Source organism: Bacillus infantis (genome assembly GCF_050107595.1).
Taxonomy (GTDB): domain Bacteria; phylum Bacillota; class Bacilli; order Bacillales; family Cytobacillaceae; genus Bacillus_AB; species Bacillus_AB infantis_C.
The window spans coordinates 1-86,403 of record NZ_JBNILH010000015.1; the positions used below are offsets into that span (position 1 = coordinate 1).

An 86,403-nucleotide genomic window follows, 5' to 3' on the forward strand; every position below is an offset into this window, starting at 1 on the left:
TGTGTCCAGAAATATCCTTTCAAGTATATATACTCCAGATATAAAGGCATTTACCGTTTGGTAAACAACTATGAAATTCTAAGAAAACATGAGTAAATCGGCGTTTTAGCTTCTTTTATTGAGGGAGGTTAGTGCTATAAAAATAAAGGGTCTACCAAGTAAGATTTTCTTAATAATTGAAAAGGGGGGGAATTTTGTTTGTTTGAAAAGGAATTTAAAAAATTTAAAAGGGATAACTTTGAATCTTACTACTTTACACGCTTGATGCGGTCTCCAAATTTAGAATTCTTTTTCATTTTAGGAATAAATGATGCTAATAATTTTGATGAATACTGGGATGGACGGTCAGTTGAAGTGTTGGGATACCTTGTTATTTATACAGATGTGCAAAGGAAAGAATTAGTAAATTATATATATCTAATTGAAGATGAAATAAAAAATATCAAGATATCATTAAACACACAAAAATGTTTGCTAATGGTATTTGTGCATATGCAGAACTTATTGATATGAATTTTATTATCCAGAAAACTGATGTATATCAAAAAGTCATTGCGTCTAATGTGATAGTTGGTTTTATTAAAAAAGTAGTCACTCAAGATATTCCCGAGTACGTTTTTGGTGAATAAATGCCCCTCATATAACTACCGGGAGCTTATGTTCCAGTACAGCTGCCAAACCAGGTAGCTATTCTTATGTGACTAACGGGGCAGGTTTATTAAATACGACATGCTAAAATTGATGTAACAAAGGCAGGTGGGTACTTTGATTGCATTTAAAGAATTTGCATCGAGTTTTTTATTTATAGTGAGTTGCCTAATATGCGCAATAAGTGCATATTTACTTTATTGGGTAATTATTATGCCTTTACTTGCAACTATTCCTTTTCTTCTTTTTCTGGTTACTGGTTTAATATGCTTCTACAGTTCAAGAAAACTTGTTGCCAAAAAAGAATAATACTCTAATGAACGGGTGTTTGTTTTACAGGGGTTACAGTCATTGTAGAGGAAATCGAATTTATCATTTCGGTGCTCATAGAAATAACCTAAATAGGGCTGTAACATTGGTAGCTTTACATCTTTCACTTAATGAGAGTAAATTCTATAACTAACAGTATTAATTAAGCCCAAAATAGCTAGGGTATCTTAATTATCCTGGTTACCATTTTGGGCTTTTTTATGTTTACTATAAACTGATTTAATTTATACCTAGAATCGCTGAAGAAAGATCTCATTGTTTAGGCAAGTGTCTGGTCAAATGTGGTGACTTTTAGATGACAAGAGAAAAATTTGAGTCAAGGCCATTTTCCTGTCAGTACTCTTAATCCAGATAATCTTTAGGTGTTTCTTTATGGTGATTATTTTTGACCTCAGTAAATATGTTATCTGACTTCCTTATTTGAGATCTTGATGTTCCATTCTGAAGTTGAGATTGATTTGATTCAATTAGCAATTTGAGCATCTGAATATCCTCTTTAGTAGCGTAGTGTTTTTCAGACTTTAACATATATCCTAACTGACCATTCGATTCTATTGTAGCCCATTGCAGGTCAGAAAAATGCTGAATGTTTTGCTGTCTCATTCTGACTTCAAGCATATCAACTGTTAACCGCAGTTTTTTCAGATTGTCTTCATTGATTTGGCCGTTTTCTACTACTATAAGTGATTTCCCATATATAAACGTTTCAAGAGCATTGTATTTCAAAACAATGTACTCAATAAAAAGAAGTGTAATCACCATTAGAAAAGTAATCACCATTGTAATCCAGATGTTCCTGTCGCCAACAGGTTGTATAATCAATGATCCAACCGCTATCATCATGACAGTCTGAGCAACTGTGAGCTGTGAAATTGATTTTCTTCCAGCTAAACGTAGGATCAGGACTCCCCCAATAACGACAACAATGGCTTTCCAAATGAAGTTAAAATCCACAAGCTTCCTCCTTTCCAGACAATCAGTTTTACTAAGGACTCTTTTTCTGCTTCTCTACATTTTCAATGGTCTCTCCGAGGGGAATATTAAATAATCTGCTCTTAGGTTCATATATTTTCTGAGAAGGCCAGAGCCCATGATGTCCTGAGAATAGATAGCTTACTAAACAAGCTACAAAAAAGTACTCTAATCCTTTTCCACCGAACATTTCCATTGCCAACAGAAAAGCTGCTATAGGGGTATTAGTACCTCCAGAAAAGGTAGCAATTAATCCTAGTGCAGCAAGAAATGACATAGGAAGATCGATGAACGAGTGTAAGGTATTACCTAATGTTGCCCCGATGAAAAATAGAGGGATGGCCTCCCCGCCAACAAATCCACTTCCAAGTGTTACCGCTGTAAATATCAGTTTGGCTAGAAAGGCAAAGGGAGGTACTTCTTCTTTAAAAGCTTGTTCTAACATTTCTAATCCCCGACCATTATATTCTTGGGAGCCAATTATTAATGTTAATGCTACAATGATCATGCCTCCAAAGAAGGCCCTTTTCATATGGTTTTTCTTAAAAAGCTTCTCGGAGTAATTTTGTATCCCGTGCCTCAACTGACAGTATAAAACACTTATTAGGCTAAAAATAATAGATAAAAGTATAACTTTTAGAAATAAAAGAATAGAAACTTCCGGTATGTCCTTTACAATAAATTCTTCGTGTTTATGTCCCCAAACGGATGCAGTTGTATAGTGACCAACAAAGCTAGCCAAAAGACAAGGAACAAGTGCTTCTAATTTCAGCTTTCCTAAGGCAGCCATTTCCATTCCAAAAACAGCACCAGTAATAGGTGCTCCAAAAGCAGCCCCAAAACCAGCACTGATGCCACTCATAATTAGAATGCTTTTGTCGAGTATGTTTATCTTAAATAATTTATTGAGTGCTTCTGCTACACTAGCCCCCATTTGGACGGCAGCGCCTTCTCTGCCTGTAGAACCGCCAAAAAGGACTGTGATAAAAGTACCGAAATAAACGATTAACCCCATTCTTCGCGGAACCTCTTTTTTTCCATGAACAGATTCTATCACAAGATTATTTGCTTTAGCGGTGTCATTCAAAGTATTATTCAAAAACACCTTTCCAAATTTCGTATATATGTACCCTATGATAACTCCTCCAAGAGGAAGAAAGAAAATAAGCCAATCCCTTTTTACACGTATATTATCTCCTAAAAAATCGTTTGTCTCTAAAAGGGAATGTGTTGTCGAACCGACAACTATACCAATTATGCAGCCAATCAATATCCATTGACCAAGAATTGAAAAGAAGTTTTTACATGTTGTCATGTCTTAACAAATCACCACTTTCTTATTATCAATGATGTTAGTCTTACCTATTGTTTAGAATTAATGAAGTGATATTATGAAAAAAATAGCATCTAATCATAAATTTAACTTAATAATGATGGTTTACATTTTATTTAACAACCCTCATTTAGGGTTATCACGAAGAGCCTTCCTATGTAGTTTAGATTTAACAAAAGGCCTCTCCTTATGGTTATGAGAAGCTAGAACTAAAATTAATAATTCAAATAAATCGACGGCGGGAAGGGCAGGCGTTCAGGGGCCGCGCATTTCATTGGTGAGGATGACCGTGAGGTTTTCTTCGTTATGTGTCTGAATACGAAAAATCAGGTAGTTGCCGTCCATAGCTGCCATGTTGGAGGATTGAACGCAAGCCTAGTTATACCACGGGAAGTAATCAAGAGTGCCATCTTAAATAACAGCGCATCAATCATCGTGTCGTATCAGCACCTAGCCAGGATATTTCTCCCTTGATGTTAATTGGTAAAGGTCCTCCAGCTATAAAGGCATTTACCGTTTGGTAAACAACTATGAAATTCTAAGAAAACATGAGTAAATCGACGTTTTAGTTTCTTTTATTGAGGGAGGTTAATTGAAGATTCAGTTTCGGGATAATAGGTGTAAGTCCCACTTTTGAATAAATTTGTTTAATATTGTTAATTTCGAGATAATGCTAAAGGTAACTTTCTTTGGCAGGAAGTACAATAAAGGGGGAGGAACGTTGATCCAGGAAATCGCCCCAGAACGGTAAGAGTATCCGCCGCAGGCAGAAGGTGCTTGGAGATTGAAGTGAGAAGCAATGGCTACAGCATTAGACGAAGAATAAAACTAACAGCTTTTAAAAATATATATGGAGGGACTAATATGAATGAATATGGCACTCTGTATGAAACAAGTGGCCGCTATGCTTTAAGATTTGAACGTTATTTCCCTTATCGCCGCGAGGAGGTTTTCGGTGTCATCACGAAGCCCAGCGACTTCTCTCAATGGTACCCTTTCGCGACAGGAGTGATGGACCTGAGAACAGGTGGGAAGATTGCCTTTGATGACGGTGAAGGATCAACATATGAAGCAGTCATAACTGAATTTAAAGTACCCTATATCTTCGAATTCCGTGAAGTGGATGATTTGCTGCAAATTTCACTGCTAGAAGAAGGTGAAGGATGTAAAATGATCTTCAGCCATGTTTTTGATGATAAGGAAATGGCAATGTATGTGGCTGCAGGATGGCACAGATGTCTGGATGTCCTTGGCCAGATTGTCCACGGAAAACCAGTTGAATGGAAAGACAATGCAGTTGAGTTAAGAGAATATTATAAAGAAGCCTTTGCTTCCCATTAATTAGCAATTAAAACCGAAACGCTTGGATTTTAAATATCCAAGCGTTTCGGTTTCCTATTTAATCTTAAACAGCTTAGATCTATAACTTCGTGACGTCCTTTCTTTTATCCAATTGGTCCTCTCCCCAATAGCAAATGGCATCTAATACAGGAATCAGTGATAAACCCTTTTCAGATAAACTATATTCTACTTTTGGAGGCACTTGAGGATATTCTTTTCGATGAATTAGTTGATCGCCCTCAAGTTCCTTTAGTGTATTGGTTAATGTTTTAAAAGAAATATTGCCAAGCATCCGTTTCAATTGGTTATAGCGAATCGGGTTATTGTTTAAATATAAAGCATATAAAACGGTCATTTTGTATTTTCCACCAATTAAAGACAAAGTATATCCAAAACCAGTATCCTTCAAATCGCCATTAAATACACAAGATTCTTCTCCCATCAGCACTCTCCTTTAGGTTAGTATCGCACTTAAATTACCGTACTTGTAGAGTGTTATAGCATACAATAAAATGAATGTACACCAAAATAAACCAAATAAGGGAGATGTGAACAGTAATGAAAACAATTGTCTATGCACATCCATGGGAAGGAAGCTATAATCATGCAATCTTAACTTCTATCACGAAACACTTAGAAGCTAAGAAAGATACATTTCAAGTGATCGATCTTTATAAAGATGGGTTTAATCCCGTATTTACTGCTGAAGAATTGGCGCAATTTAGTAAAGGAGAAACACCCTACGAATTAGTTAAGGAATATCAAAAAAAATTGAGCCAGGCAACTGAGTTGATTTTTATATTTCCTGTCTGGTGGTGGGACTTACCTGCTATTTTAAAAGGATTTATTGATAAAGTGATGTTGAGTGGCTTCGCTTTCCGGGAGGATAAAACAACGGGTACTCTGAAAGGGTTATTGACAAATATAGAAAAAACATCTGTGATTTCCACTTCTACAACGGATAAAGATTATATTGAATCTGAAGGAGGAAATGCTATTCAGGGAGTCTTTATTAACCGAACTTTAGCTGACCTGGGAATTAAAAAGGAATACACTAAATGGATTCATTTTTCTGGAGTTAATTTAACAACAGATGAGAAGAGGAAACAGTTTTTAAGAGAAATAACCCAAGAAATTTGAAGTAGAGCGAACTGAAAAGAGGAAGTTCTCTATTGAATGGAAAAGATCCTATGTACCCTTTGTTGATGAGAAACTGACTACGAAGAATTCCCCGATTCAAAATCTGGAGACTATGCAACATTGATACTATAGAGGATTAATGGTCAGGAACAATGATGGCGCTGCATTTACCAAGCATTTTCTAATTTGCCAAGAGTTTGCGCATAACTTGATATAAGTAATCTTGATCGTTCATCAAGAGCGTATCATATAAGATCAGCTGCCTTTACCAGGCAGCTTTTCATTTTCCATAACATGGTCAGGTTAGTGTTAGAGAAAAGGCGATATAGAAAACAATGAAACTTTTTGTTTTATATAGGCGTATTAGTGTGTAAGTAAAGAGGTGAACGTATCATAGGCATTATTGAAAGAAATTGAGAACTAAGGGGGAAAATATGTCACCATTTTTGTTAGGATTAATACTAGGTGCCTTTTTAGTTATAGGGATACAGCAAATTATTTACATTTTAATATGGGTATATACAGGGGAAAATATGGGGATGTTGCGAAACATTAGAACCGCTATAAAGAATCTAAAGCATAAGCAAAGAGAGAAAAGTGGAGAAAATTTTTAAGAAATCGTTGAAGGACAAACAAAGTCGGGAACTGCGTTGGATTTTTTTAATCAACCACTGTGTAAAAAATGTTCAATTGAGACTCAATACAAAATTAAGTATTAAGGTTTTTTTATGAGAGAAATTCTTTCACAATTGTTTACCTTAACAAAAATAACTTTTTGATGCTTATGTTCCAGATCAGCTGCCAAATGAGGCAGCTTTTCTTGTTTTTATAAAAGAGACAGGTAATCGAATAAACCAATTCAAATATTTGGAATAAAATGTTATAATTTATCCTGAAATAAAAGTATAAGGGAGTCGGCAAATGGTGGATAAATTTGTTTCTGGATTTGAAATAGGGTTAAAATTTATTTGGTCGATAATTTCCGCTGAGCCAATGCTAACTTTTACTCTTATATCTTTTTTTATAGGCTCCTTACTCTGGGCTTCAGTCATGCATTTCATTAGGCAACAGAAGATTAGAAAATCGGGCATAATGGAAATTGATAAAATGAAAGGCAGGGAATTTGAGGCCTATTTACAAGTCTTGTTTAAAAGTCTTGGGTATACAGTTCGTATGACTCCAACAACTGGTGACTACGGGGCTGATTTAATATTAACCGTTTCTGATAAAAAAATAGCAGTCCAGGCCAAGAGGTATAATAAAAAAGTTGGCATAAAGGCTGTTCAAGAAGTTGTTTCAGCCAAGAATCACTATAACGCAAATGAATGTTGGGTTATTACAAACAACTACTTTACTGATCCAGCTGTAAGACTTGCATCTTCTAATCATGTAGTTTTGAAGAACAGGGATCATTTAATGAAATTGATGTTAGATATGAATAAGGGTGCCTAACTTGTATACATAAAATTACTGCTGTAAAAGCAGTTTTTTTCTTATTTCAATTATTCTTGAGTGGGTAACAGGTTCGTTTTGGTCTGTGTTGAATTCCTTCTTGCATAAACCGGGCAGTTTATTTAATCAAGAAATAGATTTAAGATATTGAATTAAAAGTCTCATAAACGGGGTGCTTTTTTATGAAGATTATTTGCCGAAAATGTAATGCGGAAATTTCTAAACAAGTTAGTGAATTGGCTGACATATCTTTACTTAATGCAAAAGATGGTGAAGCCTATATACCTGAAGGCTTTTTTATTATCGATAATAGGAAAGAAGTTATAACAAAAGGCTCCATTATAATAAACCTGAAGGACTTAATTAATTCAAACTATCATTCTGATAAGAGCAGATTAAACGGTTGTTGTGGCCATGATGGCTTAGATGGTATAAACAGAGTTTGCTTAAATAACCATGAAATCGGAACGGAAAGTTCAGATTGCTGGATGCCTCATTTTATTGCATTAGAACCTAATCTTGTTGAATTCGTTAAATGATTGGAAAAGGTCTTAGAGTACTATAGGGTGCTTAAAGGAAAGCACACGCCGCTAAACCAGGCGGCTTTTCTTATTCCATAAAAGAGGCAGGCTTTTTCAATAAGGAGTATCGCAGTCTTATCTGGTTACAAAAAAACTTAGGGAGTTTAGTGATGGAAAAGTGGGATTTATATGATAAGCATCGCAATAAAATTGAGAAAAGAATAACCCGTGGAGATGACATGTCATCAGGCGAGTTTCATTTAGTGGTGCACGTATGTATATTTAATTCAAAAGGAGAGATGCTCATTCAGCAGCGTCAGCCCTTTAAACACGGATGGCCGAATCTTTGGGATGTCACTTGTGGCGGCAGTGCGGTTGCAGGCGATACAAGTCAGCAGGCGGCTTCAAGAGAGTTATTCGAGGAGCTTGGCATTCATTATAACTTTGAAAAGATGCGTCCGCAATTTACTATTAACTTTGAACGCGGCTTTGATGATATTTATTTAATTGAATATGACTGTAATTTGAATGAATTGAAGTTACAGACTGAAGAGGTACAAGCAGCAAAATGGGCTTCTAAAGAGGAAATCTTAAAGCTGATCGAGCAAAAAAAGTTTATACCTTATTATGAGAGTTTCCTTGCGTTTCTTTTTGAGGCTCGACATCATTATGGCTCTATTCGTCTTTAAGGTGTGGAATTTTGCATTATAACTCATATAAGGAATTAAGTTTAGAAGACGTAAAATTGTGAGGTTTGTACTTAAAGGAATGGGTGCCTATGTTTCAGAACAGCTGCCAAGTTGGCGGCTTTTCTTATATAGCAGAGGGGAAGGATAGTTGAAGAACCAAAAAGAATATATTATTAAGTTTAAGCAAAGGAGGGTTTGCAAGTGAAATGGCCCCAATGGCTGCAAGGCGGTCCTTTTCTTGAAGTTAGTTTTTTGCTGGAAATAAATCGAGGCAAAAAGCAGCAAATACAAGAAATAATCAATAAGCTGCCTGAAATTACTTATAAAGTTGAAATTGTGGACAATAACATTAATGAACATATAGACTGCTTTGATAAAGGGTATCCCTATGAAGAAGAAAATCTGAAGTGTATAATGACACACTCATTAAGATTAAGATTATATATTTACATAGCAAGAAAACGAAAGGCGACTTTACAAATAGAAATGGTCTCTTCAAATGCACTAATGGCTAATTTCTGGTTTTATGGAGATGAATGTGATGAACCGGCTTGGGATCAAATTGGTGTGAAAGAAGAGGAATTTGAAGTATTTACAGGTTTTCTTAAAGAATTGTATTCCGTATATGAGTATAAAATTGGCGGAATTGCAATTGAACAAGATGTTCTAGAACTATTTGGATACGATGAAACATATCCTAACGAATGTTATCGTTATGAAAACTTGTCTCCTGACCTTTTTCTTAAAGAACCATCTAATTTCGTAAATATTATTTGGAATGAAAAATACAAAAAGCTAATCCATATCCCTTACAAGTACAAAAAGCTTCCAAAGGAAGGGGTCCTTATTGAGACAGGTAGCTTCAGGGACTATACTTAGTGTTCTATATGGCGTTTATGTTAAGGCTTCCGCCGAAACTGGACGGCTTTTCTTTTACCATAAAAGGGGCAGGTTACTTTAAAAATTCCTGTTAGTACTGTGTTACAATTATTGTAAGATTATAGAAATATAGACAAGGTAAAACATTTTAAATCCTTTTTATAAAATTCGGTAATAACATTACTTCTCGTGTTTATATTTTAACTTAACGGATAGGTGCATTTTTCCAAGTAAAGCTGCCGACGGACGTTATTTTGAAGCGCCGGTTTAATAAAATGAAACTGATCTTCTAACTGTTCGTATAAGTAGATAATACCGGTACGGAACCTAGTCAAATATGAGATGAGGTAAGTATAATAATTGGATACCTTAATAGGGGTCGTCATAGTATTAGCATTAATCGGGTTACCTTTACTCGTGTCGACTTGGGCATTAATAAAATTAGTTGACTTAATAAAGAAACGATAGCAAAAGAGAATCAAGGGCAGCTGCCACATTGGACAGCTGCCCTTTTGAACTAAGGTTGACTTATATCCAAATCATCTGCTACCCAGCCAGGCAGCTTTTCTTAATGACAAACGGGGCAGCTCTTTTTTCTTACTGCGTTCAGAAATATCCTTTCAAGTATTTATCCTCCAGATATAAGGTATTTACCGTTGGGTAAACAACTATGAAATTCTAAGGAAATATGAGTAAATTGGCGTTTTAGCTTCTTTTATTGAGGGAGGTTTGTTGAATATATGAAGGGTTAGGAAGGAGTAGTTGCAATGAATAAGGTACTTTTTTTCTTTAGTAATTTAATAGTTGTTATTGGAATCTGTGTATTATTTACTACAAGTATTTTGAATAAAGTACTTCCAATGTTGGGATACGCTGCTTATCAAGCAGCAGCGGCGGGAGGTTATTCTCCAAGTGACTATGTTATGAACTTTATTGTAATAAACCTATTCGCCATTTTATTGATATTAATAGGTGTGATAACTGGTTATAAGATTTATAAAAAAGGTATTTGAAAATTTATTTATCTTTGTCCGACAAACGGGGCAGGTTAATTTAATACACACTATAAAGTGAGCCTTTGGCTTACTAATTATTATCAAGGGTTTGATAAAATTTAGTAGGTATGTGGAGAGGAAATCGTTTATGAGTACGAGAAAAAAAATCATTTGTTCGCTGCTAGTGACGATAGGTCTTATCTTTAGTTATTTGGCACTGCAAAGTAATTTGATGGACACAAAAATAGGTTACTCTTTTGTTGCTCTCATTGGATTTGTAGAGGCTTATATCGTTGCCAAAAGAAAGGAATAAACGAGCTTAGCTTGATACTTCTACTGTCCAGTTAAAGGTTGCTTATAATTCCAGATCAGTTACCAAATGATACAGCTTTTCAATTTTTATAAAAGGGGCAGGTGCTATAAAAATAAAGGGTCTACCAAGTAAGATTTTCTTAATAATTGAAAAGGGGGGAATTTTGTTTGTTTGAAAAGGAATTTAAAAAATTTAAAAGGGATAACTTTGAATCTTACTACTTTACACGCTTGATGCGGTCTCCAAATTTAGAATTCTTTTTCATTTTAGGAATAAATGATGCTAATAATTTTGATGAATACTGGGATGGACGGTCAGTTGAAGTGTTGGGATACCTTGTTATTTATACAGATGTGCAAAGGAAAGAATTAGTAAATTATATATATCTAATTGAAGATGAAAATAAAAAATATCAAGATATCATTAAACACACAAAAATGTTTGCTAATGGTATTTGTGCATATGCAGAACTTATTGATATGAATTTTATTATTCAGAAAACTGATGTATATCAAAAAGGCATTGCGTCTAATGAGATAGTTGATTTTATTAAAAAAGTAGTCACTCAAGATATTCCTGAGTACGTTTTTGAAGAATAAATATTTAATTTCTTTATCGAACTAAAGGGTGCTCATGTTCCGGTTCAACAGCCAAACCAAGCAGCTTTTCTTAAATGACTAACGGGGCAGGTCTATGGAAGAAGGATTTAACTCTTTAATCTCGAAATCTAATAAGAAATCTTATATTAAGGAGCTATTTCAATGGGTTACATTATGGATTTAAGGAAGATTGTCGGCAGCCGCCCTCTTATCATGGCAGGAGCGAGTGTTATTATTTTGGACCAGAACAATAAACTGTTATTGCAATTAAGAAAAGATAATAACTGCTGGGGCTTGACTGGGGGATCCCTGGAACCAGGAGAGTCGTTAGAAGAAGCAGCAAAGAGAGAAATGTACGAAGAAACAGGGTTGGCAGCGAAAAATTTAAAATTGTTTAATGTTTTTTCTGGAGAAGAATTTTATTACAAATTACCACACGGTGATGAGGTATACAATGTGACCGCCACCTATATTTGCAATGATTTTGATGGAGAACTGAGGATGGATCATGAAGAAGTCGTAAATTTAGCCTTCTTTGATCTTGATCAAATCCCTTCGAATATTAGTCCTCCTGACCGGCCGGTGATAAGGGAATTTATTAATGCCTTATTGTTGGGATAACGGGGATTATGTATAGGATAGCTGCCAAATTGGGCGGCTTTTCTTGCGTGACAAACGGGGCAGGAGTAATTAGCAGTTTAAATTTATTGTAGAGGGGGGTTAATATGATAAAAACAATACGGAGCAGTTTAATTGGAGTCTTCCATTACAATGAAGAACTTAATAATTATGAACACGAAGAGGGAAAAATCCATTGGACATTAGACTGTAATAATATTGAAGAAATACTCAAAATTGCTGAACAGGTCTATATAAATTTAGGAGAATTGGATAGAAACGCTAAAAAAGCCATTGCGACTGAATTAATACAATACAAAAATGAATTTTGGCCCGAATATGACGAAAATGATGAAAGTTTAGTTTGGGATGCCGTTGATGCAGGTGAATTTGATACAAAAATTGAAGAGTTTGAAGAAGTAATTACACTTTCCCATATTAACATTAAAATAAGTGTAATTTACTGTGAATATAATGATGGTGGTTTATTTGGAGGGCATAGAATACATGCCTATTTTGACAATGACTTTAAGTTAGTTAAGGCAAATATTTAGTTTATAGAGATCGAGTATGTTTTTGACTAACGAGGCAGGTAAATTTAATAAACACTATAAAATAGACTCGGCTTTATTAATTGATAAGGGTATTTCAATGGCTGATGAAAATACTAAACAAATGTTGTCTCATATGGATGGGAATTTAAAGAAAAAGATGGTGCCGGCCTGTTCTTTGAAAAAGAAGGAAAGAGGTTAATTGCCACCACTCAGATGTGGACTGGAGATTATGTTCTCGTAAAAATTCCGAGTGATTTTAAATGACCTTGAGAGGTACTTTTTCAGAGCAGTTGCAATTAAGTCTTATTCCATAAAGGTAAGGTTAGTTGCATAATAGATGCAAGGAATAATATGAATGGATGTAGAACTACATATTTAAAAAAGAAATATTTAGCTAGCCTTAAGGAGGAATAGCAGATGGATTTGAAATATCCAATTGGCAACTTTCAATTTGATGGTGAGATTACTAACAGTGTTATAAGGGACTGGATCGATGAGATTGAACATTTACCAAGATTGCTGCGAGATGCTGTGAAGGACTTAGATGATGAACAGCTTGATACACCTTATCGTACAGGCGGGTGGACTGTTCGGCAAGTGATACATCACCTTGCAGATAGTCATATGAATGCCTACGTTCGCTTTAAATTGGCTCTTACAGAAACAAAACCTGTCATTAAACCATATGATGAAACGAAGTGGGCGGACCTATCTGATTACAAACTGCCAATCGATATTTCACTATCTTTGCTCGAAGCACTGCATAAACGTTGGACAGACCTTTTGCGGAGCCTAATTCCAGCTGATATGGAAAAGACGTTTATCCACCCATACTCTGGTGAAGTTACAGTAAGTAAAAATATAGGAATCTACGCTTGGCACGGGCGCCACCATCTGGCACATATTACTTCTTTGTGTAATCGTAAGGGCTGGTAATGAACTATGTTAGCTATACCTTTTATAGTAATGACTGCGTTGATCCAGTAATTTAAGATTAATATATTTCTTATTGCCGAGGGGATTTAATGCAAACACTTTTTAAATATAACTGGATGATACGAAAAGACTGGTATAACTGGTGTGAAGATTTAAGTGAGCAAGAGCTTTTGCAAACCCGGACGGGTGGAATGGGCAGTATTTTACATACCCTTTTCCATATTGTTGATGTCGAGTGGAGCTGGATACGTCTATTGCAGGGGAAACCGGACTTTCAGGAAAGTTTTGATCATTATAACAGCTTGGACAAGGTTCGAAAATTGGACGCAGAATTCCACTTAGAAGTAGAGAATTTTGTGAACAACTGGGATGCCAGTATGGAAAATCAATTAATTTACGATACCCTGCCTGATGGAAGAATTGTAACAGATACTTGGGGTGAAGTTATGCGTCATGCCATTGCTCACGAAATTCACCATATAGGACAATTATCAATTTGGGCAAGAGAATTGGGGAGAAAACCTGTTTCTGCAAACCTTATCGGTAGGGGACTTTCCTCTCATTCGACAAAATAATTCGAGGTTGGAAAAGGAAAAAAGCGGAAGAAAAATGCAATGGATTTAGATATGAACTATTTAGGGATTACCACAGGCAACTGCTTATGTGTAATTTCAGCTGCCATAACCAGGCAGCTTTTCTTATTATAAAAGCGGGCAGGTTAGCTGAAAAAGTTATTTTAGTTTTGGTTTCTTTTGAATATAGTAAAAAGGAGATAAGAACATTCTAATCTCCTTTTTTATTTTGCACTAGTGTCAGCACCCACAATGATCAGATAGGTTAACATCTTGAGAAGAATCTGCAACAGGAAAGTTCATCTCTTTCCAAGCCGCAATTCCCCCAGTCAACTCCTTTACTTTGTATCCACGTTCTAATAATAAAGTTGCTGCTTTGGCAGCTGTATTACACCAGACATCCCAACAGTAAACAATAAGTTCCTTATCTTTCGGAATTTCATGTAAACGAACTGGAAGCTCTTGCTGTGGAATGATATTAGCATCCTTAATAGTTATATTTCTTACCTGTATAGGACCGTTTCTTACATCAATCAAAAAGTATTTTTCTGGATCGGCTTGTGCCAATCTCATATAATCCATAGGGCTGATCGTTGCTTCTAACCGTGCATTAAAATAATCAAGTGCGTTCATAAATATGTTACCTCCAGTTTTAAAGTGTAGTCCAGATTTTAATAAGGAACTCCTTCAGCAATTGTTTTTCTTGATCGCTTAAAGGGGCTAATACTTCTAATTCTGTATTGATCAGAAATTGCCAACGTGAATCTAATACATCATTACCTTTTGGTGTAATCAATAGGCTGTAGGACCTTCTGTCATTAGGGTTCTTTGTCCTCTCTACAAATCCTAAAGTTTCTAAATGATCGATATGGCTTACCATTGTTGTGCGATCAATTTGCAGGTTTTCAGAAATATCTTTTTGTGATGAATACGGGTTTCCTTTAATAAATAAAAGTACACCGTATTGTCTAGCGTTGATATCATACGGTGCAAGACCCTCAGCAAACTTAGCCTCCATTCGCTGAAGAACTTTTCCAAGCAAAAAACCATAAGATTGATTCCATTTTTCCAAAAGTAATACTCACCTCCACATATAATCACCTTGACATATAATCAGTTTAACTGATTAATTTTGAAAACGCAAGTAGGTATGTGCGTATTTCTGTAATAAAAGAGTGTAAAAAATGGACAAGTTGGTGAAAAGGTATACTCTAACTATAGGGTGCTTTATGTACCGGGTTGGCTGTCAGTCCAGGCGGCTTTTCTTATTCCATAAAAGGCAGATTAATTGGATAAAAAATAATAATGATAGGGATTTAAAATAATATCTTTGGGGGTTAAAAAATTGTCGATAAATGATAGGGGAAGTGTTTGCATACGTACAGGTCATTTAGAAGATGCTAATTCAATGCTCGATATTCAGAGAGATGTTATAGCAGAAAACAAATATCTTATTTCGTTAGCAGATGAATTCGATAAAACACTAGAAAAACAAAAAGACTGGATACAAAAAGTTCTAATAAATGATAGGGAAACTTTATTCGTTGCTGAAAAAGATGGAAAAGTCATTGGCTTTATAGTTTTCGAATCACCAGATCGCAAGAGGCTAAGTCATACCGGTTCGTTTGAAACAATGATACACAGAGACTTTAGAGGGAGAGGTATTGGCAAGATGCTTATTAGTGAACTTTTGACGTGGGCAGAAGAGAACCCTTTAATAGAAAAGGTGAGTTTGGGAGTCTTTTCGACTAATCATAGAGCTATATCCTTGTATGAAAGTATGGGATTTGCAGAAGAAGGACGGAAAAATAAAGAAATTAAGATAAAACGAGTATGCAGATGACATCCTTATGTTTAAATTCGTGTAACAGTTGTTAAACTAATAGATACATGTTCAAAAACCTTAAACCGGTAGCTGTTCTTATTCCACAAAAGGGGGCATATAAGTTTGATTGATTATTTTGAACGTAAAATCAGATTAAGAGACTTTGAAGTGTGGGATATTCGATTTAGGGACCAACAATATACTTTAGTCATATTAGATGAATTTCGACCTGCAGCATTTGAAGATTTCGAAATGCCAGAGCTAATTTATGAAGATGATGATCAACGTGCCAATTTAGTCTCAGCTACATATTTCTCTAATGAATCTGTTAAAGATGAACATAGAGAAAAACTCGGTGAATTTGCACGAATGCTTACAAATCATCTAGCGTTGGCACATTGTGAAGTTATTATAAAGATGTATCAAGGAAACCCGGAAAGAGCGATAGATCGAATCATGTTAACTAAATTCGGTTTTAAAGAATCCGATATTCCTTTAGAAAAGCTGTGGCATTTTAATCAAGAATAGAGTACGTACTTTTCACTAACGGGTGTTTTGCTTAAGGATAGCTGCCATAACCAGGCGGCTGTTTTTTATAAAAGGGGCAGGGTTATTAATAAGACATTAGTTTGATGTAACAAAGGGAGGCGGGTACTTTGATTGCATTTGAAGAATTTGCATCGAGTTTTTTATTCATAGTGAGTTGTTTAATATTTGCAATAAGTGCATATTTACTTTATTGGGTAATTATTATGCCTTTACTTGCAATTATTCCCTTTCTTCTTTTTCTGGTTACTGGTTTCATAAGTTTCTACATTTCAAGAAAACTTGGTGCCAAAAAAGACGAATAATTCTCTAATAAGCGGTGTTTGTTTAACTTCGAAGGCTTAAGGAATAGGATGAGCTGCCATAACCAGGCGAGTGTTCCTATTCCTTAAAAGTGACAGTTTTATAAATGTCAGAGACAGAAGTGAACTAAATACTGATGGGAACTATTAAATATGATTTATAGGTGATTCCCGCAATAATTTAGCTATAAAAACTTGCAATCATTTTAGCAGCGGGATATATCAATAGTTGTGCAAATAAAGTGCCCAGTAATTTTGTTCCTATCAGCAAAATCACTAAAGCTTTGACATCTCCGTATGGTCTTTTTTTTCTTAAAGCCTGGTCTGTTATAATAGCCGATTGAGGATCAACGAGTAGAGTTAACATTATGGTTGCGATTCCATTTATCATGCCAGACGAAGCCGAGGCAGCTAAGCGGAACTCTTCAGCCACAAATATAGATGCGTAATATGCAGAAACGACTCCTATTGTATAAATAGCTGTAATGGCAGTATTTAAGAGTAAAAAACGCTTTGGTATCTCTTTATAGCGCAGTTTTTGCAGCATATGTTTTTTTGGTTTAAGGGTGCTTTTAGCTATTCTTTTAATATTAGTGACTTGAAGAGCTTCTATTACAATAGAAGGTATAGAGCCTTTCACTTCAAGCTTGTCTACAGCTTTTGAAAATATTCTTAGAAAAGTGGGAATAAAGCCTATGCCTAATAAAGTGCCAATAGTGGATGCTGCTATTACCCATCTTAAACTGGGCAAAGGATCGTAGTCGTTGGCAATACTAGAACCAATGATTATGCCAATTAAAGGGGCCTGGAACATGTTGGCTGTTCTTGATAGTAATACAAAAGTATTAAATAATGATATGGAAAGAGCAAACTTACCGCTCTTAACCGAATTCAGCCTTACGGAATAAGCTAAAGTATCTACAAAGTGAATAATAAGAGTCAAAGAAATGAGAATTAACAAAGTAGTATTCATAAAAAACTCCATGTTTTTACCTAATTATACCACTTCCGAAGCGACCGGATATTCTGATTTGAAGACCGAATAAGTATTTTAACACAAGCGGGGCAAGGCGAAAGAAGAAATTGAATAAATAGGCAGTATTTAAAAGAAGGAATTCTGTTATCCCCAATCAGTATAGCTAGGTAAAGATGATTTATAGGGGGCTCTAAGATGAAAAATAAAAAAAGGAACAGAGGCGACTTTATTAAAGGTACCCTGTTTGAACTAATTGGTGAAGTGGTTTGGAATATATTATTGTTTATACCAAGATTGATATTTCGCTTGATAAGTAACATTTGGTGAAGCACAGCTGCCAATTCAGGCGGCTTTTTTTATATAACAAAACCAGCTGATAGTGTGTCAACATTTTGATTTAAATGGGTGACAAATAGTCAAGAGATACGCGCAAACCTCCCTCAAAAATTTTAAAGATCAAAAAATAAATAATTTAATGAAATATAAAAAATATTTCTCAAAACTGTCTAAGACAAACCGATAAAAGGATAGAACTAAACAAAAAACAAAGAAGCAATGATGATTTTTTCTTATTTGGGCGCTTTGAAAAAATGGGAGCTAGTAGCGCAACCGGCTTTAGGAGGACAATAATTGAAATTTAAAGGAAATCTGCAATTCAAACTGGTTTTTACTTTATCTCTGCTTCTCTTCTTGCTGATATCGGTTAGGACAGCTATAACGGAGATATCAGCCCGTTATCTTGACGATACCCTGGGGATCAATATTATTTCTGCAGGGGCAACTATATTAATAGGTGCTATTGCCATCTATTTTCTGATTAAGTTCTTTATTGACAGGCCGTTGAAGAAGTTAATCAGTTTGGCAAACCGTTTTAAGCAAAATGACTTTACACAAAGAATAGAGTTAAAAACGAATGATCAATTCGAACAGCTGGGTGATGTATTTAATCAGCTGGCAGATAATTTACAAGTGTTAATTAAGGAAATCCAGGATTCGGGGCTTCAGGTGGCATCTACTTCTCAGGAACTATCAGCAACTTCTGAGCAAACTGCCAGCGCCAGTGAACGAATATCCATTACAATGTCTAAGCAATTGGACTCGGCAGAACACCAGGTAAGGCAGATGGATGGAAGCAAAAAGTCCATTGATGAACTGGCCGGAAACATACAGGTCATCTCAGAAAGCAGTCAACTGGTCGAGACATTGACCGAAACGGCTACCGGTAAAGCGGCTGCTGGAAGCAAAGAAATTCAGGAAGCTTTACAGCAGCTAAATTTAATCAATAACTCGGTAGAAAAATTATCAAAGACAATGGAAAAGTTAACAGAGCATTCCAACCAAATTGGAAATATCACCGGTGTAATAACAGCTATTTCAGAGCAAACCAGCTTGCTGGCTTTGAATGCTGCGATTGAAGCAGCAAGAGCAGGAGAACATGGCAAGGGATTTGCCATAGTAGCAGATGAGGTCCGGAAACTGGCAGAAGAATCATCAAAATCGGCGGAACAGATTAATGGCCTCATTAAATCAACCCAGGTAGAAACAAGGGAAGTTTTAGACACCATGGATATGTCGATTAATGAAGTAGCTTCAGGCATACAAAAAGTTTCGACTCTGAATCAGACTTTTGATGATATTAAAGGTTCTATAGAGAAGCTGGAAGCGGAGTTTAAAACTGTTTCATCCAGGACCTATCAGATTGAAAGAGATACAGGGACTGTTACAAAATCTGTATCGGATGTCAGGGACATCATCATGATTTCCTTAAAGAGTACCCAAGAAATCGCTTCTTCCGCAGAAGAACAGCTGGCTTCTATGGAAGAAGTTTCTGCATCAGCGGAATCTTTATCTTCTCTGGCAGAGGATCTAAACTCTTTAATACAGAAATTTAAAGTTTAAGCCAAGGGGACAGGTCCCTTGGCTCTTTTTGAAGCTGTGTGACATGGATCTGTCCCTGGTGGATCACAAGAAGGTTTAAGGTTGTATCAAAAGATATGATATTGTTGATAGAAAATGTATTTAATGACTCTGGGAAAAGCAACGACTCTTATTAATTGGAGCACCTTTTAGAGGTCATATAAAATTTAATGGGGCACGAAAAAAGCGAAACAACCAGAGTATTTAAGACGCGAGTAATACAAGAAATTCTTTTGTGGGTGCAGATGCAGCCTTTTTTTGTACGTAAGATACAGGTTAATAAAACTGGACATAACGGAAAAATGTTAGAATTGAGGAAAAGGATGGAGATAACTTTGAATAAAAAGTTTTTCTATCTCATACTTCAAGTTACAGGTATTATAGGGGTTATATTATTTTCCTATTATTTTGTTTTTAATAAACAAATGATAAGGGTTATCGTTTGGACTGTAATGGTAATATCAATATTACTTCTAGCTATTTATTAAAGGACAACTTAGAGCGAAATGGAAAAGATAATTAAGAATGTATATCTCTCGAGTGCTCAGCTGCACATCGAGACGGCTTTTCTAATGGGGAAGGCCTATAAACCAATCTTAGAAATTGTATTAATAATCGAGGTGATTAGGTTTGCAAACATGCGAGAAATGCACTGCCCATTTTAGTTGGAGTAAAGTCTTTAAATCTCTCTGGGGGAGTTATAAACCTATCCAATGTAACCAATGCGCTACAACACATAAAATAACAATACTAAGCAGGTTGATTTTTGTATCTTTAACTATTCTTCCAATGCTCACCTTCGGTCATTTTCTATCCCCTTTTAGCAACATTCTAGTAACACTTGGCATAGCTATTTTTATTTTAATAGCTGGTTCTTTGCTGGCACCTTTTCTTGTTACTTATAAAGAGTCTAAGTAAGTATAATTATAACAATCCTGTGCTTATGCTCCAGATCAGCTGCCAAAATGGGAAGCTTTTGTAATTTCATAAAAAGGGTGTTAGAGGAGTGAGTACTGTCGTATTATCAAAATGCGAAGTTAGTAGAAAGACCTCAGATTATATGGACTAAGGTTTCTTGGCACACTTTTATTGTTATGGCTGATCAGTATTAAGTGGTTCAATCTGAAGTAGGTTTACTACTTTTCCTTCAATATTAGGTATAGTAAGACCATCTGACCATTCTACTACAACAAAGTACTCCCTGCTTTCCGAAACTAAGTTCCATACTCGTTCATCATCGATAAGGATGGAATACCTTTGATTTGGTTCATTCAGGTTTTCCACTTCAAGAACATACTGAACAGTGGGCTCTAACTCTTTTACTTTTTCATTAATAATAATATTCATTGTTGAAGTATGATAGATTAGTTCCTCAATTTTCTTTATTTCCACAGTATTTTCATACGTAACTCCCGCTATGGTTACTACCAAACATATTGTTACAAGCAAAAGCAGTTTTTTCACGTTTTTCTCCTTCCTACTCACCTGGCCGCTAAGAGCCAAGGGGACAGGTCCCTTGGCTCTTTATGATTTTACTGTAGCTTTCTGCACCCTCGGTGAGTGACATCGATTGCAAATGAAAGGCAGCTGCATCCCTAAGCGGCCCCATTCCTATGATTACTCTGCCTCATATAAATACCGAAACGCATCCTCAATCAGCCCCTGCAAATACTCATCAAAGCTGTTAGCAATCACTTTGAATTCGTCCGGGTCGTGCAGAAAGCGGATGATCTGGCCGGAGACACCTTGGTCAGTTGGATTGAAATCAATGTAAAGACTGGAGGTTCCGCCATTATTCATACAGTCTGAGAAGTGGAGGTAGGTGCCAGGGAGAAGTCCTTCTGGATTGATTTTTGGGTCGACGTCCTCTTCTTCATATTCGGATAGATAGGAGATGTCCACCTCTTCTTTTGAGCTTTCGAGCATCTGCTGAGCGGATAGCAGATAATAGGGATATTTCCCGTCTTCAACATCGGATCCTAGGATACAAACGGCGATTTGATCCTCGCCATATTTCCTGAAGTAGGTGCCATCGATATTTTCGAGGAGATTTAAGAGTGATTCCGGGCAATTTGGATAGTGTGATTTTAGTGTGCTGAGGTCCTCTTTGGAAGCACCTGACGCTTTATGCAGTTCGTTTAATTCCTCCGGTGATAGATGTTTCTTTAGCCCTTTTAAGAAGCTGTTGGTCAATTCCATTATCTTTTCCTCCTAAGAATCTTTTTGGAAGTGAAATGAGTCTGATAGAGTGATATTAACATATATTGCCTGGGGAGTGGGGGGAATCTTGGATGAGCCTTGAAAAGAGCCAGGGGGTCTGACCCTGTGGCTCTTTTGAAATGAGCCAGGGGGTCTGACCCTGTGGCTCTTTTGAAATGAGCCAGGGGGTCTGACCCCGTGGCTCGAAAAAGAACACCCAAAATGTGTGAATTTTTGCTAATATATAAGGTACATAGAACAGAAGGCGAATGGTGCCCAGATGAGTATTGTGAAAGATTTTCTGCTGCAATTTACACTCATGGTGATCCCGATTTTTAGTTACTTTACGTTTATTCTGGAGAAGGTGAAAGAGGACCGGTCCATCAAGATGTTCATGACTATTTTATGGGGATTGTCCATCGTGTTGTGCATGTCGTTTCCCGTGGAATACGTAGAAGGGGCACGACTCGATATCCGGTTTATCCCTCTTTTATTTGGAACGTTATACCTCGGAGTATGGTCCGGCGTGTTTTTGACAGCCATGATCATTTTGTACCGCCTGTCTTTCGGGATCAGCATGGGTTTTTTGACTACTATCATTGTGTTAATCATTATGCTCCCGGTCATTTTGTCGGTTCAGCGAGTATTTTTACGTGTGAATAAGGGTCGAAGGATCATCATTGCAACAGGATTATCGTTCCTGTACTGTCTCTGTGGCATGGCAGTGTCCGGGATCATGAATGGCTTCTCGATCAACGTGTTGAAAGTTCAGGGTATTCATTTGCTTTTTACGGTTGCCGTTACGTGGTTCTGTACAGTATTGGTTGAGAAGATCCGTGAGAACCACCAGCTCAGGCTAAAGGTCCAGGACTCGGAGAAATTCAGGGTGATCAGTGAACTCACCGGTGTGTTTGCCCATGAAATCCGCAATCCTATGCAGGTGACCAGGGGATTTCTTCAGCTTCTTGATGACCCCGATCTCCCTTATCCCAAAAGAGAATACATCAAGCTTTCAATTGAAGAATTAGACCGGGCCAATGAAATCATCAACGACCTTCTTACTTTCGGCAAACCGTCCATCAGTACATATAAAGCAGTCAATGTCAGTGAACATTTAAAACGTACAGCAGCGCTGATTCGAACTTTCAGCGTGAATCAGCAGGTTGAATTTCAAACCGACATTCAGGATGACTGCTGGATAAAAGCAGATTCCCAGAAGCTGAATCAATCCCTGCTTAATATCTTAAAAAATGCAGTGGAGTCCATGCCGAATGGCAGCACCGTGTCGCTTTCATGCCATCAAACCGCAGATGGACACATCAGGATCGTTGTCAAGGACCAGGGAATCGGCATGAACCTGAAACAGGTCCAGCGCCTTGGATCGCCTTATTATTCTCTCAAAGAAAAAGGAACAGGACTCGGGATGATGGTCAGCTACCAAATCATCCATTCCTTTAAGGGGAAAATCAGAGTGGTAAGTGAAGAAGGAGTGGGTACAGAATTTATTATTGACTTTCCAGGTGTTGAACCATGAGCCAGGGGGACAGACCCCTTGGCTCTTTTTGTGGGTGGGCCAGGGGGTCTGACCCTGTGGCTCACTCTACGACAATACTTCCAACATACTGGGCATCGCCTTTATCTGTGTCAAGGTCAAACACAATCATATATTCACCAGTTTCTTCTGGTAAGTAGAAAGATTGCCCTTTTTCTAATTTCAGTTTTGTCTCACTGCCGTTTTTCCAAACGGAAACACTGACTCCATCGGAATCAAAATGACCATCTTCAAGGCGGTATTGAACTTTCTGGCCTGAATTGAAGTACATCACTTCTTGTTTCTTAGCTAACGCTTGAACATCCTCCGTTTTCTTGTTGTATTGTTCGTCGAAAGCCCACTCTACATTCGCTTCTTCTAATGCCGCTTCTTGGTTAATATCATCAGGATTAAATAGAGAAACTGATGGCGGGGAAAAATCATAGTCTTCTCCAAAACATCCGGCTAAAACAGAAACAAATAGCAAACATGCAACCAATCTTAAAAACCTCAATTTAAATCACTCCACATTTTTTTGTGAGAACCAGAGGGACGGACCCCTTGGCTCTTTTTAAGACTGGGCCAAGGGGGCATCCCTTGGCTCGCTGTGGAACTCGCGGCAACTAAAGCGTTTCATCCAATCTCAGAATCTTTGACCGGGAAATTAAATAAACAGTGCCTAAAATATCAATTTTGTCTCCCTTAACACGCACAGCACAATCCTTGTTCGAAGCATAGATATTCATTTCTTCTGATAAGGGCGAGAGTTCACTTTGAACGAGCGTGAGATTATGTTCAAGGTCAAAATGAGAAAGGACGGCAAAATTGTCAAGGCCGATTCCATTGTACAGAGTGCTGTCTTCAACGTTATAGCCAAGGTTTTTCGAGCATAACCATTGAGCAGACATATTGATTGCACCAGCGCTGGCTCCCATTACAATGGCTCTGCTTTTTTTTATAGAGTCCGACAGCTCATATTCTGCGAGGAACCTATTTAGTTCAACGGTATTTCCGCCTAATAAGAAGATTACTGAAGTATTTTTAATTAGCGTATGGGCCTCTTCCTTGGCGATACTATAATTAATCAAATGATATTCTTCAAACATAATACCTGCCTGATCTAACCACGAGCGTTCAGCGGCACCGGTTTCTTCATAAATTGATGGATTTGAGCTAATCATAACAAGCGATTTTCTATTGATTATATCCTCCTGCAGCACTTTGCTCAGACTCTCAGGAAAATGATTGTTAAACCAGCCTAAATAGTAGTGAGTTTTCATATGTACCTCCGTAGTAGAAAAGAGCCAGGGGGACAGACCCCTTGGCTCTTTTTGAGACTGGGCCAGGGGGTCTGTCCCCCTGGCTCACCCAAGCCCCGACTTCCTCAATGTATATCCTGAATAACCTTCTCCAAAAATTCACCCATCCGCTTAACAGCAGGCTCGGAGAAGTCGAAGCTGACTCCGGTTTCTTTATAGATATCTGCGATGGATTGATTGTAGTCGGCACCGGCGCCTTTTTTAAATAATTCCACGGCTTGCTCCGGGTTGTTGTGATAGTTCTCAAGGATTTGCAGAGACCCAAGCATGGAGATGGAGTATTCGATGTTATAGAAAGGCACTTGGAAGTAGTGCAGGGTGTCTGCCCACAGAATGCCTATTACGTCTTCGAGACCGGATGTGTCGACCGGGTTCAGGCCATATCGTTTAGCGATTTCAAAGTATTTTTCATCGCGCTCTTTGGCGGTGTGATTTGGATTGGTGTACATCCAATGCTGGAAGAGGTCTCCTGACAATGGGCCGTACAGCATGGTGAATGCCCGTCTCAGTTCTTCACGCTGTGCGCTCTTGAAGTCTTCTTCTTCCGGATAGAAGCGGTCGAGCTTGTCGAGTAAAAGCAATTCCATCCCATGGGAATAGAGTTCCGCCACTTCCATGCGCTGCTGGTATTCTTCGAGAGGACCGTGCTCAGCAAACTCGAGGTATCCATTCACTGCATGGCCCATTTCGTGAATAAGGGCGATCAGTGAGAAGAAGGATGGGCTGAAGTTTGCAAATACAAAGGTATCTCCTGAAACAGACAAGGTGGTGCAGAAGCCGCCAGGGCTTTTGCCTTTCCGGTCTCCAAGATCCAGCAGCCCATTTTCTCTCATATAATCGAAACGCTCTGCAAAATACGGATCCGTCTTGCCCAGCATTTCAGAAACGCCATCCATAAGATCAGATACCTCTGTATATGGCGGATTCTTCATCAATTTAGCGGTGTTATCCCAAGGACGATAGGTGTCAACGCCAAGCTTGGATTTGAAAACCTCTGCGAGGCGGTTCCAGGCAGGGATGATATGCTTTTCAACATTTTCATGAAAGTCATAGCAATCCTGGATTGTATATTCACGGTTTTTCACTACAAACATATAATCGCGGTAATTTTCAAAGCCTGCATTTAAAGCGATTTGGTGGCGCAGCTGAACCAGCTCGTCCATAATGCTGTCCATATCGGGCTTGATTTGGCGGTGGGCTTCCAGCATGGCGTAATAAGCTTTTTCCCGGACACTTCTGTCCAGATTATCGAGCTGGGACTGGATAAATGGATAAGGTTTTTCCTCGCCATCCCATTCAACGGTCAGCCCTGCTATGATTTCGCTGTACTTCGTAGAGAGCTCCTGCTCTTTTACCATCAATGGGATATTTTCTTCTCTGAAAAGTTTAACCTTGGACTCGCGAACGCGGCGCATCAAGCCGTAACGCTTGTCATCTAATTGAGCGGCATACGGAGAATCACAGAATTTCTCATTCAGCTTTGCTTCATATTTCATCAACAGCGGCTGGATGACCTGCTGATCGTGAAGATAAGTCGATTTGATATCCGCATCCTCTGTGTCCCGGTAAAAATCAACCTGGTGGCCAGTCATGGCCTCATCAATTTTAATTCCTAATTCTTTTTCAGCCTTCAGCCAATTTTCCAGGTCAGATACGGAGTCGAGCGGAACCTCAAGTAAAGCTTGAAGCTGAGCTTCGACTCCTGCTGCATCCTGCAGATCGATTAATTCTTTATAATAATTGCGTTTTACATCTTGTGACATGAAATAGCTCCCCTTACCCCTTTAATTTTTTTAATTGTCTCAATAATCATATTATAGAATTCCAGCTATAATTTCTAGCTTTTCAGACTAATGCTTTAAAAGATTGTGTAAAGGGTAATATATATGTATAAACTTTGAGAAGATGGAGGATTGTTAAATATGCTAAAACAAGAAGAAATGGAAACGCTGAGAGAGCTAATCAAAGATGTGGATACGGCCATGCTGACAACAGTCTCTGAAGAAGGACTGGTTTCCCGCCCGATGAAAACGCAGGAAGTCGAGTTTGATGGGGACCTATGGTTTTTTACCAAAAAAGAGACGGATAAATATGATGAAATCTTACATGACAAAGATGTCAATGTTGCCTATGCAGGCAAATCCTATGTCTCTGTCCGCGGCAGAGCGGAAATCGTTGAGGATATAGGGAAGAAAAAGGAACTGTGGAGCAAAATGTATGAGAAGATTATGCAGACTTCTTATGATGACCCGAGCGTCGTGCTCATCAAGGTTAAGGCGGAAGCAGCCGAATACTGGGAAAGCGGCAGCTTCACGAAGAAAGCGGTCTTTATGCTGAAGCGCATTACAGGACAGGACGCAGAAGAAGCGGGAGTTAATGAGACGGTTGAGATGGATAAGTGAGCCAAGGGGACAGGTCCCTTGGCTTTTTTTGTGGGTTGTGCGGGGAGCCAGGGGGTCTGTCCCCTTGGCTCTTTTCGTTTGAGCCAGGGAACCTGTCCCGGTGGCTCGGGCCAGGGTGTCTGTCCCCCCAGCTCAATATGTTATGCTAATGGAAGTGATACGACAATAAGAGCAGGATAACGTTCAATTATGAATGATAAGGGTGAGTTTAGATGGCTAAGATAGACCAAATGCTGCAGATTCTTTGGATGCTGAGCTCGGGGAGGAAGGCTACTGCTAAGCAGATGGCTGAGAAATTGGAGGTCAATATCAGGACGGTTTACCGGTATATTGATGCTCTTTGTTCGAGCGGTGTCCCGATTATAGCGGAGGGCGGCCATCATGGCGGATATACGCTTTTGCAGCAATTTACAGAAAGTCCTCTCCTGTTCAGTGCAGAGGAAAAGACAGCCATGCTTCAAGCAGCTGCTTTGGCGAATGAGGCTGGATATTTTTCAGGAGAGGCATTGAAGTCCGCTGCTTCAAAGCTGGCCCTGTATTCAACCTGGGAACAGGAAAGCCTGGTCAGGCAGCGTGTGGAAGGGCTGGATGTGATCGGTTCTGCCCCAGAGCTGTCTGCAGATTCATTATTAAAGGAGCTGGAGCAAGGGGTCATCAAGCAAGTCTCGATGGAAATGGACTATTATACTGCCCGTGAAGACCAGCCTAAGCGGAGGAAGATTGACCCATACGGTATTGTTTATTGGAACGGCCGGTGGTATCTGGTTGCATTTTGCCAATTGAGGAATGAGATTCGCAGTTTCAGAGTGGGAAGGATGGCTGGTGTGGCTGAAACCGGCTCCTCCTTTAACCGTCCAGCAGATTTTTCAGCCAGCGGATTTTTTATGAATAATCTGCTTCCGGAGAAAAAACAAACGCAGGAATTTGTGCCCTTTGTTGTCAGCGGCAGCACCAGCGCACTGGATGACTTTTGCCAGCACTGGTTTTTAGGTCACCATCTGACAAAGCGTACCTCAGCACAGGCGGAGTTTCTTATGGAAAAAGAAGCCCTGCATACTTATGTGCCGTACTTGCTCCTGCCTTATGGCCAATCGCTTCGAATTTTAGAGCCGGCCAGCTTGAAGCAGAAGATGCTGGTTGTCTTAAATGAATTGGCAGATTTTTATCAGAAATAAGCAGCTAGACTGACAAGGGATGTCAGTGAAGTTTTTTTATAATGGGGATCCAATGACTGAATAAGGAGACCTGATAATGCAAAAAAGAAAAGCTTATCTTTATGTTTTTGATACGATGTCAGACTGGGAGGCAGGGTATCTGATTGCCGAGCTGAATTCAGGCAGGTATTTCAGGAAAGAGCTGGCGCCTATTGAGGTAATAAGCGTTGGTGTGGACAGAAATGCTGTTAAGACAATGGGCGGGTTGCGTATACAACCTGTTATGTCTATAGAAGAGTGCAGTTTGAAAAGTCATGATATTTTAATTCTTCCGGGGGGAGATACCTGGCTCGATCCTATTCACGAGCCCATACTGGAAGAAGCCTCAAACTGTCTGCAAAAGGGAAGCACTGTTGCCGCCATCTGCGGTGCAACCCTGGGTCTGGCAAAGAAGGGGCTGCTGGATGCAAGAAGGCACACAAGCAATGATCTCTCATACTTGAAAGCCGTCTGTCCCCTATATGCGGGAGAAAAACTTTATCAAAAGGGGCCGGCAGCAGCAGATGGGAATTTGGTTACGGCTTCTGGCATAGCCCCCTTGGAATTTGCTGCAGAGGTCTTGAAACAGCTTGGTGTGCTCAAACCGGAAACATTGCAGGCATGGTTCAGGCTGCATCAGAATCATAATCCGAAACACTTTTTTGAGCTAATTGAATCTGTGCAATGAGCCGGCGGGACAGACCCCTTGGCTCTTTTTTTGAGATTGGGCCAGGGGGTCTGACCCCTTGGCTCCGACTCTGCGGCCTAATATTTTGAATTTTCAGCTCTGTGTAGGTAATATATCGGTAGTGAGAGAAATCCTGAAAGGGAGGAGAAGTTTTGGAGGAATCTTTGATTAAAGCAGATGATTATGTGACGCTGTGGGGGATTATTGTGGTGTGGGCTTCGGCGAGTATTATTCTGGAGCAGCGCTACAGCTGGGCGGCGAAGATCTCTGGTGCGATTATTGCCCTGATTGGTGCTATTATTCTATCTAATACCGGAATCATTCCAACAGCGTCGCCAGTGTATGATGCGATCTGGACATTCATCATTCCGCTCGCCATTCCGCTGCTGCTGTTTCATGTGAACTTTAAGAGAATATGGAAGGAAAGCGGGCGTCTGCTGATTATTTTTCTGATCAGTTCAATCGGGACGGTTGCCGGGGTGATTATTAGTTTCTTTTTACTGAAGGATCATATACCTGTCCTTGATAAACTCGGTGCCATGCTTAGTGCTTCTTATATTGGCGGCGGGGTGAACTTTGCAGCCATGGCAGCTAAGTTTGAAGCGCCTGGGGGAATGGTTTCTTCTGCAGTTGTTGCAGACAATTTAATGATGGCGATTTACTTCATCGTTCTGATGATGATTCCGGCTGTGGGCTTTTTTAGAAGACGCTTTAGGGCTCCGCATGTGGAAAAGGTGGAAAGCGGAGGAATCAGAGAAGATGGGAAGACACTCGCGGAAAGCTTTTGGGAGCGAAAGGATATATCTTTGAAGGATATTGCGTTGTCTGTAGGAACTGCTTTCCTTCTTGTGGTGGTTTCTTTTAAGATCGCAGCATTCATGGACGGATTGATTCCTTCCGGGGAGGGTACTTCTTTCTTTTTAAATCTACTGAATGGATTGTTCGGTGACAATTACTTAATGCTGACGACCTTAACATTTCTGGCACTTGCGTTGTTTCCGAGATATTTTGAGTATATTAACGGAAGCCAGGAAATCGGTACATACCTCATTTACTTGTTCTTCGTAGTTATTGGGATTCCGGCATCCATTCCGCTGATTATTCAAAATGCGCCGCTGCTGCTGGTATTTGTATTCATTATTGTAGTGGTGAATCTGGCTGTGTCATTGACTGCTGGAAAACTGTTGAAATATGACCTTGAAGAAATCCTTCTGGCCAGCAATGCCAATGTCGGCGGCCCAACAACTGCGGCAGCCATGGCCATTGCAAAAGGATGGAAGGATCTGATTGGACCGATTCTTGTTGTCGGAACGTTGGGGTACATTATTGGGAATTATGTTGGGACTACGTTGGGGTTGTGGTTTTCGGGGTTTATGTAATGAGCCGGGGGGGACAGGTCCCTTGGCTCTTTTTGTGTTTGGGCCAGGGGGTCTGTCCCCTTGGATTTCTTTTGAACAAAACTACATTTTACCTCGGAATAAAAATTCCTGTCAATTATAAATTTGTAATCCACCCAAAAAATGTTATGATAGCTTTATACGTGTTTTGGCCGTATCCGGAATTCCGCTGTATTGTTTTGCAGATCGAATTTCGGATATTTTTTTAATTTCCTTTTCAAACTGAAGGAAACTCAAACAATTGTGCAGCCTTTTGGGAAAGTTAGTCAGATGAAAAACAGTTCCTGGGTTTTTCTACAATACAAGGAGGATTAGAATAATGAATCTAATCAATAAGAAGGTTACGCACAAGCTGTTTGGTATGGGGAGTATAGTTGAACATAATGACACTAGTATCGAGATACATTTCGCATCGGAAAAGAAGAAGTTTGTTTTCCCTGATGTATTTGGAGAGCACCTGGTACTGCATGATGAAATGATGGCTAAATCACTCGATGTGATTATACAAAATAAGGAAAACGAGCGAAGGGAAGAAGACAGGAAGAAGGAAGAAGAGAAGAATCGATATCGGAAAAGTCAGGAACTCCGCTTGGGATATGAAAAACTGATGAAAAATCATAAGCTTCATCCAGAATCACAAATGGTTTTTTGGTGTGATGCAGAAGAACAGGATAGTTCTTTTTCAGAGTGGAAGGTTTTTTCTGGTGTTATTAAGAGCGGCAATAACAAGGGGAAGCCAAACAAACCCAGCCGCCTGCACCAAAACAGCGCTGTTCTGCTTACAGCAGTAGATCCCAGTAAGCCTGAAAAAGACAGGCGTATCTTAGGTGTCTACATGGTGAAGGAGAAGTTTGTTGGTAAGCTTTGTGAAGATGGAAATATTCCGGCTCATTCAACATACAGACTCCAGCTTACAGAAGAGGAATCTGAACAAATGCCCTTCTGGGAATATTATGTGAATGAAAAATCCCCTCAAAAAATGACATGGAATTCAGGGAAATACCGATACTTTGAAAACTCATGGATGGCTCAAACTTTGCGTGATATAGTGTCGTTGAAAAGTGACCCAAAAGAGCGGGAGCATGCACAGCAATTTTTTGAGCATTTTTGTAAGATGAATCAAATAGTCGAGCAGGATTTGCCCAAGCCTAATGGCGCGTTAATGCGTATTTAGAGGTGAGGGAGCCAAGGGGACAGGTCCCTTGGCTCTTTTTGTTTGTGCCAGGGGGTCAGTCCCTGTGGCCGAGAGAGCCAAGGGGTCTGACCCCCTGGCTCTTTTTGAGTTTGGGCCAGGAGACCCGGCCCCCTGGCCCGGGCAGGTTCCTTGCTTATAAAAAATTTCTGTACTATAGTATGTCGAGTCAACAATTAATGCCTCAATTAGTTGGGCAAAGCCATATGGGAAGAGGAATAATCAATCCCAGACGCTTTGGTTCCAATCTATAAAATCAATAGAGTTTTCAATACAAAGGAGTGTTCATGATGGAAAACTATCAAGAGCTTTTGAATAAACAACGCGCCTATTTCCGTTCAGGAGAAACGAAAAGCGTTTCTTTCCGACTCCGCACATTAAATACATTAAAATCCCTTGTGCTAAAGCATGAACAGGATATCGTTGATGCTGTGAAGCAAGATTTGAATAAATCCGAGCTTGAAGCGAAGCGTGCCGAGGTTGGACTTGTCATCGGTGAGATTGACTATATGCTGGAAAATCTTGAAGAATGGGCAGCAGTGAAAGAAGTGCCGACACCAGCGTCCCATGAAGGCGCCAGAAGCTTTATTAAACCTGAGCCGTTTGGCTCCGCACTGGTGATTGCACCTTGGAACTACCCGTTCCAGCTTGCTGTGACACCGCTTGTAGGCGCTATTGCTGCCGGGAACACAGCCGTGCTGAAGCCATCGGAACTTACACCGAAAACATCTGCGCTGCTGTCTGTTATGATTAATGACAACTTCCCTGAAGAATATCTTCGCGTGGTGGAGGGTGAAGTAGAAACAAGCACTGCCCTTCTGAAAGAAGACTTTGACTATATTTTCTTCACAGGCAGCACAGGCGTTGGTAAGATCGTAGCGGAAGCGGCGGCCAAACATCTCACGCCAACGACGCTTGAGCTCGGCGGAAAAAGCCCGACGATCGTGCATAAAGATGCCGACCTTAACGAAGCCGCACTGCGCATTGTGCGCGGAAAATTCGCCAATGCCGGCCAAACATGCGTGGCACCGGATTATCTTCTCGTCCACAGCAGCGTGAAGGATGAACTGATGAGCAAGTTCAAAGAAGTCATCACTGCGGCTTTCGGTGAGAATATTGTTGAGAATCCAAACTTCGGGCACGTTGTCAGTAAGCGGCACTTTGATCGCCTTGTCGGTTTCCTTGACAACGGAAGCATTGTGACAGGCGGTCAGCATAACCGCGACGAGCTTATCATTGAACCGACAATTCTTGATCACATCTCATGGGAGGATGCCGTCATGCAAGATGAAATCTTTGGGCCAATCCTGCCTGTTATGACCTATGATAACTTGGACGAAATCATTGAGCCGATCATGAACCGCCCTAAACCGCTCGCTCTCTACCTATTCTCAAATGATGAATCGGTACAGGACGAAATTCTTGGCACAATCTCCTTCGGCGGAGGATCCATCAACGATACCATCAACCACATGACGTCCCACTACCTTCCATTCGGAGGCGTAGGCGCGAGCGGCATGGGAGCCTATCACGGGAAAGCTAGCTTTGATACATTCACTCACTTTAAGAGTGTGTTGAAACGATAAGAAAGAGCCAAGGGGGACAGGTCCCTTGGCTCTTTTTGGTTTGGGCCAGGGGGTCTGTCCCTCTGGCTTAAGACGAAGAGCCAAGGGGACAGACCCCTTGGTTCTTTCTCAGTTTTGAGCCACGGGACCTGTCCCTATGGCCTAATCTTATCCAAAATAAACGCATAACATGCCGCAGTTTCTTTCAAGTGGTTGAAACGGCCTGAAGCACCGAAGTGGCCGGCACCCATGTTGGTCTTGAGGACAAGGGTGTTGTTATCCGTTTTCAAGGCTCTTAGTCGTGCAGCCCATTTGGCTGGTTCCCAGTATGCAACCCGCGGGTCGTTCAGACCGGTTGTGATATACATATGCGGATAGTTCTTGGCCTCTACATTGTCGTAAGGGCTATATGATTTCATATAAAAATAGTCTTCTTGATTTTCAGGATTGCCCCATTCATCCCATTCCAGGGTGGTGAGGGGAATGGTTGCATCGAGCATGGTTGTGACAACATCGACGAACGGAACTGCCGGAACGGCCACCTGGAACAGATCACCGGCCATATTGGCCACTGCGCCGACGAGCAAGCCGCCCGCACTGCCGCCGTAGGCTGCCATCTGACTTGAGGATGTGTAGCCTTGTTCAACAAGATACTTCCCGGCAGCAATGAAATCGGTGAACGTGTTCCGCTTGTTCTGCATCTTTCCATCCTCATACCAATTCCGTCCCATTTCGGAACCGCCGCGCACTTGTGCCGTGACATAGATGACCCCTTTTTCCAGCAGAGGCAGGCGATACGGATCAAAACGCGGGTCGCTGTTTGCTCCATATGATCCATAGGCATACAAAATTAATGGTGCAGGCCCATTGTCCAGCGTACCTTTCCGATAAACAACGCTCAGCGGGACTTGGACTCCATCCGCGGCAGTCGCCCACAGCTGCTCTTGCTGGAAGAGGGACGGATCATATTCCCCGCTGACAGGTGCAACTTGCAAAGAGTTCCTCTCGCCCGTTAGCAGATTCAGTCCGTATATGGTTTTTGGCGTAACCAAGGACTCATATTGAAGAAGTGCCTCTGCTGTTTCATAGCTTTGGCCGGGTAAAATGGATACTGTATAGAGAGACTCATCCCATTCAATACGCTCCAGCTCACCATCGCGCAATACCCAAATTTGCGTCAGCCCGTTCTCACGGCCAGAAAGAAGCAGCGCATCCCGAAACGGGTACATAGCTTGAAGATAGCGATTCTCGCTGTGTTCAACAACTTTTTCACGTGAAGAAAGGTCATCGGCCGGGCAGCGAAGCAGCTGAAAGTTTAACGCATCCTCATTGGTCAGAATAAGCAGGTTATCTTCCCAATGCTCGACACTGTATTCTATTCCCTCCCGACGCTCATCTATTAGCTGCAAAGGAGTCAACGGGGAAGAAGCATCCAACAGGCGAACCTCGCTCGTCGTCTTTGACCTGGAATGGGCAAAAATATATTTACCGCTTTGCGATTTAGACACATACAAAGAGAATGTTATGTCTTTCTCTTCATATAGCAGTTCATCACTGCTGTTTTCACTTCCCAGTCGGTGCCGCCACAGCTGGTAAGGCCGCTGACTTTCATCAACTGTTATGTAGAAAATATACTTTCCGCACTCACTCAACTCCATGCTGCCATGGATAAAGACATCCGGAACTTTGTCCGGCAGCAGCTCACCTGTTTCCAAGTCCTTCACATAAATGGTATATCGGTCGGTGCCATCACGATTCTCCAAATATGCCAGGCGGTTATGATCTGTGCTTATACGCTGCAGCGTTACACTTAAATAATCACCCTCAGCGGCTAACTTGTTCAGATCCAGTATCACTTCCTCTTGTGCTTCCGTCAGCTGCTCGCGGTTTGCTGCTTTCTTGCGTGCATATATCGGATACTGCTTGTCTTTGTCCAGGAAAGAATAGTAGAAGTACGGTCCATGCTGCACCGGCACCTTCACCTCTGAATCTGGAACACGGTCAACCATGCTTTGATAAAGCTGCTCGGTCTGCTCCTCCAATGGGCGCATGATTTCATCGTAATAACGATTTTCTTCCTCCAGGTAAGTAATGACCTCCGGATTGTTGCGGTCCCTCAGCCAATAATAGTCGTCCTCGCGCACATCCCCATGCAGGTTGTGCGGGTGGGGAATGCATTTTGCAATAGGTGGTTTCATTGGGATTCTCCTTTCGTTGTTGGTAATAGTTTCGAGGTGGTGGGGGGGAAATCCTCTTTTTGAGTGGAGGGCTGGGCCAAGGGGACAGGTACCTTGGCTCTTTTTATGACTGGGCCACGGGGCCTGTCCCTGTGGCTCCGCTTCATCGGTTATAATAGAGAAAACGCTGCTTGTTTTGGCCAATCATAATTTAAGAATGGGCCAGGGGACCTGTCCCCCTGGCTCACCACCAAATAGGAAAGGGGCGAAATTCATTGAAATCATATATTCTAAGAATAGAATTAGAAGGGTCGAACCCGCTAATATGGAGAAAGGTCATTATGCCAGCGGGAGCAACGTATAAGAGGCTTCATGATGTCATTCAGAACGTAACCAATTTTCAGAGTGGGTACCCTGATGAAGGTTACCACCTTTTTGAGTTTGACCTGATTGAGGATCAGAGGATTGTTACAGATAATGAAGAAGCTTATCTTGAGCATCAGCATTTTAAGAAGAACAAAGCCATGTATGAAGAGCGGCTGAAATCAATGCCAGTGGAAATGTTGGATTTTGAGAAGAATTATCAGGAAAGATTGAAAATTGAAGTGCGCAAGCCTACCGGTTTAAAGATCGATGATTATCTGGAGACGTATAAGGAAATCAAATATTCCTATGATTTTGGTGATGGCTGGCGTTTCAACGTGAAGCTTGAGCAGACTGTAGATGACTACTACTTTGGTTTTCCAACCCTGCTTGATGGAGCAGAAACAGCACCTCCTGAAGATGTGGGCGGGATGCATGGATTCTATGAGTTTCTAGAGGCTTATCGGGATGAGAAGCATCCAGCACATGAGGATATGAAAGCCTGGGCCGAATCGGCGTATTTCCGGGAATATAACTCTGCCTCCATTAATAGAAGATTAAAAGGGCTTCATTATAAGAAGACTGAGTGGGCTAAGATTAACCACGAAAGATACGAGGTTATTGAGGATAAGTATAGGAAGTAAAACCAGGAAGAGCCAAGGGGACAGACCCCTTGGCTCTTTTTTCTAGACTGGGCCAAGGGACCTGACCCCCTGGCTCATTTCTTAGCCTGACCCGGAGGCATCTGCTTCACAGGCACCTGCAAACTAGCTTCCAGCCCATTATATGAAACAAACACTCTCGTTTTCCCTTTCTTACCAGCCTTAATTGTCCCCCCTTCAACAGAAATAATAGACTCATCTTCACTCCTAAACACCAACCCAGATGTTATCACCTTTTTAGTGCCGTCAAAGTAGGTGCCTTTCACGATAAGTTGTGAAGATTCGCCTTCTCTTAACGAACCAGGGCCTTCAACAGTAATCGATACCGGATTCGCCGCCAAGGCTCCGACTGTTCTATTGTCTGTGCCTGCAGTGTTGAGCAAGCTCTCTGGTGCAGGGCGCAGGAAGTTGCCATAAAGAATGTTTCCATCTTCGTCTCTTGCAAATTTCTCGGGAACTTCTACACTGACAAAGTCTTTCGCAGTAATGGCGGTTCCTTTGCTGTTGATGGTTTGTGTTCCGTCATAAAAGAAATTTGTGTGGTCCTTGTTACCTGACACAAAGTCTTCCAGCGCACCGGATTTTGTGCGGAAGGAGAGGTTGTTTTTAAAAGTACCTTGTTCTTCCGATGAAAAGTACGGGTTGATTCTAAAGATATAGTTGAAGCGCTTGTTATCAAAGGATGTATTATTTTCGACGATCATTTTTCCAGGGCTGAAGTTGTCTGTGAACCCGTCCATATTATTGTCGAATGCAAGGTTGTTCCGGAGGATATGGGCAACGGGCAGGCCTTCGCCGCCGACTTTAAAGCCGCTTCCGGAGGTGCCTTCCGTGTTGTAGCCACTGCTGAGCTTGCCATTGGAGTAGGATATATTTCCTTCGATTGTGACTGGCATATTGGCGCCCTCATTGGTTCGGTTGTACAGGTCCCAGCCGTCATCGATATTGTGGTGGGCAATATTGCCTCTGAACACATTGCCAACACCGACACCCAGTTTGGCTGCAAAGCCGTCTGCATTGATATCAGACGCATCGCGGTTATCATGCGATTCACTGTTTAAAATTAAATTATGTTTTGGCCATAAGTCAGGGTTTGAGCCGCTGCCGCTGATATGGAACCCGGTGTCGCCGTTATAGTTGAAAAGCATTTGCTCAATGATATTATGATCCCCGCTGAGCCTCATGCCGGTCGAAGCCGATTTGGTAATCTGAATGCCAAAAATTCTCCAGTAGTCTGCATTCAATTGCAGAACATTGCTCAGTTTTCCTTGGCCATCAATCACTACTTTTTCACCATTAAAAGCGGCCAATATTTTCATCTGATCCTTTGTCCCGCTATATGCCTTCTCAATCTTGACCACATTAGCAGGGGTATAGACGCCTTCACGCATAAAAATAGTCTCACCAGGGAGAACATACTTAATTGCTGTTTCCAGATCGATTGGATCCTCGATCGTTCCTTTTGCTGAACTGCTTCCATCAGGGGAGACAAACAAACCTTTGCCGCTGTTGTAAATCTTCTTTGTCACTGTGATCTCTTTTGTAATCGGAGACGTTGATGGACCTTCTGCAGGTGTATAGGTTACGCTGAATTTAGCTGTATCCTGCAGCAGTTTTGTATTGAAGGTGTAAGCTTCATTTGCTTGAACGGCAGCGCTGCTGACGACTTCCTCGCCACCTTTCTTTACAGTAACCGTTCCGTTATAATTGGCACGCACCTTCAGATCATAGTTTTCAGAACCGACCTGTTCTGCTTAAACGATATTCATTGATGGACTCGCAGGTGCAGGCTGTACTGGCTCTGACGGGACTGTATGGGCTTCGCTCACCGTCAGCTTAGCATTTTCAATCGTCATTTTGGCATTTCTTGATGCATAAAACCCGACATACATATTGTCAGGATCGATCACCTGAACTAAATCAGCGCCTTTGACTCTTTGTTCAAACGTTTTCTCTTCACCTGTATGTGTAAAAGTGGTAGACATAATGAGTTCTGTATCTGTTCTTTCAAGCTTTACTTTTACCGGTGTCCCGATCGGAAGAGCGTATTTCGAATCTGTTGTGAACCCTGAAGCCTTTAGCTGGCTTCCGAGATTGCCCCATGGATACTGGACCCCTGTCCGGTAGATGGGAGAAACACCGTGACGCATCATGCCGACGCCAAATATATTGGAAGCTGCCGGAACTTCTTCATAGCCCGGAATCATTGGATCCTGCCTGGCACCGCCAATGGCGTCACGCACCATAATCCCGGCACCTTCCTGGCCGCTCGGATTCGCGCCAGTTTCAGGCCCAAGCTGGTCGATCGTCATGTCTGCTTCCAGGACGAAATTATCAGTGTGAGGATTAAGCTTGGCATAGTAAAAGGTCAATCCATCGTGCCCGGGAGCAAGCTTACCGCCGCGGCTTTCCAATGTGATTTTTCCATCAATCGTGCCTGGATTTTCCGGCTCTGCATAGTTTGTGCCAACTTTCTCAGGCAGCACATTGGCTGAAAAATTTAGATCGGTTGATTGGCCAAAAGTGATGCTTTGCCAATTGAGGCTTGAAACATCCGTAATTTCTTTCTTTTCTGCAGCAGATGCCATCGGAGCTGAAGCCGATACCATCAGCAAAGCAGCCAAGGAAACACTGCGTAATTTAGAAAGCGTTTTTAAAAATATCCACTCCTTTTAAATCTCATAATGGTGCGCCAGGACTTGTAAATGGGACAGATTTTTTGAGTTTCATTGAGGCTGATCAAGCAGTACCCATGGAAGAGTTCAAAAGCTATGTAGAGAGGCAGTCCTACTGTACATAAAATCACTCCATAAAGAAGAAAACAATCACCCTCCTCCTGATTCATAGGTCTATTCTATAGAAGAAAAAATTTAAAACAATTAAAAGATTTTAGATAATTGTTTGGGATATTTAGATATTTGGGCCGGGGGGTCTTTGAGCCAGGGGGTCAGACCCCTTGGCTCTTTATTGAGACTGAGCCAGGGGGTCAGACCCCCTGGCTCTCCAATGCAGGAGTTTTTAACTCTGGGTCGAATAGATATGATGAATGAACCAGGGACTGCGTGGCTGCATAGCCTGTCCCTGCAGCTAAAGAATGGAGGTGCCAAATGCCTAGACAGGCAAGGAAGAAGAGTATGACGGGCATATATCATGTGATGTTAAGGGGGATTAATAAGCAGACGATTTTTGAAGATGATGAAGATAGGCGGCGATTTATTTATACGGTACTGAGATATAAGAAGGAATATGATTTCGATCTTTTCGCCTACTGCCTTATGGATAACCACGTTCACCTGCTGCTGAAAGAAAAAGAAATAGCACTATCAGATATAATCAAAAACCTGAGCTCAAGCTATGTTTATTGGTATAACACTAAATACGATCGCTGCGGCCACCTGTTCCAGGGCCGGTTCCGAAGTGAAAATGTTGAAACCACACCATATTTCCTCAAAGTACTTCGCTACATTCACCAAAACCCTCTGAAAGCTGGTCTGGCCAGGACTGCATACTCCAGTAAATGGACCAGTATCCATGATTACACTTCTCCATCAAGCCCATTAAGCACCGCGGCTGTCCTTAAGCTATTCTCCAAAAACAAAGACGAATCCATAACCTTATTCAAAGAATACATGAATGCACTAAACCAAGATGAGTGCCTGGAAGATACTCCATCTTCGCGTAAAACAGATGAACAGCTGATCAGCTATATACGTGAAATCGGAATTCATAACACCAGTATGCTGCAGCAAATGAACAAACCAAAGCGAAATACGATTTTAAAAGAGTTAAGAAAACTAGAAGGAGTCTCTGACAGGCAATTATCAAGAGTTACGGGGGTATCGAGAAGCGTAATTCAGCGGTTGGATTGAGGCCGCAGGGCCAGGTCCCGTGGCTCATTTGGGGAAAGAGGGCCAGAGAACCTGCCCCCCGTGGCTTCCCGTGGCTCATTTGGAGAAAGTGGGCCAGGGGGTCTGACCCCGTGGCTCCTCTGCTAGGTGACCTGACCCCGTGGCTTCCCCGAAAAGTGGGCCAAGGAACCTGACCCCCCGGCCCAAAATGAGCGAAGGAACCTGCCCCTCCGGCCACACACCCAGCCCGCCAAATTCCCCTTTGATTTTTCCCAATCCTTGTCATATAATAAAACTAACTAAGGATGATAATCATTATCAACTGAAATGACTGTTAATAGAGACAGAGAATTAAGAGGATAAGCTATGAAACTATGGGTTTTGACAATTGCAGCTTTGGTTTTGTCTGGTGTGTCGCTTTTTATTGGGGCGATTGATATCAGGGTCAGTGATTTGCTTGATTGGGAGTCGGATGAGGCGCAGATTTTCCTGATCAGCCGGGTGCCGCGGTTGATGGCGATTATTCTGGCTGGAGCGGGGATGAGTATTGCGGGCTTGATTATGCAGTCTCTGAGCCGGAATAAGTTTGTGTCGCCGACGACGGCCGGTACGCTGGATGCAGCGAAGCTGGGGATTTTGATTTCGATGCTGTTTTTTACGAATGTGACGTATACGCAGCAGGTGCTTTTCAGCTTTGCGTTTGCTTTGGCGGGGACATTTGTTTTCATGCAGATTCTCGACCGGGTGAAGTTTAAGGATGTTATTTTTGTGCCGCTGATCGGGATTATGTATGGGAATATTTTATCCTCGATCACGACGTTTTTTGCTTATGAGGCAGACCTTCTCCAGAATATTTCTTCCTGGCTGATGGGGAGCTTCACGTTAGTTATTTCAGGCCGTTATGAGCTTTTATACATAAGTGTTCCAGCGGTAATCCTGGCGTATATTTACGCGAATAAATTCACGGTGGCAGGCATGGGTGAGGATTTTGCGAAGAACCTGGGCCTGAGCTATAAGGTTGTGCTGAACCTGGGGCTGATCCTGGTTGCCATCATTTCTACAACTGTCGTGCTGACAGTCGGTGTCATTCCGTTCCTTGGCTTGATTGTGCCGAATATCGTTTCGCTTTACCTGGGCGATAATCTGCGCAAGTCCATCCCGCATACCGCTTTATTGGGGATTGTTTTCCTGCTCATTTGCGACATCATCGGGCGGATTGTGATCCATCCATACGAGATTCCGGTCAATGTAACAGTGGCAGTAATCGGCAGTGCGATCTTCTTAATTATGCTGTTTAGGGGGAGAGCATATGCGAAAAAATAGTACGAAACTGATATTCCTTGCCGTACTGGCCATTATTAGTATATTATTCTATGCTTTTTACGATATAAAAGGCGGCTTTGACTACGCCTTCCCAAGGCGGATGATTAAAATAGCAGCCATGGTGATAACAGGAACGGCGATTGCGTATTCGACGGTCGTGTTCCAGACCATTACCCATAACCGCATCCTGACGCCTTCGATGATGGGGCTTGGCTCCATGTATGAAGTGGTGCAGACCCTGATCTACTTTTTCGGCGGGTCGATGTCTGTCTGGGTGCTGAATAAATATTTGAATTTCGGGACTGCGATTTTTGCGATGGTCTTGTTTGCGCTCCTGCTTTATCGCTTCTTATTCAGGGCTGATAAATATCCTATATATCTGCTTCTGTTAATCGGGATGATCATCGGGACGCTGCTCGGCAGCCTTGTGACCTTCTTGCAGGTTATCATCGATCCAGTCGAATATTTAAGTCTTCAAAGCCGCTTGTTTGCGACTTTTACCAATGTGAAATCTGATTTATTAATGATTGCAGCAGGCATCCTGCTTGCAGCGTTCATTTACGGGTTCCGCATCATGGGGCAGCTGGATGTGATGTCGCTTGGACGCGACAATGCGATGAATCTTGGGATCAACTATGACCGAATGGTGATGAATATTCTGATCCTGTCGTCCGTGCTGATTGCCACTTCGACCGCATTAGTGGGGCCGATTACGTTCTTTGGCCTGATTGTAGCCAATCTTTCATATCAATTTTTGGTGACCTATAAGCATTCTGTGCTAATACTGGGCGCCAGCCTGATCAGTGTCATTGCCCTGGTCGGCGGCCAGTTCCTTGTAGAGCATATCTTTGAACTGCGTACCACATTAAGTGTTATTATCAACTTTGTCGGCGGCGTTTACTTCATTTACTTATTATTAAAAGAAAGTAGGTCAGCAGGATGATAGAAATCAAAGGACTCACAAAGCATTTTGGCAAAAAGCCTGTTGTGGAAGATGTATCAGTGACAATTGAGCAGGGGACGATTACGTCGTTCATCGGGCCGAACGGTGCTGGTAAATCAACACTTCTTTCGATGGTAAGCCGTTTACTGGATTCAGACACAGGTGAAGTTCTGCTGGATAAAAATAATATTAAGAAATGGAAGTCAAATGGATTCGCCAGACGCGTTTCTATTTTAAAGCAGTCCAATTATATCAATGTCCGCTTGACCGTGCGTGAGCTGGTTTCGTTTGGCCGCTATCCGTATTCAAAAGGCCGTCTGACTGCCGAGGATGAAAAACTTGTGGAGCAGGCGCTTGAATATATGAATTTGCTGGAAATGCAGGATCAGTTTCTGGATGAACTGTCAGGCGGGCAGAAGCAGCGGGCGTTCATTGCCATGGTCATTGCACAGGATACGGATTATATTTTGCTGGATGAACCGCTGAATAACCTAGATATGAAGCACTCTGTTCAGATAATGAAAATTTTGCGCAGGCTTGTAGATGAGCTTGGCAAAACAGTTGTCATCGTGCTGCATGATATTAACTTTGCGTCTGTATATTCAGACCGCATTGTCGCCTTGAAAAATGGGAAGCTCGTGAAGAACGGCAAAACCAATGAGATTATCAATTCCGATGCATTGCGGGAGATTTATGATATGGACATACCTATTCAGGAGCAGAATGGGTGCCGTATTTGCGTTTATTTTAACTCTCATGCTTGAAAAAATTATGAGCAATCCCTGCAAAATAGTCTACTAGAAGGCTATTTCGCAGGGATTGTCTTTTTTTTACAAAAAATCAAAATTATTTATTAAACTAGTTGACTTTGAGATTTGGGGCATCTATAATGAGAATTGTTATCAGTGATAATGATTATCATCATCAAATATCAAATACATAGCAAGGGGAGAAAGACAGATGAAAAAATGGAAATTCGCGAGTGCTCTTTTAGCTGCTTCATTAATGCTTGCAGCATGTGGATCTAACGAGGAAGCTTCAGGTGAAAAAGAAGCTAAGCCTGCAGCTGAGCAGACTTCTGGGGCAGCTGCGGAGCAGAACGGTGCTTACCCAATGACGGTATCTCCGACAGTGGCTTCAATTGAAGGGGATAAAGGCGGGGAGTCTTATAACTTTGAAGATGTAGAATTTGAATCAATGCCAGACAATATCGTCGTATTTGACTTCGGTTTCCTGGATACGCTGGATGCGCTGGGTGTTGAAGGAATCACAGGCGTTGCGAAAGACAATACTCTGCCAGCACATCTTGAGAAATATTCTTCTGATGAATATTCAAGCGTCGGCGGTTTGAAGGAGCCTCTCCTTGAAGACATCGCAGAACTGGATCCGGATGTTATCTTCATCTCCGGGCGCCAATCAGCATTCTACGAAGAACTGAAAGAAATCGCACCTGTTGTGTTCGTCGGAACTTCTCAGGAAGATTATTGGGGCACATTTGAGTCATCTGTTGACCTAGCAGCAAAAATGTTCGGCAAAGAAGCTGAAGCAGAAGAATATCTTGCAAAAATCGATACAGCTTTAGAGGAAGTTAAAACATTGTCTGGAAACTATGAAAATTCATTAGTGACTATGTATAACGAAGGGAAATTATCCGGATTTGCTGAAAACTCCCGCTACGGCTACATTTACGATATCTATGGATTCAAGCCGGTAACTAATAATATCGAGTCTTCATCCCACGGATCAAACTTCGGCTTTGAAGCAATCCTGGAATTCAACCCGCAGGTATTGTTCGTCATCGACCGTACAGCGGCAATAGGCGGCGAATCTAATATCGATAAGGATATGGAAAACGACATCGTCAAGAAAACAGAAGCATACAAAAACAAAAAAATCGTATACCTCGATGGCCCGCTTTGGTACCTGGGCGGCGGCGGACTCCAGTCTGAGCTAGCGAAAATCGAAGAGATTGTAGCTGAGTTGAAATAAAAGTGAGCCAAGGGGACGGTTCCCTTGGCTCTTTCTGAGATTGTGCCAGGGGGACAGGTCCCTTGGCTCTTTCTGAGATTGTGCCAGGGGGGACAGGTCCCTTGGCTCTTTCTGAGATTGTGCCAAGGGGGACAGGTCCCTTGGCACTTTTTTGAGACTGGGCCAGGGGACCTGTCCCCTCGGCACATAATTGAGTGATTTCATTGAAGCGGATAAATCATTATATTGATTCAGTGTTCTATAAGGAGGATTCCCTGCTGGAGGAAGTTCTTTCATCCATCGTGGAAAATGGGATGCGGTCTATCTCTGTTTCACCTTCCACTGGAAAGCTGCTGACAATGCTTGTCTCTATTTCTGGGGCTACAAATGTACTGGAAATCGGAGCGCTTGGAGGGTACAGCGGAATTTGCCTTGCCAGGGGTTTCGACGCAGAAGGAAAGCTGACTTCCCTTGAATTGATGGAAAGCTATGCAGAGTTGGCCCATAGCAACCTCGAAAAAGCGGGCTTTGGCGGGCAAGTAACTTATTTGACTGGACCGGCTTTGGAAAACCTGGACCAGCTCGTCGATGATAATAAGAAATTCGATTTTTTCTTCATTGATGCAGATAAAGAGAATTACGAGAACTATCTGGAGCATTGCATTCAGCTGGCAGAAAAGGGAGCATTGATTGTTTGTGACAATGTACTCGCAAGAGGCACGGTAGCAGACGAAAAGGCAGAGCGCACACGCCATACTGAATTTATGAAAAAGTTCAATCAAGCTGTTGCAGACCACCCGAGATTGGAGTCTGTACTGGTGCCGATTGGGGACGGGCTGACGATATCTAGGGTGAAGTGAGCCAAGGGGACAGGTACCGTCGCTCTTTTTGAAACTGGGCCAAGGGGTCTGTCCCTATGGCTTACTAATTGGAGGGATATAAATGTTTGTACAAATACGCAAATGGACATTAACAGAAGGAAATGCTGATAAGATTCTTGATCGTTTTCAAAAGAAGCCGGGTGATGGGCCGTCGCTGATTGAGCAGCGAGAAGGATTCATAGGCCGTGAGCTGATGGTGAATAATGCCCGCCGCGGAGAAGAAGAGGTGGTCATGATCATCCGCTGGGAATCTGAAAAGGCATGGAAGGCATGGGAGAAGAGTCCGGAGCATATTGCCGGGCATAAGAACAAGATTAAAGAGAATGGCGGGAAGCCGCCGAAGCCTGAGTATGTAATTGATATGGAAGTTACTAATTATACGGTGGTTGAGTGAGAGCCAGGGGGACAGGTCCCTTGGCTTTTTTTTGGAATGGGCCAGGGGGTCTGTCCCCATGGCTCGAGATGGGCCAGGGGACCTGTCCCCTTGGTACAAAAAAAGAAGCAGATTATCTGCTTCTCTCACATGCAAAATTATCATGATCGCGATCATGTTTTGAATCATATGCCGGATGGCTGGAGTCCACTCCATTCGGATATACTTTCCTTAATTCTGTACAATTCGCAAATGATTCTGTCTGGGCTGCTGCCTGCTCAGCAGCTGCAGCTGCCTCGGCGGCTTCTTGTTCTTTGCGTTTACGCTCGGCTTCCAATGCGGCTTCCTGCTCCTTGCGTTTACGTTCCGCCTCTAAAGCAGCTTCTTGTTCTTTTCTTTTACGTTCTGCTTCAAGTGCAGCTTCCTGCTCTTTTTTCTTTTTCTCTTCTTCTAATTTTTGCTGTTCAGCCTGCTTTTGTGCCTCTTCTTCAAGGCGTTTTTGCTCAGCAGCTTTTTTGTCCTCTTCCTGTTTTTCCTGTTCAGCTAATTTAGCGGCTTCCTCTTTCTTTTTCGCTTCCTCAGCTGCCTCTTTTTCAGCAGTATCTTTGTCAACTGTTGCTGCGACCTTATTTACGTTTAGATCTGCTGCGCTTTCCTTCTCAGTTGATGTAGCAGATGGAGAAGTCAGTGTGAGAATGAATGCTGAAATCAAACCCAGGGCAATTAGATATTTAGATTTGGAAAACTGAATCTGGCCTCGTTGATAAAGTTTATTCAAAAGATATCCCACAAAGAAAATGATGATGCCTATCCATGCTCTTTGGGATCCGACTAGACAAAATAATAAAAATAGAACAGAGATGATCAGCAATATTAATCTTACAAACTTCAAGATGTATCCTCCCTATGTGTAGTAGAACCATAATACCATACATTCACTTTGGGAGAAAATGTATTTTTTTCTAAGGGGTTTTATTAAAATGAAGTAGAGAGCCAGGGGGACAGGTCCCGTGGCTCTTTTTAGAACTGGGCCAGAGAACCTGTCCCTGTGGCTCTTCATTTATGATACAGTGATATTAATAGTAAAAGAATTGGATAGAAGGCTGGGAATGACAATTAAAAAACTAATCTTGTTAATCTTATTTTGGCTTCTCATTATATTTTCCGTCACAGCCCAACTTTCAGAAGAATTCATCCTGTGGCTAAGACCAAATGCGGTTTCTCTTATCGATGAAAGAATGAGCTATACCTTCGGTCCTATGTTAATAAATTTCATAGTGGTATTTTTATTATGGAAAAGCAAAATCCGAAAGAATTTGCTTCACTTATTGCTGCTATGCAATGCAGTTTTTTTCCTCTATTATATTTATTATCAGTTTGGGGATATGGGTCTTGGTAAGTTTAGGTGAGCCAGGGGGACAGGTCCCTTGGCTCTTTTTAAGATTGGGCCACGGGACCTGTCCCCATGGTTCAAAACAAGGGATCTGTCCCATATTGAGGTGCTTTATGATTAAATTAACTAGAAAAATACCAGGGTATATCCTAAGCTTGGTCTTTGGGTTATTGCTGGGGGCAATAGCCAAGTATTTGGATACAGTCTCTGTTGATGGGCGTTGGGGGAGTTATTTTCTAAGCTATTTAGCGGATATTTTTACGAGGCCCGGCATTTGGGTATTGACCGGGACGATTTTGGCTGCGTATAGTAAAACATTGTTACGAGCGGCTCTGAATACGTTCCTGTTCTTCATCGGCATGCTGATAAGTTACTATGTGTATTCTGCCTATTTATTCGGCTTTTTTCCAACGAGTTATTTTCTTCTGTGGGGCAGTGCAGCTATTGCATCGCCTTTCTTGGCAATTGTTGTTTGGAAATCTAAGAATGACCCGCGTCTAGCGTTTGTCCTGCCAGCTCTCCCGATGGGACTTTTATTAAGCCTTTCCCTGGGAATAGGTCTATTTTATGTGTATGTATCTTATGTAGAAGAGTTAATGATGTATATGGTTCTAGGCATCATTTTTTACAGGACAGGTAAGCAAATGGCTATATCCGTTATACTTTCATTCGTTATTGCTATTATTTTCGGCCTTTATAGTCCAATACAATTTTGAGCCATGGGGACAGACCCCTTGGCTCTTTTTAAAGTGGGCCAAGGGGTCTGTCCCCATGGTTCCCCTTGGCTCTATCCCCCCAGCTTCTCCGGATTCATAGTAATATAAATCTCCGCAATACAATCATCAAAGATCGAAAAGCTTATGGTGCTGTGGATGTGCCCGTCCATATAGTTGACCATGGCAGGCTGGCCATTGACAGTGGTGAGAGTGAACTGCACTTCATGGGGTAAATTACGTGTAATTCCTTGTAAGAAGGCCAATACCCGCTGGCGGGTGAGAATCGGACGTACTGCGGCTTTGACTTTTCCGCCGCCGTCGGAGTAGAGTGTGACATTTTCTGAGATGAGTTCGAGCAGGTCTTCTGTGCGTTCTGTTTGGAAAGCGAGGATGAAGCGCTGGATCAATGATAGATTCTTTTTATAATCCAAGCTTTCTCCTTCAGCGGCAGCCATCTTCTGCTTGGAGCGGCTGAACAGCTTGCGGCAGTTATCTTCCGTTTTTTCAATCATTCTGCTAATCTCCCCATACGAAAAACCAAATGCCTCCCGCAGCAGCAGAACAGCCCGCTCATGAGGGGTGAGATGCTCCATCATCCGTAAATAGGCGATGCTTAAAAACTCCTTCTCCATAAAGATTTCCGAAGGATCGGTGCGAGGGTCCCCGGCCTGCAGGAGGGGCTCTGGATTCCATGGACCGATATATTGCTCTTTTTTTACCTTGGCGGATCTTAAAAAATCAATGCAGCGGTTTGTCATCATTCTGCATAAATAAGCCTTCTTGTTCTTAACTTCCAGTTCAGGCAGCTGATAGGCCCGGAGGAAGGTTTCCTGGATCAGATCTTCTGTTTCCGAGATGGAGCCTGTCATGCGGTAGCCGAGAGAAAATAATAATGGCTTATACAGCACATAATCTTCATTGCTAATTTGCATGCTTTACCCTCATTTCTTTATCAATCACTTCCAGAGCAGCCTGTTGTCCGCTTTCCGCTGCAGCCTCTGACAGTATGAAAGACGGTGAGGCCCAATCTCCGGCAGCGTAGAGCCCGGGGAGGATGGCGCAGCCGCGGGAAAATAGCGATGCGTCTTCAGCCTTTGGCAGGCGGGCATTCACCGTTATTTGCGGAAGGCATCTCTTCGTAATGATATATTTCTGCCAGCCAGGCTGTAATACCTCTAAAAAATTCTCGAGCTTCTTTTTTTCTTCCCTAACATCAATGGACTCATCAGGATGATGGTATTTCAGGACATGGAGAATGGTGCTTTCTCCTTTTTGTGACAGCCGGGCGTAGTTAGAGTGAACAGAATAATAGTAGGGTGCTTCGATTCCCATCGCAAATAAATTTTCCGGATTGGGGAGCTTGGTTAATGCAACATCCAATACGGCCGCTTTGATAGGTTCAAAATGATTGAAAGGGAGCTTGCCGGATTCGCCGAGCAGACCATTCAGTGCTTGAGGGGGGCCGCTATAAATGATGTTATTGCAAAGGACGGGTTCATGATTGTGGACGGACACCTGCCACTGGCCGCTGTCCAATGCAATCAGCTGATTCACATTTGCACTGGTCCGGATCTGTACATTGTTAGTAACCGCCTGGTTGTACAGCTGGTCAATAATGGATTGCCATCCATCATCCACATAGATCACACCGCCCATGCCGATTTGCATGTGGGCCAGCATGACACTTGCACTGATTTGTTCGGGGGCATGGGAATAGCTCACAAGGCGTCCAAGTGTAAAAAGAAGTTTCTGGATGTTAGGTGTTTGTGTGGTTTCTTCCACGAACTGCTGGAAGGTTTGATTGCTGTATTGCCCTGGGTGCAGCTTCTGAACCTTGCGCAGGATCCCTATCCATTCTATTTTTTCTTTCCAACTTAGTAGTTTTGATTGAAGGACCCCATTCGGTGAAAAAGGCGCCGTAAAAGATTCGTGGCCATCCATTAACAAGCCGCCTAATTTAGGCGCACGGCCATTGATCTCCACACCCAATTCTTTGAGGATGGGCACTGCCTTGCCTTTTTTATAAAGTGCATGCGGTCCAATGTTAAAATAATGCCCGCTGATGATATCCGTTTTCGCACGTCCTCCGGCAGATTTCGCTTTTTCAAGCAGCAGAGTCTTCATCCCTGCTTTTCCAAGAACAACTGCGGAAACAAGACCTGCTAAACCGCCACCTATGATGACAGCATCCCAGTGATTCTGAGTCATAAATATCCCTCCTGTATTAAATTCATTCTCAAGACGATTGAAGGGGGAATTTTGTGACCAGAGGGCCTCAGATCTTTTTGGGGGAGCCAAGGGGACAGGTCCCTTGGCTCTTTTTGAAATGGGCCAGGGGGTCTGTCCCCGTGGCTCAGACTGGGCCAGGGAACCTGACCCCATGGCCCAGCACAAAAAATGTTGTTTTTCATGAAACAATTTCCTTTTTCATCCGTGTATACTGCAGAGGGAGGTGGCGAATGGCGAAGTTGTCTTTGGATGGTTTGTATGAGGAGTATGCGAGGGATGTGCTGCGCTATTTGCTGTCTCTTTCAGCGGATCGTGCTACTGCGGAGGATATGATGCAGGAGACGTTTTACCGCGCGTATTTGCATATTGAAGATTTGCATGAGGAGAAGGTCAGGCCATGGCTTTTCCGGGTTGCTCAGAATGCGTATATAGACCATATCCGGAAGCGGAAAAAAGAAAGCATTACATCTGATGAGTTTTTCACTGGGCTGAAGGACACTGGAGCATCTATGGAGCATCGCGTTTTTCAGCAGGAAAAGCTGGGTGAGGTGATCGAACGGATGCAGAGGCTGCCGGAGCCGCAGAAGCAGGCATTGCTTCTTGTGACCGTGCATGATTTTACATACAGGGAAGCGTCAGAAATCTTAGGTGTATCAGAATCAAATACAAGGCTGCTGGTGTTCCGTGCGAGGAAGAAGCTGCGCGATTTTGAGAGGGGTGAAGAAGATGAGTGAGGATTTTAAGAAAAAGCTTGAGGATTATAGTAATGGGCTGCTTTCTAAGGAAGAAACTGAAGAAGTGGAAAAAGAATTGGATAAAATGGAATTATATCAATCCTATTTAGATTCATTGATGGGGTCGGAAGAGGAAACGGAAAAGGGACCTTCGATTGAGAAGAAGCTGGTCAAGAAAGGAAAGTGGAAGGCCCGCCTGCAGAATGCGTGGACGGCTTTATCATTGCTTCTGCTGTTTCTGATTGTGGGCTGGGTTACTTCGGCCATTTTTTATTCATGGGGAAAGCCGGATCGGCAAGAAATATATGCAGATGCCATTAAGGCGGCTGTAGAGACAACCCAGCCTAATATTAGGATAGGTAGCACAGGGATGAACACTGGTGCATTTACCATGACTTACGATGGGGAACTTCGCAAAATGATAGGCAGGGAGGAGGAAACTGTTGATCGCTTCAAGACAAAATTCCTTCTTGGATGGTTTTCGTTTAGATTGCCGAATGGCCTATCAGATCGCCAGCAATTCTTTTATCCCGAGAATGTAGTGAACTATAAGATTACGGACGGCTTCGACCAGCTGGAAAAGTTGCCCAAGGGAACTGTCTCGGAATTATATATCACCTTCACAGACTATATGAGCACAGACGAATTTTTAAAAAAGATGGAAGATAAAGAGATGATGCCCGTCTGGATGGCTGCAGATACTGGGAGAGAAAATGAGCGTGAGAGCAATCCGATAGGTCCCGATGAGCCATTTGGCTTCCCTTATTTAGGCTATGGCTTCCAATCTGACTTTAAGAAAGTTTCGAGAGAAGAGAAAAAAGGATTATTAGTAGGATATTCTACAGAAATTAGCGAAACAGAAAGCATAGACTCATATGGTGATGGTGAAAAAAGGGAAGCCGAATTCTTGAAAGCCCTCCACTTGATTGAAGAATATCAACGCAGGACCCGGTCCCTCCACTGGCAAACAAAAGAAGAGCTGAAAACCAAAGTCGATTATATTGAAGAAAATGGCGTCCGGCTCTACGGGGCTGTTGTGACCGGTCCATCAAAGGAACTCTTGAAGCTAAAAGAGGAAGATTGGGTGGGGAGCGCGAAGATAGGGGAGAAGCGGCTGTGGAATTGGTAGTGGAGCGGGACAGGGAGCCTGTCCCTTCGTTTCTAAAGAAGCTTATTTTATTGTTTCCATTTCTTTATCTGCTTCATGATATAGAAGAGATTTTAACGGTTGAGGAATTTCTCGGCATCCACTCGGATATCATTCCATTTCATGTGACAGCAGCGGAATTCTCGCTGGCTTTTACGCTGTTATGGGTCGTGGCTTCGATTGGCTGTTTTAAAGCGGCAGGCGGTAGAACCTTTTTAGGGATGAAGCCAGTTGTTTTTATCTCCTTTTTAATACCGGGAATTCTGCTTGCCAATGGAATTGGCCATCTTTTTCAATTCATTTTTTTCAAAGGCTATGTGCCTGGGATTGTGACCAGTCTATTAATCATCTTTCCTTATTCATTTTTCACAGCAAAGCAACTGATTGCTGAAAGGCTGCTGACAGTAAAAAGGTTCTTAGGGTATCTCATCCTGGGATTTATTTTGCAGGCGCCGGCGGCGTTGGCTGCGCATTTTATATCGAAATTAATTTTGGGGCTGTTTTGAGCCAAGGGGACAGACCCCTTGGCTCGTTTTGAGACTGGGCCAGGGGGTCTGTCCCCCTGGCTCCTAATTAGGAGGCGAAATAAGTGAGAAAGATCATTCTAACGACTGAAAGTGGCGCTGATTTACCGGCTGATTTAACTGAAAGGTATAACGTGCAGGTGGTTCCGATGCACATTATTATGGATGGAACGGATTATTTGGATGGCCATTTGCCGGTTGAAGATATTTATGATTATTATGCACGAACGAAGAAAATCCCCTCCACGACGTCGACCAATGCCTATGAATACGAGGAGTTTTTTGCGAAGATAAGAGCGGATTATCCTGATTGCATCATTATCCACATCGGCTATACTAGCAAAGCATCTTCTTCTTTTCAGAATGCCGTGATCGCAGCGGAAGAGTTTGAAGATCTGTTCCTGATTGATGCCCTGAACGTGACAGGCGGACTGGCGGCCGTTGTCATATACGCAGCAGAACAGCTGGAACAAGAACCTGGCATTGAACCTGCAGCCCTGGTTGAAAAAATTGAAAGCATCGTGCCGAAGTCCAGGCTTGCTTTTATCCCGGGCAGCCTGGATTTTTTAAGAGCGGGCGGGCGTGTAAGCAATATGGCGTACCTTGGCGGAACACTATTAAAAATAAAGCCATGCATAGAATTAGTTGACGGAAAGCTCGTCTCAACGAAAAAATACCGCGGGAAAATGAGCACTGTGGCTGAAAAACTAATGCAGGATTATTTAAATGATTACAAGATTGACAGAGAGCAGCTTTACTTCATTTATTCAATCGGCCTTGATGAAACCATCAAAAAGCGGATGGACGAAATCGCGGCAGATGCTGGATTCAAAAACGTAATGTGGATCCAAGCAGGCGGCATGATCTCCACGCACTCCGGCGCCGGCGGCTTTGGAGTGGCAGGATTAGAAGTGTGAGCCAAGGGGACAGGTCCCTTGGCTCTTTTTGAGTTTGGGCCAGGGGGTCTGTCCCCGTGGCTCATTAACAGGTATAATTAGGAAATTGAGGGGGGAACGTATTGATCATCCCAAAGAGAGTGAATGCTGATTTACCTGCAAATATTATTCAAAATGATTTAGAGTCGATTGTTAATTGGTTCGAGAAGCATCAGCGGTCTCTTTATGTACTAGGCTGGTCTTATCTTGGGAACGAACAGCAGCTGGAAGAGCTTTATTACCAGTCCATATTGAAAGTTCAAATGGATCTTCCTAAAGTAAAAAACAAATTGTCATTCGAGGCGTGTGTGACAGCAATTTTTATACATAAGTGCAGAGAGTTTGCGGCCGCAAAGAGCTCCGACATTTCACAAGAAGGCGGACAGCATGATGAGCTATTCCAGACTCTTAGACAGTTGAACGGGCAGGAAACAGAGGCACTGATATTTACATATATCAAAGGGCTATCGATTGAAGAAACAGCCAGTCTGCTTCAGATTTCACAAGAACAAATGAAGGACCTCCTGGCTGACGGAATACAGTCTTTAAGAGAAAAGCAGAGTAGCGGAGAGAACTTTAACGGCTGCCCGGAGTATCAAAGACTTTACTTGGATTACCTCGAAAGAAACCTGGAACGCCCAGTGAAAATCGAGTTTGAAAAGCATGTGTACCACTGCCCGGATTGCCAGGAGGATCTGGCTTCTTTTCAGGAAGTGATATTGCAGTTTACAGAAACACTAGAGGAATTCCAGGTGCCGGCCGGGTTTATGGAGGGCATCAAGGGACGTATTGCTGATGCGGAAAAAGGCAGGCAGCAAAAGATTGGCAAACGGAATAGAATTGCTTTTATTGCTGCCAGCGTCTTTGTTTTAGTGATGTGTACGGGTTTTTTCACAGGGGCTTTTGCGGATGCCTATTATAAGTGGACAGAGGAAGACCCGGAGCTGCGGGCTTTTCTCAAGGCAGACCTGGGGGAAAGGCTGAACGTTGAAGCGGAAAGCAATGGGGTGAAAATCAAGATTAAGAGTGTGGTTGCTGATGAGTTTCAGACGCTGATTTTTTATGAAATCGAAGACACTGAGGATAATAAACAATATGTTATCAATTATGGGGACGGTTTGTCTGTAGAAGATGAACGGGAGATTTTAAGTAATGAAATCTATCCCCAATACCAGCCCCCTGATCCGGATTCGGAATTAAATAAGAAAAAACAGAATGTCTTCCATGGAAAAATCAGTCTTCCGCCGCTAAAAGAGGATAGCAAGACGCTCAACCTTGAAATATCAAAATTGGCGAGAATAGCGGGTGATTCCTCACCACCAGCTGACATCAGCTATGATGAATCCAGTGATTACGAAAAAAGAGGAGACTGGAATATAAAAGTACCTGTAACAAAACTGCCTTCAACAGAGTATCCAATGGAAGAGAAAATAAATATTGAAGGAATCTCTGTTCAGCTGGAAAAACTGATCATTGCGCCAACGTCCACTGTTCTGCAATATGTCATCAAAAACGAACAGGAAGAGAAAAGGATAGACATGATTGATTTTATCCGCCTGGAAATGAACGGTGAAAAGCTGAAGTTAAATCCATATGGCGGCGGCTATGCAACAGGTTCATGGGAAAGTTTTCAGTCATACTTTGAGCCCATATTTGAGACTGAGACAAATGAAGTGGAAATCCACTTTAATAGGGCCTATCTATCAATAAACGATTATAAAACCATTGCCCTCGATGCTTCAAATACTTATCCTCAAACCTTTGAATATGCAGGCAGCACAATTAAGATTGAGGAGCTGGACATCGGAAGGCCCACTACAGTGGTCATCAGCAATAATGAAATTAAAAATCGGGCGTATGAGTCGCTGCACTTCAATATTATGACAGAAGAAGGCGACAATCAATCAATGACTATGAGCTCTGAAGGAGTCTTTGTTGATAAAAATGGCGAAGAGTACGACATGAAGAAAATAACGAATAGCATCTATCTGGAACTCGAAAATCCCCGTCATTATATCACTTACGAAAAAATAGAAATACCCGGGGACAATATAGTCCCTAAAAGCCTAGAAATCTACGGATACAGCACAACAAGAAATCTGGATAATATTATAAAAGTTAAGCTGGATAAATGAGCCAAGGGGACAGGTCCCTTGGCTCTTTTTGAGACTGAGCCAGGGGGTCTGTCCCCTTGGCTCTTTTTGAGACTGAGCCAGGGGGTCTGTCCCCTTGGCTCTCAACAAGCAGGGAGGAGTATGCTAAATGATTAGAAATGCAGTTGGAGCCATCGTATTTCAGGGAGAGGAATACCTTTTGGTATATAAGGTTAAAAGAAGTTCTTTAAGGGATTCTGATCGGCATTTGCAAGGGGAGTGGGACTTTCCTAAAGGCGGTGTAGAAGAAAGTAATGAAAGTTTGAGGGCTGCAATCTTAAGAGAGCTGGCAGAGGAAACAGGATCTGCTGAATATAGGGTTATAAAGCAGCTGGATGAAAAGATCTGTTTTGCTTTTGATAGGGAGTTTACAGAGAAAACAGGCTGGAGCCGGCAGGAAACGGTGATGTTTGTGGTTGAGTATTTGGGGGACAGATTTGAATTGAAAGCGGAGGACAGTGAGATTGATGGAGTTGAATTTTTGGGGAGGGATGAGGTGCTGGAGCGGCTGGCGCATGAGGAGAGTAAGGTGTTATTTGCTGAGGCATTTTGAGCCAAGGGGACAGACCCCCTGGCTCTTTTTGAAACCGGGCCAAGGGGACAGACCCCCTGGCTCTTTTTGAAACCGGGCCAAGGGACCTGACCCCCTGGCCCACCGAATCTGGGCCAAGGAACCCGCCCCCCTGGCCCACCGCCCTCACCGCACCCCCAACAACCCCCGATTAATCACCCCATTAATAATCTCCGCCATCTCCCTGGGACTGTGATCCATTCCATTGTTCAGCCACTTTTTAATCGCATGGATGCTGCCGCTGATGATGAAGGTGCTTAGGTATTCGGAGAGGTCTTCGTCATAGGCGGTGTCTGCAAGCCAGCTGGTCATGAAGACCTGATGGGCGAAGTTGATGACTTTTGTTTCGAAGGTTGTGTTTGTTTTTTCGTTGAGGAGGGTGGTGCATACTTCGTGTTTACTGGCGAAGTATTCGAGCAGCTTTTCAATCATTTGGAGGGCCTGGTCTTCTTTTTCAAAATTATATTGGCTCATATAGCCCTGCATATCCTGGATGATTTCGTCTTCGATGGTGTCCAGGAGGTCATATTGATCGGTGTAGTGGGAATAAAATGTGGAGCGGTTGATGTCGGCGAGACTGCAGATTTCTTTGACGGTGATATAGGAGATCTGCTTGTCCTTCAATAGCTTCATGAGGCTGTCTTTCAATACCATGATCGTATATTTTTTGCGTCTGTCCATTTTGGGAGAGGTCATAACCAGTTTCCTTTCTTTTTGCGTTTTCCAACACTTTTAATCATTATGTTGGGAATACCACGGAAGTTAGATAACTGTTCGTTGAATAGGCAACACCGTGTTTATATAATGATAAAGTGTATAGAAAAAAAGGGCAAGAGAGGGTGAACACGCATCAATATTGCTGCACGAATACTTAAACAAAAAAAAGCCGTTGCCATCACGTTTGCAGTTTTGACTGTGCTTTGCGCCCTGGCGCAGTTCACTGTGTCGGTGAACTATGATATGAAGGAATATCTGCCGGAGGACGCTCAGTCGACTAAAGCCATGGAAGTGATGGAGCGGGAATTTGAAGGAAATGTCCCGACGAACCGGGTGATGATGCGGGACATGACCATACAGGAAGCTCTTGCTTTCAAAGAAAAGCTGGCCGCGATTGACGGTGTATCTGATGTCATGTGGCTGGATGATGTGATTGATATCAAGGCCCCGCTTGAAATGGCGGACCCGAATACGGTAGACGACTATTACAAAGATGAGTATGCCTTGTTCTCTTTCAGCATCCGTGAAGGAGAAGAAGTTCAGATTACCGATCGCATTTATGACCTAATCGGCGAAGATAATGCGATGGCGGGGGAATCGCTGAATACGGCCACACAGCAGAAAATGGCCGGGACGGAATCGATGTATGCGGCCGCCTTTTTGGTGCCAATCATCATCATTATTCTGGTGGTTTCCACGACATCATGGGTGGAGCCGCTGCTGTTCCTGACCGCTATCGGTGTGTCGGTGCTGATCAATATGGGGACGAATATTTTTCTCGGGGAGGTTTCCTTTGTCACCCAGTCGGTCGCCCCAATCCTGCAGCTTGCAGTCTCGCTGGATTATGCGATTTTCCTCCTGCACAGCTTTAACGATTACCGGAAAAAGGTGGGAGATCCTCGGGAAGCAATGGAGCTGGCGATGAAGAAATCCTTCTCCGCTATTGCAGCCAGTGCGTCCACGACCTTCTTTGGTTTCATCGCTCTTGCTTTTATGGAGTTTGAAATCGGATCGGATCTTGGCATTAACCTGGTCAAAGGGATCTTACTGAGCTTCATCAGTGTAATGGTGTTCCTGCCGGCATTGACGCTGCTCTTTTATAAATGGATCGACAAGACGCAGCATAAGCCATTGCTGCCATACATCCGCGGCAAGGGGAATTTTGTACTGAAGTTCCGGGTGCCGGTTCTATTGATTGTCGCCATTCTGATTGTCCCGGCCTTTCTTGCGCAAAGCAAGACCAATTTCACTTATGGAGTTGGCGAATTGCCGGAGTCGACAAGGGCGGGGAGCGATTTTGCGAAAATTAAAGAAGAGTTCGGGGAAAGCACGCCAATGGTCCTGCTTGTACCGAAAGGGGATACGGCCAAGGAAGAAGAGCTGGTCGGCGATCTGGAAAAGCTTGACCATGTGACGAGTGTCATGGCGTACGTCAACACCGTCAGTGCAGCCATCCCTCCAGAGTATCTGGATCCCAGCATCACCGAACAATTCTACTCGGAAAATTACAGCCGGATCATCCTGCAGACAGATACGAAAACAGAAGGTGACGAGGCGTTCCAGCTGATCGAGCGGGTCCAGGGTACTGCTGAAAAACTGTACGGAGATAAGGTTTATTCAGTCGGGGAAAGCGTGACACTGTATGATATCAAAAACACGGTCAAAAAAGACAACACGCTGGTCAATCTGCTGACTCTCTTGACGGTCGCATTCGTACTGTTTGTAACCTTTAAGTCGATCTCGATTCCATTAATCCTGCTGCTGACCATTCAGACAGCCGTCTGGATCAATCTGTCTGTCCCATATTTTACAGATTCTTCATTAGTATATGTCGGCTATCTGCTCGTCAGCATCATCCAGCTGGCCGCGACTGTCGACTATGCGATCCTGCTGACGGATGCCTATAAAGAGGACCGGCAGGAAATGTCTGCGCTTGAAGCGGTCAAGAAAACGATGGATGAAAAAATATTCTCGATCGGCATTTCAGCCTCCATTTTATCAAGTGTAGGCTTTATCTTATGGATTACGTCATCGAATCCTATCGTTGCCTCAATCGGGCTGCTGCTTGGAAGGGGAGCGCTGCTGGCCTTGATCATGGTTGTGTTCTTCCTGCCGGCGTGCCTGCTGATCTTCGATAAATTGATCATGAAAACAACATGGAAAGCAAACTTTTATAAGGAGAAGTGATGATGAGGAGAATAAGAAAACTCTTAGCTGTCTTTGCCAGCATCCTGCTCATGATGCCAGCCCTGCTCGTTTCAGCTGATACAGCGGGCAGCAAGTCAGGGGCAGAGATTTCCCAGGAAACGGGGGAACTCTCCTCAAAGGACGAAGTGGTGTATGCAAAGCTCAGCCCTGCAGGTGAAAATCAGGAAGTTTATGTGGTTAACATTTTAAATATTGAAGAACCTGGGGAAGTGACTGATTATGGCCCCTATACGAACCTGAAAAATCTGACGGACATGTCGCCGATTGAGAAGTCAGACGCAGCGGTGAATGTGACGGCTGAAGAAGAAGGAAAGTTTTATTATCAGGGTGATTTGAATAAAGCAGCCCTGCCATGGAATGTTTCCATTTCGTATACATTGGATGGACAGGAAACCGCACCGGAAGAATTGGCTGGAAAAAGCGGCCATGTGCAGATTGAGATTCAAACCTCCCGAAATGAAAGTGCAGAAGCTTCCTTTTTCGAGAACTATCTGCTGCAGATTTCCTTCCCGCTGAATGGGGAGAAATTCACCAATATCCAGGCTCCTGACGGGATGATTGTCAATGCCGGAAAAAACAAGCAGGCGACATTCACTGTGATGCCTGAAAAAGAGGGGAAACTGACCCTTGAGGCAGATGTGGCGGATTTTGAGCTTGAAGGCATTGATATCACAGCGATTCCGTCTTCCCTCCCGATTGACGCACCTGACATCGATGATATGACGGGTGAAATGGATACACTGACAAAGGCAATCAAAGAAGTCAATGACGGAGTGGGGCAGCTGCAGAACGGAGCTTCGGAATTGCAAAACGGTGCCGCCAAGCTCAGCAAAGGCTCCAGGGAGTACCAAGATGGCATAGTGGCGCTCAATGGCTCTTCATCTAAGCTGGTCAGCGGCTCCAAGAGCATTGAGCAGGCTTTGCAAAAGCTGAATCAGTCCTTGAGCGGCGGCGCTGGAGATATGGGGCTCGGCGATTTGAAAAAGATGCAGGACGGACTTTCCCAATCCGCAGCCGGCCTGCGGGAAGTGTCCAAGAACCTGGCAGAATTGCAGCTGGCCTTTAGTGCCTCTTACAATAGCTTGAATGAAGCAATGGATGGCATTCCGAACTCTGAGATATCCGAGGCACAGATCGAGCAGCTGAAACAAAGCGGCGCCGATCCGAATGTGGTCGCGCAATTGCTTGAGACCTATGCAGCTGCTAAAAATGCCAAAGGAGTCTTTGCAGCTGGGCAAGGCAGCTTTGCCGCTGTCAGCGGGACATTGCAACAGGTCAGTGGTTCTCTGACAGGAATGGCCAAGAATCTGGATTCTATGGCAGCAGGACTCTCGCAGGCACTGAACAGCTCAGATGCTGCCGATGCGACGGCACAGCTTCAGGCAGGCGTTAATGCTCTTGCGGCCAATTACGAATCCTTCCATTCTGGATTGGAGGAGTACACTGGCGGATTGAGCAGGCTGGCAGGTTCATATTCTGAACTGCATAACGGTATTGCAGGCATTGCTGACGGAACAGGGGAACTCTCTGACGGTGCAGCCGCACTCCACGGCGGGACTGCTGAATTATACGAAGCTACCAGGGATCTGCCTGAACAAATGAAGGAAGAAGTTGAAGGGATGCTCGAAGAATATGACAAAAGCGACTTCAAACCCGTTTCCTTCGTATCGCCTAAGAACGAGAAAGTGAACTCCGTTCAGTTTGTGTTAAAAACAGAAAGCATTAAACAGGAAGAAACAAAAGAAGTTGAAAAGCTTAAAGAAGAGCCGCAAGGGTTTTGGGCCAGGTTGAAGGCTTTGTTTTCATAAGCCAAGGGGACAGACCCCTTGGCTCTTTTTAATACTGGGCCACCGAACCTGTCCCCATGGCTTTTATTGGGACAGAGTTATGAGGTGACTGCATTTCTATCAAAGTATTGTAATAGAGGGGTATATTGGATTATTATAATGATAAGTTAAAATATGGAAGGTGAGAAATCTAAAATGAAAAAATCCAGTGCTCTAGTCATTTCATCCTTATTGATTTTAAGTGTTTCCTTCTCTATGAACGCAGAAGCTAAAACACCGGCAGCTGCCAAAACCTATAAAAACTGCACAGAATTAAATAAAGATTATAAAGGAGGAGTAGCCCGTTCTTCTTCTGATAAAAATAAGGGCGGAAAAACTAAATATAAACCATATGTCTCCAAGGCTCTGTATGATGCAAATAAAACAAAGGACCGGGATGGCGACAATATAGCTTGTGAAAAATAAAAGCCAAGGGGACAGACCCCTTGGCTCTTTTTAATACCGGGCCACGGGACCTGTCCCCATGGCTTAACAAATTTAAGTCAGCTGCGGAACATTGAATTAGGTCTAATGAAACAAATAATTTGATATTTTGCTATAAAAATATCTAAAATAGGTTTTGAACAATCATATATTAGGTATATGGATATAGGTATAATGATACATGAAGAATTCAATAAGGTTAGGGGCTAGAACAATGGATAATAACAACAAGTCGGGAACTTTCAAAGAAATCGTAAATGTTCAGCGCAGTATAAAAGTTAAAATGATTTTTGCGGTGATTGTCAGTCTGCTGATCAGCACGCCTATTTCCGAACTTATCAACAGGCAATTGAAAGGTGTTTTTGACGGAAGCTTTGGCGTCATTGTCAGCACCTGTGTGACGCTGCTGGTGTCGACATTAATCATTTCATTATGTACGACATTCCTGGTTACCAACCGTCTGAAAAAGGTGCTGGAAGCAACAAAATCCGGGGCCGAAGGGGATCTGAGCATCCAGATTAAAGATAGATCCAGAGATGAAATCGGGCAGCTGGCCTCATCGTTCAATGTGATGATCGATAATCTCAGGCAGGTGGTTGCGAAAACAAATGATACCGCCTCCAAGGTCTCTGCTTATTCGGAAGAGTTCCAGGTCAGCACAGAACAAAGCAGCGCATCTGTAGAGCAGATTTCCGCCACCTTTCAAAACATTGTATCCGGTTCCGAATATCAGGTGAATAAAACACAGGAGCTTCAGGACTCTGCAGGATTGATTAATGATGAAATGAAAAGTATGGCCTCGTCCGTTCAATCAGTCTCTAAAATGATTGCCGAGACGAACGCCAAGGCAGATATGGGAATGAAGCTGATTGGCAATACCGTCTCAAAAATGGACTTAATTCAAGAGTCTGTTCAAGAATCATCCAGCATTGTAAACCTGCTGGGAAACAAATCTAAAGAAATCAGCCAAATGGTGACGCTGATCAAAGGCATCTCTGATCAAACCAATTTGCTGGCGCTGAACGCTTCCATTGAGGCAGCTAGGGCAGGGGATGCAGGAAAAGGGTTTGCCGTTGTGGCTGAGGAAGTAAGAAAGCTTGCCGAAGAATCCGGACAAGCGGCCGAAAGCATCAAAAAGCTGGTCGAGAATATTTTAGATCAGACAGCCGATGCCGTTGAATCCATCAATAAAGGCACAGAGATTGTAGACAATGGCAGGACTATGGTGAATGAAACAGGCGAAGCATTTAAAGACATTGCAGGCTATGTACATGAAATCGGCAAGCAGTCAACAGACTCTCTGAAAGCGCTTGAGAGTGTAGGGAAAACATCAGCACGTACCGGGGAAATCATCAGGGAAATTGCCGGCATTGCCAGGCAGGCCTCAACAGGTGTCCAGCATGTCGCCGCCTCCCTGGAAGAACAGTCCGCTTCCAATGAAGAAATAACATCTGCTGCGGGAAGATTGAATAAGATGGCCGGTGAATTGAGTGAGGAACTGAGTAAGTTTACAGTGTAATCCTTTTACATAATGAAAGGGAATGGGATCTAATATTGTTTTAGAGAGGAGCCGGCCATATTGGGCCGGCACTTTTCATTTACTGCCGGCAGAAATTATTCTAAACTAAAAAAAACGCCACTAGAACGGAGGGCCGCAATGCCTGCCAAAAAAAGAATCAGAGACTATGGAGTAAAAATAGGGACCCTTCAACCGGGTGCGCGCAATAGCATCACAGATGTGGAAGGTGTAACTGTGGGGCATACAACGCTGAGCGATGCGGACAAACAAACCGGTGTCACAGCAATTGTGCCGCATCCGGGGAATCTTTTTAAAGAAAAGCTGATTGCCGCGACCCATGTTATCAACGGGTTTGGGAAGAGCATGGGGACCATTCAGATCAATGAGCTGGGGACGCTTGAATCCCCGATTATCCTGACCAATACGCTGAGCCTCGGTACAGCGGCGGATGCTTTGATTCAGTATATGCTGGAGCAAAATCCCGAAATCGGCCGGACGACCGGAACAGTAAATCCGGTTGTGTGTGAGTGCAATGATATGTTTTTGAATGATATCCGGGCTGGGTTTGTAGAGCGGCAGCATGTATTCCAAGCTCTGCAGAATGCCTCAGCTGAGGTGGAAGAGGGAACCGCTGGAGCGGGCACCGGCATGCTGTGCTATTCGCTGAAGGGCGGCATCGGGACCAGCTCGAGGCTGATGGAAATGGACCATGGGACATATACGATGGGCGTCCTCGTGCTGACGAATTTCGGCGGTTTAAAGGATCTTCGGGTGAATGGGAAAGCGGTCGGGGAAGAGCTGAGTGAGGCTATCCAGGCTCAGGAGGAGAGGGATAAAGGGTCGGTCATCATTATTGTCGCGACAGATTTGCCTTTGTCGGAGAGGCAGCTGAATCGAATCATTAAAAGGACGGTAACAGGACTGTCCCGGACTGGGTCTATCATTGGGACGGGAAGCGGAGAGGTTGTCATCGGCTATTCGACCGCTGCGAAAATTCCTCATGAAAAACCGGCGGATTGCCTGAAGATTTCCATGATACATGAAGAGGATATTGATCTGGCCTTCAGAGCGGTTGGAGAGGCAACGGAAGAAGCTGTCCTGAATTCCCTGGCGGCGGCAACACGGGTTGTGGGCCGGGATGGGAATGTACGGCCGGCTTTAAGTGATTTGCTGCGGGAGTATGATATTCGGCTGGTGTAAAGAGGCATAAGTTTTGACATATCAATCTCTGCCTTAGGCAGGGTGTTATGTTAAAAACGTTCCTATCTTTGCCAGACACTCTTCAATTATATCGTCTAATAGTTCTGCCTGCGCAGCTTCTGAATGATAGTGCTTTAGAATTCTCAATTTGCGCGCGGTCCAGTCTAGTGATTTTATTTGATCACTCAATATAACCCCGGTTATTGGCATGCCGTCATCATCAGGGGAGATCCCCTCTTTTGGCAAATCAACTTCAAAGGGATAATTTTTCTTTTGATTGGTAATCGGACAGACAGCAATAAATCCAGTGGCTTTATTAAAAGATTTTGGGGTGAGAACGATCGCAATTCTTCTTCCAGCCTGTTTATGGCCAGCTTGTGGATTGAAATCAATTACAACAAGATCGCCTCTCCCTGGTATAGCCTGCGGCATTAAATCAATTCACGCCCTTCGTTTCCATAATCGGCTTCCTTGTGCCGATTATCAGGAGTAATTTGTGAGATTAATTCTTCAAGTGAGTATTTCTTCTTCGGTTTCTTAGGTTTAAGCGTGATGATATTCTCACTTCCAACAACACTCAGTTCCATTTCGGAACCCTGGATAATGCCTAATCTGTCAGCAGCCTCTTTAGGGATGCGGATGCCCAAGCTGTTTCCCCACTTTTGCGCAACAACAGTGGACATATAGTCAACTCCTTTGTTTTGGTTTGTTTTCGAGTTTATGCGCTTCCTGGAATCCATTGTATCACCTCATGTCGAATAAGTATATACATAGTATATACACATGATCAAAGAACGATACACATAAAAAAAGCCTGTCCCCAGATGCATTTATTCCGGGGCAAGGCTCTTAATTCTGCTCAATCAATTCTCTGTACTTACTAATATTAGCTTCACTCAATACCCCAGCTTTATAAAAATGATTTGCATAAACAAACAGCATCATCTCATTTTCTTCTGTAAACTCCAATTTCTCCATGATTAGATTGATCGTCTCTGCATTCTCTTCAGGACTGGTGTACATGGTATTCCAGGCGCGGACCTGCTGTTCAGGGATTCCGCTGAAAATGGCAGCTTCAAGCTCTTCCGGCGGGACAGGCTCCTTTAAGTGCGCGTACGGGTCTTCGTCGATGTCAGTGTAAATGAAGCTGATCGGATTATATTCCTCCAAAGGATAGGTGAATTGCCGGCTTGCGGTTTTAACCACTGTGTTTTTCTGATCAATTTCAAGCTTCCCATCTGCTAAAAGAACAGGTTCCTCCAAACTGCTTACCTCGCTTATCACATCCGGCGCAGCCAGCCAATAGCGCTGATTCTGCTCCAGCTGTGCGATATATTCCCCAATCGGCATATCTTCTAATTTTCCTTCATCTTTTAATCTCGTATAAAGCACCGGGCGGTAAAAATACCGAACTGTCAGGTCCTTCATATGAATGGTCCATTGGACATCCGGGCATTCAAACAGAACACGGAAAGCGAAGCCGGCAGCGGTTTTCTGGAGCTCATAGTAAATCAGCCATTGGCCGGTCTGCAGCTGTCCCGCTGATTCCTCCTCAATAATATTATGGAAAGTGAAGTGAATATAAGGCTTGGTGGAAAAACCGCTTTCTGTATTGATATAGAGATGAAGATGGTCATTCTCCCGCTCAATTCGCTCAATGATGGCGTCATGGAGGCTATCAGCAAAAACCTCTTGGACAGCAGGTGATAATAAAGCGACTGCCTGTTTAGTCTGCTCATTTGCTGCATCCAAAACCTGCTCAAACTCCCTGTCACTATTGCGCATCCACTGAAGATAATCCTCGCGGACAGATTTTGGCAGCGCCGGTTGATTTAGCGTTCCATTCTCAACATAAGGAACAAAGCGGCTCGGGAGCACAGTCAGCAGTTCTGCTTTTATATTTTTCAGTTCATCTTCCAGGCGGGAATGAATATCTTCTCCTTCCTCTTTGGCTTCTCTTAATGCGTAATCCCAATCAGAGTCCGTTTCAGGAATGGGAAGGAGGTTATGCTTTAAGAATTCTTCTTTGGCTTCGGTTGCTAAATTCCACATCATGACACCTCGAATCATTTGGTAAAAATAGTATACTATACATTTTCATTGATATGGATATCTAGTATAAAACTCCAAATTGCTGTGATGCGCAGCCATGGCATGTATCCCTGTCAAACCGATGCTCCTTGGCAACCTTATCACCGCAAAACTGGCACGTCCGGTAGTGCCGTTTTCTTGTGTTAATGGTCTTAAGCAGCAAATCAAGCATGATGGCCTGCTGTTCTTCTTTGTTCAAGGTTTGAATGGCTTTCCAGGATAACGAATGTTTGGTATAAATGCCAGGCTCCGGGGCCGGAATAGGCCCATCCCATTGTACAGCCTCATAACCAAAGTCCAGTCCTGCCTCAGTAAAACGGATATAAACTTCTGGTTCATCGGCAAATCCTTCAAGCTTAAAATAAGCGGTCTGATGATCAGTAAAACTGTTAATGAAGTATTGGTCATACAGGGATTCAATCCAGGTGGAAACCTTCATTTTAAATAATTTCATTGTGAGCTTCCTTTTGGCTTTTTCCTATTATTATAGCATTCTTGATAGTTATGTGACGCTGATCATCCATATCATTTCAGCACTATATGATATATTGGAATCTATACATAACCCATTAGATTTCTGTTTAATTGAAACAGGGCCAAGGGGCCTGACCCCTTGGCCCAAACTAAGCCGAGGAATCTGACCCCTGGCTCAAACCAAGCCAAGGGGCCTGACCCCCTGGCTCAAACCCGCCCCCCCATGCTGTTTAACCCGCCAAACTATCGGCAATAATGCATAATGAAGAGAATAATCTGCCCTGCAACCAATATCCCAGTTGAAACTATCCTCCTCTTCGATTAATATATATGGTGTTGAACTAAACAAACGAAATCGATGATGAGGACAAGTAGCTGGTGCTGTAATCTAAAGCGAGTCAGGGATGGTGTGAGCCTGGTGAGGATGCATGAGTGAAGAACACCTCTGAGTTCTAACCGAAAAGGCTCACTGAGTAGGCTTAGACGTGTCCGGGACGTTATCTGCCGGAATTGATAAGCTGGCCGCCTATTGCGGCAATGTGGGTGGTACCGCGGAAGCAAAGCCTTTCGTCCCTTTTAGGGGGACGTAGGCTTTTTTTTATGAACACTATTTTTTAGGAGGATCAATCATGATTAAAGCAACTGTTAAAGAGCTGTACAGAGATCCTGAAGCCCATTTGAATGCTAAAGTACGTATTACCGGCTGGGTCCGTACTTCCCGCGATTCAAAGACTTTCGGCTTCCTTGAAGTCAATGACGGCACTTTCCTTAAAAATGTCCAGGTCGTTTACGGAGATGAGCTGCCGAACTTTAAAGAGATCACAAAAGCGGCAATCAGCTCTACTGTTTCTATAGAAGGTTCTATCGTTCTGACGCCTGACATGAAGCAGCCATTCGAAATGAAAGCCGAGCAGATTACGATTGAGGGGAAATCAAACTCAGATTATCCGCTTCAAAAGAAGAAGCACTCTTTTGAATATCTGAGGACGATAGCGCATCTTCGCCCGCGCACCAATACGTATTCAGCGGTTTTCCGGATCAGGTCTTTGGCATCTTATGCGATCCATAACTTCTTCCAGGAAAAAGGCTTCATCTACGCTCAAACTCCTGTCATCACAGGAAGTGACACAGAGGGTGCAGGCGAAATGTTCCGTGTTACAACCATGGACATGAACAATGTCCCTAAAACAGATGAAGGGGACGTTGACTTCAGCAAGGACTTCTTCAACGGGGAAGCCAATCTGACAGTCAGCGGGCAGTTATCAGCAGAAGCTTTTGCTCTTGCCTTCCAGAAGGTGTATACGTTCGGGCCGACTTTCCGGGCAGAAAACTCCAATACAACACGCCATGCGGCTGAGTTCTGGATGGTTGAGCCGGAAGTCGCATTCGCAGAGCTGCCTGATATCCTTGATCTGGCAGAAGATATGATCAAGCATGTCATTCAGTATGTGCTGAACGAAGCGCCTGAGGAAATCACATTCTTCAACAGCTTCATCGATAAGACTCTTATCGAAAGGCTGAATACAGCGCTGAATACTGAATATGCACGCGTGACTTACACGGATGCAGTCGAGCAGTTGAAGCAATCAGGCGAGAAGTTCGAATATCAGCCTGAATGGGGAGCAGACCTGCAGACAGAGCATGAGCGTTATTTGAGTGAAGTCATTTACAAGCGTCCTGTCTTTGTTACAGACTATCCAAAAGATATCAAAGCTTTCTATATGAGAGCGAATGATGATGGCAAAACAGTTGCCGCTGCAGACCTGCTCGTGCCGGAAATCGGCGAGCTGATTGGCGGAAGCCAGCGTGAGGAGAGAGAAGAGCTTCTTTCACAAAGAATCACTGAGATGGGCATGGACCTGAAGGACTACTGGTGGTACCTTGAGCTCCGCAAATATGGCGAAACGAAGCACTCCGGATTCGGAATCGGCTTTGAGCGCCTGATCATGTATCTAACAGGCATGAAGAACATCCGTGACGTTATTCCTTTCCCTCGTACTCCGGGGAATGCAGAATTTTAATTCTCAGCGAAATTATTTTAAAAAGCCTGTCTGCTATGCCAATAGCGGACAGGCTTTTTCTATTGGTTTTCAGTAAGCCGGCAGTGGAGGCCGGAACCATTTTTGAGAACCGAAATACACTGAAAGCATTGAGAGCCTAAACGCAGGACGGGGGAAGTGACAGCATGGGAATCATATTAGCCGTTTTCTGTGCCATAGCTTATTCTTTCAACTATATATTCATCCAGCTTGGCATGAAAAAATCACCGCAGGATAATGGCAGTTTCCTGTCTCTGTTCATCTGTGTGCTGACCGTGACGGGGATTTACGGATCGATGTTCCTTTTCGGAGAAAAAGAGATGGGGCCAGTAAGCTGGATCGGAGTCTCTTTTTATATGCTGGCAGGTTTTTGTACGGTATTTCTGGGCAGGACCCTGCTGTTTGCAGGTATTCGAAAAATAGGCTCCTCCAGGGCGGCAGCACTGAAAAATGCTGCTCCGGTATTCACCATTATCTTGGCTGTCCTATTTTTGGAAGAACAGATTTCCCTTCTGGCCGGGAGTGGCATCCTGGTAATCCTTACTTTCCTTTTTCTGCAGGCAAGATATGACTTTCGTTCTGCAAGCGATCACCCGAAACAAAAGGATAAATCGGGATTCATGCTGGCACTCGCTGCCGCCATCTGCTTTGGCATTGGGCAGGGGCTGAGAAAATTAGGCATCATGTACGATTCTGACGCAGTCTTGGGTTCATTGATAGGCTCCGTATTTGCCCTGTTTGTTTTTGTGTTGATGGAAATGGGCAGGAAGCAGCTGAAGCTGACATTGGCGCGGAACTTTAGAAAGATTAATCTATATTTTGTGGCAGCCGGCATTGTGACAGGGCTTGCCCAGGTCTCTTTTTTTGTCTCTCTGCTCTATACCAATGTATCGTATGTCAGCACCATAGCAGCAATTGAGCCGATTATAACGATTATCCTGGCCAGAATACTGCTGGCGGGCGAAGAGAGGATCAATCTAAGACTGATTGTCACAGCTTGTGCCGTCTTCCTGGGGACGTTTATTATCGTTATGGGCCAGTGACGGTTAAAATGGTTGCAGCAGGTGATAAGAAGCTGGGGATAGAATAAGGATACTAACAGACAATTGCTGTATCAGCCATTATGTATATAAGGAACATATTGATGATGCAGGCAATCTCTCCTGCACGGCGAGTGCCTTTTAATCTTGCTGTAACGGAGGAGGGGTTCTGCAATCTCAGATAGGACAAGCACGATAACAGGAGGACTGAAATGATCAATATAGGGATAATCGGAACAGGCTGGTTCAGTGAAGTGCACGCAAAGATATTGATGGAAATGGAAGAGGTAAACCTGACGGCAGTTTGCGGAACAAGCCTTCCAAAAGCGATGGGCTTTGCAGAAAAGTTTGCCGGGATGAGAGGATATGATGATGTTGAGGAGATGCTTGACGGGGAGCGCCTGGATGCCGTTTATCTATGCGTGCCTCCCTTTGCCCATGGAGAAATTGAACTTCAGCTGATCAAAAGGGGGATTCCTTTCTTCGTTGAAAAACCTGTCGGGACAGGCATGGAAGCTCCTGAAATCATATTATCCGCCCTCAAGGAAAAGCCGGTCATCACTTCTGTCGGCTATCATTTCCGCTACCGTGAAACAGCAGCAAGATTAAAAACTGAGCTGGAGGATGCGGTCCTTGGGATGGTGACCGGCCAATGGATGGGTTCCATGCCGCCTGTCCAGTGGTGGCGTGATTTTGCCAAATCAGGAGGGCAGCTGGTTGAACAGACTACTCATATCATTGATTTTCTCAGGTATGCGGCTGGAGAGGTTGAAGAAGTATCTGCAGTCTTTGGAAGCCGGGTATTAGAGAATATGCATAAAGGTGTTACAGTACCCGATGTTGGTGCGGTGACCCTGAAAATGAAGAATGGACCATTGGCAGTCATTTCAAACACATGTATTCTGCCTGAGGGAGATTCTAAAATAGGCATCGATTTTTTTCACAGCAAGGGGATTTTCCAGCTTGATCAGGAAGGGCTGACAAAAAGGGAGAACGGAATTGTAACAGAATGGAAGGATCAGGACAGCCCGTATATATTAGAAGCACGCACTTTTATCCATGCAATCAGGACAGGGGACGCTTCGGGGATTAGATCGGACTATTTTGATGCCTGCCGGACCCAGGAGGTTGCCGCAGCTGCTGTGGAATCAGCCAGGACCGGCAGATCAGTAAGAATAATGGACGATTTTTAGCTTTTCTGGAAAAACGGGTTGCAGGCGGCCTTCACTTGGTCAGAGGGGAAGCGCAGGAAAAAATGAAGGGGAAGCTTGTTTTGGCTTTTCCTTATTTTGTTGTGTAAAAAGTTAGAGATATGTCGATTTTTTACAATAACCTTACATGAATTTAACTTTAAAGTAGTACATTTGGAGTATAGAATTTTTGTTAGGAAGGTATTTTTTTGATGACAACTATGCTGTTTGAATCTACAGAAGATCAAAACTTCCATGTGTTCAATTTCTATCATGCGTTCCAGCCTATTTTTGATTTGGCGGATCACTGTATTGCTGGATATGAAGGACTGATCAGAAGCTTTAAAATCAATAATCCGGAAGTATTATTTGCGTTGGCAAAACAGAATGGGAAGCTGTATGAGCTGGATATTTTTTCGATTTTTCGAAGCATCAGCACATTTGAACATCGAACTTCAGCTGCTGCGTCTGCCAGGCTATCTGTAAATATTTTCCCATCCACATTGCTGGAGCCGGCTTTTTTATGGAAAATTGATGACATAATGAGGAATACATCATTAAAGCCGGAGCAGATAACGTTTGAACTGAATGAGGCCGAATCGGTTGTTTCTTTAAACAAACTGAAGGAAGCTGTCCAAAGCCTGAAGTCACTTGGCTTCAGAATTGCACTGGATGACCTTGGAAAAGGGCAATCTTCTTTGCGGATCGCTTTGGAGCTTGAACCGGATATCATCAAGCTTGACCGCTATTTTTGTGAAAATCTGGAGGAATCTGCAAAAAAGCAGAAGTTTCTTTCCTGGATTGCTTCTTATTTTGTCAGTGAGGGTGCAGCGGTTACGCTTGAAGGCATTGAAACTGCGGAGCAATTAGTGATTGCCAGGCAGGCCGGCATCCCATTGGGACAAGGATATTATCTGGGGCGGCCCAGCACTCATCTATAATTATGTATTGAAATGAAGGTGTCGTTATGCAAGCGACGATTGGAGAAATCGCCGAGAGAGTGATGTTTGTAGCTCCTTCGACAAAATGCGAATATGTGTATTCCATTTTTAAGGAAACACCGGAGATTGAAGGGGTGGTTGTCTGCCTGGACAGCCGGCCGGCAGGGCTGGTCTCGAAGACGAAATTCTATCAGAAATTATCCACTCAGTACGGGTTTGATCTGTTCATGAAACGGAAAGTCGAACTGGTCATGATACCGGATCCTCTTGTGATCGACCACTCTGTGCCCATTACCGAAGCCAGCGCCCTGGCCATGGACCGGACACAGGAGCAGCTTTATGATTATGTGATCGTAACAAAAGAAGACCTGCTGATCGGCATTGTCAGCATCCGGAATCTGCTGATGAAGCTGGCGGAGGAACAGATCAGCATTGCACGTTATTCAAATCCGCTCACAGGCCTTCCAGGCAATTTCGAAATTAAAAATGCACTCAAGAAGGCACTTGCTTCTGAAAAATATACTGTGCTTTATATTGATATCAACTCATTTAAAACCTTCAATGATACATTTGGATTCAAAATCGGCGATGAAGTCATCCAGGAAACAGCAGCGATTCTGAAAGATGAGCTGGCTGCAGGTCCCATCAGCAGCCAATCCTTTATCGGACATATCGGGGGAGATGATTTTATTGCGGTTTTCCCCCATCATAACTATCAAAATATCTGCTCGGCCATTCTCGGAAGATTTGATGATTTTGCCCGTTCATTCTACTCAGAAGAAGAGCTGAAGGAAGGCTGCATCCAGGCAGTAAACCGGATGGGAATCCAGGAAAGCATTCCGCTGCTGGGCTTATCCATTGCAGTCGTGCAAAATACAAATATGAACTTCCATACAATTGAAGAACTGAGCATAGAAGCCGCACGCCTTAAAAAGTGGTGCAAATCATTCCGCAGGAGTGTTTACCTTACCATAGAAGAAAAGGGCCCTTGCCAGGTCTAATGGGGAACAGTTTGTGAAAGGTAAAGTCCTGATTGTAAACGGATGCATTTTTGTCCGCTCTTCATCCCCCCTTATGGATGGAATAGCATTGAACTGTCTGCAAATTTGGAGGGCCGAGGCCTTATTTTCTTTTTATATAAAAACCTATGAATATAAAAGGTGCCTGACCCGGGGCTCCTTTTCTTTATTTTTGCGCTAATACTCCTCAACCCCCCCCCCGCAGAGGGTTTTCGAAAGAATGGCAAAGTGAGTTTATCTTTTTAAAAAAGACAGCAAATACAAGAGATAGGCTGTAAATATGGTACACTGTAAAAATGATAATAGAGTAAAGGCAGGAAATATTATGACTGAAACAAGAAAGCATAAGTCGAACAAACTTAAGTTTGCTATGAGGGTGCTGCTGGTCATCCTCGGGGGAATCATAGCTGCGTATGGACTGGAAACCGTATTGATTCCGAACGATGTATCTGACGGAGGTGTCACAGGCCTCAGTATCGTTGGGGCGCAATTATTTCAGCTTCCATTAGGGATTTTGATCGCGGTCCTGAATATCCCGTTTATCTGGCTTGGGTATAAGCAGATTGGTAAAACGTTTGCGATCCTTTCCATCATCGGAATTGCCTCCCTGGCTATAGGGACAAGCATGATGCACCATACCCCGGCGATCATTGAAGGCGATACCTTGCTTGTCACCGTGGTGGGGGGGATCATCCTTGGTTTTGGCATGGGGCTGGCACTGCGCAACGGCGGTGCATTGGATGGCATTGATATGCTTGCTGTGCTGCTGTCCCGGAAATTGCCGTTCGGGACGAGCGATATCATTCTCTTCTTAAATATCTTTGTGTTTATCTTTGTTTCAACCGTGTTTGGCCTGCAGGGAGCCATCCTGTCAGCCATTGCTTACTTTATCGCTTCCAAAGTCATTCATATCGTTGAGGTGGGACTGAGCGGATCTAAGACTTTCCAAATCATCACCTCTCAGCCGGCTTTAATGGTAGAAACCATTCGCGACCGCCTGGGCCGCAGTGCGACTTATAAAGAAGTCTACGGAGGCTTTTCCCATGAAAAATTCAGGGAAATCACCTGTGTCATCAACCGCATGGAAGAAACCAAGCTGAAAGAAATCATTAATGAAATTGACCCCGATTGCTTTGTTACCGTTTATGATGTGTCAGAAGTAAAAGGCGGGAATTTCAGGAAAAAGGATATCCATTAATAGAAAAGATGCCTGTTCCAGCACAAACTTTGGAGCAGGCATTTTTTATGGAAGGAATTGCTGAGTTTTAATCGAAAGTAAATATTAATATGTAGAAAACCAGGAGGTTATGATGGGAAGATTAATTCATTTTGAGATTCATGTTGATGATATGGAGCGTGCGAAAAAGTTTTATGGGGACGTGTTTGGCTGGTCGTTTCAGGACTGGAGCGAATATGCGGGGATGCCATACTTTGGGGCAGTAACAGGTGAAGACAGTGCAATGGGGATCAATGGGGCATTAATCAAGCGCCAGACTCCGCCTCCGGAACCCGGTCAGCCAGTAAACGGCTACTCCTGTACCCTGGGTGTAACTGATTATGATAGTACGGAAGCAAAAATCATTGAGTACGGCGGAAAGGTTGCATTGCCGAAATATGCTCTGCCGGGGATGGCGTGGCAGGGTTATTATGTGGATACAGAAGGCAATATCTTTGGGATTCATCAGCCGGATAAGGGTGCGAAATAGGGCAAGTGCTGAAATTTCTGCGTAAATCAAGGAAGAATTTTTATATAGTACTATTTTTGATCCTGACAACTTGGTTTATTTTGTATGACTTTCTCACAAAAAAGGAAATTGAACTTTTATTTAATATTCTTCAAGGTGCTGTGTTTGTGGCTGTATATGTTTTCTTGGATTGGGCCTTTGGCAGAAAAGATAAGCGCAAAAAGAAATAAGGACTTGGGCATTTCCTTGTATGGGAGATGCTTTTTTATTTTGTTTGAACAAAAGGAACTTTTTTCCTTTTTGCTCGTATAAATGGCTAAGGATTTTTTAGCAAAGGGGGAGGCAGGAGATGTTTTATAAGGATATACAAACGGCAGTGACAGCCTTATTTTTCTGGTGGCCATTTCTTCTCCTGTATCAGCGGGTAGCCAACCGCTATCCGGAAAAGAACACTTGGAAAAAGGATATCCTGTCTTCTTTTTTCCAAAGCATCATGATTCTTATGCTGCTGCCAGTGCTGCGATACATTTTGAACTATTTTGGTTACTAAAATGGTTTGTGCGAAGGGAGAGAATTGATGCGGGTCAAAAATATTCTTATCATGGTATCTATTTTTCTGAATATAGGATTAGGCTATTTTGTGTATAAAGAAGTGACAGAACCAGATCCTGCTGGAGTCGGGCTGTCGTTCCGGGAAGCGGTTAGAACAGAGAACTATGAACTTGCGAGAACGCTTTTGGCTGAAGGAAGGGACGCGCATATATCGGAAGACCTGCTGAAACAGATCCATGATATAACGGGAGCCGGTACAAGCTTTCAGACATATGAGCTATTAAGGTTTGAGAATGGAGAAATGGTGCTCTTGTATCTAACTCCTGATGATCGGTATGAAATACAGGATATAGTGATGGTGCCGGAAGAGATGAAAGGGGTGTTTGCTGATGAGTACTAATGGCAGGAAGGGGAAAGCGGGCAGAAGGCTAAAGGCCGCCACGGCTGTCTTTTTTCTATTTGGGCTTCTTATCGGCTGTACAAATACTGATATTGATGCCGGGATAACCGAAAGAGCTGAGCCTCAAAAAGATGAATGGACTAACTTCGAAACGGAAGATGGAAAAGTTGAATTTGTTGTGCAGAATAAAGGGGAGTTTTCTGCAGGTACGCTAAAGGAGATCAAAGAAGAAATCGTCGGCTTTTATGGAGCGCTGCAAAAAGAAAAAATACCGATTTCTCCCCCCTCCAAGATTTATTTGAATTTGCATAATGAGCAAAAGGTCAGCTTCCATAACGGCGGTACCATTAATCTTTATTATGTTTCAGAAGGAAATTATCCTCTCATTCATGAAATGACCCATGCACTCTTTAAGGATGAAAAAGGACAAGTCACACAAGAGGGACTGGCGATTTATATGCAGGATACCTATTCGGAAAGAAGTGTGAATCCTAATTATCAGGAAGATACACATGAAATTACGAAGCATTTAATGTCAAAAGAGATCATGCTGCCTCTTGAAACCCTGCTGCAGGATGACAGATTCTTCTCCTATATAAATTTTGATAAAGACTCATCTTCCCTCAGATGGCTGGCTTACATAGAATCCGCTTCGTTTACAAGGTATCTGATAGATGAGTATGGATTGGAAAAGTTCTTAGAAATTCACGGTGATCCCGACCTTACTACAACGGTCCGGTACGTATATGGAAAATCCCTGGAGCAGTTGGAAGGGGAATGGAAGCAATTTTTGCAGAGCGATCCTTTACCGGACGAAGAAGCGGTGGGAAGCTATGACACTGGTGTTCAAGGAGTTATGAAACATTTGGATGAGAATAAAGAGCGTTTATTAGGTGGGTAAGCAGTCGGTCAGCCTTCAGGCCAGTTGGTAGAAAACCAGCGGAATTGATTGAAAAAATCTGTGAAATGATTAAAATAATGAACAGATTAATTGAATAAAACTGCAGATTAATTGAAAAAAGCTGTGGAATGAGCAGAATGTTCTTTTTCAGGAAGTGAAACAGCTCGCCACAGCCGGGCCGTTCATTGAAAACAAAACTGAGAGTACAAATCACCGTAAAAAGGCAATATCTATACTCTCAGCTCTTATTTATTAATGGGCAGTCATTTCATGCGCTATTTCGTCACCGCTCAAGTCAGAGAAATAATAGGTTGGCCAATGCTCCAGTTCCTTCAGAAGGTCTGCATGTGCTTCATCCCCGAAATATATGTGGTAATGATGGGCTTTTGTCGGGTAGATGCTGTGATCGCTGAATTGGACATGCTTTGGCAGGCCATCTGTGTCTTCTCCTGCCAGATCGAATAGAAAGCGGACGCCCCGGTTGCCGGCTTCATAGTTCAGGATTTCGTAGCCATGATATTCATATTCTCCTGTTTTTGCTTCACCATTTCGGTAAAATGTCATCTTGTTATCTTTGATGACAATTCGTTCAACGTCTGTTTCATAACCGGTTTTATAATAAGCTTTATATTCCTCAGCGGATTTATCCTTTTTTGTTTCAGCTTTGTGTTCAAAAACCTCATCCAGCGTTCCGTCCAGCAGATAAGGATAAACAGACTGCCAGTCGCCTTCCCAGTCAGATAAGGGACGGTCTTCGACTTGATCATCTTCAAATATCCCTGAATAGATTTGTTGTTCTTCTTCTGAGCCGTGGCTGTGGTCATGCTCGTGGTCGTGCCCATGATCTTCCTCGTCTTCATGGTCATGTTCATGATCATGATCATGGCTTTCTTCGGCACTTTCAGTGGATTCTTCTTCGGCGTTTTCTACGGATTCCTCGGATGCCGCCTCTTTAGCAGGTGCACCGCTCTTTTCCTGGCAGCCTGCAAGGATGATGCCTATTAAGAAGAGGAAAAAAATAGAACTGGTAAGCTTTTTGTTCATAAATATAATCGCTCCGATCATTATGTATTGTATAAATCGTAATAATTACTATTTATACCTTACTGAATATACTATGAGCGAAAATATGTGTCAATGTAAAACGTAATTATTTTGATTTATCTTCAAAAAGTTAAAAAAATAATACTAAAGACAACATTATGTGTTATAAAATGGAATTATTGTATACGTTGAGGGGATTATTATAAAAGAAAATTATTAAAGATGGTTATAACCTGTCTTATCAGGGAAATCTACAGGAAATGTATTGTTGTTGAGAGGAGTGTTTTTATGGAGGGCATATGGCTTGAATATGCATGGGCATTACTGATATTGATTGGATTGGAGGGCCTGCTTTCTGCGGACAATGCGCTTGTGCTGGCTGTCATTGCGAAGCATTTGCCTGAGGATCAGAAGAAAAGAGCTATCAATTACGGAATTATTATGGCATTTGCCTTTCGGTTTATCGCGCTTTTTGCCATTTCGTTTATTGCCAATGTGTGGCAGATACAGGCAATTGGGGCGGCTTACCTGCTATACCTGGGATTGAAGCATGTGATCAAAGCGAAGTTTGGTAAAGACAACGAACATAACCGCGATGATCTAAAAGAAGAGTCCCGCGGCAAGGGATTTTGGCCGACGGTGGGGAAAATCGCATTAGCCGATTTGGCGTTTGCAATTGACTCGATCCTTGCTGCAGTCGCGCTTGCCCTTGGACTGCCGGATTCACCGCTCGATGATTTCGGCGGCATGGACGGCGGGCAATTCATTGTCGTAGTCCTTGGTGGAATCGCGGGCTTAGTTCTTATCAAGTTCGCTGCAACATGGTTTGTACAGCTGCTTGCGAAACGTCCGGCTCTTGAAACAACCGCCTATGCCATTGTAGCGTGGGTCGGAGTCAAGCTTGCTGTCATAACGCTGGCGCATGAAGATATCGGCGTCCTAGACCACCATTTTCCGCATAGCACAGGCTGGACACTAGTCTTCTACGGAGTGCTCATAGCAATTGCCCTTATTGGATGGTTTGCACCGCAAAAAAAATCGGATAATGAAACATTATAAAGAGCCAAGGGGACAGGTCCCCTGGCTCTTTTTGTGTTTGGGCCATGGGGTCTGTCCCTGTGGCTCTTTTTGGTGGAATTTATGGTTAACCATATAAAAAGGAGATATACACATTGAAAGAGCGCCATGAAATTCTTTTTAACCAGCTGCAGGCTTATCGGGATGAGATTCTGTTTGTATTAGAGGGAGTGAGTGCCGAGCAGGCCGAGGTGGTTCCCGATAACTTCCGAAATAATATCAGATGGAATATGGGGCATATTTATCTGGACCAATATTTATGGATTGAAGCGCTGACGAAGGAAAAAACACCGGTGCTGGAAGCATTCCGCACCTGGTTCGGCTATGGCTCAACACCAGCTGATTTTACTGAAGAAACGCCTGCATTTAATGAACTTAAAGACCTGCTGAGACAGCAGCCATCGGCCATGAAGGAGGCCTATGGCCACCGCCTTGAAGAAGAGTATCCGCCAACAGAGATGGGAATGCGGACGATTGAACAGGTACTGATCCGGACGGTTTTTCATGAAGGCATGCATCTGCAGGCAATTATGGATAGTCGGAAGTGGCTTTGAGCCAAGGGGACAGGTCCCTTGGCTCTTTTTTTTTGTAGCTGGGCCACGGGACCTGACCCCCTGGCTCTTAAATTGTCATCTTTTTCTAAATAGTTGTTGTATTTATTTTCCTGATAACTTAGAATAAACAAGAATGATAATCATTATCATTAATAATGATTATCATTCTTGTTTATTTGTAAAGATGGAGGTGAAAACATTAGCAATATGAGTACAGACAGAGTTTGGCATCAGAATTTTTATATTCCGATTATCTTTGTATTGCTGTGCGCCATTGTGCTTTCAGCAGTGTATTCTGTGTCGGTTGGCCAGGTTAGTATTCCCTTCAGCCAATCGATGGACATAGTACTGCATGCGCTGAGCAATGGGAAACTGGGATCATTAGCTAATATTGACAGCGAGTCTTATTTAAATATTATTTTGCAGGTCAGGATGCCACGGGTTATATTTGCGCTTCTTATCGGGATAGGGCTATCGCTGTGCGGAGCAGTCATGCAGGCAGTTGTTCAAAACCCGCTGGCAGATCCTTATATCCTGGGGATTTCATCCGGGGCTTCTCTCGGTGCGACATTTGCCATACTCATTGGATTTGGAAGCGGTACATTTTTATCTCAATTTGGAGTGGCATTCAGCGCTTTCGCCGGTGCGATGGTTACGACTGCAGGCGTCTTGGTATTATCAAGCATAGGCGGTAAGGCAACTGCGGTGAAACTCGTACTTTCAGGGGTGGTGATTGGGGCTTTATGCGGTTCATTTTCCAGTCTCATCATCTACTTTGCCAACGATGCTGAAGGAATCAAGACTGTTACCTTTTGGTCAATGGGCAGCCTGGCTTCATCAAGCTGGACGAAGATACCGATCATGGCAGCAGTCATTCTTGCCGGATGCATCCTGTTCCTTTTTCAGCACCGGGTCTTGAATACTATGCTGCTGGGCGATGATGCTGCCATTACATTGGGCATTAACTTAAGCGGCTACCGGAAGCTGTATATGATTGCCACTGCCCTTATTACTGGAACATTGGTTGCCTATGCAGGAATGATTGGGTTTGTAGGGCTTATTATTCCCCATATCTGCCGAGGGATCTTTGGCGCTGACCATAAGCGGCTGATGCTGGGGACATTCCTTGTTGGGGGACTATTCCTAATATGGGCTGATATCCTTTCCAGAATACTGATACATAACGTAGAGCTGCCCATTGGAATTATTACTTCTGTCATCGGGTCGCCCCTTTTCGTTTATATGATTGTCAAAAAAGGCTACAACTTTGGAGGGTAGGATATGGAATTGGCTGTTAAGGAAATGTCTGCAAGAATCGGCAAGAAAGAAGTTGTTAAAAATATCTCCATTCAAGTCAAAAAGCAGCAGTTTGTAGGCCTGATCGGCCCAAATGGATGCGGCAAATCAACGCTGCTGAAAAGCATTTATAAAAGCCTCATTCCTCACACAGGATCCATCATGCTCGATGATTTGAATGTATTAAAAACGCCCCAGAAAAAGATTTCCCAGCAGATGGGTGTGGTGAGCCAGTTCAATGAAATGAACTTTGACCTGACTGTACTGCAAATGGTCATGCTGGGGAGAACTCCGCATAAAAAAATGCTGGAATCAGATAAGCAGCCGGATTATGAAATTGTTGAAGAGGCTTTAAGGCGTACGAATTTAACTGGCTACAAATATCGCAGCTATTTATCTTTATCAGGCGGCGAAAAGCAGCGGGTCATACTGGCGAGAACAATTGCACAGCAGCCAAGATTCATGATTCTGGACGAACCTACGAATCATTTGGATATCCGGTACCAGATTGAAATTCTGAACTGTGTAAAGGAACTGAATATCGGCGTGCTGGCCGCACTGCATGATCTGGAGATGGCAGCGCATTATTGTGATTATCTGTATGCCATCAAAGAGGGAGAAGTATATGCGCATGGCACCCCGGCAGAGGTGCTGACGCCAGAAACGATTGAAGCACTCTATCAAATAAAATGCCAAACCTATATCAATCCGATTACAAACGGATTGGGTTTCGCATACGGAATATAAGGAGGAAACTAAAAATGAAAAAGAGATTGTTGCTTGGATTGGGACTGGCGGCCATGATGACGCTGACAGCCTGCGGGGGAACGGCTAAAACCAGCTCTGCAGAGGAACCGCAAAAGGAAAAGCACTATCCGCTCACTGTGCAAAATGTTACGAAGGCAGAGGGAGGGACCACCTGGGAAAAGAAAGATCAAGTATTTGATAAGGCGCCTGAACGGGTCATGGCAAATACGAGGCCGGCGGCGGAGCTTCTCCTGCATCTGGGCTTAAAGGACAAAATTGCTGCTGTCGGTGCGAGTTTTGGCGCGCCGGATAAAGAGGTAGAAGCAGAGTATGCTGAATTGAATATATTGAGCGACACGTATGTTGGCAAAGAGGTTACTTTAGGGACCGATCCTGACTTGGTCTATGGCCGGGGCGGTTTGTTTGATAATGCTGACTGGGGTGTCGGGACTGTTGATTCGCTTAACGAGATGGGCATCCATACATACGTGCTTGAATCGTCAGTTACCGGGGCAACCTATGATTCAATTTATAAAGATATCGAAAACTTAGGCAAAATCTTTAATGTTCAGGATAAAGCCGAAAGCTTCATAGAAAAGCTGAAGGAGAAAGAAGACAAGATTGCTTCCAGCCTGGCAGAAATTAATGAAGAAAAAACCTTTGCCTACCTGCATACAACTGATCCTAATGAACTGAGTGTGTATGCAGCCAACCAGGAATCTTTCTTTAATGATGTTTTTAATATGATCAAACTGGACAATGTGTTTAAAGAGGAGTCAGGAGAAGTCAGCATTGAAATGCTGATAGAGGCAGACCCGGATGTATTGATCATTCCGACGTGGGCAGATAAAGATCCTGGCAATGCTGAAAAGGTAAAAGAAGGCATTTATAACAATCCAAAGCTATCAAGCATGAAAGCCATTAAAAACAAGCAAATATATGCGGTGGATTACAATTATATGTTTGGCTACGGCTATAATTCCATTGATGGGATGGAGCTGCTGGCAAAAGAGATGTATCAGGATTTATTCAAGTGATGGAAACAGAGGATAACACATCTCATTCAGGAAACATAGAAGGGAGAGGCATATATGGACTCTAATGAACTCTATGATGTAACGATTATCGGCGGAGGACCTGCGGGGTTATTTTCCACTTTTTACAGCGGCTTGCGGGAAATGAAGGTAAAGGTCATTGAATATCAGGAACGATTAGGCGGGAAAGTGCATGTCTATCCTGAAAAAATGATATGGGATATCGGAGGAATGCCGCCGGTTTCTGGAGAAAAGTTAATAGAGCAGATGATTGGGCAGGCCATGACATTCAATCCGGAGGTCGTTTTAGGGGAAAAGGTTATTTCAATTTCAAAAATGGAAGATGCACATTTCGTCCTTGAGACTGAATCTGGTGAAAAGCACTTTTCCAAGACAATCATTATTGCAATTGGCGGCGGGATATTAAACCCTCAAAAACTGGAGCTGGATGGGGCAGAGAAATATGAAATTGTTAATTTAAATTATACAATTAAATCTTTAAAAAGATTTAAAGACAAAACGGTGCTCATTTCAGGCGGCGGACACACAGCAGTCGACTGGGCGAATGAGCTTGAACCGATCGCTAAGAAGGTATATGTTACGTATCGAAAAAATAGTTTTAATGCTCACGAAGCGCAAGTGTCACAGCTCTTAAATAGCTCTGTGGAATGCTTCTTTCATACTGAGATTACCAGGCTTGCCGCCGATTCTAATCGTAATGCCATTAGACAGGTAGAATTGAAGAACCTCTTAACAGGAGAAGTTTCACTTGTTGATGTGGATGAAGTGGTAGTAAATCATGGTTTCATCCGTGAAAAGAAGCTGCTGGAAGAAAGCGATCTGCCAATTGAGATGGCCAATGAATATTATATAGCAGGAAATTCTTACAGTGAAACTTCTGTTCCGGGTCTGTATGCCGCCGGTGATATTCTTGGATATGACGGAAAGGTACATCTGATAGCCGGGGCTTTCCAGGATGCCGTCAATGCCGTCAATGCCGTCAATAAAGCAAAGCAATTTATCCAGCCGGACGCCGCCGGTTATGGCGTGGTCTCCTCGCATAATGATATTTTCAGAAACCGCAACCGCAGTCTTGTAGCCCAATTGATTAAGTAAGCCAGGGGGACAGACCCCTTGGCTCTTTTTGTGGCTGGGCCAAGGGGTCTGTCCCCCTGGCTCAAAATAAAGTCTTGACCTCCCAATATCCATATTTTACAATTAATTTTAATGATTGGAGAGCGATGATGAAGAATATTAGGCATTAAGAGTGTGGCAGAGAGCTGATGTTGGGTGAGAATCAGTACAGGAAGAATGCTGAATGGGCTTCTGAGCTTCCGGGCTGAACTGCTAGTAGGTCCGGCGGAGCGCCTTACCGTTACAAGAGGCTAAGTATTGAAACTGTTGTTTCAGTATGGATAAGTGCGTTTACTTATTGTGAACGAATGAAGGTGGCACCACGGGTTACTCGTCCTTTTTGGAGGGGTAGCCCTTTTTGTATTTCATCCGATTTTGAACTAGGGGAGGCATTATGGCAAAAACGATTTTAACAGGGATAAAGCCTACAGGACAGATTCATTTAGGGAATTATATCGGGGCGATTAAGCCCGCATTGGAGCTGGCTGATTCAGGAGAATACAGGGCGGCTTATTTTGTCGCTGACTATCATGGCCTGACCAAAATCCATGATGGGGCGGAATTCAACCAGTTATCATATGGGATTGCTGCAACATGGCTGGCATTGGGACTGGATCCTGACAAGGTGATTTTTTACCGGCAATCAGACATTCCTGAAATCTTTGAGCTGAGCTGGATATTAAGCTGTTTTGCATCCAAAGGGCTTATGAACCGTGCCCACGCCTATAAAGCCGCTGTTGAAGGCAATAAGAGCGCTGAAAAGGATGCCGACTTCGGTGTGAACATGGGTTTGTTCAACTATCCGGTCCTAATGGCTGCAGATATTTTGATGTTCAAAACAGAGGTTGTTCCTGTTGGGAAGGATCAAATCCAGCATATTGAAATTGCCAGGGATATCGCGGATAGCTTTAATCATCATTATGGCGAAACATTCCTGCGGCCAGAATACAAAATCGAAAAAGATACGGCAGTGCTGCCTGGCTTGGATGGCAGGAAAATGAGCAAAAGCTACAACAATACGATCCCTCTTTTTGAAGAACCAGGAAAACTGCAGAAACTCATCAATAAAATCAAAACAGATTCTTTGCCGCCAGAGGCGCCGAAGGATCCGCAATCTTCCGTGTTATTTATGCTGTATAAAGAATTCGCTTCTGAAGTTGAAGTGGAAAGTATGAGAGCAGCATATCAGAAAGGCATCGGCTGGGGCGAGGTAAAAAAGGAGCTGTTCCAAGCAATGAATAGCTTCATGGAGGAGCCGCGGGAGAAATATAAGGAACTAATGGCCTCACCGGAAACGGTTGATAAAATTTTACAGGAGGGAGCCGAAAAAGCCAGGGCTGTAAGTGCACCGTTTTTAAAAGCAATAAAGAGGAAAATAGGGTTCACTGTATAACTATTTGAACCAGGGGGACAGGTCCCTTGGCTCTTTTTAAGGCTGGGCCACGGGACCTGTCCCCGTGGCACGAAATGAGGAGATATTTTGGAGAATCAAATATCATATAAAATCTGGACAGTTGTGATGATCCAGAATGGAGATAAAGTGCTGCTGCTGGACAGGCAGCATGACCACTTCAAGGGCTTTCTTCCGCCGGGCGGGCGAGTGGAGTTTCCCGAGAGCTTTACTGATGGAGCAATCCGGGAAGTCAGGGAAGAAACCGGTCTTGAAGTGAGTAATCTTGTGTTTAAAGGGATTTCGGAGTTTGTGAATCCGGCGAAAAATGAACGGTATATGATGATGAATTACTGGACGAAGGATTTTGAGGGCGAACTGCTGGAGAATCCGCCGGAAGGGCAGCTGCATTGGATCAGCATCGAGGATGCGAAAAATCTGCCGATGCAGGAAGATATCAAGATGAGATTTGATTTGTTTTTTGAGCCCGGGACATTTGAGATTCAGACGGTTTGGGATGAGGAGGACAATGGGCCAGGGGCAATTAGTATGAAGAGAACCTGAGGAACCAGGGGGACGGGTCCCTTGGCTCATTTTGAGACTGGGCCATGGGGTCTGTCCCGGTGGCATATTAAAGGGGGGCTTAAGATGAATATCACCATCCGCAAGATGCGCTATGAAGATACAAAGCAAGTTCAAAGTATAGCAAAAACAACTTGGAATGCCACATATGAGGGCATAATCCCCTTAGAAGTACAAAATAATTTCATTAAGTTAAATTACAGTGATGAAAGTATGAAACAACGTATAGAACGTTCTATTGTTTATGTTGCAGAGGTTGAGGGGAAAGTAGTCGGTTTTGCAAACTATTCCACAGTAAGGGATGGCGGAAAGGTAGAACTGGCGGCTATCTATCTTTATCCGGAATTTCAGGGCAGAGGGATTGGTACCGCTTTGATACAACAAGCGGTTAAGGAATTAGAAGGTATAAAAGAAATTTATATAAATGTTGAAAAAGATAATAAGATTGGCATGTACTTTTATAAAGCTAAAGGGTTTGAAATAGTTAAAGGATATGAAAAAGAGTTTGATGGATATATCTTAAATCAAGTAAGAATGGTAAAAATAGTTTAATTGCTAACGGGAGATTAAGCTGCAGTCCCCAAATGAGGCAGCTTTTCTTATTATATGAAAGGGACAGGCTTATTTTACAAGGGTAGACTAAATTTTGTTGATTAAAAAAGTAGCTTTCTTAAAGGGGTGGAATTAACTTTGCTTTCCTTTCGCAGCATTGACCTATTAAGAGATACAGAAACAATAATTAAATTTCGAAGAGATTCTTATGTTATCAGTTTTGGGGACGACAATTTATTCGGCGATAATGAAAGTTACCTGAAAAAGGTTGAAAATAGGCTTCTTATATTTCCAGGTGGTATTGTTCTTGTGGAAAATGATGATAAACCAGTCGGACAGGTTGAAATGCAAATTAAGGATATTGATAATAAAAAGATTGGTTATGTTAACCTATTCTACTTAATACCAGAATATCGTGGTTTAGGTTATGGATCTCAATTAATTGAGTATGCGGAACTTTTTTTTCAAGAAAACAATATCAATGAATATCAATTAAGGGTATCAGCTACAAACAGGAGAGCGATAAGGTTTTATAAAAAACAGGGCTTTAACTCTCTGGGGATAGAAGAGGAAGGTACTGTTCCAAGAATCCGCATGCAAAAACTTTTGTTCCCATCTTTATAAGGTAGCGAAGCAATCGCAGGATTTAAAGATTCAGTGAGGATAAGAAGCGAATCGTTCTTAATTAACCTATGGGGCAGCATTCCTGTAATGAAGGAAAATGGGGTTTGAACACAAAAATAACCTCTTGGTAGAATGAGAGAGTCCTGTAGCCGGCAAGCAAAAAGGACTATAACTCAAATACCAGGAGGCACTAAAATGAATTATAACCAGAATAAGAAGATTGCTCAAATTACTTCTCA

88 protein-coding genes, 4 pseudogenes, 1 riboswitch and 2 other annotated features are annotated in these 86,403 nt (G+C 42.9%); of the genes and pseudogenes, 68 read left to right on the top strand and 24 right to left on the bottom strand.

The genetic code is table 11. The annotated features are described in order from the left end of the window. Positions 1-198 precede the first annotated feature (198 nt). The gene (locus ACQCVH_RS23105; RefSeq protein ID WP_426837936.1) at positions 199-513 is read left to right on the top strand and encodes a hypothetical protein; all 315 of its coding nucleotides are present in this window, start codon (positions 199-201) and stop codon (positions 511-513) included. An 807-nt stretch (positions 514-1,320) separates the two neighbouring features. Here ACQCVH_RS23105 and ACQCVH_RS23110 read toward each other — a convergent pair. Together ACQCVH_RS23110 and ACQCVH_RS23115 are read right to left on the bottom strand one after the other, a co-directional pair. Continuing rightward, positions 1,321-1,932, bottom strand: coding sequence for a DUF421 domain-containing protein (locus tag ACQCVH_RS23110; RefSeq protein ID WP_426837937.1), 612 nt, complete (start codon positions 1,930-1,932; stop codon positions 1,321-1,323). A 31-nt stretch (positions 1,933-1,963) separates the two neighbouring features. Next, positions 1,964-3,265 carry a voltage-gated chloride channel family protein gene (locus tag ACQCVH_RS23115; protein WP_426837938.1) on the bottom strand — a complete coding sequence of 434 codons (1,302 nt, stop codon included), beginning with the start codon at positions 3,263-3,265 and terminating at the stop codon, positions 1,964-1,966. 279 nt (positions 3,266-3,544) lie between these two features. Between ACQCVH_RS23115 and ACQCVH_RS23120 the strand changes: the two are divergent. Beyond that, positions 3,545-3,733, top strand: a pseudogene (locus ACQCVH_RS23120) (JAB domain-containing protein); the annotation flags it as partial. Between the two features lie 414 nt (positions 3,734-4,147). Continuing rightward, the gene (locus ACQCVH_RS23125; RefSeq protein ID WP_426837939.1) at positions 4,148-4,624 is read left to right on the top strand and encodes an SRPBCC domain-containing protein; all 477 of its coding nucleotides are present in this window, start codon (positions 4,148-4,150) and stop codon (positions 4,622-4,624) included. A 79-nt stretch (positions 4,625-4,703) separates the two neighbouring features. On the opposite strand, the gene ACQCVH_RS23130 is transcribed toward ACQCVH_RS23125, so the two are convergent. Then, the gene (locus tag ACQCVH_RS23130) at positions 4,704-5,066 is read right to left on the bottom strand and encodes a winged helix-turn-helix transcriptional regulator (protein WP_426837940.1); all 363 of its coding nucleotides are present in this window, start codon (positions 5,064-5,066) and stop codon (positions 4,704-4,706) included. A 116-nt stretch (positions 5,067-5,182) separates the two neighbouring features. Here ACQCVH_RS23130 and ACQCVH_RS23135 point away from each other — a divergent pair, with 116 nt between their 5' ends. The 12 genes from ACQCVH_RS23135 (at position 5,183) to ACQCVH_RS23190 (ending at position 13,895) form a co-directional block, all read left to right on the top strand. After that, a complete protein-coding gene (locus tag ACQCVH_RS23135; RefSeq protein WP_426837941.1) occupies positions 5,183-5,764 on the top strand; it encodes an NAD(P)H-dependent oxidoreductase in 582 nt (193 codons plus the stop codon). A 921-nt stretch (positions 5,765-6,685) separates the two neighbouring features. Then, positions 6,686-7,216 carry a restriction endonuclease gene (locus ACQCVH_RS23140; RefSeq protein WP_426837942.1) on the top strand — a complete coding sequence of 177 codons (531 nt, stop codon included), beginning with the start codon at positions 6,686-6,688 and terminating at the stop codon, positions 7,214-7,216. A 182-nt stretch (positions 7,217-7,398) separates the two neighbouring features. Then, the gene (locus ACQCVH_RS23145) at positions 7,399-7,755 is read left to right on the top strand and encodes a hypothetical protein (RefSeq protein WP_426837943.1); all 357 of its coding nucleotides are present in this window, start codon (positions 7,399-7,401) and stop codon (positions 7,753-7,755) included. Positions 7,756-7,907: 152 nt separating this feature from the next. After that, entirely contained in the window at positions 7,908-8,426 is a 519-nt protein-coding gene (locus ACQCVH_RS23150; RefSeq protein ID WP_426837944.1) for an NUDIX hydrolase, read from the top strand. Between the two features lie 201 nt (positions 8,427-8,627). Then, positions 8,628-9,305, top strand: coding sequence for a hypothetical protein (locus ACQCVH_RS23155; protein WP_426837946.1), 678 nt, complete (start codon positions 8,628-8,630; stop codon positions 9,303-9,305). Between the two features lie 767 nt (positions 9,306-10,072). Next, positions 10,073-10,318: a hypothetical protein gene (locus tag ACQCVH_RS23160; RefSeq protein WP_426837947.1), complete on the top strand. Its 246-nt coding sequence runs from the start codon at positions 10,073-10,075 to the stop codon at positions 10,316-10,318. A gap of 462 nt (positions 10,319-10,780) precedes the next feature. Beyond that, positions 10,781-11,212, top strand: coding sequence for a hypothetical protein (locus ACQCVH_RS23165; protein WP_426837948.1), 432 nt, complete (start codon positions 10,781-10,783; stop codon positions 11,210-11,212). Positions 11,213-11,374: 162 nt separating this feature from the next. Continuing rightward, the gene (locus ACQCVH_RS23170; RefSeq protein WP_426837949.1) at positions 11,375-11,833 is read left to right on the top strand and encodes an NUDIX hydrolase; all 459 of its coding nucleotides are present in this window, start codon (positions 11,375-11,377) and stop codon (positions 11,831-11,833) included. 104 nt (positions 11,834-11,937) lie between these two features. Continuing rightward, positions 11,938-12,384 (top strand): DUF2262 domain-containing protein, encoded by a 447-nt coding sequence (locus tag ACQCVH_RS23175; RefSeq protein WP_426837951.1) that lies wholly within the window; start codon positions 11,938-11,940, stop codon positions 12,382-12,384. A 16-nt stretch (positions 12,385-12,400) separates the two neighbouring features. Continuing rightward, positions 12,401-12,583 (top strand): hypothetical protein, encoded by a 183-nt coding sequence (locus ACQCVH_RS23180; protein WP_426837952.1) that lies wholly within the window; start codon positions 12,401-12,403, stop codon positions 12,581-12,583. Positions 12,584-12,801: 218 nt separating this feature from the next. Continuing rightward, complete coding sequence (locus ACQCVH_RS23185) at positions 12,802-13,320, top strand: YfiT family bacillithiol transferase (protein ID WP_426837953.1); 519 nt, start codon at positions 12,802-12,804, stop codon at positions 13,318-13,320. Between the two features lie 89 nt (positions 13,321-13,409). Then, entirely contained in the window at positions 13,410-13,895 is a 486-nt protein-coding gene (locus ACQCVH_RS23190) for a DinB family protein (protein WP_426837954.1), read from the top strand. Between the two features lie 237 nt (positions 13,896-14,132). On the opposite strand, the gene ACQCVH_RS23195 is transcribed toward ACQCVH_RS23190, so the two are convergent. Then, positions 14,133-14,525 carry a rhodanese-like domain-containing protein gene (locus ACQCVH_RS23195; RefSeq protein WP_426837955.1) on the bottom strand — a complete coding sequence of 131 codons (393 nt, stop codon included), beginning with the start codon at positions 14,523-14,525 and terminating at the stop codon, positions 14,133-14,135. Between the two features lie 19 nt (positions 14,526-14,544). Beyond that, the gene (locus ACQCVH_RS23200) at positions 14,545-14,964 is read right to left on the bottom strand and encodes a MarR family winged helix-turn-helix transcriptional regulator (RefSeq protein ID WP_426837956.1); all 420 of its coding nucleotides are present in this window, start codon (positions 14,962-14,964) and stop codon (positions 14,545-14,547) included. Between the two features lie 273 nt (positions 14,965-15,237). Here ACQCVH_RS23200 and ACQCVH_RS23205 point away from each other — a divergent pair. From ACQCVH_RS23205 to ACQCVH_RS23215, 3 genes and pseudogenes are all read left to right on the top strand, one after another. Then, positions 15,238-15,760, top strand: a pseudogene (locus ACQCVH_RS23205) (N-acetyltransferase family protein). A gap of 80 nt (positions 15,761-15,840) precedes the next feature. Then, a complete protein-coding gene (locus tag ACQCVH_RS23210; protein WP_426837957.1) occupies positions 15,841-16,245 on the top strand; it encodes a hypothetical protein in 405 nt (134 codons plus the stop codon). A 128-nt stretch (positions 16,246-16,373) separates the two neighbouring features. Further along, positions 16,374-16,568 carry a hypothetical protein gene (locus tag ACQCVH_RS23215; protein ID WP_426837958.1) on the top strand — a complete coding sequence of 65 codons (195 nt, stop codon included), beginning with the start codon at positions 16,374-16,376 and terminating at the stop codon, positions 16,566-16,568. 178 nt (positions 16,569-16,746) lie between these two features. On the opposite strand, the gene ACQCVH_RS23220 is transcribed toward ACQCVH_RS23215, so the two are convergent. Continuing rightward, positions 16,747-17,538 carry a lipid II flippase Amj family protein gene (locus ACQCVH_RS23220; protein ID WP_426837959.1) on the bottom strand — a complete coding sequence of 264 codons (792 nt, stop codon included), beginning with the start codon at positions 17,536-17,538 and terminating at the stop codon, positions 16,747-16,749. 542 nt (positions 17,539-18,080) lie between these two features. Further along, positions 18,081-18,165, top strand: a riboswitch (cyclic di-GMP riboswitch). 6 nt (positions 18,166-18,171) lie between these two features. On the opposite strand from ACQCVH_RS23220, the gene ACQCVH_RS23225 reads away from it, so the two are divergent. Beyond that, positions 18,172-19,440 (top strand): methyl-accepting chemotaxis protein, encoded by a 1,269-nt coding sequence (locus ACQCVH_RS23225; protein WP_426837960.1) that lies wholly within the window; start codon positions 18,172-18,174, stop codon positions 19,438-19,440. Between the two features lie 648 nt (positions 19,441-20,088). Continuing rightward, entirely contained in the window at positions 20,089-20,376 is a 288-nt protein-coding gene (locus ACQCVH_RS23230; RefSeq protein ID WP_426837961.1) for a TIGR04104 family putative zinc finger protein, read from the top strand. 174 nt (positions 20,377-20,550) lie between these two features. On the opposite strand, the gene ACQCVH_RS23235 is transcribed toward ACQCVH_RS23230, so the two are convergent. Next, entirely contained in the window at positions 20,551-20,922 is a 372-nt protein-coding gene (locus ACQCVH_RS23235; RefSeq protein WP_426837963.1) for a hypothetical protein, read from the bottom strand. Positions 20,923-21,075: 153 nt separating this feature from the next. After that, positions 21,076-21,657: an SMI1/KNR4 family protein gene (locus ACQCVH_RS23240; protein ID WP_426837964.1), complete on the bottom strand. Its 582-nt coding sequence runs from the start codon at positions 21,655-21,657 to the stop codon at positions 21,076-21,078. A gap of 280 nt (positions 21,658-21,937) precedes the next feature. Here ACQCVH_RS23240 and ACQCVH_RS23245 point away from each other — a divergent pair, with 280 nt between their 5' ends. Further along, complete coding sequence (locus ACQCVH_RS23245) at positions 21,938-23,191, top strand: ATP-binding protein (RefSeq protein ID WP_426837966.1); 1,254 nt, start codon at positions 21,938-21,940, stop codon at positions 23,189-23,191. A 61-nt stretch (positions 23,192-23,252) separates the two neighbouring features. On the opposite strand, the gene ACQCVH_RS23250 is transcribed toward ACQCVH_RS23245, so the two are convergent. From ACQCVH_RS23250 to ACQCVH_RS23260, 3 genes are all read right to left on the bottom strand, one after another. Continuing rightward, entirely contained in the window at positions 23,253-23,702 is a 450-nt protein-coding gene (locus ACQCVH_RS23250) for a hypothetical protein (RefSeq protein WP_426837967.1), read from the bottom strand. A 109-nt stretch (positions 23,703-23,811) separates the two neighbouring features. Further along, positions 23,812-24,468 carry a Type 1 glutamine amidotransferase-like domain-containing protein gene (locus ACQCVH_RS23255; protein WP_426837969.1) on the bottom strand — a complete coding sequence of 219 codons (657 nt, stop codon included), beginning with the start codon at positions 24,466-24,468 and terminating at the stop codon, positions 23,812-23,814. A gap of 104 nt (positions 24,469-24,572) precedes the next feature. Then, positions 24,573-26,270: a M3 family oligoendopeptidase gene (locus tag ACQCVH_RS23260; RefSeq protein WP_426837971.1), complete on the bottom strand. Its 1,698-nt coding sequence runs from the start codon at positions 26,268-26,270 to the stop codon at positions 24,573-24,575. Between the two features lie 150 nt (positions 26,271-26,420). Between ACQCVH_RS23260 and ACQCVH_RS23265 the strand changes: the two genes are divergently transcribed. The 6 genes from ACQCVH_RS23265 to ACQCVH_RS23290 all read left to right on the top strand — a co-directional run bounded on the left by ACQCVH_RS23265 (position 26,421) and on the right by ACQCVH_RS23290 (position 32,965). Continuing rightward, a complete protein-coding gene (locus ACQCVH_RS23265; RefSeq protein ID WP_426837972.1) occupies positions 26,421-26,909 on the top strand; it encodes a pyridoxamine 5'-phosphate oxidase family protein in 489 nt (162 codons plus the stop codon). 212 nt (positions 26,910-27,121) lie between these two features. Continuing rightward, the gene (locus ACQCVH_RS23270) at positions 27,122-28,084 is read left to right on the top strand and encodes a helix-turn-helix transcriptional regulator (protein ID WP_426837973.1); all 963 of its coding nucleotides are present in this window, start codon (positions 27,122-27,124) and stop codon (positions 28,082-28,084) included. 76 nt (positions 28,085-28,160) lie between these two features. Beyond that, positions 28,161-28,790 (top strand): type 1 glutamine amidotransferase family protein, encoded by a 630-nt coding sequence (locus tag ACQCVH_RS23275; protein ID WP_426837974.1) that lies wholly within the window; start codon positions 28,161-28,163, stop codon positions 28,788-28,790. A 152-nt stretch (positions 28,791-28,942) separates the two neighbouring features. Beyond that, positions 28,943-30,169 (top strand): DUF819 family protein, encoded by a 1,227-nt coding sequence (locus ACQCVH_RS23280; RefSeq protein WP_426837975.1) that lies wholly within the window; start codon positions 28,943-28,945, stop codon positions 30,167-30,169. 337 nt (positions 30,170-30,506) lie between these two features. Then, positions 30,507-31,361: a malate synthase gene (locus ACQCVH_RS23285; RefSeq protein WP_426837976.1), complete on the top strand. Its 855-nt coding sequence runs from the start codon at positions 30,507-30,509 to the stop codon at positions 31,359-31,361. A 308-nt stretch (positions 31,362-31,669) separates the two neighbouring features. After that, positions 31,670-32,965: an aldehyde dehydrogenase gene (locus ACQCVH_RS23290; RefSeq protein WP_426837977.1), complete on the top strand. Its 1,296-nt coding sequence runs from the start codon at positions 31,670-31,672 to the stop codon at positions 32,963-32,965. A 134-nt stretch (positions 32,966-33,099) separates the two neighbouring features. Here ACQCVH_RS23290 and ACQCVH_RS23295 read toward each other — a convergent pair whose 3' ends face one another. Then, positions 33,100-35,142, bottom strand: a complete 2,043-nt coding sequence (locus ACQCVH_RS23295; protein WP_426837978.1) for a S9 family peptidase — start codon at positions 35,140-35,142, stop codon at positions 33,100-33,102. A gap of 254 nt (positions 35,143-35,396) precedes the next feature. On the opposite strand from ACQCVH_RS23295, the gene ACQCVH_RS23300 reads away from it, so the two are divergent. Beyond that, positions 35,397-36,128: a plasmid pRiA4b ORF-3 family protein gene (locus ACQCVH_RS23300; protein WP_426837979.1), complete on the top strand. Its 732-nt coding sequence runs from the start codon at positions 35,397-35,399 to the stop codon at positions 36,126-36,128. A 74-nt stretch (positions 36,129-36,202) separates the two neighbouring features. On the opposite strand, the gene ACQCVH_RS23305 is transcribed toward ACQCVH_RS23300, so the two are convergent. The 3 genes and pseudogenes from ACQCVH_RS23305 to ACQCVH_RS23310 all read right to left on the bottom strand — a co-directional run bounded on the left by ACQCVH_RS23305 (position 36,203) and on the right by ACQCVH_RS23310 (position 38,770). Next, positions 36,203-37,537: a right-handed parallel beta-helix repeat-containing protein gene (locus ACQCVH_RS23305; protein ID WP_483964307.1), complete on the bottom strand. Its 1,335-nt coding sequence runs from the start codon at positions 37,535-37,537 to the stop codon at positions 36,203-36,205. A gap of 138 nt (positions 37,538-37,675) precedes the next feature. Further along, positions 37,676-37,885 (bottom strand): annotated as a pseudogene (locus tag ACQCVH_RS25435) (hypothetical protein); the annotation flags it as partial. A gap of 15 nt (positions 37,886-37,900) precedes the next feature. Beyond that, positions 37,901-38,770 (bottom strand): hypothetical protein, encoded by an 870-nt coding sequence (locus ACQCVH_RS23310; RefSeq protein WP_426837981.1) that lies wholly within the window; start codon positions 38,768-38,770, stop codon positions 37,901-37,903. 510 nt (positions 38,771-39,280) lie between these two features. On the opposite strand from ACQCVH_RS23310, the gene ACQCVH_RS23315 reads away from it, so the two are divergent. From ACQCVH_RS23315 to ACQCVH_RS23345, 7 genes are all read left to right on the top strand, one after another. Continuing rightward, the gene (locus ACQCVH_RS23315) at positions 39,281-40,015 is read left to right on the top strand and encodes a transposase (protein ID WP_426837983.1); all 735 of its coding nucleotides are present in this window, start codon (positions 39,281-39,283) and stop codon (positions 40,013-40,015) included. 345 nt (positions 40,016-40,360) lie between these two features. Next, entirely contained in the window at positions 40,361-41,317 is a 957-nt protein-coding gene (locus tag ACQCVH_RS23320; RefSeq protein ID WP_426837984.1) for an ABC transporter permease, read from the top strand. Then, a complete protein-coding gene (locus ACQCVH_RS23325) occupies positions 41,304-42,260 on the top strand; it encodes an iron chelate uptake ABC transporter family permease subunit (RefSeq protein WP_426837985.1) in 957 nt (318 codons plus the stop codon). Before ACQCVH_RS23320 ends, ACQCVH_RS23325 begins: the two co-directional genes overlap by 14 nt. Next, positions 42,257-43,024, top strand: coding sequence for an iron ABC transporter ATP-binding protein (locus ACQCVH_RS23330; RefSeq protein WP_426837986.1), 768 nt, complete (start codon positions 42,257-42,259; stop codon positions 43,022-43,024). Before ACQCVH_RS23325 ends, ACQCVH_RS23330 begins: the two co-directional genes overlap by 4 nt. 196 nt (positions 43,025-43,220) lie before the next feature. Beyond that, entirely contained in the window at positions 43,221-44,249 is a 1,029-nt protein-coding gene (locus ACQCVH_RS23335) for a siderophore ABC transporter substrate-binding protein (RefSeq protein WP_426837987.1), read from the top strand. A 203-nt stretch (positions 44,250-44,452) separates the two neighbouring features. Continuing rightward, entirely contained in the window at positions 44,453-45,088 is a 636-nt protein-coding gene (locus ACQCVH_RS23340) for an O-methyltransferase (protein WP_426837988.1), read from the top strand. Positions 45,089-45,170: 82 nt separating this feature from the next. Then, a complete protein-coding gene (locus ACQCVH_RS23345; RefSeq protein WP_426837989.1) occupies positions 45,171-45,503 on the top strand; it encodes an antibiotic biosynthesis monooxygenase family protein in 333 nt (110 codons plus the stop codon). Positions 45,504-45,615: 112 nt separating this feature from the next. Here ACQCVH_RS23345 and ACQCVH_RS23350 read toward each other — a convergent pair. Further along, positions 45,616-45,744: pseudogene (locus ACQCVH_RS23350) on the bottom strand (excalibur calcium-binding domain-containing protein); the annotation flags it as partial. 748 nt (positions 45,745-46,492) lie between these two features. On the opposite strand from ACQCVH_RS23350, the gene ACQCVH_RS23355 reads away from it, so the two are divergent. Further along, a complete protein-coding gene (locus tag ACQCVH_RS23355; RefSeq protein WP_426837990.1) occupies positions 46,493-46,891 on the top strand; it encodes a hypothetical protein in 399 nt (132 codons plus the stop codon). A 97-nt stretch (positions 46,892-46,988) separates the two neighbouring features. Next, positions 46,989-47,591 (top strand): hypothetical protein, encoded by a 603-nt coding sequence (locus ACQCVH_RS23360; RefSeq protein WP_426837991.1) that lies wholly within the window; start codon positions 46,989-46,991, stop codon positions 47,589-47,591. 71 nt (positions 47,592-47,662) lie between these two features. On the opposite strand, the gene ACQCVH_RS23365 is transcribed toward ACQCVH_RS23360, so the two are convergent. Together ACQCVH_RS23365 and ACQCVH_RS23370 are read right to left on the bottom strand one after the other, a co-directional pair. After that, on the bottom strand, positions 47,663-48,523 hold the full coding sequence (locus ACQCVH_RS23365; RefSeq protein WP_426837992.1) for an RNA polymerase sigma-70 factor: 861 nt from the start codon (positions 48,521-48,523) through the stop codon (positions 47,663-47,665). Continuing rightward, positions 48,513-49,799 carry a phytoene desaturase family protein gene (locus ACQCVH_RS23370; protein ID WP_426837993.1) on the bottom strand — a complete coding sequence of 429 codons (1,287 nt, stop codon included), beginning with the start codon at positions 49,797-49,799 and terminating at the stop codon, positions 48,513-48,515. The genes ACQCVH_RS23365 and ACQCVH_RS23370 overlap by 11 nt, the downstream gene beginning before the upstream one ends. Before the next feature lie 251 nt (positions 49,800-50,050). Here ACQCVH_RS23370 and ACQCVH_RS23375 point away from each other — a divergent pair, with 251 nt between their 5' ends. The 6 genes from ACQCVH_RS23375 (at position 50,051) to ACQCVH_RS23400 (ending at position 55,866) form a co-directional block, all read left to right on the top strand. Further along, the gene (locus ACQCVH_RS23375; RefSeq protein ID WP_426837994.1) at positions 50,051-50,554 is read left to right on the top strand and encodes a sigma-70 family RNA polymerase sigma factor; all 504 of its coding nucleotides are present in this window, start codon (positions 50,051-50,053) and stop codon (positions 50,552-50,554) included. Beyond that, on the top strand, positions 50,547-51,683 hold the full coding sequence (locus tag ACQCVH_RS23380; protein WP_426837996.1) for an anti-sigma factor C-terminal domain-containing protein: 1,137 nt from the start codon (positions 50,547-50,549) through the stop codon (positions 51,681-51,683). The genes ACQCVH_RS23375 and ACQCVH_RS23380 overlap by 8 nt, the downstream gene beginning before the upstream one ends. Beyond that, positions 51,671-52,207, top strand: coding sequence for an HXXEE domain-containing protein (locus ACQCVH_RS23385; RefSeq protein WP_426837997.1), 537 nt, complete (start codon positions 51,671-51,673; stop codon positions 52,205-52,207). Before ACQCVH_RS23380 ends, ACQCVH_RS23385 begins: the two co-directional genes overlap by 13 nt. An 83-nt stretch (positions 52,208-52,290) precedes the next feature. Beyond that, a complete protein-coding gene (locus tag ACQCVH_RS23390; RefSeq protein ID WP_426837998.1) occupies positions 52,291-53,142 on the top strand; it encodes a DegV family protein in 852 nt (283 codons plus the stop codon). 101 nt (positions 53,143-53,243) lie between these two features. Continuing rightward, complete coding sequence (locus ACQCVH_RS23395; protein WP_426837999.1) at positions 53,244-55,295, top strand: DUF5643 domain-containing protein; 2,052 nt, start codon at positions 53,244-53,246, stop codon at positions 55,293-55,295. A 127-nt stretch (positions 55,296-55,422) separates the two neighbouring features. Beyond that, entirely contained in the window at positions 55,423-55,866 is a 444-nt protein-coding gene (locus tag ACQCVH_RS23400) for an NUDIX domain-containing protein (RefSeq protein ID WP_426838000.1), read from the top strand. Positions 55,867-56,010: 144 nt separating this feature from the next. Here the strand turns inward: ACQCVH_RS23400 and ACQCVH_RS23405 are convergent, their stop codons facing one another. Continuing rightward, the gene (locus ACQCVH_RS23405) at positions 56,011-56,580 is read right to left on the bottom strand and encodes a TetR/AcrR family transcriptional regulator (protein WP_426838001.1); all 570 of its coding nucleotides are present in this window, start codon (positions 56,578-56,580) and stop codon (positions 56,011-56,013) included. 264 nt (positions 56,581-56,844) lie between these two features. On the opposite strand from ACQCVH_RS23405, the gene ACQCVH_RS23410 reads away from it, so the two are divergent. The 5 genes from ACQCVH_RS23410 to ACQCVH_RS23430 all read left to right on the top strand — a co-directional run bounded on the left by ACQCVH_RS23410 (position 56,845) and on the right by ACQCVH_RS23430 (position 63,798). Continuing rightward, positions 56,845-58,788, top strand: a complete 1,944-nt coding sequence (locus tag ACQCVH_RS23410; protein ID WP_426838002.1) for an efflux RND transporter permease subunit — start codon at positions 56,845-56,847, stop codon at positions 58,786-58,788. Next, positions 58,788-60,617 (top strand): coiled-coil domain-containing protein, encoded by a 1,830-nt coding sequence (locus ACQCVH_RS23415; protein ID WP_426838003.1) that lies wholly within the window; start codon positions 58,788-58,790, stop codon positions 60,615-60,617. Before ACQCVH_RS23410 ends, ACQCVH_RS23415 begins: the two co-directional genes overlap by 1 nt. A gap of 234 nt (positions 60,618-60,851) precedes the next feature. Beyond that, positions 60,852-61,061 (top strand): excalibur calcium-binding domain-containing protein, encoded by a 210-nt coding sequence (locus ACQCVH_RS23420; RefSeq protein ID WP_426838034.1) that lies wholly within the window; start codon positions 60,852-60,854, stop codon positions 61,059-61,061. 301 nt (positions 61,062-61,362) lie between these two features. Beyond that, entirely contained in the window at positions 61,363-62,598 is a 1,236-nt protein-coding gene (locus tag ACQCVH_RS23425) for a methyl-accepting chemotaxis protein (protein WP_426838035.1), read from the top strand. A gap of 138 nt (positions 62,599-62,736) precedes the next feature. After that, positions 62,737-63,798 (top strand): DmpA family aminopeptidase, encoded by a 1,062-nt coding sequence (locus ACQCVH_RS23430; protein WP_426838004.1) that lies wholly within the window; start codon positions 62,737-62,739, stop codon positions 63,796-63,798. 45 nt (positions 63,799-63,843) lie between these two features. Here ACQCVH_RS23430 and ACQCVH_RS23435 read toward each other — a convergent pair whose 3' ends face one another. The 4 genes from ACQCVH_RS23435 to ACQCVH_RS23450 form a co-directional block, all read right to left on the bottom strand. After that, positions 63,844-64,230 (bottom strand): type II toxin-antitoxin system PemK/MazF family toxin, encoded by a 387-nt coding sequence (locus ACQCVH_RS23435; RefSeq protein WP_426838005.1) that lies wholly within the window; start codon positions 64,228-64,230, stop codon positions 63,844-63,846. Beyond that, entirely contained in the window at positions 64,230-64,481 is a 252-nt protein-coding gene (locus ACQCVH_RS23440) for an AbrB/MazE/SpoVT family DNA-binding domain-containing protein (protein ID WP_426838006.1), read from the bottom strand. The genes ACQCVH_RS23435 and ACQCVH_RS23440 overlap by 1 nt, the downstream gene beginning before the upstream one ends. 166 nt (positions 64,482-64,647) lie before the next feature. Beyond that, the gene (locus tag ACQCVH_RS23445; protein ID WP_426838008.1) at positions 64,648-65,853 is read right to left on the bottom strand and encodes a DUF4085 domain-containing protein; all 1,206 of its coding nucleotides are present in this window, start codon (positions 65,851-65,853) and stop codon (positions 64,648-64,650) included. 58 nt (positions 65,854-65,911) lie between these two features. Continuing rightward, entirely contained in the window at positions 65,912-66,343 is a 432-nt protein-coding gene (locus ACQCVH_RS23450) for a hypothetical protein (protein WP_426838009.1), read from the bottom strand. Positions 66,344-66,712: 369 nt separating this feature from the next. Continuing rightward, positions 66,713-66,941, top strand: a binding site (T-box leader). Between the two features lie 51 nt (positions 66,942-66,992). Here ACQCVH_RS23450 and asnS point away from each other — a divergent pair. From asnS to ACQCVH_RS23500, 10 genes are all read left to right on the top strand, one after another. Further along, positions 66,993-68,384, top strand: coding sequence for an asparagine--tRNA ligase (gene asnS / locus ACQCVH_RS23455; RefSeq protein ID WP_426838011.1), 1,392 nt, complete (start codon positions 66,993-66,995; stop codon positions 68,382-68,384). Between the two features lie 164 nt (positions 68,385-68,548). Then, positions 68,549-69,445 carry a DMT family transporter gene (locus ACQCVH_RS23460; RefSeq protein WP_426838012.1) on the top strand — a complete coding sequence of 299 codons (897 nt, stop codon included), beginning with the start codon at positions 68,549-68,551 and terminating at the stop codon, positions 69,443-69,445. A gap of 209 nt (positions 69,446-69,654) precedes the next feature. After that, entirely contained in the window at positions 69,655-70,635 is a 981-nt protein-coding gene (locus ACQCVH_RS23465) for a Gfo/Idh/MocA family protein (protein WP_426838013.1), read from the top strand. 209 nt (positions 70,636-70,844) lie between these two features. Continuing rightward, positions 70,845-71,573: an EAL domain-containing protein gene (locus ACQCVH_RS23470; RefSeq protein WP_426838036.1), complete on the top strand. Its 729-nt coding sequence runs from the start codon at positions 70,845-70,847 to the stop codon at positions 71,571-71,573. 26 nt (positions 71,574-71,599) lie between these two features. After that, positions 71,600-72,574 carry a GGDEF domain-containing protein gene (locus tag ACQCVH_RS23475; protein WP_426838014.1) on the top strand — a complete coding sequence of 325 codons (975 nt, stop codon included), beginning with the start codon at positions 71,600-71,602 and terminating at the stop codon, positions 72,572-72,574. A gap of 343 nt (positions 72,575-72,917) precedes the next feature. Then, complete coding sequence (locus tag ACQCVH_RS23480; protein WP_426838015.1) at positions 72,918-73,790, top strand: YitT family protein; 873 nt, start codon at positions 72,918-72,920, stop codon at positions 73,788-73,790. 112 nt (positions 73,791-73,902) lie between these two features. Next, a complete protein-coding gene (locus ACQCVH_RS23485; protein ID WP_426838038.1) occupies positions 73,903-74,298 on the top strand; it encodes a VOC family protein in 396 nt (131 codons plus the stop codon). Between the two features lie 328 nt (positions 74,299-74,626). After that, positions 74,627-74,827, top strand: coding sequence for a hypothetical protein (locus ACQCVH_RS23490; RefSeq protein ID WP_426838016.1), 201 nt, complete (start codon positions 74,627-74,629; stop codon positions 74,825-74,827). 27 nt (positions 74,828-74,854) lie between these two features. After that, a complete protein-coding gene (locus tag ACQCVH_RS23495; RefSeq protein ID WP_426838017.1) occupies positions 74,855-75,229 on the top strand; it encodes a hypothetical protein in 375 nt (124 codons plus the stop codon). After that, the gene (locus ACQCVH_RS23500) at positions 75,219-76,130 is read left to right on the top strand and encodes a gluzincin family metallopeptidase (RefSeq protein WP_426838018.1); all 912 of its coding nucleotides are present in this window, start codon (positions 75,219-75,221) and stop codon (positions 76,128-76,130) included. Before ACQCVH_RS23495 ends, ACQCVH_RS23500 begins: the two co-directional genes overlap by 11 nt. 252 nt (positions 76,131-76,382) lie before the next feature. Here the strand turns inward: ACQCVH_RS23500 and ACQCVH_RS23505 are convergent, their stop codons facing one another. Continuing rightward, complete coding sequence (locus ACQCVH_RS23505; RefSeq protein ID WP_426838019.1) at positions 76,383-77,174, bottom strand: metal-binding protein ZinT; 792 nt, start codon at positions 77,172-77,174, stop codon at positions 76,383-76,385. 288 nt (positions 77,175-77,462) lie between these two features. Between ACQCVH_RS23505 and ACQCVH_RS23510 the strand changes: the two genes are divergently transcribed. The 10 genes from ACQCVH_RS23510 to ACQCVH_RS23555 all read left to right on the top strand — a co-directional run bounded on the left by ACQCVH_RS23510 (position 77,463) and on the right by ACQCVH_RS23555 (position 86,164). Continuing rightward, a complete protein-coding gene (locus ACQCVH_RS23510) occupies positions 77,463-78,233 on the top strand; it encodes a TerC family protein (protein ID WP_426838020.1) in 771 nt (256 codons plus the stop codon). Between the two features lie 113 nt (positions 78,234-78,346). After that, positions 78,347-78,805 carry a DinB family protein gene (locus ACQCVH_RS23515; RefSeq protein ID WP_426838021.1) on the top strand — a complete coding sequence of 153 codons (459 nt, stop codon included), beginning with the start codon at positions 78,347-78,349 and terminating at the stop codon, positions 78,803-78,805. Between the two features lie 207 nt (positions 78,806-79,012). Next, positions 79,013-80,083: a FecCD family ABC transporter permease gene (locus tag ACQCVH_RS23520; protein WP_426838023.1), complete on the top strand. Its 1,071-nt coding sequence runs from the start codon at positions 79,013-79,015 to the stop codon at positions 80,081-80,083. A 3-nt stretch (positions 80,084-80,086) separates the two neighbouring features. Beyond that, positions 80,087-80,848 carry an ABC transporter ATP-binding protein gene (locus tag ACQCVH_RS23525; RefSeq protein WP_426838025.1) on the top strand — a complete coding sequence of 254 codons (762 nt, stop codon included), beginning with the start codon at positions 80,087-80,089 and terminating at the stop codon, positions 80,846-80,848. 14 nt (positions 80,849-80,862) lie between these two features. Beyond that, a complete protein-coding gene (locus ACQCVH_RS23530) occupies positions 80,863-81,885 on the top strand; it encodes an ABC transporter substrate-binding protein (RefSeq protein ID WP_426838027.1) in 1,023 nt (340 codons plus the stop codon). Between the two features lie 54 nt (positions 81,886-81,939). Further along, positions 81,940-82,998 carry an NAD(P)/FAD-dependent oxidoreductase gene (locus ACQCVH_RS23535; RefSeq protein WP_426838028.1) on the top strand — a complete coding sequence of 353 codons (1,059 nt, stop codon included), beginning with the start codon at positions 81,940-81,942 and terminating at the stop codon, positions 82,996-82,998. Positions 82,999-83,114: 116 nt separating this feature from the next. Beyond that, positions 83,115-83,358 (top strand) — a binding site (T-box leader). A 52-nt stretch (positions 83,359-83,410) separates the two neighbouring features. Beyond that, positions 83,411-84,409: a tryptophan--tRNA ligase gene (locus ACQCVH_RS23540; protein WP_426838029.1), complete on the top strand. Its 999-nt coding sequence runs from the start codon at positions 83,411-83,413 to the stop codon at positions 84,407-84,409. Positions 84,410-84,496: 87 nt separating this feature from the next. Beyond that, entirely contained in the window at positions 84,497-84,970 is a 474-nt protein-coding gene (locus ACQCVH_RS23545) for an 8-oxo-dGTP diphosphatase (protein WP_426838031.1), read from the top strand. 84 nt (positions 84,971-85,054) lie between these two features. After that, positions 85,055-85,540, top strand: a complete 486-nt coding sequence (locus ACQCVH_RS23550; protein ID WP_426838032.1) for a GNAT family N-acetyltransferase — start codon at positions 85,055-85,057, stop codon at positions 85,538-85,540. Between the two features lie 138 nt (positions 85,541-85,678). Continuing rightward, complete coding sequence (locus ACQCVH_RS23555; RefSeq protein ID WP_426838033.1) at positions 85,679-86,164, top strand: GNAT family N-acetyltransferase; 486 nt, start codon at positions 85,679-85,681, stop codon at positions 86,162-86,164. The last annotated feature ends 239 nt before the right edge of the window (positions 86,165-86,403 follow it).

Excerpts from the sequence above, each read along its gene's own strand:
- ACQCVH_RS23320 (WP_426837984.1), top strand. The coding sequence starts at position 40,361 with ATGAAACTATGGGTTTTGACAATTGCAGCTTTGGTTTTGTCTGGTGTG.
- ACQCVH_RS23370 (WP_426837993.1), bottom strand. The coding sequence starts at position 49,799 with ATGACTCAGAATCACTGGGATGCTGTCATCATAGGTGGCGGTTTAGCA.
- ACQCVH_RS23260 (WP_426837971.1), bottom strand. The coding sequence starts at position 26,270 with ATGTCACAAGATGTAAAACGCAATTATTATAAAGAATTAATCGATCTG.
- ACQCVH_RS23330 (WP_426837986.1), top strand. The coding sequence starts at position 42,257 with ATGATAGAAATCAAAGGACTCACAAAGCATTTTGGCAAAAAGCCTGTT.
- ACQCVH_RS23535 (WP_426838028.1), top strand. The coding sequence starts at position 81,940 with ATGGACTCTAATGAACTCTATGATGTAACGATTATCGGCGGAGGACCT.
- ACQCVH_RS23510 (WP_426838020.1), top strand. The coding sequence starts at position 77,463 with ATGGAGGGCATATGGCTTGAATATGCATGGGCATTACTGATATTGATT.
- ACQCVH_RS23495 (WP_426838017.1), top strand. The coding sequence starts at position 74,855 with ATGCGGGTCAAAAATATTCTTATCATGGTATCTATTTTTCTGAATATA.
- ACQCVH_RS23485 (WP_426838038.1), top strand. The coding sequence starts at position 73,903 with ATGGGAAGATTAATTCATTTTGAGATTCATGTTGATGATATGGAGCGT.
- ACQCVH_RS23335 (WP_426837987.1), top strand. The coding sequence starts at position 43,221 with ATGAAAAAATGGAAATTCGCGAGTGCTCTTTTAGCTGCTTCATTAATG.
- ACQCVH_RS23375 (WP_426837994.1), top strand. The coding sequence starts at position 50,051 with ATGGCGAAGTTGTCTTTGGATGGTTTGTATGAGGAGTATGCGAGGGAT.
- ACQCVH_RS23305 (WP_483964307.1), bottom strand. The coding sequence starts at position 37,537 with ATGCGTGAAGGCGTCTATACCCCTGCTAATGTGGTCAAGATTGAGAAG.
- ACQCVH_RS23470 (WP_426838036.1), top strand. The coding sequence starts at position 70,845 with ATGACAACTATGCTGTTTGAATCTACAGAAGATCAAAACTTCCATGTG.
- ACQCVH_RS23180 (WP_426837952.1), top strand. The coding sequence starts at position 12,401 with ATGTTTTTGACTAACGAGGCAGGTAAATTTAATAAACACTATAAAATA.
- ACQCVH_RS23195 (WP_426837955.1), bottom strand. The coding sequence starts at position 14,525 with ATGAACGCACTTGATTATTTTAATGCACGGTTAGAAGCAACGATCAGC.
- ACQCVH_RS23540 (WP_426838029.1), top strand. The coding sequence starts at position 83,411 with ATGGCAAAAACGATTTTAACAGGGATAAAGCCTACAGGACAGATTCAT.
- ACQCVH_RS23520 (WP_426838023.1), top strand. The coding sequence starts at position 79,013 with ATGAGTACAGACAGAGTTTGGCATCAGAATTTTTATATTCCGATTATC.
- ACQCVH_RS23400 (WP_426838000.1), top strand. The coding sequence starts at position 55,423 with ATGATTAGAAATGCAGTTGGAGCCATCGTATTTCAGGGAGAGGAATAC.
- ACQCVH_RS23135 (WP_426837941.1), top strand. The coding sequence starts at position 5,183 with ATGAAAACAATTGTCTATGCACATCCATGGGAAGGAAGCTATAATCAT.
- ACQCVH_RS23415 (WP_426838003.1), top strand. The coding sequence starts at position 58,788 with ATGATGAGGAGAATAAGAAAACTCTTAGCTGTCTTTGCCAGCATCCTG.
- ACQCVH_RS23160 (WP_426837947.1), top strand. The coding sequence starts at position 10,073 with ATGAATAAGGTACTTTTTTTCTTTAGTAATTTAATAGTTGTTATTGGA.
- ACQCVH_RS23410 (WP_426838002.1), top strand. The coding sequence starts at position 56,845 with ATGAAGGAATATCTGCCGGAGGACGCTCAGTCGACTAAAGCCATGGAA.
- ACQCVH_RS23325 (WP_426837985.1), top strand. The coding sequence starts at position 41,304 with ATGCGAAAAAATAGTACGAAACTGATATTCCTTGCCGTACTGGCCATT.
- ACQCVH_RS23125 (WP_426837939.1), top strand. The coding sequence starts at position 4,148 with ATGAATGAATATGGCACTCTGTATGAAACAAGTGGCCGCTATGCTTTA.
- ACQCVH_RS23240 (WP_426837964.1), bottom strand. The coding sequence starts at position 21,657 with ATGGAATTGACCAACAGCTTCTTAAAAGGGCTAAAGAAACATCTATCA.
- ACQCVH_RS23450 (WP_426838009.1), bottom strand. The coding sequence starts at position 66,343 with ATGAAATTATTTAAAATGAAGGTTTCCACCTGGATTGAATCCCTGTAT.
- ACQCVH_RS23360 (WP_426837991.1), top strand. The coding sequence starts at position 46,989 with ATGATTAAATTAACTAGAAAAATACCAGGGTATATCCTAAGCTTGGTC.
- ACQCVH_RS23255 (WP_426837969.1), bottom strand. The coding sequence starts at position 24,468 with ATGAAAACTCACTACTATTTAGGCTGGTTTAACAATCATTTTCCTGAG.
- ACQCVH_RS23500 (WP_426838018.1), top strand. The coding sequence starts at position 75,219 with ATGAGTACTAATGGCAGGAAGGGGAAAGCGGGCAGAAGGCTAAAGGCC.
- ACQCVH_RS23420 (WP_426838034.1), top strand. The coding sequence starts at position 60,852 with ATGAACGCAGAAGCTAAAACACCGGCAGCTGCCAAAACCTATAAAAAC.
- ACQCVH_RS23290 (WP_426837977.1), top strand. The coding sequence starts at position 31,670 with ATGGAAAACTATCAAGAGCTTTTGAATAAACAACGCGCCTATTTCCGT.
- ACQCVH_RS23315 (WP_426837983.1), top strand. The coding sequence starts at position 39,281 with ATGACGGGCATATATCATGTGATGTTAAGGGGGATTAATAAGCAGACG.
- ACQCVH_RS23345 (WP_426837989.1), top strand. The coding sequence starts at position 45,171 with ATGTTTGTACAAATACGCAAATGGACATTAACAGAAGGAAATGCTGAT.
- ACQCVH_RS23405 (WP_426838001.1), bottom strand. The coding sequence starts at position 56,580 with ATGACCTCTCCCAAAATGGACAGACGCAAAAAATATACGATCATGGTA.
- ACQCVH_RS23245 (WP_426837966.1), top strand. The coding sequence starts at position 21,938 with ATGAGTATTGTGAAAGATTTTCTGCTGCAATTTACACTCATGGTGATC.
- ACQCVH_RS23175 (WP_426837951.1), top strand. The coding sequence starts at position 11,938 with ATGATAAAAACAATACGGAGCAGTTTAATTGGAGTCTTCCATTACAAT.
- ACQCVH_RS23525 (WP_426838025.1), top strand. The coding sequence starts at position 80,087 with ATGGAATTGGCTGTTAAGGAAATGTCTGCAAGAATCGGCAAGAAAGAA.
- ACQCVH_RS23130 (WP_426837940.1), bottom strand. The coding sequence starts at position 5,066 with ATGGGAGAAGAATCTTGTGTATTTAATGGCGATTTGAAGGATACTGGT.
- ACQCVH_RS23465 (WP_426838013.1), top strand. The coding sequence starts at position 69,655 with ATGATCAATATAGGGATAATCGGAACAGGCTGGTTCAGTGAAGTGCAC.
- ACQCVH_RS23295 (WP_426837978.1), bottom strand. The coding sequence starts at position 35,142 with ATGAAACCACCTATTGCAAAATGCATTCCCCACCCGCACAACCTGCAT.
- ACQCVH_RS23170 (WP_426837949.1), top strand. The coding sequence starts at position 11,375 with ATGGGTTACATTATGGATTTAAGGAAGATTGTCGGCAGCCGCCCTCTT.
- ACQCVH_RS23270 (WP_426837973.1), top strand. The coding sequence starts at position 27,122 with ATGGCTAAGATAGACCAAATGCTGCAGATTCTTTGGATGCTGAGCTCG.
- ACQCVH_RS23365 (WP_426837992.1), bottom strand. The coding sequence starts at position 48,523 with ATGCAAATTAGCAATGAAGATTATGTGCTGTATAAGCCATTATTATTT.
- ACQCVH_RS23550 (WP_426838032.1), top strand. The coding sequence starts at position 85,055 with ATGAATATCACCATCCGCAAGATGCGCTATGAAGATACAAAGCAAGTT.
- ACQCVH_RS23150 (WP_426837944.1), top strand. The coding sequence starts at position 7,908 with ATGGAAAAGTGGGATTTATATGATAAGCATCGCAATAAAATTGAGAAA.
- ACQCVH_RS23440 (WP_426838006.1), bottom strand. The coding sequence starts at position 64,481 with ATGTCCACTGTTGTTGCGCAAAAGTGGGGAAACAGCTTGGGCATCCGC.
- ACQCVH_RS23140 (WP_426837942.1), top strand. The coding sequence starts at position 6,686 with ATGGTGGATAAATTTGTTTCTGGATTTGAAATAGGGTTAAAATTTATT.
- ACQCVH_RS23285 (WP_426837976.1), top strand. The coding sequence starts at position 30,507 with ATGAATCTAATCAATAAGAAGGTTACGCACAAGCTGTTTGGTATGGGG.
- ACQCVH_RS23530 (WP_426838027.1), top strand. The coding sequence starts at position 80,863 with ATGAAAAAGAGATTGTTGCTTGGATTGGGACTGGCGGCCATGATGACG.
- ACQCVH_RS23430 (WP_426838004.1), top strand. The coding sequence starts at position 62,737 with ATGCCTGCCAAAAAAAGAATCAGAGACTATGGAGTAAAAATAGGGACC.
- ACQCVH_RS23425 (WP_426838035.1), top strand. The coding sequence starts at position 61,363 with ATGATTTTTGCGGTGATTGTCAGTCTGCTGATCAGCACGCCTATTTCC.
- ACQCVH_RS23115 (WP_426837938.1), bottom strand. The coding sequence starts at position 3,265 with ATGACAACATGTAAAAACTTCTTTTCAATTCTTGGTCAATGGATATTG.
- ACQCVH_RS23490 (WP_426838016.1), top strand. The coding sequence starts at position 74,627 with ATGTTTTATAAGGATATACAAACGGCAGTGACAGCCTTATTTTTCTGG.
- ACQCVH_RS23505 (WP_426838019.1), bottom strand. The coding sequence starts at position 77,174 with ATGAACAAAAAGCTTACCAGTTCTATTTTTTTCCTCTTCTTAATAGGC.
- ACQCVH_RS23220 (WP_426837959.1), bottom strand. The coding sequence starts at position 17,538 with ATGAATACTACTTTGTTAATTCTCATTTCTTTGACTCTTATTATTCAC.
- ACQCVH_RS23145 (WP_426837943.1), top strand. The coding sequence starts at position 7,399 with ATGAAGATTATTTGCCGAAAATGTAATGCGGAAATTTCTAAACAAGTT.
- ACQCVH_RS23190 (WP_426837954.1), top strand. The coding sequence starts at position 13,410 with ATGCAAACACTTTTTAAATATAACTGGATGATACGAAAAGACTGGTAT.
- ACQCVH_RS23435 (WP_426838005.1), bottom strand. The coding sequence starts at position 64,230 with ATGCCGCAGGCTATACCAGGGAGAGGCGATCTTGTTGTAATTGATTTC.
- ACQCVH_RS23475 (WP_426838014.1), top strand. The coding sequence starts at position 71,600 with ATGCAAGCGACGATTGGAGAAATCGCCGAGAGAGTGATGTTTGTAGCT.
- ACQCVH_RS23275 (WP_426837974.1), top strand. The coding sequence starts at position 28,161 with ATGCAAAAAAGAAAAGCTTATCTTTATGTTTTTGATACGATGTCAGAC.
- asnS (WP_426838011.1), top strand. The coding sequence starts at position 66,993 with ATGATTAAAGCAACTGTTAAAGAGCTGTACAGAGATCCTGAAGCCCAT.
- ACQCVH_RS23460 (WP_426838012.1), top strand. The coding sequence starts at position 68,549 with ATGGGAATCATATTAGCCGTTTTCTGTGCCATAGCTTATTCTTTCAAC.
- ACQCVH_RS23480 (WP_426838015.1), top strand. The coding sequence starts at position 72,918 with ATGACTGAAACAAGAAAGCATAAGTCGAACAAACTTAAGTTTGCTATG.
- ACQCVH_RS23380 (WP_426837996.1), top strand. The coding sequence starts at position 50,547 with ATGAGTGAGGATTTTAAGAAAAAGCTTGAGGATTATAGTAATGGGCTG.
- ACQCVH_RS23445 (WP_426838008.1), bottom strand. The coding sequence starts at position 65,853 with ATGATGTGGAATTTAGCAACCGAAGCCAAAGAAGAATTCTTAAAGCAT.
- ACQCVH_RS23185 (WP_426837953.1), top strand. The coding sequence starts at position 12,802 with ATGGATTTGAAATATCCAATTGGCAACTTTCAATTTGATGGTGAGATT.